Raw genomic sequence first — 113411 nt, 5'->3', positions numbered from 1 at the left:
CGTCGACCAGATGCCTTCGAAGGGGTGTTACTCGGAGTCGACCGGCTCGGAGCCGCCCTCGGCACCGGCTTCGGCACCGGCCTCGGCCGAGGCCTCGTCCGCAGCGTCGTCGTCAGCGGTGCCACGCGGGGTGACGATCTGCACGACGAGCGCTTCGCCGTCGGTCTCGAGCTCGGCGCCCTCGGGGAGGGTGAGCTCGGCGGCGGTGATCTGCTTGCCGTCCTCGAGGCCCTCGACGTCGACGACGACGTGCTCCGGGATGTCGGTCGCGAGGACCAGCAGGGAGACGGTGTTCAGGTCCTGCACGTGGATCGTGCCGGAGAAGGACTCGCCCTCGATGACGACGGGCACGTCGACCGTGACCTTCTCGCCACGGCGCAGGACCACGAGGTCGATGTGCTCGATGATCTGGCGCACCGGGTCACGCTGGACGTCCTTGACGAGGGCGAGCTGGGCAGCACCCTCGATGTCGAGGTCGACGACCGCGTTGGCGGTACGGACGAGCAGCATGGTCTCGTGACCGGGCAGCGAGATGTGCTTCGGCTCGGTGCCGTGGCCGTAGACGACCGCGGGGATCTTGTCAGCGGCGCGGAGCTTGCGCGCTGCACCCTTGCCGAACTTGGTGCGGACGTCCGCTGCGAGCTTCGTGTAGTCGGCCATGGTGCCTCCTGGTCTCGGGGGTCGACACCGGCGGTCCGGCATCGTGGGGGTCTGTGGTGTTGCAACTCGAACGCGTGCACGCGTGAGGAACGTTCCCTGCTGGGCCGGGTCTCCCACCGCGTCGATCACGGCCGCTGTCGCGGCCCTCGCCGAAGTCAATCACCGACTCTACCAGCACCCGCCGGGCGTGTCGTGCCTCAGTGCCCGGCGGCCACCGCTTCCTTCGGCACTCTGAGGAACGAGAGCACCACGAAGGCGAGGACGTAGAGGCCGACGAACGTCCAGACCACCCCACCGGGGCCGCCCCACGGCAGGACGGCACTGACCACGGCGTTGCCGAGGAAGGTCGCACCGCCGGCCGCCGTCGCGTACATGGCCATCGCGGCGCCGCGGCGCTCCTCGCCGGCGAAGGCGGGGACGATCGCACCCATCGGCGTGAACCCGGCGAGCATGATGCCGAAGACCGTCCCCGCGGCGGTGGCGAGCCAGAAGCCCCACTCGGAACCGGCGGGCACCAGGTGCGGGACGTACCACCAGGCCAGCAGCCCGATGGCCGATGCGCCGATGCCGAACCACTTGACGGTGCGGATCCAGCCGATGCGGTCACCGAGGGCGCCGAAGAAGGCGTTGAACAGGATGTTGCCGGCGTAGACGATCACCGTCATCGTCAGCCACTTCGACTGCCCCCACCCGAGCTCGGTGCCGATGATCGCCGGCATGATCACGAACATGCCGAACTCGGGCGCCGTGTTGACGAGCCGGATCAGGACGGCGAGCAGGACCTTGGGGCGCGTGATGCAGACCTCGATGCCGCTGGCGATGACCCGTGCGGCGGAGTGCGAGCGCGGGGCGATGCGGCCGAGTCCGGTCTGCTCGTGGACACCGAACCGGACGATCACCCAGCCGGCCGCGACCAGCACGAGCGACAGGGCCATCGACCACGTCTCCCCCGTGTGGCCGCCGCCGAACGCGGGGATGCTGCCGATCGCGATGAGCGAGCCGAGCGTCGGCAGGCCACCGGTGAAGACGACGTAGAACCAGCCGACGGCGGTGGCGTTCCGCTCACGTGCGACGGTGTGGTTCACCCAGCAGAGGAACGAGAAGGCGAACAGCGGGAACCCGAGTCCGCGCAGGAAGTACGTCAGGGCGATGAGACCGACCGACCCGGTGGGCAGTGCCGCGAGGAACGCGACCTGGAACACCACCCACAGGACGGCGCCGATCGTCATGACGCGGCGGGGCCCCCACAGCTCGGAGAGCACACCGGCGAAGTACGAGGCCACCAGGACGGCGACGCCGTAGATGCCGATGACCATCGCTGCACTGTCCGTGCCGCCGGAGCCGAGCGCCGCGGCGATGTGCGGCGCGATGAAGTTCGACTCGATGCCGTCGCCCGTCATGAAGACGAGGACGCCGAGGAAGCCCCACCGCAGTGGGTGCGGGATGCCGAGGCGGGCGATGAGGCCCTCGCGCCCGACGGCGGGTGCCGGTGGCGTGGAGCCAGGTGGTGCGGTCGCGACGCCGTTCGGCGGGGTCAGGGTCGTGGTGCGTTCGGTGCGGGGTTCCGACATGTGTCGTCTCTCCTGGAGGGGCCCCGGAGTGCTCGACCCGGCATCGCGGCATGTCTCCGGGGTGCGCCGCGCGCCACGCTCCCGACCACCCGCGCAGTGGCTGCGGGCGATCGGGGCGTCGGCGATGATGCGAGTCCTGTACCCGGGGCGCCCCGTGCTGGTGCGGCGACGGATCCCGGCGGACCATCGCCGGCCCGAAGCATGGTGTCCGACGTTAGACCGCTCCAACGCCGCTCGTCAAGAACGACAACTGTTGTGTAACGATCGGCGGTCGTGCCGCGCGGAGGGAGTCGTTCCGGGCGTAGTGGGTCGTTCCGGGCATAGGTGGTCGTTCCTTTTGACCGAGTACGCCGATTCGACCTCCCATCGCGCGCGTGATGGGAAGGAACGCTCCGCGAGGCTCATCGACCGAGGCTGCGCCGGTGCTCCTGCGCGGCCGCCAGCAGCTCGCGGGCGTCGTTGCTCGTGGCCTCGGCGGCGTCACGAGCACGTTCGAGGGCCTCGATCTCCGCGGTCGCCCGATCGAGCTCGCGCTGGAGGTCAGCCCGGCGCTCCTCGGCCTGCTCGAGGTCCGCCTCCGCGGCGTCGAGCGCGGCATCGGCGTCGCGCGACTCGCTCCGGGCGGCGGTCTCCGCCTGGCGTGCGGCCTTCCGCTCAGCGGCCGGGTCACGCTTCGGCTCGGGCTGGGCGTCCGGCTCCGGTCCGTCCTGGGGTTCCGTCTCCGTCGACCGGGAGGCACGGCTCGCCTTCCGCGCGCCCCTCGCCTGGGTGATCGGGATGGGTGGGGCATCGCTGCCGGACCAGGCGTCGGGCACCGCGTCCGGATCCGCGAGCGCCCCGTCCAGGTCGACCGCGTCGAACCCCACGCTCTCCAACGGCGTCACGAGCAGCCCCGAGCGCACGGCGGCTCCGGCGTGCGGGTCGGCCATCGCCGCCTCGATCGTCGCGCGCACCTGGTCGAGCACGGCCGACGTCGCGGGGTGTCCGGCGTCCGAGGCGAGGTCGGCCCCCGCCTGCGCCAGCGCCTCGATCACCTCGGAGCGTTGCTGTCGGAGAGTCCGGATCTCGCCGGGGTCGGCGTCGGCCTGGGCCTTGCGGAGGGCCGGCCCGAGGTCGACCGCGTCGTCGAGGGCGCCGTCGTGTGCGAGCAGGTCCACGACCCACGCTGCCGATGCCGGCTTCCGGAGCTTCCCGATCGCCGCCGCCAGGGCCCGGTCGTCCTTCCGCACCGCGCGCTGGCGAGCCGTGCGCTCGGCGACGAAGTCCCCCGGCGCGACGAGCAGCAGCTCCTTGGCGACGTCCGCGAACTCCATGCCCCCAGCTTGCCCGCGATCCCCTCAGTAACGCTCGAGACGGTCCGCTCGGAGCACCGGGGTGTTCGCCGGAGCTGTCACGGTGTACCCGAGCTCCCGGAGCGCCGTCGCCGCGACTTCGGGAGCGTCGTGGACGCCGACCGCCGTCTGGATCGAGCGGAACCGCCGCCGACCGGCGGCGAGTACGTGGCGGGCGTTTTCGGCGTGATCGATCCCGAACTCGTTGACGAGCATCTCGAGGACGTCCTCGATCGATGGTCGGTGCCGATGCCCGCCGAGCGGGAAGTGCAGCGTCGAGATCCGCGTGATCTTCCCGTTGGCAGCGTCCTTCGCGCGACGTTTCCCTCGCTTGGTCCGGGCCATGAGCATCGCCCAGATCACCTCGTCTCGGTGCGCGTGGATGTTCAGGTGCGCAACGGGAACCGACTCGATCGAGTCGCGGACGTAGTCGAAGTGGAAGAACGGCTCGGCGACCTGCTCGACCGCCACGGCGAAGGAGGACTGTTCGACGGCGAGGGAGTTTCCGGTCGTGTTCCACCGACAGCGGAACTGGACGAGCAGGCGGAACATGACGTGTCCGTCGACGGTGAGCGGGACGCCGATCGGATCAGACTGCGAGATCGCGACCTGCGGCCGCGCCGGCGATGTTCCGACCTTGACGTCGAAGGACACCGGCGCGCCGAGGACTGCAGAGAGTGTGTCGATCAGTTCTTGTGCGAACCCCTGGACCCGTGCTGCGAGGTCAGAGGTGCGGTCAGTCATCGCCTTCGAGGAAGTCGAGTTCGTCGAGGGCGCGCAGGATCGACTGCTCTTCGGGGTCGAGCTGGAACGTCGCCCCCTTCTTGCGGAGGTCTGCCAAGGGCATGTGCGCGAGGGCAAGCAGGCGTGAACGCTCGATCGCGATCGAGCTCCTGTCCATGAAGGTCACCGTCGGAACCATGTCGTCTCCTTCCACTTGTTGCAGGAACGATACTGCCGGAGGCCACTGACGCAACGGTTTCTGTATGCATGGCGACCGCGAGGTACGAGCACCTCGCGGTCGCGGCGGGGTCACCAGTCGTGGACGGTGCCGTCGGCCAGGCGGTTGAACGGCAGGTAGGCCTGCTCGTACGGGTACTTGCCGGCCTCGTCGACGTCGAGGCTGACCCCGAGGCCGGGCTCGTCACCGGGGTGCAGGTAGCCGTCCGTGAAGGTGAAGGTCTGCTGGAACACCTGGTTCGTCTGCGGGCCGTGCTGCATGTACTCCTGGATGCCGAAGTTGTGGATCGCCATCCCGAGGTGCATCTGGGCGGCCAGGCCGACGGGCGAGATGTCGGTCGGCCCGTGGAACCCGGACTTGATCTGGTACATCGCGGCGTAGTCCATCGTCTTCTTGAGCGGGGAGATGCCGCCCATGTGCGTGACGGCTCCGCGGACGTAGTCGATGAGCTGGTCGCGGATGATGTCCTTGAAGTCCCAGATCGTGTTGAAGACCTCGCCGATCGCGAGCGGCGTCGTGGTGTGCTGCCGGACGAGCTTGAGTGCCTCTTGGTTCTCGGCGGGGGTGCAGTCCTCGAGCCAGAACAGGTCGTACGGCTCGAGGGACTTGCCGAGCTTCGCGGCCTGCAGCGGGGTCATCCGGTGGTGCCCGTCGTGCAGGAGCGGCAGTTCGGGTCCGAACTCGTTCCGGACGGCCTCGAACACGGTGGGCACGTGGCGCAGGTAGGCGCGGGTGTCCCAGTCCTCCATGGCGGGGAAGGCTCCGCGCTGGGCTGGCTCGAAGTCGTACCGGACACCCTCGTTGCCCTCGGTGGTCTTGTTCGACGCGATGCCGTAGATGCTCTCGAGGCCGGGGACGCCGGTCTGCACGCGGATGGAGCGGTAGCCCTCCTCCTGGTGCTCGCGGATCGAGTCGAACAGCTCGGGGAGTTCCTTGCCCGAGGCGTGTCCGTAGGCCATCAGCCCGGTGCGGGAGGCACCACCGAGCAGCTGGTACAGCGGCATGCCGGCGACCTTGGCCTTGATGTCCCAGAGCGCCATGTCGACCGACGCGATCGCGGCCATCGTGACCGGGCCGCGACGCCAGTACGACGAGCGGTACAGGAACTGCCAGGCGTCCTCGATGCGGCTGGCGTCGCGGCCGATCAGAAGCGGCACGACGTGCTCGGACAGGTACGCGGCGACGCCGAGCTCGCGGCCGTTCAGCGTCGCGTCGCCGAGGCCCGTGACGCCGTCGGCGGTCGTGATCTTCAGCGTGACGAAGTTCCGGTTCGGGCTGGTGACGATGACCTCGGCACGCTCGATGAGCTGGCCGCGGTCGGCCGACGCCCACGTGTCCGGACGCCCGGAGGTGTGCCCGGTCGCCGCGCCGGTGTCGGCGGCGCCCGGCACCGGGGCCGCGGGGTTCGTGGTGGTGTCGGTCATGCGTGGACTCCTTCGTCGGTGCTCGTTCGGGCGGTGCTGGTGGTGGTGCGTGCGGTGGTGCCCGCCGCTCGGATGTCGTCGGCCGCTGCGGTGATCGCGTCGACCACGTCGGTGGTGTCGAGGTCGGGGGCGATGACGCGCAGCACGTCGCGCACGTCCGAGTCTGCCCCGGGGGCTCCGTCGTCGTCCACGAGGTCGGGCTGCGTCGTGACGTGGAGCCACCACGCGGCGATCGCGGTCGCGGCTCCGGGGCCGATGCCGGCGAACGGCTCACGCTCGAGTCGGCGCCGCACGACGTCGACGACCCGGACGGGGAGCTTCTGCGACCCGCCGGACGCGATCTGCCGCAGGGTGTGCCGGATGCGGGGGTTCTGGAACCGGTCCACCAGGGCGGCACGGGCGTCGGTGACCTCGTCGGCAGGCAGGGGCAGTTCGCGGGCGGCCTCGTCCCACAGCTGCTCGACGGCGGCACGGCACACCGGGTCGTCCATGGCCGCGGCGACGGTCTCGTGCCCACGCTGGAGCCCGAGGTACGCGAGCAGCGAGTGCGAGCCGTTCAGCAGCCAGAGCTTCCGCTGCTCGTACGGGGTGACGTCGTCGACGATGCGCACGCCGGCGGTCTCCCACGCGGGGCGGTCGATCCCGTCGAAGGCGTCCTCGAGCACCCACTCCGCGAACGGCTCGGTGACGACGGGAACCCGGTCCGCGGCGAGCGCTCCCGGCAGGGCGGCGAGGCCTTCGACGTCGGCGTCGGTGGTCGCGGGGGTGATCCGGTCGACCATCGACGACGGGAACGAGACGTTCGCCTCGATCCACGCGCGCAGTCCGGGGTCGGTGGTGGCGCCCAGCACGGCCTCGCGCAGCACCGCGCCGTTGTGCGTCAGGTTGTCGAGGCTGACCAGCGCGATGCGCCCGCCGCCGGCCGTGCGCCGGGCGTCGAGCCCCGTGACCAACCGGGCGGGGACGTCGGAACCGGACCGGTAGCCCTGCTCGGTGACCGTCAGCGTGACGATGGTGGTCTCCGGGGACGCGACCACGTGCCTCCAGGCCGTTTCGTCGCTGCCCGGGTGGGCGGCCACGATCGTGTCGACCACCTCGGCGTCGTCGCCGGTCGCAGCACGCGTGACCAGCGTGTACCGGCAGTCCTGCGCAGTGAGGGCGTCCGCCGCCGCGGGCGAGCGGCCGGTGAAGGCGGTGATGCCCCACGGCTCCCCCGTGGTGTGGGCCGTGTACCAGGCGAGGTGGGCGCGCGCGAACGCCCCGACCCCGACGTGCACGATGCCCGGTCGGCGATCGGTCATGCCGACACCGGGACGAGGGACCGCAGGTACGCCAGGTTGTCGGCGGTCCGGGCCTCGAGGGGCAGGTCGGTGGAGAAGTCCTCGATGGTGACCCAGCCGTCGTAGCCGACCTGGCGGAGGGCGTCGAGGTACTCGGAGACGGACGCCTGCCCGGTGCGCAGCGGCGCCCACTCGTTCTGCCAGATCGTGCTGCCGTCGGCGCGGGTGTCGCCGGTGTCGACCCAGCGGGCGTTCTTCACGTGGGCGTGCGCGAGGTACGGGCCGAGGAGTTCGAACGCGGCGAGGTGGTCCTCCTGCCCCTCGATGACCAGGTTGCCGAGGTCGTGGATGACACCGATGTGCTCCGGGTCGAGGCCGTCGACGAGCCGCAGCGCCGCCGAGGCCGAGGGCGTGATCGTCATGTGGTGCAGCTCGACGAGCACCTTGACGCCGAGCTCGGTCGCCCGGGTCACCGCCCACTCGAGGTCGGCGCGGGTGCGGTCGAAGATCTGCCCGTACGTCTCGCCGGTGCGTTCCTTCTCCTGCCGGTACATCGGCATCGAGACCCGCACCTGGCGGGCGCCGAGCTCGCTCGTGACGCGGAGCATCGTCTCGACGCCCTCGTGGTCCGACGCCTGCTGGTAGCCGCCGATGCCGGAGTACTCGAGGCCGGCGGCGTCGGTGATCCGCGCGATCTCGCCGACCTGGTCCTGGATGCCGGTGAACTGCCACGTGGAGTTGTTGCCGGCCCAGAACGAGCGACCGGCGGGCACGACGGCGCCGTCCGCGGGGCGGTCGTCGACGATGCGCCACTCGACGCCGTCCCAGCCCTGCTCGGCCAGCGTCGAGGCGGCCTGCGAGGGGGTCCAGTCGGGGGTGGAGGCGGTGAACACGGAGAACTTCATCGGGTGGCTCCTTCGGTCGCGGTGGCGGTTGCGGGCGTGCCGACGACCGGCACCACGTCGTCGTACTTTCCCTCGATCACGTCGTCGATCCGGACGGGCTGCCCGAGCGTCGCGCTGACGTACAGCCCGCGGACGGTGGCGAGCGACACGAGGGCAGCGTCGACGGTCACGCCGGGCGCACGGCCCTCGCGGATCGCGGCCACGATGTCGGTGTACTGCCGGCCGTGCCCTGCGGCGAAGTGGTCGGGCTCGGCCGGACCGCCGACGACGTGCTCCGGCGGGACGACGTCGTCCTTCTGGTCGACCGCGCCCGCGACCGCCGAGGCGTTCGAGGTGGTCGACGCGGACTCCAGCGTGGCGGCGTCGGGTGCGATGTGGAAGTAGGCCAGGCGGTCGTCGTCGACGATCGCCGACCCGTGCGTGCCGTACACGGCGTAGCGGGCGGAGAGGCCCGGGTACGCGGCGGTCGTGCAGTGGATGACGCCGAGCGCGCCGCCGGCGAACCGGACGGTGGCGACGGCGGTGTCCTCGACCTCGATGCGGTCGTGCGCGAGCAGCCCGGTCTGGGCCGAGATCTCGACCGGACGGCCGAGCGCCCAGACGAGCAGGTCGACGGTGTGCACGCCCTGGTTCATCACGGCGCCACCACCGTCGAGCGCCCAGGTGCCGCGCCAGTCGCCGGAGTCGTAGTAGCCCTGCGACCGGTACCAGGCGACACTCGCCAGGCCGGAGGTCACGGTGCCGAACCCGCCGTCGTGGGCGGCTGCGGCGACGGCGGCCGAGGCCGGGTCGAAGCGGTGCTGGCTGATGACGCTCGTGACGAGTCCACGGTCGCGTGCCGCCGCGGCGAGCGCGGCGATCTGCCGGGCCCGGGGCATCGTGGTGTCGAGGGGCTTCTCGATGACGACGTGCTTGCCGGCGGCCAGGGCGGCCTCGGCGAGCTGCACGTGCATGCCGGAGGGCGAGCAGATCGCGACGACGTCGATGTCGGTCTGCGCGATCGCTTCCTCGATGGTGGACGTCGTGACGGGGCGGGTGACGCCCATCGCCTCGATCTCGTCGGCGGCGCTCGTGGCGGCGGCGGGGATCGCGTCGACGAGGGCGACGACCTGCAGGTCCGGGTGGTGGACGGCGACCGTGGCGTGGTGGCGTCCGATGACGCCGGCGCCGACGACTGCCAACTTCAGTGGGGTGGTCATCGCAGGGTGACTCCGATCTGGTCGGTGAGGGTGCGGAGGGCACGACCGGCGCGACCGAAGGCCGCGGGGCCGGAGAACCCGCCGAGGGAGGTGAAGTCGCTGAGGTGCGGCTCGAGCGAGGCGTAGCCGGAGTACCCGGCGTCGCGCAGCGCGGTGAGGGTCTGCAGCAGTTCGCCGTCACCCTCGCCCGCGGGGACCACCGACGAGTCGTCGGCCAGTGCGTCCTTGACCTGCAGGTAGTCGACGTAGGGCGCGAGCTGCGCCCACCCGTCGGTGAACGGCTTGACGCCGCACTGCACGTAGTTCGCGTTGTCCCAGGCCAGTCGGAGCGCCGGGGACCCGACGCTCTCGACGATGTCGAGCACGCGCGAGGGGACGTCGCCGTAGATGTCCTTCTCGTTCTCGTGCAGCAGGGTCACGCCCTCGCGTGCGGCGAGGTCGGCCAGGGCGCGCATCCGGACGAGGACGTCGTCGCGGACGTCCTCCGGCTGCCGGCCCTCGAAGTAGAACGAGAAGATCCGGATGTTCGTGGTGCCGAGGGCGTGCGCGGCGGCGATCGCGCGACCGAGCCGTCCGACCTCGTGCTCGACGGGCTCGTCGACGGAGACCTTGCCGATCGGCGAGGCGATGGCGGACACGGTCTGTCCGCGCTCCTCGAGCAGGCGGTGGAGTCCGGCGAGCTGGTCCTCGTCGAGGTCGACGACGTTCACGCCCCAGGCGCTGCGGACCTCGATGGCGCTCGCGCCGAGCGCCTGCAGGACCGCGACCTGGACGACGGGGTCTGAGTCGATCTCGTCGCCGAAGCCGGAGAGTTCCCACGTGGGCTGGTCGGTCATGGTGTCCTTTCGTGTCGGACGGGAGGCGCGTGGCGGGGCCGCCACGGGCCTCCAGTCCGGTTCTGGGTTGCGGTGACTGCCGCGCTCACTTGACGGAGCCGGCCGTCAGACCGCCCACCAGGTAGCGCTGGAAGATGAGGTACAGGGCGACGACCGGCACGGCGCAGACGATCGAGGCGGCCATCATCTGGCCGTAGATCGGGACAGCACCGCCCTCTTGCGCGGTGCCGAGCACCTGCAGGACCACGGCCACCGTCCGGGTGTTCGGGGTCGTCATGATCGTGGAGAACAGGACGTCGTTCCAGCCGAGCAGGAAGGCGAAGATCGCCGAGACGACGATGCCGGGCCACGACAGCGGCAGGACGATCTTCGTCAGGATCTTCGTGCTCGAGGCGCCGTCGATGCGGGCGGCCTCCTCGAGTTCCTTGGGCAGACCACGCAGGTAGGTGACCATCACCCAGGTCGAGAACGGCAGGGCGAACGTCAGGTAGGTGACGAACAGACCCCAGCGGGTGCCGATGATCTGCACGCCCGTGGCACTGGCGATGTTCGAGAACACCACGAACACGGGCAGCAGCAGGAGCGTGCCCGGGATCGACTGCAGCGCGAGGAGCCCACGCAGGATGGTCAGGCGGCCGAGGAACCGGAACCGGACCAGCACGTACGCGGTGGACACGGCGAGCGCCGCACTCGCGATGGCGACCGCGCCGGCGGTGAGCATCGAGTTGACCAGCCCCTCGCCCAGGGCGACCGTCGACCAGATCTCGACGTAGTTCGACAGCGTGAACTCGGACGGGAAGTACTCGCCGCGGGCGACCGCGACGTCCGAGTTCACCGAGCCGAACAGGATGTACAGGACCGGGACGGCGATGAACGCGATGATGATCGCGATCACCACGATGAGCAGCCAGCGGGGCAGGAGCCGGGTGACGTCGGTGTCGTAGGGGCGCTTGTGGCGTCGACCGGGTGCGGTGATGCTCTCGGTCAGGGTCGACGTCGGGCGGGTCCGGGTGGTGCCGGCGAAGGATGTGCTCTGGGCGCTCATGCTCGTGCTCCGTCGATGTCGGCGGCGGTCGGGGCGGCGGCGAGCGTGGCGCGGTCGGCGCGGCGCTGCTTCCGGTTGGGGCCCGCGTCGTCACCGGTGTCGAGCTTGACGGCTCGCAGGTAGACGAACAGCGGGATGGCGACGATCACGAGGGAGCAGATCGCCATGGCCGCGGACAGACCGAAGCGGAACGACTGGAAGCTCGCGATGTACGTCAGGACGGGCATGACCTCGACGCTCGACGGCAGCGGGATGCCGAACAGCACGAACGGCAGGGTGAAGTTGTTGATGTTGTGCAGGATCGCGATGATCACCGCCAGGCTGAGCGGCCCGCGCAGGTACGGGAAGATGATGTAGCGGAGCTTCGCCCACCAGGTCACCCCGTCGAGCGCGGCGGCCTCGTGCACCTCGTTGTCCACGGCCTGCAGTCCGGCGAGCGACAGCAGGTAGACGAACGGCCAGCTCGTCCAGATCATCACGCCGGCCAGCGCCCAGTACGACGCGGAGCCGTTCAGCCAGAGCACGTCGGTGTGCAGGATCGAGTTCACGACGCCCTGCGGCTGCAGCATCGTGCGGAAGAACGTGCCGACGACGAACGCGGGCAGCACGTAGGGGATCAGGTAGATCGACCGGACGAGGCCGCGCCCCGGGAACCGGTTCTGCGTCGAGATCGCCGCCGCGACGCCGATCGGCACGGTGACCGCGGTGACCAGGACGGACAGCGACACCGAGATCCAGATCGAGTGGAGCAGGGGCGAGTTCGTGAAGGCCTCGGTGAAGTTCGCGAAGCCGATGAAGGGGGCGCTGAACCACTGCCGCAGCGTGTACTGGTCCAGGTCGAGCATCGCGATGTAGAAGCCCACCAGGAGCGGCACCACGATGACGGCGAGCATGAGGACCCCGCCGGGGATGAGCATCCAGAGCGGACGCTCCTTCTTGTACAGCGGCGTCGTGCCGTGCGGGCGGACCGTCTGCTCCGTGCGCTGCGGCGGTCTGGTCTGGATGCTGGTCATCACAGACCTCCGTTCTTCTGACGGTCGAGGGTGGACTGGGCGTCCTTCTGGGCGTCCTGCAGGCGCTTGCGGAGCTGGTCGTCGGTGACCTCGCCGCTCTTGAGCGACGGGATCGACTGCACGACCACGTCGACCAGGGCGAGCTGGATGTCGGACCAGGCGCCGGTGAAGGCGGTGGGCTTCGACAGGCGGCCCGCGTCGATGATCGGCTTGAGCTGCGGGTTGTCTGCTGCCAGGTCAGAGGCGGCGGACGCGTTGGTCGGCAGGTTGCCGAACAGGTCGTAGTACTCGAGCTGCGCCTTCGGTGCGCTGAGCTGCTTGACGAAGTCGAAGGACAGCTGCTGCTTCGTGCCGTAGTCGGCCACGACCCAGTTGTCGCCGGACAGGATGCTCGCGGCCTCGATGCCGTCGGCCGGGCGCTTGCTGGCCCCCGGCGGGACGGTGGGGAGCAGGGCGAACTCGTACTTGCCGTCGACCTTGGTGTCCTTGAACGAGTTGATCGCGGTGGTGGTCGTCATCGGGAAGAACGCGGCCTTGCCCTCGGTGAACTGGGCCAGGGCCTGCGCGTTGTTCCAGCCGATCGCGGCCTTGTCGACGACGCCGTCCTTCGTGACCCAGTCGAAGTAGGTCCGGTACGCGTTCTCGACGGCGTCGCTGTCGATCTCGGCCTTCGAACCGTCGACGATGGTGTTGCCGGCGTTCTGCGCCATGCCCCACACGAACTTCCACGGGTCGAAGCCGTCGGCGTAGGCGATCGCCAGGCCGTGCCGACCGTCACCGGTGGTGGCCTTCGCGTCCTCGGTCAGCTCATCCCACGTGGTCGGCATGTCGGTGATGCCGGCCTTCGCGAGCAGGTCCTTGTTGACGGCCATCACGAACGGACGGCTGGCGAACGGGATCCCGATCTGCTTCGAGTCGCTCGGCCCCGAGATGCCGAACGAGGCCGGGTCGAACTGGTCCTTGCCGCCGATGGCGTTCCACTCCTTCGATCCCATCTCGACGAAGGCACCGGTGGCGTAGGCGGTGGGGGTGAACGTGGTGCCGATGGCGTAGACGTCGGGGCCCTGGCCGGAGATGACGCTGGTCTGGATCGCGGTCAACTCCTCTTGCGCGGACGAGTAGGTCTCCCACTGGATGTCCGCACCGGTGGTGCGCTTGAACTCGGCAGCGGTGTCCTGCTGCCACTGCTTGCGCTCCTTGGGGTACGTGGTGTCCGCGCCCATCATCACGCGGAGGGTGTTCGGGTCGTCGCCGCTGCCGTTCACGACGGCGCAGCCCTGCAGGGAGAGAGCGGCGAGGGCGATCACCGCGACGGCACCGACGAGGGTGCGGGGCTTCAGCCGTGTTCTGTTCATCCGGGGGCTTCCTCCTCGAGACCTCCTCCGGGCGGCGCTGCCCGGTGGCACCACTGTTCCGCCGTTGGCAACATCCGGCAACCGGTTGCCACTTGTTGCCAGACGCGAATACGTTCGGCCTCGTGAGCGACACAGACATCGACGTCTCCGGCGCCGGCAGCGGCCTCGGCACGCGATCCGACGCGAGCGCCGACACGAGCGCCGGCGCCGGTTTCAGCGCCGCCCGGCGCGTGACCATCCGGGACATCGCCGACGCGACCGGCGTGGCCCCGTCGACCGTGTCCCGCGCACTCTCGCTGCCCGACCGCGTGAACCACACCACGCAGGAGCGCATCCAACGCGCGGCCCGCGAACTCGGCTACGTCGCCAACTCGCAGGCACGCGCCCTGACGTCCGGCCGCACCCGGGCCGTCGCCGTGCTCGTCTCCGACATCACGAACCCGTTCTACTTCGACGTCATCCGCGGTACGCAGCACCAGCTCGCCGGCGCCGGGTGGACGCAGTTGCTCGTCGACACCGAGGAGTCCGCCGACGCCGAGCTCGCCACCCTGAGCTCGATCGGCGCGAAGGCCGACGGCGTCGTCCTCACCGCCTCACGGCTGTCCGACGCCCAGATCGCCCGGTTCGCCGAACGGATCCCCCTCGTCGTCGTCAACCGTCGCCCCGCCGGGGTGCCCTCGGTGCTCATCGACACCCCCGGCGGCGTCGAGCAGGCCGTGCAGCACCTCGTCTCCCTGGGCCACCGCGACGTGCTCTACGTCGCCGGTCCGGACAGCTCGTGGTCGAACGAACGCCGGTGGAAGGCGCTCGTGCGCGTCGCGAAGCGCCTCGGGGTCCGCGTCGCCCGCATCGGGCCGCACGCGCCGTTCGTCGACTCCGGAGCCGCAGCCGCCGACGCCGCCGTGCACGCCGGGGCCACGGCCTGCATCGCCTTCAACGACCTGATCGCGATCGGCATGCTCGCGCGGCTGCGGGAACGGGGCGTCCGCGTCCCCGAGGACATGAGCATCGTCGGCTGCGACGACATCTTCGGTGCCGACTTCTGCAACCCGCCGCTCACCACCATGACCTCGCCGATCGAACGCGCCGGCCGGGTCGCGATCCGGATGCTGCTCGGCCGGCTCGGTGCGATCCCCGCCGACGAGCTGCCCGGTGAGCACATGACCGGCGCCGTCGCACTGCCCACCCACCTGACCGTCCGGGAGTCGACGGGTCCCGCGCCCGCCTGACGCCGGCGCACGCCCTTCCCCGCCGTTCTCCCGTTCCCCGCCGTCCCGGCCGTTCCCCGAAGGAGTCGATGATGACCCAGACCAGCACCGCCACCCGTCTCGCCCCGCACCCCGACCGGCTGCTCCCCGCCGACCCCGGTGCACGCCAGGTGGCACGGACCGTCTACGACGCGGTCAAGGACGCACCGATCATCTCCCCGCACGGCCACGTCGACGCGGCGCTCATCGCCGCCGACCAGCCGTTCAGCGACCCCGCGTCGCTGCTCATCACGCCCGACCACTACGTGCTCCGCCTGCTGCACGCGAACGGGGTGGACCTGGCCGCGCTGGGACGCGCGGACCGGTCGGGGACCAGCCCCGTGCCTCCCGGTCGCGCCATCTGGCGGAACCTGGCGGACCACTGGGACGACTTCCTCGGCACCCCCGTCCGCTACTGGTTCGAGACCGAGCTGCACGACGTCTTCGGACTGACGGAGCAGCCGTCGGCGGCGAACGCCGACGCCCAGTACGACCACATCGCTGGCCTGCTGGCCTCCCCCGCCTTCCGCCCGCGCGCGCTGTTCGACACCTTCGGCATCGAGGTCCTCGCCACCACCGACGGCCCCGCCGACGACCTCGCCGCGCACGCGCAGCTCGCCGCCGACCCCACGTTCACCGGCCGGGTGGTCCCCACGTTCCGCGCGGACGCCGTGTTCGACCCGTCGCGGCCGGACTGGAGGCCCGTGGTCGCGTCCGTCGGCGAGGCCGCCGGCATCGACACGGGTACCCACGCAGGGCTGTTGGCAGCACTCCGCGCACGTCGCCAGCACTTCATCGAGCACGGCGCGACGGCCACGGACACCGGGGTGCTCGACGCCGGATCGTCGCCGTTGTCCGCCACGTCGCGCGAGCGTATCCACGCCGAGGCGCTCCGCGACCCGTCTTCCGTCTCCGAGGCGGACGCCACCGCGTACCGGCACGACATGCTCTACCGCTGGGCCGAGATGAGCGTCGAGGACGGCCTCGTCATGCAGCTGCACCCCGGCGTCATCCGGAACCACCACGCACCGACGCTCGAACGCTTCGGCCCGGACACCGGCCACGACCTGCCCGCCGTCGGCTCCTTCACCACGCCGCTGCGGCCGCTCCTGGAGTCCTTCGGCACCGCGCCGGGCTTCCACCTCGTGCTGTTCACCGTCGACGAGACCGTCTTCTCGCGCGAGATCGGCCCGCTCGCCGGCTTCTACCCCGCCGTGTACGCCGGAGCACCCTGGTGGTTCATCGACACCCCGGCGGCGATCGGCCGCTACCGTTCCGCGATCACCGACTCGGCGTCGTTCACGAAGACCTCCGGGTTCATCGACGACACCCGGGCGTACTGCTCCATCCCCGCGCGGCACGACATGGCGCGGCGAGCGGACGCGGCGCACCTGGCGTCACTCGTCGTCACGCACGAGATCTCGGAGGAGGACGCCGTCCGCACCGCGGGGCGGATCGTGTCCGACATCCCGCGGGCGACGTTCAAGCTGTAGCCGGACGAGCGCGGCGGGGGTGCACCGTGCGCTGCATGAGCACGCGGGGGAACCCGTCGAGCACGGACGTCGTGTCCGCCGCGTGCTGGAACCCCGCCCGCTCGAACACCCCGCGGGTGCCGACGTAAGCCATCGTCAGGTCGACCTTCGCGCCGCCGTTGTCCACCGGGTACCCCTCGACCGAACGTGCTCCGTGGTCGCGGGCGAAGTCCACGGCCCCGGCGAGCAGGGCGTGCGAGATGCCCTCGCCACGGTGCCCCGGCCGGACGCGCAGACACCACACACTCCACACGGTGTCGTCGTCCGGTTCGCCGAGGTGCGGGATCCTCCGGTTCCGGGCGAAGGTGGTGTCGACCCGCGGGTGCACACCCGCCCACCCCACGACCTCGTCACCGTCGTGGGCGAGGACCCCAGGCGGGACGTCCTGTGCGAGCAGCTCCTGCACCCGGTCGCCACGAGCCGTCCCGCGCAGCGACTGGTTCTCGGCGGACGGGATGCGGTAGCTGAGGCACCAGCAGACGTTCGCGTCCGGACGCTTCGGGCCGACCATCGTCCGGACGTCGTCGAACACCGTGGCCGGACGCACCTCGATGGTCATGGCACGAGCATGGCACCGGCCCGACGGACGCGTTCCAGCGCGGAACGGATCTCGGCTTCGGCGGTCTCGGCGTCGAGCGCCCACCGGCACTCGAGCGAGACGGCGCCCCGGTACCCGCCGTCGTGCACGGCGGCGAGGAACTCGTGCCAGACGTCGTCGACCGTGCCGGGTGGCCGACGGTCCGGGTCGCTGAGGTGGACGTGTCCGATCCGGTCGCCGTGGCGCCGCAGGACCTCGAACGACTCGCCCTCGTTCCGGATGTGGAACAGGTCGGCGACGACACCGACGCCGCCGAGGGCTGCACCGTCGAGGAAGGTCACCGTCGCATCGACCGTGTGCAGGACGTTCGTCTCCGCGCGGCTCAGGGGTTCCACCACGATGCGCAGGTCGTTCGCGGCGGCCACATCGCGTGCGGTCCGGACCACCTCGCCGAACCGGCGCAGGGCGTCGTCGCCCGCCATGCCGTCGGGAGCGTTCCGAGCGGTCCCCGACCCGAAGACGATCGTCGCGCCCGGTTCCGCGACCGACCGCACGATCGGCAGGACCGACTCGAAGTACGACCGGACCGTCCCGAGCTCCGTGGTCAGCAGCGGGAGGTCGCCGGGCACCAGGACGGCGAAGGACGGGAACCGCTGGCCGGCGTAGACCTCGTTCCGCCGCCACCCCGTTCCGTCGCGGACCGCGAGGTTGCCGGCGATCGTCGGCTCCACGTGGTCCGCGCCCGCGCGGCGGACCACCTCGGTCAGTTCTGCCCCGGCCACGACGCCGAGTCCCCTGGACGACATGCGGTCCATGCAACTCGTCCGAGGTGCCGACGGCGACTGTTGCCGTCCGTTGCCACCGGCGCCGGTACGGTCGGACGATGGACCTCGACGTGACCGCTGCGTACGGCGACCGTGCGGGCGAGTACGCGGAGGTCCTCGGATCGATGTCGGCCGTCCAGGACGAGGACCGGACACAGGTCGAGGCCTGGGCGTCGGGATCCGGTGCTCGCATCCTCGACGCAGGGTGCGGGCCGGGGCACTGGGCCGCACACCTGGCGGATCGTGGGCACGCAGTGATCGGCATCGACGCGGTCACACCCTTCGTCGAGCACGCACGACGTGCGCACGACGGCGTCGACTTCCGCCTGGGCGCGATCGAGTCCACCGGTCTCGACGACGGCAGCGTCGACGGGGTGCTCGCCTGATACTCCGTGATCCACCACGATCCGTCCTGCGTCGGCGAGGTCTTCGCCGAGTTCCGCAGGGTGCTCCGGCCGGGCGGCGGCCTGCTGGTCGGGTTCGTCGAGGGGCCTTCGATCGAGTCCTTCGACCACGCGGTCGTCACGGCGTACCGGTGGCCGACGGGCGCGCTGGCGGAGGTCCTCGAGGACCACGGGTTCGACGTGGTGGACGTCCGGGCCCGGGTCGATCAGGGACAGCGGCCGCACGCTGCCATCCGCGCGAAGCGGCGGTGAGGTGCCTCAGCCGGCGGTGCCATCCGCTGAAGCCGTCGTTCAGGCTTCAGCAACCAGCGATTGCAGCACCGCGGAGATGTCCGCAACCGCGTCCAACTCCCCCTCGGCGATGGCGATGATCAGTTCGTACGCCTCGTCGTTCGTCGCGCGCAACCGAAGCCCGTTGACCCCGAGGAACACCACCAGCAGCATCAACCCCAGGCGCTTGTTGCCGTCGACGAGTGCATGGTTCCGAACCGCGGAGTGCACGAGCGCTGCCGCCTTCTCGAGCAACGACGGATAGGCGTCGCGTCCACCGACCGAGGTCGCTGGTCGGGCCACCGCGGCCTCGAGGAGTCCAGCATCTCGGATGACGAAGTCCGGCCCCAACGTCCGCCGAGCGATGTGCAGCGCTTCGTCGATCGTCAGGTGGATCATCGTCCGAGTCGCTCGAGCGCCTCGGCGAAGTTCGGCAACTCGCGGTCGAGGACCCCGTCGATGAGGTCACGTCGGCTGTGGTGCTCGATGTACTCGCGGATCGCTTCCCGCGCGATGTCCTGCATCGATCGGGCTTCGAGGTCGGCCCGGGTTCGGAGCGCAGCCGCCTCGGCATCGTCCAGTCGAAGGGTCATGGCCATGCGCAGGACGGTATCACAGTTGATACCACGGTCATCGATCAGCAGCACCGACCGGCGTCCCTTCGCTCGAGGCGTCGACGTCGATCTCGATGGTGGGGTCGACGCGTGGCGGCTTGATGCGACCTGTCACTGGATTGTTCACTGTCATGATCCGAGTGTTGCGCGGTCGCTTCTCCGCCGGGGGAAGGTCTGAGAGAGGTTGTGGACGATCCCTTGCGAGGACTTCACTGTGGAGAAGTGAGGCTCAGCCGGAAGTGACCGACAGCGCCGCGAGGATCGTCGTCACCGTGTCGTCGACCGGCCCGTCGATGGAGACGTCGACGGCGGCCTCGTCGGCCTGCGGCCGTTCGAGCGTCGCGAACTGGGAGTCGAGCAGCGACGACGGCATGTACTCGTGGTGCCGGTTCGCCTGCCGCTCGGCGATGAGATCGTGCGAGCCGTCCAGGAACGCGATGACGAGGCCCGGAGCCGACTGCCGGAGCCGATCGCGGTAGACGCGTTTGAGGGCCGAGTTGGCCATCACGCAGCGACTCCCGGACGCCTCGACGGCGGCGATCCGCGTGGCGCAGGCGTCGAGCCACGGCCAGCGGTCGTCGTCGGTGAGGGGGATGCCCTGCCGCATCTTCTCCTTGTTCGCGGCCGGGTGCAGGTCGTCGGCGTCGACGAACACGGTCGGTTGGCCCTGCTCGGCGAGCGCGTCGGCGAGCGCCTGCCCGATCGTGGACTTGCCGGAACCGGAGACGCCCATGACGAGGACGGGTGGGAGGACAGCGGTGTCGGTCATCCCTCCACAGTATTGACGGGGTGAACAGTGGTCCCCAGTTGCCGTAACACCCGTGCGGTCCCAGGGCGCCGACCGTAGGTTGGTGTCACGTCCGGACAAAGGAGACGACGTGGCAGACAGCACTGGTCAGGCGAACATCGGGGTCATCGGCCTCGCCGTCATGGGGTCGAACCTCGCACGCAACCTCGCGTCGCGTGAGGGCAACACGGTCGCGGTGTACAACCGCACCTACGCCCGCACCGAAGAACTCATCAAGGAGCACGGCGACGCCGGCTTCATCGCGTCCGAGGACATCGACGGCTTCGTCGCCTCGCTCTCGAAGCCGCGCACGGCGATCATCATGGTGCAGGCCGGCAAGGGCACCGACGCCGTGATCTCGCAGCTCGCCGAGAAGTTCGAGGAAGGCGACATCATCGTCGACGGCGGCAACGCCAACTTCCACGACACGATCCGGCGTGAGCACGACCTGCGCGAGCAGGGCCTCAACTTCGTCGGCACGGGCATCTCCGGTGGTGAAGAGGGCGCGCTCAAGGGGCCGTCGATCATGCCCGGCGGCTCGAAGGAAGCCTGGGAGACCCTGGGCCCCATCCTCAAGTCGATCGCGGCGGTCGCTGAGGGCGAGCCCTGCGTGACCCACATCGGCACCGACGGCGCCGGCCACTTCGTCAAGATGGTGCACAACGGCATCGAGTACGCCGACATGCAGCTCATCGCCGAGTCCTACGACCTGCTCCGCCGCGTCGGCGGGCTCTCCGTCGAGGACCTGGTCAAGGTGTTCCAGGAGTGGAACGGCGGCGACCTCGAGTCCTACCTCATCGAGATCACGGTCGAGGTCCTGAAGCAGCGCGACGCCGACTCCGGCAAGCCCCTCGTCGACGTCATCCGCGACGAAGCGGGTTCCAAGGGCACCGGCGTGTGGACCGTGCAGAACGCGGTCGGACTCGGCATCCCGGTCTCCGGCATCGGCGAAGCGGTGTTCGCCCGCGCAGTGTCGTCGAAGCCGTCGCAACGTGCCGCGGTGCAGCAGGCGTTCCCGGACCGGCCCGACATCGCCGAGGTCCCCGACGGCTTCGAGGACGACGTCCGCGCGGCGCTCTACGCCTCGAAGGTCGTCGCCTACGCGCAGGGCTTCGACCTGATCATCGCCGGGGCGAAGGAGTACGGCTGGGACATCAACCTCGGCAACGTGGCGAAGATCTGGCGGGGCGGCTGCATCATCCGTGCCCAGTTCCTCAACCGCATCGTCGAGGCGTACGACAAGAACCCGGAGCTCGAGTCACTGCTCGTCGACCCGTACTTCGCGAACGCCGTACAGGAGGGTGAAGCCGCCTGGCGCCGCATCGTCGGGATCGCCGCCGCGTCGGGGATCCCCGCGCCGGGCTTCTCGTCGGCGCTGTCCTACTTCGACTCGCTCGCCTCCGAGCGGCTGCCCGCCTCGCTCATCCAGGGGCAGCGCGACTTCTTCGGCGCGCACACCTACCAGCGCATCGACAAGGACGGCACCTTCCACACGCTGTGGTCCGACGACGACCGCCGCGAGGTCGACCAGGAACCGTCCACCCACTAGACCGCGGCACGACCGCACCCTCGAAGGGCCCTGCCGATCGGCGGGGCCCTTCCCACGTCCGACAGCAGTGCGCTCGGTCACGACGATGCGCTCGGTTCAGGCGACGATGCGCTCGCGCGCGAGGTCGGCGACGAGCCGGTCCAGCCGCTGCCCGCGGCCGAGCAGCCGACGGGACCCGGGAGCCGTCCGCACGAAGAAGGTCGCGACCGCCGGGGTGTCGTCCGGCCGGACGTAGTGGATCGCGACCGCGCACGCCCGACGGGCATCGGCGCGGTCACCGTCGCCGTGGACGTCCTCGATCCCGACGTGCACCACCCGGCTCCACCGGACCACGAGCAACCGTGTGGCCTTGCGGTCGTCGAGTTCCCACAGGGAGGCCTCGGTCGCCCCGAACGCCCACGTCACACGGGCACCGAGGCTCACCTCCGGCCGGACCTCGGCGATCGCGTCGCGCAGTTCGGTCGTCGGAGCCGCCGGCACGAGCCAGACCGTGGGGTCGATGCGGCGGATGGCGAGCGCGAGGGCCTCGTCAGCGTGCCGGCGACGTACCGCAGCGGCACGGAAGACCGCGACCACGATGACCGTGACGCCCAGCGCGATCGCACCGAACTCGACGATCCCGAACCAGGACAGGTCCACGTCGGGCGCCGTCGCGACGACGATGATCCGTGCGGTGAGGAGCGCCGCCCAGATGCCCACGATCACCCACCGCAACGTGGACAGGCGCTGCGCGGCCGACATCGGCGTGCGGTCGGATCGGCGGGCGCGGCCGGGGCGCGGAACTGGATCTGGACGCCTCGGCACACCCCGATCCTCGCACGGCCCGATCGGCAGGTGCTGGCCGGGGTCGGTGAACGCCCGGGGAACCGCACGCACAGCCGACGAGCGGCCAGGCGACCTACGCTCGGGCGGTGACCACCGAACGCACCACGGACGTCCCGACGCCGGACGACCCATCGACGGACGAACGCCCTGACGGAGCGCCGCTCCGTCGGCCCGTGGTCCTCGCTGCGGCCGTCGGTCTCGTGGCCGCCGCCGCCTTCCTCGGGATCGCCGAGTTCGGGGCGCTGCTCCTCGGTGGTGCCGGCAGCCCGTTGGTGGCCGTCGGGTCCGCCGTGATCGACCTCGCACCGGCCGGGGCCAAGAACCTGATGGTCGCCCTGTTCGGCACCGGCGACAAGGTCGCACTGTTCGCGCTCATGACCGTCATCGTCGCCGCGATCAGCGCCGGGGCCGGGGTCCTCGAGCGCGCTCGGCCGCCCTTCGGGGCACTGGTCTTCGCCGTCGGCGGCGTGCTCGCGCTCATCGCGGTGAGCACCCGTTCCGGCAGCGGCACGTTCGACGGCGCTCCCACCGTGTTCGGCGTGGCAGCCGCCGTGATCACCCTGCGACTGCTGCTCCGTCGGCTCCGGCGCTGGGAGGCCGCAGCGGCCGTCCCGTCGGCGTCACCGCGACCTGCCTCGACCGAGCGCCGCGCGTTCCTGGTCTGGGGTGCCGCGACCGCAGCGGTCGCGGTCGCGGTGGGCACGGCCTCCCGGGTGGGGTCGTCCGCGATGCAGGCGGTCGCCGCTGCCCGACGAGCCGTGCGCCTGCCCGCGGCGGCGACGCCCGCACCGGCCGTGCCGGGCGGCGCCTCGCTCGACGTCGACGGGATCACGCCGTACGTCACACCGAACGCCGACTTCTACCGGATCGACACCGCGCTGCGCGTCCCCTCCATCGATCCGGGTGACTGGAGCCTGCGCGTCCACGGCGCCGTCGAGAACGAGATCACGCTGACGTGGGACGAGCTGCTGGCCCTGCCGCTGGAAGAGCACATGGCCACCCTGAGCTGCGTGTCCAACGAGGTCGGCGGCGACCTGATCGGCAACGCGCTCTGGCTCGGGTACCCGATCCGGGAGCTGCTGGCCCGCGCGAAGCCGACCGGGGACGCCGACATGGTGCTGTCCCGCAGCATCGACGGGTTCACCGCCGGGACGCCGTTGGACGTCCTGCAGGACGAGGGCACCGACGCGCTGCTCGCCATCGGCATGAACGGCGAACCGCTGCCGACCGAGCACGGGTTCCCGGCACGGATGGTCGTGCCCGGGCTGTTCGGGTACGTGTCGGCGACGAAGTGGGTGACCGAGATGGAGGTCACGCGCTTCGCCAATGCGCAGGGCTACTGGACGCCGCGCGGATGGTCGGAACGCGGGCCCGTGAAGCTCGAGTCGCGCATCGACACCCCGCGGAACGGGACGACCGTGACCGTCGGTGAGCAGGTCGCCATCGCCGGGGTCGCCTGGCAGCCGCACACCGGGGTGAAGGCCGTGCAGGTCCGGGTCGGCTCGGGTGCGTGGCAGCAGGCAGAACTCGCCGAGTCGGTGTCCGCGGACACCTGGCGCCAGTGGGTGCTGCGGTGGACGCCGACCGCGGGGTCGCACCGGATCGAGGTCCGTGCCGTGAGCGCCGACGGCGAGGTACAGACGAGCGTCGAGCGGCCGCCCGCGCCGAACGGGGCTTCAGGCTGGGCATCGGTGACGGTCGACGCGAAGTAGCGCTGGCCGGAGCGGTTCGGGGGCGGGGTCGGGGGCGTCGGGTGGGGCCGTGCGGCACGCCGTCCGCTGGTCGTCGAGGTTCCGAGATCTCGGCATGTCGAGCGTTCGAACGGCCGTCTGTGCGACCTCGGCGGACCTGAGCGGCGTGTCGCGACCGGTCGGCGAACCAGGCGCCGGCCGAACTCGCGCGGGTCGAGCCCGTGCGGGTCGAACTCGTGCGGGTCGGGTCGTCGGGTCAGACTCGTCGGGTCAGACTCGTCGGGTCAGACGGGGAGCGTCGCGACGACGCAGGTGCCGTCGACCTCGTCGTCCTGCTCGACCACGGCCGTGAACCCGGCGGACACGAACGCCGCGACCGACGCATCTGCCTGCGCCACCGACACCTCGATCACGACCGAACCACCGGGGCACAGCCACTCCCCCGCTCCCGCGGCGATCCGCCGGTGCAGGTCGAGGCCGTCCGCGCCACCGTCGAGGGCCACACGGTGCTCGTGCTCGCGCGCTTCGACCGGCATCATCGCGATCGACGCCGTCGGGACGTAGGGGGCGTTCACCGCGATGACGTCGACGGCGCCGCGGAACCGGTCCGGCAGCGGCGCGAACAGGTCGCCGGCGACGACGATCCCACGGTCGCCGATGTTCTCGGCCGCGACGTCGACGGCATCCGGGTCGACGTCCGTGGCCACGAGGTCGAGCGCGCCGACCCGGCCGAACAACGCCACCGAGATCGCACCGGCGCCGCAGCACAGGTCGACCACGCGGTCGTAGCGCTGCAACCGACGGGCAGCCTGCTCGACGACGACGGTCGTCCGGGCACGGGGGACGAACACCCCAGGGGTCACCCGGATGCGGTGTCCGTCGAAGGCGGCCCAGCCGAGGACGTACTCGAGCGGCTCACCGGCGAGGCGACGCTGGACCAGGGAACGCAGCCGGACGGGTTCACCGTCGCCTGCTTCGAGCAGCAGGTCGGCTTCGTCCTCGGCGAAGACACTCCCCGCGGCCCGGAGCCGGGCCGCGAGGGCGTCACGCGCGGGATGGGTCACCAACGGTCCGCAGACACGTCACGTCGACGAGACGGTGACGCGCCGCCGGCTGTGCCCATGGTTCGACGGCTCCGCTACGCTGCGCCGTCGAACATCGACGTGACGGACCCGTCGTCGAAGACCTCGTGGATGGCGCGGGCAAGGAGCGGGGCGATCGGCAGGATCTCGAGACGGTCCCAGCGCTTCTCGACGGGCACCGGCAGGGTGTCGGTGACGACGACACGGTCGATGAACTCGCTCTGCAGCAGCTCGGTGGCCGGGTCGGAGAACACGGCGTGGGTCGCGGCGACGACGACGCCGATCGCACCGGCAGCCTTCAACGCCTCAGCTGCCTTCGCGATCGTGCGCCCGGTGTCGATCAGGTCGTCGACGAGCAGGCACCAGCGGCCCGAGACATCGCCGACGATCTCGTGGACCGTGACCTGGTTCGGGACCAGCGGGTCGCGACGCTTGTGGATGATGGCGAGGGGTGCGCCGAGCTTCTCGGACCAGATGTCGGCGACGCGGACGCGCCCCATGTCGGGCGACACGACCGTCAGCATCGACGGGTCGAGGATCTCGCGGAAGTGCTCGAGCAGCACCGGCATGGCGAAGAGGTGGTCGACCGGGCCGTCGAAGAAGCCCTGGATCTGGGCGGCGTGCAGGTCGACGCTCATGATGCGGTGCGCGCCCGCGGCCTTGAACAGGTCGGCGACCAGGCGGGCCGAGATCGGCTCGCGGCCGCGGCCCTTCTTGTCCTGACGGGCGTACGGGTAGAACGGCGCGACGACGGTGATGCGCTTGGCCGAGGCACGCTTCAGCGCGTCGACGATGATGAGCTGCTCCATGAGCCACTCGTTGATCGGCGCCGTGTGCGACTGGATGACGAACGCGTCGCACCCGCGGACCGACTCGTCGAACCGGACGTACAGCTCACCGTTCGCGAAGGTCCGGGCATCGGTGGGGACCAGGTCGACACCGAGTTCCTCTGCGATCTCGGCGGAGAGCGCCGGGTGTGCTCGCCCCGAGACGAGGACGAGTCGTTTCTGGCCGGTTGTCTTGATTCCGGACAAGTGCGGTGCTCACTCCCTGACCCGTGTGGGGTCGATGTCGACGACCGGTGGTCGCCAGGATCTATTCGCCGTTCGCGTGCCGAGCAGCCTCGGCCGCCGGTGTGCCGGGTCGGTGTTCCTCGACCCATCCGTCGGTGTTGCGCTGTGGGGCGTAGCTGATCGCGAGCGATCCGGCCGGGACGTCCTTGCGGACCGTCGTTCCGGCACCCGTGTACGCACCGTCACCAATCCTAACCGGGGCGACGAACACGTTGTGCGAGCCTGTACGAACGTGCGAGCCGACCTCGGTGCGGTGCTTGTGCACGCCGTCGTAGTTCGCGGTGATCGTGTTCGCACCGATGTTCGAGTCCTCGCCCACCTCGGCGTCGCCGATGTACGACAGGTGCGGGACCTTGCTGCCGCGCCCGATCTTCGCGTTCTTCGTCTCGACGAAGGTGCCGATCTTGCCATGGTCGCCCAGGATCGTGCCCGGACGCAGGTACGCGAACGGCCCCACCGAGGCACCGTCACCGATGACCGCGAGGGTGGCGTCGACCCGGTTCACCGTCGCGCCGGCGCCCACCTCGGTGTCGCGCAAGGTGGTGTCCGGCCCGACGACGGCACCGGCGGCGATGGCGGTCGCGCCGAGGAGCTGGGTGCCGGGCAGGACCTCGGCATCCGCTTCGATCGAGACGTCGAGGTCGATCCAGGTGGTGGCCGGGTCCTGCACGGTGACGCCGGCGAGCTGGTGTCGGCGGACGATGCGGGCGTTGAGCTCGCGGGCGGCGTCGGACAGCTGCGCGCGGTCGTTGATGCCGGCGACGAGCCACGGGTCCGTCAGGGTGACCACGTCGATGCGCCCGCCTCGCGCACTGATCAGCGCGGGGGCGTCGGTGATGTACTTCTCGCCCTGCGCGTTCGCCGTGGTGAGCGACGGCAGGACCGCCCGGAGACGCGTCACGTCGAACGCGTAGATGCCCGCGTTCGCCTCGACGATGGCCAGCTGTTCGGCGGTCGCGTCCTTGTGCTCGACGACCCCGACGAACGCGCCGTCAGCACCCCGCACGATCCGTCCGAGGCCGGTCGGGTCCGGGGCGATCGCACTGACGAAGGTCGCACCGTTTCCCCCTCCGGCGTGGGCGTCGACGAGCAGGCGGAGCGACGCCGCGTCGAGCAACGGGACGTCGCCGGAGAGCACCACGACGGCACCGTCGAAGTCGGTGGGGAGCGCCTGGACCGCGACCTCGACCGCACGGCCGGTGCCGGGGACGTCGTCCTGGTCGACGATGATGGCGTCGGGCGCGCGCTCGGTGATCTCCGCTGCGACCAGGTCACGCTCGTGCCGCACGACCACGGCCACGTGCTCCGGCCCCAGGGACGACGCCGTCCGCAGGACGTGCGCGATGAGCGGCAGCCCGGCGAGCCGGTGCAGCACCTTGGGGGTGGACGACTTCATGCGCGTGCCCTGCCCGGCGGCGAGGACGACGACGGCGATGCGCTGGTCGGTCATGGGTCCATCCTGGCGCACCCGCGCCGCGGAGTCCGGTGGAACCGCGGCCCTGTGCAGAACCGTGCGCACAACCGCACCGGTGACGTTCCTTCCCATCGACCTCGGGATGGAAAGCGGGATCGGGCGTACCTGGCCGGAACAAACGACCAGCTACGCCCGAAACGACCAGCTACACCCGAACACCTACGCGCGCAGCACCCGCGGCTCGGCCTTCACGAACGCCATGAGCACCAGCCCCACGACGAGCACCACCACGATCCCGAGGATCCCGAAGCGCGTCGAGCCGCCGACCGTCACTGCGACACCGAACAGCGCCGGCGCCAGGAACGACGCCGCCCGGCCGGTGGTGGCGTAGAGGCCGAAGAGCTCGCCCTCGCGGCCGGGGGTCGCCAGCCGCGCCAGGTACGCCCGCGACGACGACTGCACCGGTCCGACGAACAACGCCAGGGTCAGCCCCAGCACCCAGAACCACTCCGTCCGACTGCCGACCGCCAGGACGCCGAGCCCGCAGGCAGCGAGGCCGATCAGCGACACCATGATGAGCGCGCGCGAGCCGAAGCGGTCGTCGAGCCGTCCGGACACGAAGGTGGCGACGCCGGCGACGACGTTCGCGGCGATGGCGAACAGGATGACCTGCGAGGCGCTGAACCCGAACACCTGCGCCGCGATGATCCCGCCGAAGGTGAACACCGCGCCGACGCCGTCGCGGAACACCGCGCTGGCGACCAGGAACGCGAGTACGTTCCGCCGTTCGCGCCAGAGCCGGGCGATGTCCCGACCCAGGTCGCGGTAGGCACCGAACACGCCGCCGGTGTGCCGGTGGTCGGGCGCGGCCTCGGGCACGACGACGAAGAGCGGGATCGAGCTGACCGCGAGCCACACGGCGGCGATGCCGATGGCGACGCGGACGTCCCACTGCCCGGTCGCGACGGTGGCCGGCAGCTGCAGGAGTCCGCCGACGACGCCGTCGCCGCGGAAGTCCTGGATGCAGAGCACGAGCAGCAGTACGAGCAGCACGATGCCGCCGAAGTACCCGGCGGCCCACCCGATCGCGGACACCCGTCCGGTGCGCTCCCCTGACGCGACCTGCCCGATCATGGCGTTGTAGCCCACGCTCGCGATCTCGTACGCGACCGTGCCGATGCCGAGCAGCGCCGCCCCGAGCACCAGGTACGGCTGGCTCGGTGCGACGAAGACCATGCCGCCGATGGACAGCACGATGCCGATCGTGGCGATGAGCACGGACCGGCGGCGGTGCCCGGACGAGTCAGCGAGGCGCCCGATCGCCGGGGCCACGAGCGCGACGACGATGCCGGCGATCGTCAGGGCCGTGGAGACCACCGCGGCGTTGTGGGCGAGTTCGCGTTCCACCAACGCCGTGCCCGCGGCGGACGTGTCGGCCACCTTCGCCGGGTCGACGAACGCCCGGCTGGCCAGGTACGTGCTGAACACGAACGTGGTGACGACGGCGTTGAACGCCGCGGACCCCCAGTCCCACAGCGCCCAGGACACGAGCGCGCGCCGGTCGGTGCGCTGCGGCACGACGGCGGCCGGTGAAGCGGTCATGCGCGAACCGTAGCGCGTCCCGGTGACGCACCGGTGGCCCCGTTCCGGGTCACGTGGCGGTCGGGAGGCGCGTGGCGGCCTGGCCACGGGCCTCCCGTCCGCCCTGTGCGGTGTCCAGCACCCGGCGCGCGTCGCGCACGCCGGCTCAGGCGGGCACGCCGCCGGGGTAGACGACCGACTTGAGGGACTCCGGGTCGGTGTCGCTCTCGAGTGCCTCGCGGACCTCGTCGAGGCCGAACCGACCCGTCACGAGCGAGTCGAGGTCGATCTGTCCAGAGGCGACCAGGCCGATCGCGACGGGCCACGTGCCGGTGTAGCGGAAGATCCCGGTGACCGTGACCTCGAGGTTCTGGATGTGCTCGACGGGCAGGGTCATCTCGGAGTTGCCGAGCCCGACGAGCACTGCGGCGCCGGCCGGTCCGACGGCCTTGATGCCGTCGGAGACGGCTCGGGGAGCACCACTGGCGTCGATGAACGCGTCGACCGGTGCGATGTCCGAGGCGACGGACACCACGGTCGGGTCGACGACCTCGGTGGCGCCGTACTGCAACGCACGCTCCCGGCGCTCGGGGACCAGGTCACTGATGACGATCCGGGTGGCGCCGAAGGCCCGCGCCGCCTGGGCGCAGATGATCCCGATCGGACCGGCACCGGCGATGAGCACCGAGGAGCCGGGGACGATGCCGGCCTTGCGGACCGCGGCGATCCCGACGGACAGCGGTTCGAGCAGGGCACCGGCCTCGAACGAGACGGAGTCGGGCAGCACGTGGGCGAACTCGGCCTCGATCGTGACGAACTCGGCGAAGGCGCCGTCGACCGGCGGGGTCGCGTAGAAGCGCATGTGCGGGCAGAGGTTGTAGCGGCCGGCCAGGCACTGCGCACAGCGGTGGCACGGGCGCTGCGGTTCGACGGCGACGCGCTCCCCGACGCGGGCGGGGTCGACGCCCGCCCCGACGGCGGTGATCGTGCCGGACAGCTCGTGGCCGAGGACGAGGGGCTCCTCGACGACGAAGTCCCCGATGCGGCCGTGGCGGTAGTAGTGCACGTCGGAGCCGCACACCCCGACGGCGGCGACCCGGACGAGCACGTCGCCCGGTTCGACCTCGGGCACGGGGCGGTCCTCGACGGTCAGGTCCTGGGTCCCGAGCAGCACGCTGGTGCGCTGGCGCTGGATGGAGGTCATGGGGTTCTCGCTTCCTCGGCCGCGGCGTCGCGGTCGGACGTGGGGGTGGTGGAGCGGTCGGGCGTGTGGGTGGTGGAGCGGTCGGGCGTGTGGGTGGTCGTGGAGTCGGCTGGAGCTGGCCTCGGGACGAGCCGGGCTGCCGTCGGGTCGCGCAGCAGGTCACGGAACCCGAGTTCGGCGGCACCGCGGAGCAGCACGTCGGCACCGAGCGCCGCCGGAGCGATCCGCAGCCGTTCGGTCACGGCGGCCATCGACTGGGCGCGGACCTCGACCTCGATGCGGTCGCCGACGTGCTCGAGCAGCACCCCGAGGAACCCGCCGAGGACGACCACCTCGGGGTTGACGGTGTGGATCGCGTTGCGGAGCGCGGTGGCGAGCGCCGTCACCTGGCGGTCGACCACCCGCTCGACCTCGGGTCGGCGTTGCGCGAGCACCGCGGCGAGCGCGGACGGGTCGTCCGGGGCGACACCGGCCGCCGCGACGAGGGCGTCGCGCGAGGCCTCGGTCTCGAGGCACCCGACGGCCCCGCAGTGGCAGCGGACACCGTTCGCCGCGACGAACGTGTGGCCGAGCTCGCCGGCGTAGCCGTCCGCGCCGCTGAGGGGCCGGGCGGCGCTGATGACACCGCCGCCGATACCGCTCGCGCCGCCGTTGAGGTAGATCAGGTCGTCGACTCCGCGGCCGCTGCCGTACAGGCGCTCCGCCCAGGCACCGGAGTTCGCGTCGTTCGTCGCACGGACCGGCAGGCCGGTGCGCTCGGCGAGGGGACGGGCGATCGGTTCGTCGTGCCAGCCCAGGTGGGGCGCGGAGCGGACCACGCCGTCCTCGACCCGCACGGTCCCGGGCACGGCGACGCCGATGCCGGCGATCCGGGCGGGTGCGGCGTCCCCGGCGACCAGCTCGTCCAGGAGTCCGGCGATGGTCTCGACTGCCTGGGCAGCGGTCGGGGCCGAGCGACTCGACGCCACCGCACGGTCGCGCACGCTGCCGTCGAGCCCGACCAACGCGACGGTGACGGCGTCCACCTCGACCGTGACGGCGACGGCGACCACCTCGGCGGCAGCACGAACGACGGGGCTCGGACGGCCGACGCCTGCGGTCGCGCCGCTCGTCGTGCCTCCCGTGCCGCCGGTCGTGCCTCCCGTTGCAGGGACGTCCTCGTGCACGAGTCCGCGCTCCACCAGTTCACCGACGAGCGTGAGCGTGGTCGACCGGTTGAGTCCGGTGCGTCGGGTGATCTCGGCGCGGGTGATGGGACCGTCCTCGTGCACCAGGCGGAGGACGCGCGCAGCGTTGCCGCGTGTCGGGGTCTGCGCGACGACGGGTGCCGCTGTCAGGCGAGCCATCGGGTCCTCTCGGTCGTGCTCCGTGTGTGCTGGCCCATCCTCGCGTGTTCGGTCCTTCCCAGAACGCCCGCGATGGGAAGCGGGATCGGGCACACCTTGTCGAAACGAACGACCAGGTACGCCCGGATCCGGCAGGTACGCCCGGAACCGCCGGTCACCGCGACTGCGAGAACGCGGCGTCGAACGAGGCCTCCGGCGGCGCGATCGTGCCGAGCTGCCGCACGAACGCCAGCGCCTCGGGTCCTCCGACGAGTCGGTCCATGCCGGCGTCCTCCCACTCGACACTGGTCGGGCCGGTGTACCCGATGTGGTTCAGCACGCGGAACACCCGCTCCCACGGCACGTCACCGTGTCCGGCGGTCACGAAGTCCCAGCCGCGGCGCGGGTCGCCCCACGGCAGGTGCGAGCCGAGCCGGCCGTTGCGCCCGTCGAGCTGCTTCACCGACTCCTTGCAGTGCACGTGGTACACCCGGTCGGCGAAGTCGAGCAGGAACGCGGCGGGGTCGAGGTCCTGCCAGACGAAGTGGGAGGGGTCGAAGTTGAACCCGAACGCCGGCCGGTCCGCGAAGAGCTCGAGCGTGCGCTTGGCGGTCCAGTAGTCGTAGGCGATCTCGGACGGGTGCACCTCGAGCGCGAAGCGGACCCCGACCTCCTCGAACACGTCGATGATCGGCAACCACCGGTCGTGGAAGTCCTGGTATCCGGCGTCGATCATGCTCGGCGGGACCGGCGGGAAGCCCGCGACGGTCTTCCAGATCGACGACCCGGAGAACCCGGTGACGGTGTCGACCCCGAGTGCCGCTGCGGCGCGTGCGGTCCACTGGAGCTCCTCGGCGGCACGCTGTCGGACACCTTCGGCCTCGCCGTCGCCCCAGACGTGCGGCGGCAGGATGTCCTCGTGCCGCTGGTCGATGGGGTCGTCGCACACGGCCTGGCCGACCAGGTGGTTCGCGATGGTCCAGACCCGCAGCCCGTTGCGTTCCAGGATCGCCTGCCGCTCGGCGACGTACGCCGGGTCCGTCGCGGCGCGCCGGACGTCCAGGTGGTCGCCCCAGCAGGCGATCTCGAGTCCGTCGTACCCCCAGTCGCCGGCGAGCCGGGCGACCTCCTCGAAGGGCAGGTCGGCCCACTGTCCGGTGAACAGCGTGACCGGCCTGGAGGCCCGGGTCGGCTCCGCCTGGTCGCTCGCGGCCGTCGTCGTCATCGTCGTCGTCCTTCCGTGCGGTGGTCGGGGTCCGTGCTGTGTTCGAGGTGCGTGCTGTGGTCGAGGTGCGTCACCACGACCCGGGTGCGGACCCGGCGGGGACGGTGGCGGGGCGGTCGACGCGCGAGTGCACGTCGACGACCGCGTGGTCGCGGGCCGCGGCCGAGACGGCCTCCATGACCTCGAGCACGTGGAACGCGAGGTCGCCGGAGGCCCGGTGCGGACGGTCCGTGGTGATCGCGTGCGCCAGGTCGGCGAGCCCGTAGCCGCGACCGGCGTCGGCGTACCCGGCGGAGACCGGCAGCTCGCGCCACTCGCGGTCGTCCGCCGTCGCGATCGACACCGGGTCCGAGAACCGGTTCGGGTCCGGCACACCGAGGGTGCCGGCCGTGCCGTACACCTCGAAGAGCGGTGCTCGGGTGGCCCAGACCTCGAACGAGACGGTGACGGTCGAGACGACGCCGTTCTCGTGTTCGAGGATCGCGACCACGTGGGTGTCGATGTCGACCGGGATCGACGTGCCGGCGTTCGGTCCGGTCGCGACGGTCCGCTCGCGGGTGGAGCGGGTGGCACTGCCGCTCACCCGGACGACCGATCCGAAGAACGTGACGAGGCTGGTCAGGTAGTAGGGGCCCATGTCGAGCAGCGGGCCACCACCGGGCTGGTAGTAGAACGCGGGTGCCGGGTGCCAGAGCTCGTGGCCGGGGGCGCTCCAGGCGACGGCCGCGCCGACCGGGGTGCCGATCAGGCCGTCGTCGAGGGCGGCCCGCGCGGTCTGGATGCCGGTGCCGAGCACGGTGTCCGGGGCGCTGCCGACCCGCAGGCCCGCGGCTCGGGCGGCCTCGAGCACCGGTTCGGCCTCGGCCGTGGACATCGCCAGGGGCTTCTCGCCGTAGACGTGCTTGCCCGCGGCGAGCGCCCGGGTCGCGACGTCGGCGTGGGCGGCGGGGATCGTCAGGTTGAGCACCACGTCGACGTCGTCGGCCGCGAGCAGCTCGTCGACGCTCGTGCCGCGCACGCCCTGCGCGGCGCCGACCGCCTGCGCCCGGTCGACGTCGAGGTCGGCGACCGCGACGAGCGACAGGCCGGGCAGGGCCGGGAAGTGTTCGAAGTACTGCTGGCTGATCACGCCGACGCCCACCACCCCGACGCGGAGGACGGGTTCGTTCATCGTGCTGCCCACAGGAGGCCCCTCTCGATGATGGTGCGGAGTGGCTGCGACTCGACGACCTCGAGGCGGTGCCCGGGTGCGGAGACGAACACGCGGCCCTCGCCCCACTGCCGTGTCCAGATCGCCGGGGCGGTGACCGGTCGGTTCCAGGCGTCGAAGTCGCGCGCTTCCTGCGTGGTGGTCGCGAGGACGTCGTTGTACTCGTCGGACAGCACCCAGTACTGCTCGGTGACGAGGTCGAAGTCCTCGATGCCCTGCGTGATCGGGTGCGATCGTCCGAGGTCGGTGAGGTGCACCGTGTACGGGATGTAGTTGTCGGACTGCTCCCCGACGCGCTCGTCGGGGTGCTTGCCGGCGTGGTGGGCGAACTGGCCGCCGACCATGTGCAGGTAGTCGGCGGTGTTCCGGAACGCGTCCGCGATCCCGCCGTGCCAGCCAGCCAGTCCGGCGCCGTCCAGTACCGCGCGCTGCAGCCCGGCGAACTCGTCGTCGGCGATGGTCGACATGGTGACGACCTGCACGATCAGGTCGACCTCGGCCATGACGGACGCGTCGGCGTAGACGGCCGTCGAGTCCGACACCCGGACCGCGAACCCGTTGTCGCGCAGGAACGGGACGAACAGGTCGGTGGTCTCGACGGGCTGGTGGCCGTCCCAGCCCCCGCGGACGACGAGCGCCTGGCGTGTGCCGTCGGCGGCGGTCACGCGGTCACCGTCCAGCTGCTGCCGTCGGCGGCGCTGCGTTCGACGGCGTCGAGCACGCGCTGCACGTGCAGGCCGTCCTCGAACGAGGGCGACGGGTCGGTGCCGGCCACGATCGCTTCGACGAAGTCCTTCACCTGGTGGCTGAAGGTGTGCTCGTACCCGATGAGGTGTCCGGTCGGCCACCATGCCGCCATGTAGGGGTGCTCGGGTTCGGTGACCAGGATGCGGCGGAAGCCCTGCTCTCCCGCGGGTGCCGATGACTCGTACAGCCGCAGTTCGTTCATGGACTCGAGGTCGAACTGGATCGCGCCTTCGGACCCGCTGATCTCGAGCGTCAGGCCGTTCTTCCGGCCGGTGGCGTAGCGCGTGGCCTCGAACGTGCCGATCGCGCCGTCGGCCGCACCGCCGCCGAGTCGGGCGGTGAAGAACGCGGCGTCGTCGACGGTGACCTGCCCGCGCTCGCTCGACGCCGTGCCGGAGAGTCCGACGCCGTCGGCGAGCAGGGGGCGCTCGGTCACGAAGGTCTCGAGCAGACCCGACACCCGGGTGAGCTCGGCGCCGGTGACGTGCTCGACGAGGTCGATCGCGTGCGCGCCGATGTCGCCGAGCGCACCGGAACCGGCGAGCTCCTTGTCGAGGCGCCACGTCATCGGGCCGTCCTCGTCGGCGAGCCAGTCCTGCAGGTAGAGCGCGCGGACCTGGCGCACGGTGCCGATCCGGCCGTCCTGCACGAGCTGTCGGGCGAAGGCGATGGCCGGCACCCGGCGGTAGCTGAACCCGACCATGGCGCGGACCCCGTGCGCCCGGGCGGCTGCGGCAGCGGCGGTCATCGCCTCGGCCTGTTCGACGGTGTTGGCGAGCGGCTTCTCGCACAGGACGTGCTTGCCGGCCTCGAGCGCGGCGATCGCGATCTCGACGTGCGACGAACCGGGCGACACGATGTCGACGACGTCGATGTCCGGGTCGGCCACGACGGCGCGCCAGTCGGTCGACGCAGCCTGCCAGCCGTACTGCACGCGAGCGGCCTCGGTGCGTTCCGGGTCGCGCCCGACGATCACCGCCATCTCGGGCTCGACCCCGAGGTCGAAGAACCTGGGGGCGGTCCGCCACGCCTGTGAGTGCGCGGCTCCCATGAAGCCGTGTCCCACCATGGCGATCCGCAGTCGTTGCTGCGCCGTCGAAACACTTGCCATCCGCTCGCTCCTTTGCGATCACGTCCTTGCCACAGCCAACACTACCGCTTATGTTGGGCGCGGCAACATTTTGTTTCGACGACGAACGGTGACCACCATGGCAACGACGCCCACCCGTGCAGACAAGTTCTCCTTCGGTCTCTGGACCATCGGCTACAACGGCTCCGACCCCTTCGGCGGGCCGACCCGTCCGGCCCTCGACGTGGTCGAGGCGGTCGAGAAGCTCGACGAGCTCGGCGCCTACGGCCTGACCTTCCACGACGACGACCTGTTCGCGTTCGGCTCGACCGACGCCGAGCGGCAGACGCAGATCGACCGCCTCAAGGGTGCGCTCGACTCCACCGGCCTCATCGTGCCGATGGTGACGACGAACCTGTTCTCCGCACCCGTGTTCAAGGACGGCGGCTTCACCTCGAACGACCGGCAGGTCCGCCGCTTCGCACTCCGCAAGGTCCTGCGCAACATCGACCTCGCCGCCGAGCTCGGTGCGTCGACGTTCGTGATGTGGGGCGGCCGCGAAGGCTCCGAGTACGACAGCGCGAAGGACGTGCAGGCCGCACTCGAGCGCTACCGCGAGGCCGTCAACCTGCTCGCCGACTACGTCACCGACAAGGGCTACGGCATCCGCTTCGCCATCGAGCCGAAGCCGAACGAGCCCCGCGGCGACATCCTGCTGCCGACCCTCGGCCACGCGATCGCCTTCACCGAGACCCTCGAGCGCCCCGAGCTGTTCGGCATCAACCCCGAGGTCGGCCACGAGCAGATGGCGGGCCTGAACTTCACGGCCGGCATCGCCCAGGCGCTCTACCAGGGCAAGCTCTTCCACATCGACCTCAACGGTCAGCGCGGCATCAAGTACGACCAGGACCTGGTGTTCGGCCACGGCGACCTGCAGAACGCGTTCTCGCTCGTCGACCTGCTCGAGCACGGTTCGCCGCAGGGTGGCCAGGCCTACGACGGCCCGCGCCACTTCGACTACAAGCCGAGCCGCACCGAGGACATCACGGGCGTCTGGGACTCGGCGGCCGCGAACATGCGCATGTACCTGCTCCTCAAGGAGCGCGCGCAGGCCTTCCGCGCCGACCCCGAGGTGCAGGCCGCGCTCGAGGCCTCCAAGGTCGGCGAGCTCAGCACGCCGACCCTGAACGACGGCGAGTCTTACGACGCCTTCCTGTCCGACCGCTCGGCCTACGAGGACTTCGACGCCGACGCGTACTTCGGCGGCAAGGGCTTCGGCTTCGTCCGACTGCAGCAGCTCGCCATCGAGCACCTGCTCGGCGCGCGCTGACAGGCTGCGGGGATGACACAGCTCGTCGCCGGCGTCGACTCGTCGACCCAGTCCTGCAAGGTCACGATCCGCGACGCGGCGACGGGTGCCGTCGTCCGTGAGGGACGTGCCGCCCACCCGGACGGCACGTCCGTCGATCCCCGCCACTGGTGGGACGCCCTCGGCACCGCGGTCGCGGACGCCGGCGGGCTCACCGACGTCGGCGCCGTCGCGATCGCCGGGCAGCAGCACGGCATGGTCGCGCTCGACGCCGACGGTCACGTGGTCCGCGACGCCCTGCTCTGGAACGACGTGCGCAGTGCGGATGCGGCCGCGCAGATGGTCGAGGAGATCGGACGGGAGGCCTGGGTCGCCCGGACGGGACTGGTCCCGGTGGCATCGTTCACCGGTACCAAGCTGCGGTGGCTCCGCGACGCCGAGCCGGACAACGCCGGCCGCGTCGCAGCCGTCGCGCTCCCCCACGACTGGTTGTCGTGGCGGCTGCGCGGGTACGGCCCGGCCGACGAGAGTCCGCTCGGCCCCGACCTCGACGCACTCGCCACCGACGCCTCGGACGCCAGCGGCACGGCCTACTGGGACCCGGTGCGCCGGGAGTACGACCCGGAGCTGTTCGAACTCGCGCTCGGTCGCCCGATGCGCGTCGCCGGCTCCGAGCCGACCGCGGACACGGTCGTCGTGCCGCGCGTGGTCGCCCACGACGAGGCGATGGGGACGCTCGACGTCGACGTCACGCTGCCGAACGGCGCGGTCGCACCGTCCGGACTGGTCGTGGCCGCCGGACTCGGCGACAACGCCGGTGCGGCGCTCGGACTCGGACTCGCTCCCGGGGACATCGCGGTGTCCCTGGGGACCAGCGGGACCGTCTTCGGCGTCACCGCGACCGAGGTCCTGGACCCGAGCGGGACCGTGGCGGGCTTCGCCGACGGGACCGGGTCGCGCCTCCCGATCGTCACGACGCTCAACGCAGCCCGCGTGCTCGAGGTGATCGGCGGCCTGCTCGGCGTGGACCACGACGCGCTCGGTGAGCTGGCGCTGCAGGCGCCGGCCGGGGCCGACGGCCTCGTGCTGGTGCCGTACTTCGTCGGCGAGCGCACGCCCAACCGGCCGGACGCGACCGCGTCACTGCTCGGGATGACCCCGGGCACGACCGACCGACCGCACCTGGCGCGCGCCGCGGTGGAGGGCATGCTCTGTGCCCTGGCCGACGGGCTCGCCGCGGTCGAGGGGACCGGCGTGACCGTGTCACGACTGCTGCTCATCGGCGGGGCCGCGCGGAACGAGGCTGTCCGGACCGTCGCGGCGCAGGTGTTCGGGCGCGACGTGCTCATCCCGGAACCCGGCGAGTACGTGGCGTCCGGGGCCGCGCGTCAGGCAGCCTGGGCGTTGACCGGCGCGCTGCCGTCGTGGGACATCGCGACGACGACCGTGCCGGCGGACCCGCACCCCGAGGTGCTCGAGCAGTACCGCGCCGCAGCGCGCTGACCGAGGAGACCCATGGCACGCACCGACCTCCCGCTCGACGAACTCCGTCGCCACCGACCCGAGGTCCGGCGACCGGCCGACTTCGACGCGTTCTGGGCGGACACGATCACCGCGGCCCGGGCGGCCGGAGCGGAGACGGCTCCCGTCCTCGCTCCGGCCGACACCCCGGTGACCGGACTCGTCGTCGAGGACCTGACGTTCCCGGGGTTCGCCGGCGATCCGGTGCGCGCCTGGGTCTCGCGACCGCTGGCCGGTCGTGACACGGCGATGCCCGTCGTGGTCGAGTTCCTCGGCTACGGCGGCGGCCGCGGGCGCCCCGGCGAACGCGTGCACTGGGCCCTCGCCGGGTACGTGCACGTCGTCATGGACACCCGTGGCCAGGGCAGCGGGTGGGCCGGCGGCGACACCCCCGACCCGCACGGCTCCGGACCGCACGCGAGCGGGTGGATGACGAGCGGCATCGGATCCCCCGCGGACCACTACTACCGCCGGGTGTACACCGACGCCGTCCGCCTGGTGGATGCCGTGCGGACGCTGCCCGGTGTCGACCCGTCACGCATCGCCCTGACCGGCGGCAGCCAGGGCGGGGGCATCGCCATCGCCGCAGCTGCCCTCGTGGAGGCCCACGTCGGACCGATCACCGCGGTGCTGCCCGACGTCGCGTTCCTGTGCGACTGGGAGGGCAGCACCGACATCGCCGTCGGGGGCCCGTACCTGGAGCTCGCGACCTACCTGTCCGTGCACCGCGACGCAGCCGACACGGTGTGGGACACCGCGGCGTACTTCGACGGGGTGAACCACGCCGCCGGCATCACCGCCCCGGCGCTGTTCTCCGTGGCCCTGATGGACGACGTCGTGCCGCCACGCACGACCTTCGCCGCCTTCAACGCACTCGGGGCGGACGACACGCACGCGCCGGCCGACCGTGAGATCGAGGTCTACCCGTACAACGGGCACGAGGGTGGCGGCTTCCGGCACTGGGAACGGCAGGTGGCGTTCCTGCGCGCACGGGCGTGACGGCGACGGCCGCGTAGCGTGACCGACGACCACCCGGGCCGCCGCGGTCGCTCGCCGCTCACTCCCCCGAAGCGCGCTCGATCCGCTCGAGATGCTCGACGCGCTCGAGACCGCCCCGGCACCGGTCGACGTACTCGGCGTACAGGTCCGGCCGCTGCTCCCGCGCCCACCGGGTCACGTCGACGAGGTGCAGCGCGGTGAGCGACGCCAGGATCGCGTGGTCAGCCGGAGTGGCCAGCCCGGCGGCAGCGATGAACTCGTCGTACTCGGCCCGCGAGATCGTCGCGTCGACGAACGCCCACTCGAACACCCGACGAGCGTCGGTCCACGGTGACGGACCGGTCTCGGCAGCGCCCCAGTCGATGAGCACGGGCGCACGACCCGGTCCCCGTGCGATCAGGTTCCGCGGTGCCAGGTCACCGTGTGCGAGTCCGAACGCGAAGTGCTCCGCGGCCAGCCGCTCGAAGTGCCTCCGGAGCGCGCCGGCCGAGTTGTAGGCGCCGTCCCGGCGGAGTGGATCGTCCGCGACGAGCGCTGCGCTGTTGTAGGCCAGGTGCGCCGACCACGCCCGAGCCAGGTCGGTGCCGAAGCGGGTGAACAGCGACGCCGGCGCCGCGCCCAGGTCGATCGAGGCGACGGTGCGGGCGAACGAGCCGAGCCACGTCCAGGGGTGATCGATCGGCCGCGGGTCGGGTTCGACGTACTCGGACACGATGAAGGGGACGCCGTCCTGGACACCGTGGCCGAGGGTCCGAGCGACGGCGATGCCCGCTGCGGCAGCCGCTCGCGCGGCCCACGCCTCGACGGGGAACTCGTCCGAGCGCAGGGCGTCGACGGGGAACCGCACGACGACGTCGGCACCGACCGCTCGCCGCACCCGGTACGTGTGGTTCACGGATCCGCCCAGCAGCCGTTCGGCCTGGTCGTCCGAGCTCCCGACGGCACGAAGGACCGCGTCCAGTCGGTGGCGGTGGGTGTCGTCGTCGAGCACGCACCCATCATGGCCGTCGGGGTGTCACGCCCGCCGCATCGTGTCCCGGGGGTACTCGCCGTGGCGCTCGAGGTAGGCGGCAGAGAACCGACCAGCGTGGGCGAACCCCCACTGCCGGGCGACGTCGGCGATGCTCGTCCCCGCCGGGTCGGCGTGCACGAGCTCGTCGCGCACCCGGTCGAGACGGACCCCGCGCAGGTAGCCGTTCGGGCTCACCCCGAGCTGCCGCTGGAACGCCTGCTGCAGGGCACGCAGGCTCAGGGAGGCCACCTCGGCCAGGTCGGTGCTCGTGATCGGCAGGTGGGCGTGCTCGTGCACGTACTCGACGGCCCGGCGGATGTGCGCGTTGCGCGGGAGCAGCAGTTCGTCCGGCAGCGTGGCCGAGACGACCGGGTACAGCTCGAGCAGCGCCAGCGCCCCCAGCCGGCCCATCTCCGCCTGCAGCAGCGGTGAGACCTGCCGGTCGAGCACCGTGTGCGAGATGAGCTTGACGGTGTTCCGCCACATCGTCACGGCCCGGTCGTCGGGTTGCACGGTGTGGTCGAGCTGCACGCCGCCCGACGCCGCGCCGCGCTCGCCGGCGACCTCCTCGAGCGATGCCCGGTTGATCTGCACGAGACGCTGGTCGTAGTCCTGGTACGTGAACGCGGCGCCGTCCTGCGGCCACAGCTGCGGCCGGCCCACGGCGCTCACGAGGCGGTCGTCACCCTCGCCGATGAAGCCGGTACCCCGGGTGATCCACTGCACGACGAAGTCGTCCGACGGCGTCATGACGCCGTCGAGGTGCCCGTCGAACCGGATCGCGCGCAGCGTCATCGTCGAGTCGCCGACAGCTGAGTACCGGAAGGTGAAGGGCTGCGCGGTCGTCTCGGCGCGCCACTCGGAGGCGTCGTACGCACCGACCAGGAAGTCGCGTGCTTCGTCGACGTCGGCGGACCGGACGTCGTCCTGCACGCGAGCTCGTTCGTCTGTCATCGGTTCACCGAGAGCAGTGTGACCGAACGGACGCGCGTCGTCCGTGTCGCTGTCCGAGAAGCGCTACCGACGATCGTCGGCGCGCGGACCGGATGCTCGTGGCGACGGGACGATGTCCGGATTTCGACCGCCGGGCCGCTCACGACATCCGCGATCCGTCGAGTCGTCGGTCCTGGTGCACACCGACGACCCCGCTGATCGTACGGTCGTCTCATCCGGCGGCAACGGGCCGCTCAGGAGAACACGAGGACGACATGACCGCCGCGACCGCAACCCCGGTCCACCCGATCAGCGCACCCAAGCTGGCCTTCGAAGCGACGGCGGTCACCAGCCGGCGCAACCGCCACCGGGGCTTCTTCAGCGAGCTGCGGGACGCTCAGCGACAGCGCACGCTGCAGATCGCCGCGGTGAGCACCGGCATCGTCTCGGTGAGCGTCCTCGCGTCGGCCGCCGCCGTGCTCGGACTCTCCGCGTGATCCGCGAGGGATCAGCGGTCGAGGACGTCCGCACCCAGGCCATCGACATGCCCGCCCTCTTCGCAGAACAGGAACGCCACGATGCCTGAACAGCGCACGCTCGAACAGCTCCGCCGCAACCCGGTCGAATGGCGCCGACGCGGCCTGACGCCGCCCGCCGATCTCGACGAGATGGTGCAGGCCCGCCTCACCGCCCACATGGGCCACGCCGACCCGTCCTACGCCGACTTCTTCGCAGCCTGAACCCCGACCCCACTTCCCCATGACGCTCCTCACACTCACGCCCCCGGCCGTCGAGACGACCGCGCAGCGCACCGCATCCAAGGCCGCCGATGACCTCTTCACGGCGCACGGCGTGATCCCGGTGCGTTTCGAGGACGTCGCCGCGCACGCGGGCATGAGCGTGGACGAGCTGACGGCGGCCTACCCGTCCAAGCAGGCGCTCGTGGTGGCGGTCCTGCGACGCTGGCACGGCGCGTGGCGTCGGGCCCTGGACCACATCGCCACCACCTCGGCGGATCCCCGCGATGAGATCCTCGGCATCTTCAGCTACTTGGAGGAGTGCTTCGCGGACGAGGGGTGGCGCGGCTGCGCGTTCATCAACGGGCACGCCGAGCTCGGACGGCAGGACGTGGAGATCGCCGCGCTCGCAGCCGAGCACTTCCGCGACGTCGAGAGCCACCTCACGTTGCTCTGCACCCGTGCGGACATGCCGGCGCACATCGCCGAGACCCTGTCGCTGCTGGTCGAGGGTGCCCGGGTGGAGTCAGCCGTGCAGGGGTCGGCCAAGCCGGCCCGGAGCGCACGGCTCGGTGCGGCCATGATCATGTCGGTGTTCGAGGAGCGCACGACGTTCTGACCGGCGGCCGGACGTATGATCCGGGGAACCACTCGTCACCGAAGACGGAGACCGGAATGACGCGCACCGAGCCCACCACCGCCGCTCACCACGGCACCCCCAGACCGACCCGAGCCACCGCCTCGGTCGCCGCGATCCTGGCCGAGTCCGCCGCGCGGTACCCGGACGACGTCGCCGTGATCGTCGGCGACCACCGCACCACGTACGCCGAGCTGTGGTCGGAGACCCTGGCGTACGCCGGAGCGCTCCGGGCCCGCGGGGTCACCGAGGGATCGCGCGTGGCGATGCTCGTGCCGAACGTCGCGGACTTCGCCCGCGTCTACTACGCCACCCTCGCACTCGGCGCCGTCGTCGTCCCCGTCCACGCGCTGCTCAAGCGGCGCGAGATCGAGTACCTGCTGCAGGACAGCGGCGCCATGCTGCTCGTCTGCGCTGCCCCGCTGCTCACCGAGGGCGCGGCCGGTGCCGAGCTCGCCGGCGTCGACGTCATCACCGTGCTCGCACCGGCCGACCACGACGACCACGACGGCCACGACGGCCACGACGGCCCGGACCGCCTCGAGGCCCTGGCCGCGGCAGCCGAACCCCTCGACACCTACGTCCCCCGCGACCCCTTCGACACCGCGACGATCCTGTACACGAGCGGGACCACCGGCAAGCCGAAGGGTGCAGAGGGCTCGCACTTCGCCCTGCTCGAACAGGTCAACACGAACCTGATGAGCACCTTCGACATGCACCGCGGCGACGTCCTGCTCGGGGCACTCCCGCTGTTCCACACGTTCGGTCAGACCTGCACGATGAACACCGGGTTCCGCGCCGGCGCCACCATCGTGATGCTCCCAAAGTTCGACGGCGACGCAGCACTTTCGGCGATGGTCGAGCACGGCTGCGAGATCTTCATGGGGGTGCCGACGATGTACATGGCACTGCTCGACGCCGCGACCCGGAACGACGCCCGCCCGGACCTGCGCTACGCGATCTCGGGCGGGGCGTCGTTGCCGTTGGCCGTCCTCGAGCGGTTCCAGACCGTGTTCGACGCGCCGATCCACGAGGGCTACGGACTGACCGAGACGTCACCCGTGGCCACCTTCAACCACGTCGGCCGCGCACCACGACCGGGAACGATCGGGACGCCCGTGTGGGGTGTCGACGTCGAGATCGCCGACCCGGCCACGCCCGACGCGATCGTGCTGCTGCCGCACGGCGAGATCGGCGAGCTCGTCATCCGCGGGCACAACCTGATGAACGGGTACCTGGACCGGCCGGAGGACACCGACGCGGCGATTGTCGACGGCTGGTTCCGCACCGGCGACCTCGGCACGAAGGACGACGACGGGTTCCTGACGATCGTCGACCGCACGAAGGACATGATCATCCGCAACGGCTACAACGTGTACCCGCGGCAGGTCGAAGAGGTGCTGGCGACGCACCCGGACGTCACCATGGCGGCGGTCTTCGGCGTCCCGCACGAGCTGCACGGCCAGGAGATCGAGGCCGCCGTGGTGCTCCGTGCCGGTGCGACCGTCAGCCCCGACGAGCTCGTCCACTTCGTGTCCGACGAGATCGCGGCGTACAAGTTCCCGCGGGTCGTGCACGTGGTCGACGCCCTGCCCCTCGGACCGAGCGGCAAGGTCCTGAAGCGGACGCTGGTCGAGCAGTTCAGCACACCGGTCGACGCGGCGACTGCTCCGGCCTGACACACTCGGAGCGTGATCACCAGGCCGCGTTCCGTCCTCCTCGCCGCTGTCCTGACCGCGGGCCTCGTCCTGACCGGCTGCACGGGCCCCGCGAACGCCGAGTCCGGCACCCCCGACTGGTTCGACGTCACGGGCTTCCAACCAGAGGGGGCGGATCCCGCGCTGATCGACGGCAACGCACCGGCGATGGACGTCGTCGGCGTCGACGGGCTGCTGCTGAGCCGGACCGGCACGCGCGTCAGCACCCCCTCCCGCGAGGCGAGGACGCAACGCAACCGGGCGCACGCCCGCGGGCTCGAGGCGCAGCTGCTCGTCAGCAACTACGCCGACGGCGACTTCAGCGAGCCGATCGCCCGGAGGATGCTCCGGTCCCCCGCCAACCGGTCCCACGTCGTCCGCGCGCTCGCGACCGACGTGCGATCCGGCGGGTGGGACTCGGTCATGATCGACCTCGAGGCGTTGACCGCGGCCGACACGGCGGGGTTGACGGCCTTCGCGCGGGAGCTCCGTGCGGCGGTCGGCGACGACGTCCGGCTCGACATCGCCCTGTCGGCGTCGACGACCGCGGCCGGGTACGCGCGCATGGGGTACGACGTCCGGGCACTCCGCGCTCCGCTGGACCACCTCACACTGATGGCCTACGACCAGCACGGCCCGTGGGAGCCGGACGCACCGGGGCCGGTCGGGTCGTTGCCCTGGGCGTCGAAGTCCGCCAGGGCGCTCGCCACCCTCGCGCCCGCCGACCAGATCGTGCTCGGCGTCGCTGGGTACGGCTACCACTGGAAGGGGCCGCGACCGGCGGGGCAGCTGTCCGACGACCAGGCCCGTCGTCGCGTCCGGAAGGCCGGCGTCACCCCGACCTGGAACGCGACAGCGGGCGAGTGGACGGCGACCCTGCCCAGCGGCGAGGTGCTCTGGTGGGCGGACGCGCGGTCGCTGCGCGAGCGCGTGGCCCTCGCCGAGCGGCTCGGCCTGACCGGGGTCGCCGTCTGGTCCCTGGACCTGTCGGACGCGCTGGACACGGTGCACTGACGGCGACCGACGAGCGGACGGGAGGCCCGGTGCGGGCCCGCCACGGGCCTCCCGTCCGCCGTCACACGGCGCAACCGCCGTGGCGGGCTTGACAGCGTGGGCTAATGGTCTTAGCTTTTGGCTAACACACTTAGCCATGGAGGCAGTCATGCTCGAACACCTGCGCACCGACGAAGGCACCATCGCGTACGACGTCAACGGCGACGGCCCGCTCGTCGTCCTCGCACACGGCATGGGCGACAGCCGGCACGCGTACCGGTTCCTGGTCCCCGAGCTCGTCGCCGCTGGCTACCGGGTGGCGAACGTCGACATCCGCGGGTGCGGCGACTCGAGCACGGGATGGGCGTCGTACCAGCGCGCCGACATCGCTCGCGACCTGGTCGCCGTCGTCCGGCACCTCGGCGGCCCCGCGGTCATCGTCGGACAGTCGATCAGCGGCGGAGCGGCCACCATCGCCGCCGCCGATGCCCCCGACGTCGTCACCGGCATCGTCGAGCTCGCGCCGTTCACACGGAAGCAGTCGTTCGACCTCGGCGGCCTGCTCCGGAACCGCCGCCACCGCGCCGGCACGTTCCAGCTCGCCAAGGTGATGACGACGGGGAGCCTGGCCGGCTGGCTGGCCTACCTGGACCTCGCCGTGCCGACGAAGCCGATCGACTGGACCGAGGAACTGGGCCGCATCGAGTCGACGCTGCAGCAGCCGGAGCGGATGGCGGTGCTGCGCGCGATGACCAAGACCTCGCCCGCCGACGCCGGTGCACGGCTGGCGGACGTGCGGTGCCCCGTCCTGGTGATCGAGGGCAGCGCCGACCCCGACTGGGCCGTCCCGCGGGCCGAGGGCGAGCGGGTCCTGGCCGATCTGCCCGACGGGCTCGGCGAGCTGGCCGTCATCGACGGTGCCGGCCACTACCCGCACACCGAGACCCCGACCGAGGTCCTCGCGCTCGTGCTCCCCTTCCTCGGCCGCACGCTCGCGCCGGTCGGTGGCCACCGTGGCTAGGGCAGGACTCGACCCCGCCGCCGTCACCACCGCCGCGGCAGGGCTGGCCGACGAGATCGGGCTCGCACGGCTGAGCATGAGCGTCGTCGCCGAACGGCTCGGCGTGAAGTCGCCGTCGCTGTACAAGCACGTCGACGGACTCACCGACCTGACCCGCCGGATCGCGATCCTCGCCGCGAACGAACTCGGCGACGACCTGCGCGACGCGATGCAGGGGCTCGCCGGGCGCGACGCCGTCGAGGCGGCCGCGCAGGCCGTCCGCCGGTACGTGCAGCGGCACCCCGGTCGGTACGAGGCGACGGTCGGGATCCGTCCCACCGGGCCGGACGACCCGTTGGCCGTCGCCCTGGAGCGCGCCCTCGCCTCGTTCGCAGCGGCGCTGCGCGGCTACGGGCTCGACCCCGCCGACGAGGTGCACGCGCTCCGCTTGCTGCGCAGTGTCCTGCACGGCTTCGCGACCATCGAGACGTCCGGTGGGTTCCAGATGCGCACCGATGTCGACGCGAGCTTCGAGTGGATCATCGCGTTCCTCGACCGGGGGTTCCGCGCGACGAGCGCCGCCCCCAGTCATGGTCACGATCCGGACACCCCGTCGGTCTGAAGCGGTCCCAGGCCCTACGATCCGAGGACGCCTGAGCTTTCTCGGCTGATCCACACGGTCCGGCACCCGACCGGACACGATCCAGGGGGACCCGTGCGCCACAGCGCCTCCACCGTCCGACGCGCCTGCGCCGTCGGCACCACCGCAGCCCTCGTCGCGCTGACCACGGGCCTCGGCCTCGTGACCGCGACGGCCGCCCACGCCGAGCCGGCGAGCGACCCGGCGGCGTCGACCGCGACGTCCGCTCCCGCGGCGACCGACGCCCCTGCGCCGGCCGCTTCACCGACGGCGGATCCGTCCGAGCCGGCCGCCCCGACGTCCGCGACGCCGTCGCCCGATGCTGCGCCGACGACCACCGAGCCGTCGAGCGACCCCTCGACGCCCACGGCGTCCGAACCGGACCCCACAGCCACCGCCGATCCCGCCGACGCCGCCGCAGTGCCGACCGCCACGCCGTCACCGACCTCGGCGCCGACCGCGCAGCAGGCCGTCGACCCAGCCGTCACCATCACCGGCGACACGGAGGTCGGCGCCGTGCTCACCGCCGTCCCGGTCGGCTTCGACGAGGACGGGGCGTTCCGGTACGTCTGGACCCAGGCCGGTTCCACCACCGTGCTGGCGACGAGCGGCTCGTACACGATCGATGCGGCGCAGGCCGGGGAACGGGTGTCGGTCCAGGTCACCGGTGCCCTGCCCGACGGATCGACGGCGACCGTGACGGCGACCTCGGCCCCCGTCACGCAGGACCCGGTGTTCGTCGACTCCGCGGGGACGCCGATCGCCGAAGGGGCAGACGCCGGGGACCCGCTCGCCCTCGGGACGACCGCTGGCGACCCGTTCTCGTACACCTTCCGGGCGCAGGGCTCCCCCGCCCCGACGTACGCGCTCGCCTGGTACGACGGCGACGACGACGGCGACGTCGTCATGACGAAGTCGCAGGCAGCAGCACTCTCCGCGGGCACCTCCGGCGGCTCCGGCGGCTCCGGCGACAACGGCGACTCCGGCGACTCCGGCTGGACGATCGGGTTCGGGTTCCAACCGGACGACACGGACGAGGAGTTCGGTCCGGACATCCAGCTGCCCGACGGCATCACCTTCGACGCCGCCACCGGCGAGCTGAGCGGCACCGCCACGACGGCGTCCTGGTACCAGTTCGCGATCACGGCCACGAGCGGTACCGAGTCGGTCACGCAGTACGTCGAGCTGACCGTCGACCCGGCCGCCGCGTACGGCGTCCAGGTCTTCACCCTCGACGCGGAGTCGATCGACGCGCCGAAGAAGACGATGTGGATCATCGGCACGGACGGCACCGTCCTGACCGTGAAGCTCACGATCGACGAGGACGGCTCCTTCGGGGGTCTCGACGTCGTGGACGGTGGACGTCCGACCGTCGCGCAGGGCGGAACACTCGTCGTCTCCGGCAACCTGGTCGACCGCTTCGGGAACCCGATCGACCCCGCCGACGCGGACGGCGACCCCGTCTGGACGCCGATCGTCACCTCGGACGTCGCCAGTGACGTGATCGCGCCGTACACCGAGTTCGACGCCGAGAGCGCTGTCGGCGTCACCTTCCCGCACGCCTCGACGCACACCCTGACCGTCGGCGGCGAGGGGCTGCAGAGCACCTCGTTCCCGGTCGACGTGCACCCCACCGTGCCGACGGTGTCGACCGAACCGACGGTCACCGTCGGGGGGACGACCCCGACCACGGGGCAGCTCGCCTACACCGGTTCGGACGCCACCGGCGCCCTGCCGTGGGCGGTCGGCCTCGTCCTGGTCGGCGCCGGCCTGATCGGCGCACGCGCAGTGCGCCGTCGTCGCGCCGCGCTCTGATCCGACACCCCTGAGGGACGGGATGCCCGGTGCCAGCCGGCACCGGGCCTCCCGTCCGGAGATCCATGCTCTCGACCCTGCTCATCGAAGTACCGTGGCTCGCGTTCGGCGTGCTGATCGCGGTCATCGTCGTCGCGCCCGTCGTGGGCGTCTGGCTGGCGCGCCTGCCGCGGCTCACCGCCGTGCTGTTCGGCCTCGCCGTGGTCGTGACGCTCGCGCTCACCCTGTCCCCCGACGGCGCTCCCCGGTCCGACGTCACCTGCAACGTCGGACTGCCGTACCTGGCGCCGACCGCGGTCGAGTCGACGGCCAACGTGCTGTTGTTCGTGCCGGTCGCGTTCCTGGCCGGGGTGCGGTGGCGGCGCCCGGTCCTCGCGGCCGTCGGCGCCAGCGCGTTCTCCGTCCTCATCGAGGTCGTCCAGGCGGTCGTCCCCGTGATCGGTCGGGCGTGCGACACGAGCGACTGGATCACGAACACCATCGGCGCCGTGGTCGGTGGGGCACTCGCCGCCGTCGTCGCGCTGCGGGCACGTCGGCGCGTGGCGCAGGTCAGCTGACCCGGGCGAGGGATCAGTCTCGAGGCACGGCGCACCGTGTCGGCACCGTCAGCGCCGACGTCCTTCCCACATCGACGCGACGGTCGCCAGGAGCGCGTCGAGTCCGACGTCGCCCCGCACCGATTCGACCATCTGCGCGACACTCGCGACGACTGCATCGGACACTGCCTGCGTCTCACGGACCGTGGTCCCGCGGCCGCGGCCGGTGGCGATCAAGCCGTCTGCCTCGAGCTGCTGGTAGGCCCGCGCGACCGTCCCCGGGGCGACGCGGAGATCGCCGGCGAGCTGTCTGATCGACGGGAGCCGCTCGTGGGCCGTGAGCTCACCGGACCGGATCGCGTCGGCCAGCTGCTTGCGGACCTGCTCGAACGGTGGCGTCGGGTCATCGGCGCTGAGGGTGATCACGCGGCGACCGCCCCCGTCGCGATCAGGCGGGCTGCCGTCACGGCTCGGACGACCGCCGCGACGGCAGTGACGATGCCCGCGAACGCGACGACGACTCCAGCCAGGACCACGACCATCCCGAGTCGCACCACCACCGTTGCGGCCCCTCCGGCCAGACCGGAGTCGAGGTGCAGCGCGTTCATCAACGGCAGACCGGCCGCCGAGAGGAAGACCGCCGCGGTCAGGAGTGCAGCGGCAGTCCCGACCAGTGCGACGACCTGCCCCGCACGCTGGCGCAGCGCTCCGTCCGCTGCATCGAGATCCGGCCACGCCGCCGCCGGGGTCACCGCGATCCGCCAGAGCGACGCCCACACCCCAGCCGAGAGCAGCGCGATGCCGAGGAGCGCCGGAAGGCCGAAGTACCAGCCGGGGAAGAGGTACGGCCCGTCGCCGGCCGGGCACTGCATCGGGAACACGCTCGTGCACAGCCACCGCCCGTCCGGCGCGGGAGCCGATCCGAGCCCCGCCACCAGGACGATGCCGACGGCACATCCGACCGCCCACCAGAGACGCCGCCACTGCTGCGGAAGCAGGGCACTCCGTGCGGACCGCACCTGCAACGACGCGGAGCGATGCGCCGTCGCGCCGTCGATCGCGACGGCGGGGATCGCGGCGAAGACGAGGAGTGCGACGCCTGCGCCGGCGCTGGGCCCCACGAAGAACGACACGCCCTGCAGCGCTCGCGCGTTCGTCCCCGCGACCGCACAGACGACGAACACGGCCAAGCCGACGACGAGGCTCAGGACCACCCGGACCAGGAGTGCCCGCTGCGCCACCACCACCGCTGCGCCTCGTTCACTCGACACGGACCGGCGGAGCCGGAGCCATCCGGCCAACCCACCAACTGCGAGTGCTGCGACCAGCACTCCTGCGAATCCCACGACGTACTCCATGACCCCTCCAATGTACTGTCCAGAAGGTACAAGCCGGAGCGCCTCTGTGTCAACAGCTCGGTACAAGTTCGACCGGGCCCTCAGCTGTCTGCGTCACCCGGTGAGGCGATCTGCACCCGGGCAGGCAGGCCGCTCACGGCCGCGCGCCAGCTCCACGCCGCCCCCGCGAACACCAGCACCGTGATCACCCAGAGCAGCCACGGCACATCGGTGTCGAGCAGTCCGAGACCGAGCGGGAAGAGCGCCATCCCGATCGAGCTCGCGGTCTGGAACACGCCGATCGCGCGACCCCGCACGCGCGGATGCGGAGCCTCGGCCATGACGGCGTTGGCGGCCGGCAACGCGATCATGTCCGCCGCTGCGAGCAGCACCCCAACGACGGCGACGTAGGACCAGGCCGCTGCACCGCCCAGCGGCGGGAGGACGATGAGCGGAAGCGCGGTCAGCGCAGTGAGCAGGGCGCCGACCGCGACCAAGGTCCCGCGCCGGAACCCGACGACCCACCGCGTGACCGAGGTCTGGAAGACGGCACAGAGCGCGGTGGCGATGGCGAACTGCACGGGTGCCACCGCCGGCGGCATGTGCCACTGCTGGACGAACAACACACTGAGGGCGACGTTCGGGAGGACCATCGCCGGGCCGATGAGGAACTGCCCGAGGGTGATGAGCCGCATCGAGCGGTCCGCGAAGAACTCCCGGATCGTGCCGGACGACTCGTCCGCACCGCGTGGCGGCTGCGGGTGACGTGCCCGTTCGCCGGTTCGTTGCGTGGCGAAGACGACCGCCGCCGCGACACTCGTGACCACGTTCGCGAGGATGAGCCAGCGGAGTCCGTCCTGCCCCTGCGCGAGCGTGACCGCCGCGAGGATCGCCCCTGAGCCGAGGGCTGCCGCCTTGATTGCTTCGAGGAACGCGAACCACCGTTCGAACGGTCGCCCGTCCGCGAGGTCGTGGACGTAGGCAGTCCACGACGTCCAGTACAGGCGCTCGGATGCGTTGGCGAGGAAGATCGCGACGAACACCAAGACCGGGTCGTGTGCGATCAGGTAGACCGCGAAGCCCGCGGCGGACATCAGGTTGTTGACGATCATCGACACCTTCGCGCCGAGGCGGTCAGTGACCACCCCGCCCAGCAGACCGATCGGTAGCGCGACGAGGGACGCCGCCGTCGACAGCAGACCGATGACCGTGAGCGGTAGGTCGGTGGTGAGGGTGAAGTAGACGATCGTCAGCGGCAGCGTCAGGCCGGCGCCGACAGTGTCGATGAGCACCGCGAACGTGACGAAGCGGTGTTCGGAGAGTGTTGAGCGTGCAGCCCGGAGTCGGGCAGAGGCGAAGAACACGAAGGATCCCAGGAGTCATCGCGACGCAGAGCCGTCGCGGGCGTGCAGAAGGATCGCGAGCGGGTCGCTCGCGATGCGATTGCCTGCGCGGGTGCGCTGGGTCAGTTCTGCGTTGCCATGACTCCGGTGTGATGGTCGGACGTGCGCCGTCCGATCAGGCTAGCCCTTCGCACCCTCCACCGCGATGTGAATGGCCTGCTGCATGCGTACCGCGACCTTCTTCGACATCGCGACCGTGGGGTGGACACCGTCGTAGGTCCGGCTCGACGGCCATCCACCGTTGAGCTGCCGGTCCGCCGCCCACGGGTCGACGAACAGGTAGCCGTGGGTGAGCGCGTAGTTCTGCAGGTCACGGTTGAGGATCTCGCCCTGCTTGCGACGGTCGATGCGCTTCTTGCCGTACTTCGTGATGTTCGACGGGGCGATCGCGGCGATGACGACGTGGCGGGCGCCGATCTTCGTCACGATCTTGCCGATGTTCTGCTGGATGCTCTTGCTGCTGTAGGCGTACCGGAGGTCGTTCGTGCCGGCCATCACGACCAGGACGTCAGCGTCCTTCGCCGACGACCGGGTCAGGATCCGCGGCGTCGTGGCACCGCCGATGGCCGTGCCGCCGATGTTCTTGAGCGTCTTGTCGTTCATCTGCCGCATCCACGAGCCGTCCATCGCGGTCAGCGAGTCCCCGGCGTAGGTGACCGAGATCGTCGACGGCGTGGGCTTCGGAGTCACACTGGGCGTCGGCGTCGCGGTGGGTTTCGGTGACGCAGTCGGCGCCGCGGGCGCGGACGGCGTGACGGGAACCGGGGTCGAGGCGGTCGGCTCCGACGTCGGGGCCGGCACGTCCGTCGCGGTCGGCGTTGCGGTCGGCGTCGCGATCGGTGCTTCCACAGCGGTGGCGGTGTTCGGGATCGCGGCGAGCAGGACACCGGCGACGACGACGACCGAGGTGGTCGCGGCGATGAACGGCAGGCGGGAGGGGCGCGGGGAGGGCGACAACGTGAGCTTTCGTCTAGGGTACGAGCCCGCTCAGCATACGGGTCTCGAAGACGCGTCATCATCCCCAACGCGGGGGGCGGACGACCACCGCCACTCGGTCACGCCGTCGCGAGCCGACGCCCCCTGTGGAACAGTGTGCGCATGCTCCTCGACGACGAAGCCCCGGGTCGCGTGCTCGCACCGGGCCAGACCTGCCGGATCCGGATCTGGCATCGCGCCGACCGGAGCGTGACCACCGTGCACGAGTCCGCCGAGCGGCTCTACGAAGCGCCGAACTGGACCGCCGACGGCCGCCTCGTGCTGAACGGCGACGGGGTCCTCTGGACGATGCCGGCCGACGGCGCCGCACCCCCGGAGCGAGTCGCGATCGAGGGCGTCCCGCCCCTGAACAACGACCACGTGCTCGATCCCGACGGCGTCACCGTGCACGTCAGCGCGAACGACTTCCACATCTGGAGCGCCTCGCTCACCGGCGGCGCAGCGACCAGGGTCACCGCGGACGACGGCGGTCTGCACTTCCTGCACGGCGTCAGCCCCGACGGCTCCGAGCTCGCCTACGTCCGGCTCGACCCGTCCGGTGACGCCGTCTGGTCCTCGGGGACGATCCGGGTGATGGGCGTCGACGGCAGCGCGGACCGCGCCGTGACGACGGACCCCTCCGCAGCCGACGGCCCGGAGTGGACGCCGGACGGCAAGTGGATCCTGTTCAACACCGAGCAGTTCGAGTCCGCACCGGGGCACGCGCAGATCGCCCGGGTCCGACCGGACGGCACCGGCATCGAGCAGCTGACCGTCGACGAGCACGTCAACTGGTTCCCGCACCCCGCCCCGACCGACGACGCCGCCGTCTACCTGTCGTTCCCGCCCGGCACCGAGGGGCACCCGGCCGACAGGCGCGTGCGGTTGCGCCTCGTCACCGGCGACGGATCCCTCAGCGCCTGGGGACCCGAGGTCTGGCAGGCAGCCGAGACCATCGTCGAGCTCGACGGCGGGCAGGGCACCCTCAACGTCAACGGGTGGGCTCCCGACGGGTCCGCCCTCGCCTTCGTCGACTACCCCATCGGAGACCCCGCATGATCGTCCACACCGTCTGCTTCACGCTCGTCCACGCCGCGGGCTCCCCGCACGAGGCCGCGTTCCTCGAGACCGCCCGCGACACCCTGCCGGCGATCCCCGGCGTGCAGGACTTCACGGTGTCCCGCCAGGTGTCCACGCAGAGCGACTTCCGGTTCCAGTTCTCGATGGCGTTCGCCGACCAGGACACCTACTCGGCGTACGACGCACACCCCGCGCACCAGCGCTTCGTGGCCACCCGTTGGGCGGACGAGGTCGCGTCGTTCCAGGAGTTCGACTTCGTGCCCCTGCCCGCCTGAGCGGTTGCGGGTGCGGGTCGCTTCCGCCGTCGCGTTCGTCCACGTGCGTCCGTCCGTCCACCAGCGCCGAGGTTCCGAGATCGTCGCATCTCGGGGCGCCCAGGGGCCGGACACGGAACCCCGCTGAACGTGAGCGGCAAGTCGTGGGACCTCACGCCCGCGAACGCGAGGTGACGCGTGGAGGACGAGCGAGACGAGCCCCGTCGTCACGCGGCCTCTGGCACCTGCCGAAGCCGCCCCTCAGCGTGCCTGCAGGCGACCGTTCGCCGACGCGGCAGCCGCGGTCATGCGCCGCAGGAACCCGAGGACGATCCGCGTCTCCTCCGGATCGGCATCCCGCACCGTGGCGGCGATCTCGGCGCCGGAGAACGCGAGGAACCGTCCGCTCTCGGCGCGCGCGGACTCGGTCGGCCGCAGGGTGACCCGCCGTCGGTCGGCGCTCTCGCGGTGCCGGGTGACGTGCCCGGCCCCCTCGAGACGGTCGAGCAGCACCGACGTGGCGCCCGACGTCATGCCGATCCGCCGGGCCAACTGCGCCGGGGAGAGCGGCTCGCCGGCCTGGTCCGCCCACACGATCTGTCCGAGGGCGTTCGCGTCGGAACCGGGCAGACCGATCCACGACGACAGGTGCCGCTGGAGCTCGTCGAAGGTGACGGCCCAGTCGCGCAGCGCGTGCATGACGGCCACCTCGTCGTCGGACCACACCGTGGTGAGGGGGTCGATGTCGGGCATCCAGGTTCCTTTACTGTGCAGTTGCTTTACTGTAAAGCATGACCTCACAGCACGCAGTGATCTCCGGAGCCAGCATTGCAGGCCTGTCCGCCGCCTGGTGGTTGCGCCACGTCGGATGGCAGGTGACGGTGATCGAACGTGCGCCGTCCTTCCGCGACGGCGGGCAGAACGTCGACGTCCGCGGGGTCGCCCGCGAGGTGCTCGACCGCATGGGCCTGGTCGACGCCGTCCGCGCACGCAACACGACCGAGACCGGGACGGTGATCGTCGATCGTGACGGCAACGTCCGGTCCGAGCTGCCCTCCGACGGCCCTGACGGTGCGACGGCCGAACTCGAGGTCCTGCGCGGCGACTTCGCCCGGGTGATCCTCGACGACCTGCCCGACGCCGTCAGCATCGTCTACGGCGAGACGATCCAGGACGTCGACGACCAGGCCGGCGGACGCCGGGCGACCGTGACCACCGACGCCGGACGGATGCTCGACGCCGACCTCGTGGTCATCGCCGAGGGCGTCCGTTCCCGCACCCGCGACCGTCTCTTCCCCGCCCCGGGCGAGGTCGACGAGCGGGACCTCGGGGTGACCATGGTCTTCGGGACGATCCCGCGCACGCCGTCCGACGACGACCGGTGGCGCTGGTACAACGCTGTCGGCGGCCGTCAGGTGCACCTGCGCCCGGACCCGTACGGTACGACCCGAGCGATCCTGGCCTACGCCGGCGGCGACGACCTGGTCGGCCGCTCGCGGTCGGAGGCCCTGGCGACACTGCGGACCCGCTACGCCGACGCCGGCTGGCAGACCGACCGCGTGCTCGACGGGTTCGACGGCTCCGACGACGTCTACCTGGACGAGCTGACCCAGATCCGGATGCCGCGCTGGCACCGCGGCCGCGTGTGCGTGATCGGCGACGCGGCCTGGTGCGTGACGCCGATGGGTGGCGGTGGCGCTTCGCTCGCCCTGACGAGCGGGTACGTGCTGGCGGCATCGGTCTCGGCGGACGAGGACCTGGACCGCGCGCTCGACGCCTTCGACACCTGGATGCGTCCGCTGGTCGACAAGATCCAGGGCATCCCGAAGGGCATCGTGCACTTCGCGTACCCGCAGACCCGGCTCGGGCTCGCTGCACGGGGCATCGCGGACAAGGTGCTGCTGTCGGCACTCTTCCGGCCACTGGCGGCGCGGCTCACCCGGGTCGCCGACAGCGATCGCCCGCTGCCGCGGCTGCGCGGGCCCGAGGCGGTCTCGATGGGGTAGTGCCGATCCGACCGGGCAGCGGCGTCGCTGGCGACTACGGCCTGTCGAGAGCGGCATCGAGGACGAGCTCGACCGACGCACGCTGTCGCGCCGCGGTCCACCGGTCGGGGTCGCCGCTCGCCAGGCTCGAGACTCCCTCGACCAAGGCCGCCAGGGCGAGCGCCTGCGCCGACGTGTCCCGCGACGCCCCGCGACCAGCCGCTCCGAGGAGGCGCGTGAGCCGCTCGACGAAGGCCCGGCTGTGCGCCGCGTGCCGCTCGGCCAGGGCGGGGTCGCTCAGCGCCGCCGACAGGAATCCGAGCCAGACGCGCGATTCCTCGGAGGTCGCCCGATCGGTCGGGAGCGCACCGAGCACGACCGCTCGCACGGCAGCGGCCGGATCCGGAGCCTCGCGCTCGAGTGCGTCGGACCGGACCCGGGTGCGCTCGTGCAGGACGTCCCGCGCATGCAGGAGCAACGCACGTTTGTCCGGGAACGTGTGCAGGACCAGGCCGGTCGTGCACCCCGCCCGCTCGGCGACGGCGCGCAGCGTCAGTCCGCCCGCACCGCGTTCGGCAAGGGTGGCGAAGACCGCCTCGGACAGGCGTTCGCGCTGCGCGTCGTGGTCGCGGATCCGTGGCACGACATCATCGTAACGGGTGTTACGGTAACAAGTGTTACGGAAAGGACCCGTCATGCTCTGGACGATCAACCGCACACCCTTCGACCACGCCGACGCCGATCGGCTCCGGGTGGCCCAGCGACGCGAACTCGACGCCCGCTACGGCAGCGACGACCACGAACCCGGCACGCCACCGTCGGCCGGCGACGTCCCGGTGTTCCTGGTGGCGCGGGACGCCGACGGCACGGCGATCGCCTGCGGTGGTCTCCGCCCCCTGCCCGACGCGGTCCTGGGCGCGGACACCGTCGAGATCAAGCGCATGTACGCCGATCCCACCGTGCGCGGGACTGGTGCGGCGACAGCCGTGCTGCGTGCGCTCGAGCAGGCGGCGTCCGACCTCGGTGCCCGGCGTCTCGTGCTCGAGACCGGGACCCGGCAACCCGACGCGATGCGGTTCTACGAGCGCGAGGGCTACGCGCCCATCCCGCTGTACGGGGCCTACGTGGGATCGGACGAGTCCGTCTGCTTCGCGAAGGAGCTGCCGGCTCGGGCGGGCCGTGCGTCCTGATCCGTCCGCACGGCCCGCCCCGTCGGCGCAGCCCGGCTCAGCCCACCGTCCACTCGACCATCCGCGGGTCGTCCAGCGTCACCTCGTGCACTGGCCCCGTCACGTCGACCGTGGCGCGCTCCGTGGCGGAGCCGGGAACGGGGTGTCGGACCGGCCCGTCGCCGGACGCGACGATCCCACCTGCCGGCACCGGGCCTCCCGGTCGTGACGCCGCCGCGTGGGACGCGACCCAGACCTGCACGTCCCCGGGTTCGACGACCCGGCGCAAGCGACGGTCGGTGAACGCGAACCGCTGGACGGGGACGCGGAAGCGGACCCGGGTGGACTCCCCCGCGGCGAGCGCGACGCGCGCGTAGCCGAGCAGCTGGACCTCCGGTCGGGTGACGCTACCGTGCACGTCGTGGCCGTAGAGCTGGACGACGTCCTCGCCCGCGTGTGCGCCCGTGTTCCGGACGGTCACCGAGGCGTCGAACAGCCCGTCGGTGGGCACCGACGCGTCGACGACCAGTTCGTCGTACGCGAACGTCGTCCAGCCGAGGCCGAAGCCGAACGGACGGACCGGCGTCGAGTCGGCGGCGGTGACGTCGGACGGCCCGCCGAGCCGCGGGTGCAGGTACGTGTACGGCTGGGCGCCGGCGGCACGGGGCAGCGAGACGGGCAGGCGACCGGACGGCGATGCGGCGCCGGTGAGCAGGTCGGCGATCGCGGTGCCGCCCTCCTCGCCGGGGAAGAACGCCTGCACGACCGCCGCGGGTCGGCGAGCGCCAGCAGCGACTCGGCTCGCGTCGGCCGGGCCAGCGGCGACGACACCGTCTTCGGCTTCGACACCGTCGCCGTCGAGCGCCCACCCGATGGCGTAGGGCCGCCCCGTGAGCAGCACCACCACGGTCGGCGTGCCGGTGGCGACGACCGCCTCGACGAGCTCGCGCTGCACACCCGGCAGGTCGAGCGACTCGGTGTCGTTCCCCTCGCCGACCGTGCCGCGGCCGAACAGGCCGGCCTGGTCGCCGACGACGACGACCGCGACGTCGGACGCGGCGGCCACGGCGACGGCATCCGCGAACCCGGCACGGTCGGAGCCGGTGACGGCGCAGCCCGCGGCGAAGCGCACGGCGTCGTCGCCGAGGGCGTCGACCAGCGCCTCGCGCACGGTCGGGATGGCGAAGCCGAGCGGCAGGTCGGGGTGCGAGGCGAGCACGTGGTTGGCGAAGGAGTAGCAGCCCTGCAGGGCCTCGGCGCGGTCGGCGTTCGGGCCGATGACGGCGACGGACGCCCCGGCGCGCAGCGGGAGCACGGGCGCGGGCGCCGGCACGCCAACGCCAACGCCAACGACCACATCGTCGTTCGACAGCAGCACCAGCGACCGCGCCGCCAACTGCTTCGCCAACGACCGGTGCAGCGGGGTGTCCAGGTCGATGCCGGTGGGTGGCTCGTCCTCGAACGCCTGCGGGTCGAGCAGCCCCAGTCGCTCCTTCTGCCGCAGCACCCGCAGGACGGCGCGGTCAACCAGGGCCTCGTCGAGCAGCCCCGAGCGGACCCGTTCGACGAGCGGCGCGAGGTACGCGTCCCCGGTGGGCAGCTCGACGTCGATGCCCGCCTCGAGCGCCAGTGCCGCTGCTTCGCCACGATCGGCGGCGATGCCGTGCATGACCTCGAGGAACGCGACCGAGAAGTAGTCCGCGACGACGGTGCCGTCGAAGCCGAGCTCGTCACGCAGCAGTCCGGTCAGCAGTTCACCGTTCGCCGCGACGGGCACGCCGTCGATCTCGGCGTACGAGTTCATGACGCTCCGGGCGGCCCCGTCGCGCAGCGCCATCACGAACGGCGGCAGGTACACGTCGGCGACCTCGCGCGGTCCGGCGTGCACGGGTGCGTGGTTCCGCCCCGCCTGCGAAGCGGAGTACCCGAGGAAGTGCTTGAGCGTCGCGTCGACGCCGGCCGCCTGCAGGCCGCGCACGTAGGCGGTCCCCACGGTGCCGACCAGGTACGGGTCCTCGCCGATGCACTCGTCGACCCGCCCCCATCGCGGGTCGCGGATCACGTCGAGGACCGGTGCCAGGCCCTGGTGCACGCCGAGCTGCCGCATCGACGCACCGATGGCGGCGCCGACCTGCTCGACCAGCTCCGGGTCGAAGGCCGCACCCCACGCCAGCGGGGTGGGGAACGTCGCGGCCTTCCACGCTGCGAGCCCGGTCAGGCACTCCTCGTGCACGAGCGCAGGGATCCCGAGCCGGGTCTCGCGCTTGAGTCGCCGCTGTTCCGCCCACAGCCACGCCGCGCGGTCGTCGGGTTCGACCGGTCGGGTGCCGTAGACGCGGGTGAACTGGCCGATGCCGTCGCGGGTGATGTCCGCCAGGGTGCGGCCGTCGGCGGCCGCCGCCATCTCACCCTGCATGGGCGCGACGACGCCGGTCTGGTCGAGCCAGTAGCCGACGAGCTGCGCCGCCTTCTCGTCGAGCGTCATGGCGGCGAGCAGGGCGGTGGCGCGGTCGGGTCCGGTCGCGTCGGGTGCGTCGTGGTCGTCCTGGAGGCGCGGCTGGCGTCCGGTGTCCCGGGTCGCGTCCGTCGTCGTCACCCCTTCACCGCCCCGGTCAGGCCGCCGACGATGCGGCGCTGGAAGATGGTGAAGAACACCAGTGCCGGGATCATCGACATCGACGTGAACGCCAGCACCTTGGCCGTGTCGACCGAGTACTGCGACGAGAACGCCTGCACGCCGAGCGGCAGTGTGTAGCTGCCCTCGTTGTTCAGGATGAACAGCGGCAGGATGTAGCTGTTCCAGCTCGCGATGAACGCCAGGATGCCGACCGTGACGACGCCCGGCAGCGACAGCGGCACGACCATGCGGAAGAAGAACCCGAGGCGGCTGGCGCCGTCGATCGACGCTGCCTCTTCGAGCTCGTCCGGGATCGCCCGCAGGAACGGCACCAGGATGATGACCGTGGTCGGCAGCGCGAAGGCGATCTGCGGCAGGATCACGCCGGCCAGGCTGTTCGTCAGACCGAGGTCCTTCACGAGCAGGTACAGCGGCGTGATGGCGACGGTGATCGGGAACATCAGACCGGCGGCGAACAGGGCGTACAGCGCACCGCGGCCGGCGAACCGGTACCGGGCGAGCACGAAGCTCACCATCAGTCCGAGCACGACGACGCCCGCGGTGGTGGTCACGGCGCTGATCGTCGAGTTCGCGAGCTGCTGCCAGAAGATGCCGCTGGACAGCACGGATCCGTAGTTGCCGAGTTCGAACGGCGCTGGCAGCCCGGCCGGGCTCGTGGTGATCTGCGAATTCGTCCGGAAGCCGCCCAGCACGATGTACAGCACCGGGGCGAGGTTCGCGGCGACGAACAGGATCGCCACCAGGTAGGTGAGCGGGTTCGCGCGACCGATGGCCGCGCTGGACCGCCGCTCCCGCGTGGCCCGCCGCCCGGGGGCGACGATGCTCGTGGTGGCCATCAGTTCTTCCTCTCGGTGAGTGCACCCGCGGTGTCGCGGCGGAGCACGAAGCGCTGGTAGATCAGGGCGACGGCGAGCGAGATCACGAACATGACCACGGCGACGGCGCTGCCGAAACCGAAGTTGCCGGACGTGCGACCGTTGGCGACCATGTACGTCGCCATCGTCGAGGTGCCGGCGGTCGACGAGATGTACTGCCCCCAGATGATGTAGACGAGGTCGAACAGCTGCAGTGAGCCGATGATCGACAGGAACGCCCAGATCCGGATGGTGGGGCCGAGCAGCGGCAGGGTGATCCGCCGCTGGATCTGCCAGTAACCGGCACCGTCGATGGCCGCCGCCTCGAACAGCTCCTCGGGGATGCTCTGCAGGCCGGCCAGGAACAGGATCACCGCGAAGCCGATGTACTTCCACGAGATGATCACGAGCAGGGTCCAGATGGCGATGTCCGGGTTGGACAACCAGTCGGCCCGCAGCCCGCCGAGGCCCATGCCCTGGAGCAGGTCGTTCACTGCGCCGTTCGACTGGAGCATCAGGCTCCAGCCGGTGCCGACGATCACCTCGGAGATGACGTACGGCACGAACACGAGCACGCGGACGAGCCCGCGGCCGTGCATCTTCTGGTTGAGCAGCAGGGCGAGCACGATGGCGATCGGCCCCTGCAGCACGAGGGACAGCACGACGATGAAGCCGTTGTGCATCAGGACCGCGTGGAACGCCTTGTCCTGGAAGATGATCAGGTAGTTCTGCAGCCCCACGAAGTCGGTGGGCGGCCCGTAGCCCTGCCACTTGAAGAACCCGTAGTAGGCGGCGAGCACCACGGGCAGGATCACGAAGGTGACGAAGACGATGACCGCGGGGCCGGCGAGCACCGCGATCTCGACGCGCTTCCGCCAGTCCGCGATGCGGCGCGTGGACCGCCGTCCGGCGGGGAGCGGCGTACCGCTCCCCGCCGGGGACGTCCCCGCGGCCCTGTCCGCCCCGGTGGGCGGGGTCGTGCCGAGCGAGGTGTCGAGGGTCATGGTCAGCCCTTGGCCGCGGCCTGGTTGGTGGTGTCCACGATGTCCTTCGCGCTTCCCTTGCCGGCGAGCAGGTCGACGACGCTGGTGTTCAGCGCGTTGCCGACGTTCTGGCCGTACAAGGTGTCCAGGTACTGCGAGACGAACGGCGCGTCCTGGTAGGCGGCGAGCGCCGACTTCAGGTAGTCCGCGTCGACGACCGACTGGGCCTCCTGGTTGACCGGGATGGCCTGGAACGCCGTGTAGTACGCCTCCTGGTTGTCCTTCTGCACGATGAAGTTCAGGAAGTCGGTGCAGGCCTTCTTCGGGGCCTTCGCCGAGCAGGAGTTGCCGTCGACGCCGCCCATCATCGACTTCGGGTCACCCTTGCCACCGTCGATGGTCGGGAACGGGAACCAGCCGAGGTCGGCCAGCGGCTTGCCGTCCGGGGTGAGCGAGCTGATCACGCCCGGGTCCCAGGCCCCCATGAGCTCCATGGCGGCCTTGTGGTTCGCCAGGAGACCGGCGGAGCTGCCGGCACCCTGCTGGGCAGCGGTGGTCAGGAACCCGTTGTTGAACGGCTCGGTGGCGTTGAAGTCCTCGAGCTGCTCGCCGGCCTTCGTCCAGCAGGCGTTGTCGAACTTCAGCGACTTCGCCGCGCCCTCGAGCGTCTTCTGGCTGCACTCGCGCAGCGCGAAGTTGTAGTACCAGTGGGCGGCGGGCCAGGCGTCCTTCGCACCGACGGCGACGGGGTCGATGTCGGCGGCCTTGAGCTTCGCGATGTCGTCGTTCAGCTCGTCCATCGTCGTCGGGGTACGGTCGATGCCGGCCTTCTGGAACAGGTCCTTCGAGTACCAGATCCCCTCGGGGAGCACGGCGCCGGGCATGGCGTAGGTGGCACCGTCCTTCTCGTAGCCCGCGAACGTCCCGGCGCTGATCGACTTCTTCGCGTCGGCGCTGATGGAGTCGGAGATGTCCATGAGCTGCCCGGCGGCGATCATCGCATCCATCTTGCCGCCGCCGCGCTGCAGGAAGACGTCCGGTCCGTCGCCCGAGTTGAGCGCGGTCTGCAGCTTGCCGTCCAGGTCCTCGTTCTGGATGGCCTGCGTCTTGATGGTGACGTTCGGGTACTTCGCCTCGAACGCCTTGACCGTCGAGGCCCAGTAGGCCTTGCCCGGTCCGGTGGTGGAGTTGTGCCAGAAGGTCATCGTAACCTTACCGTTGCCGTCGTCGGCCGCGTTGCCGCCTGCCGAGCAGCCCGTGGCCACCAGTGCTGTCGCCCCGATCAGCGCGATGGCTGCCGCGGCACGGATCTTCCTCGTCATCGTGGAACTCCTCGTGTCGTCGTTGACATGCAGCGACATCCACTGCCGCTGCGGAGAGCGTGCCAGGTGCTCCTGCCGCTTGTCAATCGATATCGATAACGTTTTCTATGCCGTTTTGAAACGCCATCAGCGGTACGGTGAGCACATGGACTCGGCACTCGGCGCGCGTCCCGGTGCCGGCCGGGTGACGATCGGCGACGTCGCACGGGTCGCGGGGGTCTCGATCCCCACCGTGTCGAAGGTCATCAACCAGCGCGACGGCGTCGCCGCGGCCACGATGATCCGCGTGCAGCAGGTCGTCGCGGACCTCGGCTACGAGACGTCCTTGGTCGCCCGCAGCCTGCGGAGCTCCCGCACCGGCGTCGTCGGCATCCTGGTGCCCGAGTTCGAGCCGTTCTCGACCGAGCTCCTGCGTGGCATCTCCAGCGCGACGACCGGCACCGGCTACGAGCTGCTCGCCTACGCCGGCCTGATGACCGGCGCCGACCGTCCGGGCTGGGAACGCCGGTCGCTGTCACGCCTGTCCGGCACCCTCATCGACGGCGCCATCGTCGTCACGCCGACCACGGCCCTGTCGAGCTCGTCGATCCCGGTCGTCGCGATCGACCCGCACACCGGACCCGAGGGGCACGCGACGGTGGATGCCGACAACGAGGGCGGGGCCGTCCAGGCCGTCGAGCACCTGCTCGCGCTCGGGCACACCCGGATCGCGCACCTGCGGGGCCGCGTCGACCTGGCGTCCGCCCAGCTGCGCGAGGCCGGGTACCGCTCCGCACTGACCGCCGCCGGACTCCCGATCGACGAGCGGCTCGTCCGTGACGGCGACTACCAAGAGGAGCAGTCCGCGGCCGTGGCGCGGGATCTGCTCACGATGGACGACCGGCCGACCGCGGTGTTCGCCGCGAACGACTCGTCAGCCGTCGGTGTGCTGCGGGCCGCGGCGGAGCTCGGCCTGCGGGTGCCGGAGGACCTGTCCGTCGTCGGGTTCGACGACGTCCCCCAGGCGTCGATCACCACCCCGCCGCTCACCACCGTGTCGCAGCCGCTGGCTGAACTCGGGTCCCGCGCGGTCGAGATGCTGCTGACGATGCTCCGTGGCGAAGCCGCGTCGGACCACGTCCGCCTGTCGACCACGCTGCGGGTGCGTTCCAGCACCGGCCCCGCGCCGCGGCCCTGACCCCCGGCTAGCGGCGCAGGGTCTGCTTCGGGTACTCGCCGAACCTGGCCGCGTACGACGCCGAGAACCGGCCGAGGTGCGCGAACCCCCAGCGTCGGGCGACGTCCCCGATCGCTCCGACCTGCGGGTCGAGTGCGAGGAGTTCGCTGCGCACGCGGTCCAGACGGACGTCCCGCAAGTAGGTGAGCGGCGACACGTCGAACACCCGACGGAACGACTCCTGCACCGACCGCACGCTCAGGCCGGCCACCGCGGCGAGGTCGGCGATGGTCACGGTCTCGGACGCGTGCGCGTGGACGTACTCGACGGCGGCGCGCAAGCGGGCGTTCCGAGGCAGGGCAAGTTCCGCCGGCAGGTCGTCGAGCTGCGGCGGGAAGGTCTCGAGGAACGCGGCGATCGCGAGCGACTTCGCCGCGATCCAGGTGTCGGAGTCCGGACCGCCGACACGGAGCGCGCGGGACAGCGCGGCGAGGGCACCCTGCCACCGGCCGTACATCGCGTTGTCCGGTTCGCGCGTGTGGTCGAAGCGCAGCGGGCGGTCGCCCAGGTCGAGCTGTTCGCCGGCGACGCGGTGCACGAGCTCCCGGTCGAGGTGCACCAGGCGCTGGTCGTGGTCCTCGGCCGCGAAGACGAACGCGGTGTCGCAGGGCAGCAGCGTCGGCACGTTCCGGTGCAGGTCCACCCGCTGCCCGCCGACGTCGAGGTGGGCGCTGCCGCTCGTCATCCACGCGACGATGTAGTCGGTGCTGATCGGCATCGCACCGCGCAGGACGCCGCGCATCTGGGACCGACGGATGCTGATCTCGGTGTCGCCGACCGCGGTGTAGCGGTAGAGGAACTCGCTGCCGGTCTGCTGGGCGGACCACTGCTCGGCGCCGTGCACCATGGCCAGGTCACGCGCCGCCGACTCCGGATCGATGCCGGACACCTCGAAGCGCACCGACTCGCTCGCGCGTCCACCGGCGCGCGGGGCCTCGTAGGTGTCACTCACGGTGCATCGCCCCCGTGCCGGACACCCGAACCTGACCGTGCGACTCGTTATGTGGATACGCTGACCCGGTGAGCACGGCGTACGGTGGCGCGGACCCGATCGGTTCGAAGGGGGCGCGCTCGTGAGCGATCTCGACCTCGTGGCGGCGCTCACCCGTCTCGAAGCAGCAGTGTCCGCGCTGCGGGCGCGGCTGCGCGACCAGCTCGACGTCTCGGGCAGCGACCTGACCGTGCTGCAGTTCGTGTCCCGCGCCGAAGCGGCCGACCGGACCGTCCGCGTGAAGGACCTCGCGAAGCACCTCGGCCTGACCGGACCGGCGGTGACCGGCATGGTGGACCGACTCGAGCAGAGCGGACACCTCAGCCGTGTGCCGAACCCGGCCGACGGACGGAGTCGCCACATCGAGCTGACCGAGACCGCCAGGCGTGACTACTCGATCGCCATGGACGGCACGAACAAGCACCTGCACGAGCTGTTGGCCTCCTTCTCGGAACGGGACAGGGTCCGGTTCGTCCGGATCGTCGACCGCATCATCGCGGCCGTCGACCTCGGCGCCCCGAGCCCCTGACGGCAGGGTACGGGCGGTCAGCATGCGGCTCCGGTGATTGTCCACCATGCGCAGCTAGGTAACGATGCTACCTATCTCGGGGGCGGGCGGTTCCGACGAGCGACACCGAGTTCGGCCCCACCACGGCGCTGGCCAGGTCGACGCGGGCCAGTCCCCCGGGCACCAGGGCGTCCGCGATCGACAGGCGGAGTGCGGTCTGCGTGTACTGCCCGGTCGTCGCACGGCCGGCCGGGGTCGGGGCGGCCGCGAGGTCCTGTTGCACGTTCACCCGGAGCGAGAGCACCCCGGGCAGCCGCGCGAGGACCGTCCCGAGCGCACTGACCACCGGGCCGCCGATCGTCGTCGTCAGCGTCGTGCCGAGCGTCCCGACGAGTGCGAACAACCGGGTCGTGAGCGTCCCCACCACCGCCTGGGTCAACGGGTTCACGAGCGACGTGGCGAGGCCGGTCACGACGCCGAGCAGGCCGCCCAGGTCGAGTCCGAGCAGCGCGACCCCGACCGACAGCTTCGTCTGCCCCGCCATGAGCGCCGCGACCCCGGTGTCGACGCCGATCGACAGCGTGGCGATCTTCACGCGGATGCCGAGCACCAGGGGTGCGCTGAGGTCGGCGGCGAGCGCGATCCGGACGTGCAGGGACCCGAGCGCGGTCGTCAGGGCGGTCGTGATCTTCCCCGCCCAGGCGTCCACCACCTGCCCGAGCCGGTCGGCCAGCGCACCGAGGGTGACGGCGTCGAGCACCACCTCGTGGTTCGGCGGCAGGTCGTTGAGCCCGTGCTCGTCGTCGCCGAGCAGGTGCGCGAGGTCGACCCGGACGGATCCGGCCGACAGGTCGAGCGACAGCGTTCCGCCGGCGTCCTGAACGGGTTCGGCGAGCAGCGGCGCGACCGCGCCTGCCAGGTCCGGCCCGGTGATCTCGACCGTGCCCCCGATGGTGCCGAGCCCGAGGCTGCCGGTGAGCCCGCCGAGCACCCCGAGCACGCCCTGGTTGATCGTCCGTGCGAGCACCCCGTCCTGCCCGCCGAGCGCGTCGACCGCGGCGTCGAGCTGGACCACGGTGTCGTTCACCGCCGTGACGAGCGCGCCGACGAGCGGGCTGTCCACACGGAGGTCGAGGCTCGCGATCCCGTAGTCGCGCTCGAGCCCGGCGGGCCCGCTGTCGGCAGCGACCTGCTGCACTGCGGCCCGCAGGTTCGTCGCGAGCGTGCGCTGGACGACCCCGCCCCACACGTCGTCGCTGATCGCCTCGCACCCGGCGAGCTGCGCACTCGCACCGACGGCTCCGGCGTCGAGCCCCACGTCGGTGACGTCCGCGATGCCCGGCAGTGCGCGGCCGAGCGTGATCGACGCCGGGTCGGGCAGGTCGCCGGACGGGGTCGTCGGTGTGACGAGCACGCCACCGGAGTCTGCGACGAGCCCTGATGCCGCCACCGCGTCACCGGTGCCCGACGCCGTCGCGACCTGGTTCACCGCGCCCGCCGAACCGGCCGGCAGTCCGAGGCCGAGACCGGTGAGGTCGATGCCCGCCACGTCGCCGAGCAGCCCGACGTCGAGCGGGTTGCCGAACGCCTGCGTGAACGGGCGGCCGCCGGTGCCGAGCTCGGGCGCCGTGGCCGGCTCGACCGATGCCGGCGCAGCTCCGGTCTTCGCGACGTCGACGCCGCGCACGGTGGCGACGTCGTCGAGGTCGATGCCGGCGATGCTCCCGCCCAGGAACCGGCTCGAGGCCGTCGACGTGTAGTCCGCGTCGGTGCCGCAGTCGAACGACGACGTCCCCACGGCCCCGTGCGCCCACTCGCGGTCCGACCACGACGCGGTGCTCGGGACGGCGGTGGGCGTGACCAGGGCTGCTGCGACGACGATGCCGGTGACGACCGCGATCCGGCCACGGCGCAGGTGCAGCGGACGCCGGCTCACGACCGGCTCCTGGGGCGTCGGAGCCGGAGGGCGACGCCGGCGAGCACGGCCGCGACCGCGACGAGCACCGGCCCCGCGAACCCGCCACCCGTCATCGCGAGGACGACCGGACCGACGTCGTCGCCGCTGCCGTCGCCGTCGCCGTGCGTCGGGCGTCCGGGCACGACGGGGTCCCCGCCGCGGGCGGTCACGCCGACGCCGACCTCGGCGGTCCGGGGCACCGTGGTCGCGGCGTCACCGAGGGACAGCCGGACGAGCAGGTACGCCGAGCCGTCGCCGTCCGGGTCGGGCACACGGACCGACGGCGCGGTGGTCGCCCAGTCGACGAGGGGGACGGCGTCGACGAGGGCGGCGGTCTGTCCGCCGCACGTGGGGGCTCCCGACGGGTCCTCCCACGGCTGGTCGCACGTCGCGACCGTCACGAGCACGCCGTCGGTCCCGCCCGGCAGGCCGCCCCGCCCCGTGAGCTGCAGGTCGAGGGTGACCGGGCCGGGCTCGTCGACGCTCGTCCGCACCTGCCACGTGACGTCCGCGTCGTTCCCCGCCCCGGGCAGCACGAGGGGCTCCGGACCGGTGTGCAGCACCAACCGGCCCGGCGTGCCGGTCTCGGCCACGGGCCTCCAGTCCGTCGCGGCGACCGCCACCGCCGTCGTGCAGATCCCGGTCGCACCGACGAGCACCGCGGCGACCGCCGCGGAGGTGGCGAGGACGCGGGTCACGAGTCCTCCCGTCGGGCCGGCCAGAACGCCCACGCGACGAGCACGCCGACGAGCGCGACCGCCAGCCCACGGGCCGGGGCACTCATGACCACGACGAGCACCGAGCCCAGGCCGGGGGCGTCCGCGAGCACGAGTCCGGCGTGCCGGACGACGTACGGGTCGCGGTCGTCGGAGGCGTTGTCGTCGCCCCGCAGGGTCAGCGACCGCGCGGCGGTGTCCCCCGGCACCCGGTCCACCGCGACCACCCGGTGGGTGACGGGCAGGGTCGACCCCGCGCGCGGGACCGTGACGACGTCCCCGTCGGTGATCTCGGCCGCGGGGACGCGGTGCGTGATGGCGAGCCCGCCCGCGGGGATCGTCGGGGCCATCGACCCGGTGGTGACGACGACGAACGACAGCCCGGTGAACGCCACGGCGGCCCAGGCGAGCAGGCACGTGAGCCCGATCGCGCCGGCGACCGTCAGGACGACGGTGCGGATGCGGTCGGCGGGACGACGGAGCGGCGCCGCGCCCTCGTCGGAGGACGTCGGCGCGGTGGAGCCGCGCACGGCCGCGCTCAGTCGGACTCGGCGGCGAACTGCCACGCGGGCGCGGCCGTCCGCCCCTGGAGCGCGTCGACCGACGTGCCGGCGGGCAGGGTCGGCGACGCGGGCAGCGAGACCTCGAAGCAGTACACCTGCGTCGACCCGCTGGCCGCGGCGAGGGGCCGCGCGATCGTCGCGGCAGCCGTGCCGAGCGGCCCGGACGCGACGCTCGTCCACGGCACGTCGAACGCTGTGGCGTCGCACACTGCGGTGGTGTCCGTGATCGCGGCGACCCGGACCTGCAGGGCGTTCCACAGCAGGTCGTCGGCATCGGAGACCGTGACCCCGGACGCCGGGACCGCTGCCCGGAGCACCAGGTCGCCGGCGATCGAGTCGGCGGTGGTGCGGAGCGCGACGGGGGCGTAGGTCGCGGTGCCCGGCGACAGGGCGAGCGCGTCGACGGTGAACCGGAGCGCCTGGCCGGGGTTCGTCTCGTCCGAGGTGAAGCCCGCCGCGGCGAACGGCGCCGTGACGTTCTGCTCGACCTCGAACCCGGACGTCCCCACGCCCGGCCCACCCGAGCCGTTCCCGCCGAACACCCACTCGGTGTCCGTCCACGACGCGAGCGTGTAGCCCGCGCCGCCGATGACGAGGACCCCGCCGGCAGCGAGCGCGAACAGCCGGTTGCGACGCCGGGAGCGGCGGGCGGTGTCGTCCGCGGCGCGACGGCCACGGTTCCGGGCGCGCGGGGGCGCAGTGCTGTCAGCCATGACGTGTCTCCTGATCCGTGACGCCGATCGGTGGCGGCGACGGCCGGGGTGGTTGGTCCTGGCCGTCGCCGTCGACGTCTGCTCCGATCCTGGCGGACTATCCCTCAGGAATCAATGGACGCGTCACCCCTTGACGGCACCGGAGGTGAGCCCCGACACGATCGAGCGGCGGAACACGAGCACCAGGATCACGATCGGCACCGTCGCCGCGACGCTCGCCGCGAAGATCTGCGCGAAGGGCACCGTGAACTGCGTGCCGAACAGCGCGATGCCGACCGGGATCGTCCGGAACGAGTTCTCGCTGTTGAACGTCAGCGCCATCAGGAACTCGCTCCACGACGCCGTGAACGTGAAGACCCCGACCGTGAACAGGCCCGGCTTCGCCATCGGCAGGATCACGCTGAGCACGGTGCGCCACGCCCCCGCCCCGTCGATCTCGGACGCCTCCTCGATCGTCGAGGGGATGCCGACGAGGTAGTTCCGCATGATCCAGATGGCGAACGGCAGGTTGAACGCGACGTACGGCACGATCAGGCCCGGGTACGAGTTGAGCAGTCCGAGGTTGCGCTCGAGCAGGTACAGCGGCGTGAGCACCGCGATCGCCGGGAACACCGACAGCATGAGCAGCGACGTCATGATCGCCGTGCGGCCCTTGATCCACCGGCCGGCGAGCGCGTAGCCCGCCAGGAACGCCAGCGCGAGCACGATCACCGTCGTCGACACCGACACGATGACGCTGTTCACCATGTACTGCCCGAGCGCGTTGTCGCGGAAGGCCACCACGAAGTTGTCGAGGGTGAACGACTGCGGGAACGCGGTGGGCGGCGACTGCCCGATCTCGGACGCCGGCTTGAGCGACGTCGACACCAACCAGTACAGCGGCAGCGCCGTGAGCACCGCGATGACGACGCCGCTGACGTTGACGGTGTTGACCCACTTGCGCCAGCCCTTCCGCACACGTTGACGGGGCATCAGGCATCCCCTCCCTTCGCCTGGTTCCGGAACGCCCGGAGGAACAGCAGACACCCGGCCGCGACGATGATCGCGGTGGACGTCGCGATCGCCGCGCCCGGGCCGATGTTGATGTCCTGGAACAGGACCTTGTAGCCCATGATCGCGAGCGACTGGGTGGCGGTGCCCGGTCCGCCGTTCGTCAGCACGAAGGGCAGGTCGAACACCCCGAACGCCTGCAGGATGCGGAACAGCACCGCGATCGTCAGCGTCGGGGTGAGCTGCGGCAGCACCACCCGCCAGAACGTCTGCCAGGTGCTGGCCCCGTCGAGCTCGGCGGCCTCGTAGTGGTCCTCGGAGATCTGCACGAGCCCGGCGAGCAGGATGATCGCCACGAACGGCGTCGTCTTCCAGATGTCCGCGACCATCAGGCCCGTGATCGCGGGCACCGGTTCGCCGAGGATCACCGGGGCGTCCCCGAACAGGCCGAAGAACCACGTCGCGACGCCGTAGGTGCTGTCGTAGATGTATTTCCACAGCTGCGCGTTGACGATGGTGACGAGCGACCATGGGATGAGCATGAGCGCGAGCATCCAGCCGCGGGTCGCCCCGAGCCGCTCGAGCACGAGGGCGACGAGCATGCCGAGCACGAGCTCCACCGAGACGGTCACGACCGTGTACAGCACCGTGAAGCCGAGGGCTCGGTACCAGTCCGCGCTCTGCAGCAGGGCCGCGTAGTTGCCGAGCCCGAACGACTGGATCGTGAACCCCTCGTAACCGACCTCGACGTCCGCGAAGCTCAGGACGATCGAGTACACCACCGGGAAGATCGTCACCGCCGCGACGACCAGGAGCGCCGGGGCCGCGAAGCCCCACGCACCCCGCGCGCGGATGCGGTCGAGACGCGACCGCCCGCTCAGGCGGGGCGGCGGGTCTTGGCGACCCGTGCCTCCCGGCCTGGTGCCCGACCGTGTGGCCGTGCCGGCGCTCACAGCGCCTCCCCCTGCAGGGCGAGCGCGATGGCCGAGGCCATCGTGCTCGTGCCGCCGTCGACGGACGCCTGTCCGCCGAGGATGCTGTTGCCGTTCTGGTACACGCCCTGCGAGACCTTCGGGTAGTACGCCGTCGAGGTCGGACGGGGCACCAGCGTGATGCCGGCAGCGGTGTCGTACGTCGGGCGCTGCTGCTGCTTCGCGTCCTCGCTGACGAGCGAGGCGCTGCGGGCCGGCAGGACGCCGCCCTCGCGGGTCAGGAACTGCTGCGCCGTCTCGCTCGACATCCAGCGTGCGAACGTCAGTGCTGCCGCGGGCTGCTGCGTGTGCGGGTTGATGTAGTTTCCCCACCCACCGATGGTCGAGTGGTGCTCGTCCTGCCCGTCGAACGTGGGACGGGCGGCGAGCCCGACCTTGCCCGCGACCCGGCTGTCCGGTCCGTTCGCGATGCCCCACGCGTAGGACCAGTTGCGGAGGAACGCCGCGCGGCCGCCCGAGAAGGCGTCGTTGGTGTCCTGTTCCTGGTAGGTCAGGGTGGCCCGTGGCGACGCACCCTCGGTGATCAGCGAGCGCATGAACTCGAAGGCGCGCTTGGTCTCCGAGCTCGTCGTCTCGGGCTTCGTCAGGTCGTCGTTGAGCAGCGAGCCGCCGGCGTCCGCGACGAACTCGGTGACGTTGCAGGTGAGGCCCTCGTACACGTCGCCCTGGAACGCGAACCCGTAGCTGACGTCACCGGTGTCGACGAGCTTCGCGGCCGTCTCGCGCACTTCCTCCCACGACGCCGGCACCTGCAGGGAGTGCTTGGCGAGCAGGTCCTTCCGGTACAAGAAGAACGACTCGTCGATGTAGAGCGGGAACATGTAGTACGTCCCGTCGACGCTCGCCGCCTGCCGCAGTCCTTCGGGGAACTGGTCGAAGAAGTCCTCGCCCACGAGTTGGTTCACGGGGGTGGCGAGCTTGTTCTTCGCGAACTGCCCGGGCCACGCGACGTCGCCGAGGTAGACGTCCGGCGTGCTGCTGCCGGCCGCGATCTGCGTCGTCAGGCTCGTCCGGTTCGTGTCCGTGTCGCTCGGGGCGGACACGATCCGCACCCGGATGTTCGGGTGCTCCTTCTGGAACTCGGCGATGAGCCGGCGCCGCAGGTCACCGCCGTCCTTCGAGGCGACCTGGCCCGCCCACCAGCTGATCGTCGCCTCGCCCTCCGGCGGGTCGGTGGGCCAGTCCTGGACCAGCGTGCGCTCGGGGCGCGTGGAGCAACCCGCGAGGAGCAGCACCCCCGCTCCCCCGAGCAGGAACATCCTGCGGTCGATGGCCATCCGTCCTCCTCGACGTGTGGTGCTGCGAACCTGTGCGTCCACACAACCAACGGACCCTGAGCGCCCGGTGGGTGGGGGCGGCGGCGGCCGCACGGTGTCGCTGGCGGCCCGGTCACTGTCGCGAAAGCGACACCCTGCCGCGGAACGTTCGCAGGGATCTGTCGCTTTCGCGGGTGGGGACGTGGGGCCGCGGGGGGGGGCGGCCCGGAGGCCCGTGGCGGGGACGACCCGCGCCTCCAGTCCGGCAGGTGGTCGCGAAAGCGACAGAACGCGCGGAGGTGCCCCCTTCAGTGCTGCGAAAGCGACAGTGTGCCGCGAACCGTTCGCGGAGATCTGTCGCTTTCGCGGGCGGGGCCGTCAGGTGGTCAGGCGGGGGCGGGGGCGGGGGCCGTGGACTCCGCGGTGCGCAGCGTGCACGGCAGCAGGAAGTGCGGCAGGTCGTCGGACGTGCCGTCGAGCTGCTCGATGAGGGCGTCGGCGGCCCGGATCCCGAGCTCCTGACCGGGGGCGACCATCGTCGACAGCCGCGGGTAGTGCTGGTCGGCGTTGGCCTCGGACGACGCGATGCTGAGCACGGAGACGTCCTCGGGCACCCGCCGCCCGGCGGTGTAGAGGCCGACGAGGACACCGGCGGACGAGTCGTCCTTCATCACGAGCAGCGCCGTGACGTCGGGGTCCGCCGCGAGCAGGTCGCTCGTGGCCTGCCGTCCGCCGTCGCTGCCCGGCCCGGCGGTGACGACCGTCCCGGCCAGCCCGCGCTCGGCGATCGCGCGCCGGAAGGTCGCCTCGACCCGCAGGTGCGGCGCGTAGCCGGCCATCGGGGTGCCCTCGAGGTCCTCGAGCACGAGTCCGAACCGGCGGTGTCCGAGCGTCTCGAGATGGTCGAGGCTGTCCTCGATGGTCGTCTCGAAGTCGATGTCGACGAAGGGCAGGCCGCTGCTGTCGCGGGTCCGGCCGATCAGGGTGAACGGCACGCCGAGGTCGGTGAGGACGGCGACGCGGGGGTCGTCCATCCGCACCTCCATCAGGATCACGCCGTCCACGAGCCCACCCGACACGAGGTCGTCGAGGTCGTCTCCAGCGGGGTCCACCGGCCAGAGCACCAGGTGGTAGCCCCGCTCGGACGCCCGTTCCGCCGCACTCATGAAGAACTGCGAGGTGGTCGGGCTGAAGCGGTTGCCGGTGGTCGGGAACAGCAGCGCGATGATGCGGGTCCGCCGACTCGCCAGGGCCCGGGCGACGACGTTGCCGCGGAACTTCAGCTCGCGCATCGCGGTCTTCACCCGCGCGGTGGTGCCGGGGGTCACGTACTTCGTCCCGTTCACCACGAAGGACACGGTGGCGATCGAGACCCCCGCCCGATCGGCGACCTGCTGCATCGTGGCCATGGCGCTGATCCTAGCGCGCGGGAAGTCAGAAAAGCGCTTTACAGGTGAAGCGCTTATCTGTTAGCTTCTCGCCCCAGGAGCACAGCGACGATGACGTCAGCGGCCTCGTCGATGCGTGCCTGCCCCAGCATCCGTCAAGAGAAGAGCTCTGCAATGAAGCAAAGATTCCCCTCCATGTCCCGCCGGACGCGCGCCCTCGTCGGCGCAGTCGCCGCCGTCGCCACGATCCCCCTGGTCCTGTCCGGGTGCTCCGGCTCCGGATCGGCCTCATCCGGCGGCAGCAAGGCCCTGACGATCGAGGACTACTACGACGCGAACTACAACCCGGTCTACAAGCAGTGCGCGAAGGAGGTCGGCGCGACGGTCACGATCAACCACGTCGCCGGCGCCGGTCTGATCGCGAAGGTGCTGCAGCAGGCATCGTCGAAGACGCTGCCCGACGTCCTCATGCTCGACAACCCCGACGTCCAGCAGATCGCCTCGTCCGGCGCCCTGTCCGACCTGTCGGACTACGGTCTGGACGCCGAAGGCGACGTCCCCGGCGTGAAGGCGGCGAGCACCTACAAGGGCAAGCTCTACGGCCTGCAGTCGAACACGAACTCCATCGCGCTCTACTACAACAAGAAGCTCCTGGCGGACGCCGGCGTCCAGCCGCCCAAGACGTGGAACGAGCTCAAGGCCGCGGCGAAGAAGCTCACCAAGGGCTCGACCTACGGCTTCGCGATGAGCAACATCAACACGTACGAGGGCACCTGGCAGTTCCTGCCGTTCTTCTGGTCGAACGGCGGTGACGAGAAGGACATCGCCACCGCGGACGCCACCCAGGCGCTGCAGCTCGTCGAGGACCTGCAGGACGACGGCTCGATGTCGAAGAGCTCGATCAACTGGGCCCAGGCGGACGTCAACAACCAGTTCCTGGCCGGCAAGGCCGCGATGATGATCAACGGTCCCTGGCAGCTGCCGGCACTCAACGAGAAGAAGAGCCTCGAGTTCGACAGCGTCCCGATCCCGACGCGCACCGGCGAGGCCACGGTCGCACCGCTCGGCGGTGAGGCGTTCACCGTCCCGCAGACCGGCGACAAGGACAAGATGCAGCTCGCCGGCAAGTTCGTCGGCTGCCTCCACTCGCAGAAGATGCAGAAGACCCTGTCCGAGGTGAGCGGCAACGTGCCGACCAACCTCGAGGCCGGCGCCGCCTGGGCGAAGGACCACCCGCAGGTCGCGTCCTTCGTCACCACGGTGCAGACCGCCCGCGCCCGCACCGGTGAGCTCGGACCCGACTGGCCCAAGGCCGCCACGAAGATCTACACCGCCGTCCAGCTCGCCCTCACCGGCAAGGCCAGCCCCGAGGCAGCGCTCAAGCAGGCGCAGTCGCAAGAGCAGTAGTCCACGGGGAGCCGGCCGACCGGTCGGCTCCCTCCGGCGTGCAGGAAAGGACCCCGGCGTGAGCGCCTCGACACAGACACGACCACGGACGATCCCGCCCGTGACGACACCCCGACCCGGGCAACGACGAGCCCGGTTCCGATCCGGCGTGACCCGATGGCTCTTCGTGGTGCCAGCGGCGGTCTTCGTGGCCGTCTTCTTCGGCTACCCCGTGGTGAAGAACATCATCATGTCCTTCCAGGACTACACGACGGCGACCTTCTTCACCGGCGAGGCCCCCTGGGTGGGACTCGGCAACTACATCTCCGTGTTCCAGAGCTCGGTCTTCACGACGAGCCTCGTGAACACCGCCCTGTTCACGGCCGGCTCGATCATCCTGCAGTTCGTCATCGGGCTGAGCCTCGCGTTGTTCTTCCGTCGGCACTTCCCGCTGTCGGGCTTCCTGCGGGGGCTCCTGCTCCTGCCGTGGCTGCTGCCGCTCATCGCCTCGAGCGCGGTGTGGAAGTGGCTGCTCGACCAGGACAGCGGGGCGCTCAACCAGCTCCTCGGTGTGGTGGGCATCGCCCCGGTCCCGTGGTTGGTCAGCCCGAGCCTCGCGCTCATCGCCGTCATCGGCGTCAACGTGTGGCTCGGCATCCCGTTCAACACGACGATCCTCTACAGCGGCCTGCAGTCCGTGCCGCCGGAGCTCTACGAGGCCGGGTCGCTCGACGGCGCCACCGGGTTCAAGGCGTTCTGGTACATCACGTGGCCGAGCATCCGGTCGGTGGTCAGCGTCGTGGTCGTGCTCGGGGTCGTCTACACGTTGAAGGTCGTGGACATCATCCTCGGCCTGACCGGCGGCGGGCCGGCGAACTCGACGCAGACCCTCGCCACGAACGCGTACCACCAGTCGTTCATCAACTTCCAGTTCGGCATCGGAGCCGCGGTGAGCAACGTGCTCATCGTCGTCTCGTTCGTCTTCGCGATGGTCTACATCGCGATCTCCCGGAAGGCGGTCGACGAATGAGCGTCGGACTCGCGAACCAGACCGTCACCGCCACCCGCGCGATCACGACGAAGCGGACCACCCGGGCACCCCGCCCGCGCGGTTCCGCCAAGGGCATCCCGTTCACGATCCTCGGGTGCGTGTTCCTCGCGATCATGGTGTTCCCCGTCTACTGGATGGTGAACACCAGCCTGCAGGCGACGTCCGGGGCCGCCACGGCGACGTGGTTCCCGTTCTCCCCCACCTTCGCCGGGTACCAGGCCGCGTTCGCCCAGCAGGGGCAGAACTTCCTGTCGAGCATGATCATCGGCCTCGGCACCGTCCTGCTGACACTGGCCATCGCGACGCCGGCCGCCTACGGGCTGGCCCGGTTCCGGATGCGCGGCGGCCGGGTGTTCCTGCTCGTGCTGCTGATCACCCAGATGATCCCGGCGATCGTCATCGCGAACGCGCTGTACACGCTGTTCAACAACATCGGGCTGCTCAACAGCTACGTCGGGCTGATCCTGGCCGACAGCGCGGTCCAGGTGCCGTTCGCCATCCTGCTCATGCGCGCGTTCATGGAGTCGATCCCGCCGAGCCTGGTCGAGGCTGCACTGGTCGACGGCGCCAGCGACTTCCGGGCGTTCGTGTCGATCGTCGTGCCGATCAGCCGGAACGCCATCGTCACCGCGGCGCTCTTCACGTTCCTCGGCGCGTGGGGTGACTTCCTCATCGCACTGACCCTGACGTCGACGACCGCGGTCCGACCGATCACGCTCGGCATCTACAACTACATCGGCTCGAACGTCACCGACTGGGGACCCGTCATGGCGACCTCGGTACTGGCCTCCCTGCCCGCTGCCGTCCTGCTGATCTTCGCGCAGAAGTACATCTCCGCTGGTGCCCTCGGCGGTGCCGTCAAGTGACGGCCCCGGACCGACGCCACCACGCAACCCAGCCAGAAAGGCACACCATGACCACCACCCCGCTGCGCATCACCGTCTGGGGCGAGAACGTCCACGAGCAGGTCGAGCAGCACGTCGCCGAGCGGTACCCCGACGGCATGCACGGCGCGATCGCCGACGGCATCCGCGAGAACCTGCCCGACGCCGTCGTCCGGACCGCCACCATGCAGGAACCCGAGCACGGCCTGACCGACGAGGTCCTGGCCGCGACGGACGTCCTGACCTGGTGGGGGCACGCCGCGCACCAGGACGTCGACGACGCCGTGGTCGACCGGGTGCACAAGCACGTCCTGTCCGGCATGGGCCTGGTCGTCCTGCACTCCGGCCACTGGTCGAAGATCTTCGGCAAGCTGATGGGCACCACGTGCACTCTTCGCTGGCGGAGCGAGCACGACCAGGAACTCGTCTGGACCGTCAACCCGCAGCACCCGATCACCCGCGGCGTCCCGAACCCGATCGTCATCCCCGAGCAGGAGATGTACGGCGAGTACTTCGACGTACCGACCCCCGACGAGCTCGTGTTCATCTCGGGCTTCACCGGCGGCGAGGTGTTCCGGAGCGGCATGACGTACCGCCGCGGTCTGGGGAAGATCTTCTACTTCTCGCCCGGCGACCAGGACTTCCCCGTGTACCACCACAAGGACGTCCGCCGCGTGATCGCGAACGCCACCGAGTGGGCCCGGCCGGAGCGCGAGCGCGAGATCCCGACGCTCCGCCGCTACGACCTGGGCGAGTACTTCGAGGGCCAGCACTACCGCGGCCCGTTCGACGACGCGCCCGTCGAGGACGCTCCCGTCGACGACCACGCCGGGGCGCAGGCGTGACCGCGCTCCGCGTCCTGCAGGTCGGCGCCGGCGGCATGGGCCGGGCCTGGCTCGGCACCGTCGCCGCCGACCCCGACGTCGAGCTGGTCGGCATCGTCGACCTCGACCTCGACGCCGCCCGGGCCGGTGCCGAACACGCCGGCGACCCGAGCATCCCCGTCGGCGCCGACCTGACCGTGCTCGCCGCCGAGACCGGTGCACAGGCGGTGCTCGACATCACCGTCCCGGTCGCGCACCACCCCGTCACGCTGCAGGCCCTGCACGCCGGGCTCCCCGTGCTCGGCGAGAAGCCCGCAGCGCAGACCGTCGCCGAGGCGCTGTCGCTCGCCGCGGCTGCCGAGGCCACCGGCAAGCTGTTCATGGTGTCGCAGTCGCGGCGCTACAACGACCAGCTCGTCGCGTTCCGCCAGCACGTGCGCGGCCTGGGCGCGATCGGCGGCCTGGGCACCCGGTTCGCCAAGGCCCCGCACTTCGGCGGCTTCCGCGAGCAGATGGATGACGTCCTGCTGCTCGACATGGCGATCCACGCGTTCGACTCCGCCCGCTACGTGCTCGAACGGGACCCGGTGTCCGTGTACTGCGAGTCGTGGAACCCGTCGTGGTCCTGGTACCGCGGCGACGCGGCGGCGGCCGCGGTCTTCGCCTTCGAGGACGACATCCGGTACGTGTACGACGGCTCGTGGTGCGCACCGGGGGCCGAGACCTCGTGGAACGGCGACTGGCGGGCCTCGGGTGCGGCCGGCACCGCACTGTGGGACGGCGACCACAACCCGTCCAGCGACCTCGACGGCACCGCGGGCACGCCGTCACCCGCCGCCAGCGTGGGGCACGAGATCGCCGGGGCGCTGACGTCGTTCGTGCACGCCGTGCGTTCCGGCGAGACCCCGGACGGTGAGGTGCACGGCAACGTCATGAGCCTCGCGATGGTCGAGGCGGCGATCGCGTCGACCCGCACCGGGCAGCGCATCGTCATCGACGAGGTGCTCGAGCGCGCACACGTCGAGGCACTCGCCGCCGAGCGGCACGACGCGGTCCGCGACCGCCTGGCCGCGTGGGGCTCGGTGCGCGAGGCCCTGAGCGCCCCCGTCCCCACGCCGTAGCGCGCCGGCACGCGCGCGCGTGTTCCCCGAGGTTCCGAAATCTCGGCATGTCGGCGGCCGTCAGGCTCCCGATCGGAACCTCGGCGGACGTGAGCGGCGCGTCGCGGGACCGCGACCACTCCCGCTGGGCGCGGCGCGTGCGGTGGACGTGACCGAGGACGGACGGGAGGCCCGTGGCGACGCCGCCACGGGCCTCCCGTCCGTCCCGCGGTCGCGTTAGCGCGGGATGACCGAGAACAGGAACTTCTTGCGGACCATGTACCAGGCCAGCAGGATCAACGCCGAGTGCACCACGAAGCCGATCCAGAAGTCGCCCCACGGGACGCCCGGGATCGACGCGATCGCCAGCGCGAAGAAGACCTGCCACACGAAGACGTAGAGACTCGCCTGCCCGATCGGGATCCAGAGCCAGCCGATCGCCGTCGAGATCGGCTTCCAGAACACCGTCAGGATCGCGTACGAGACGATCGCGAAGAACGCGATGTCGACCAGTCGGCCCCACTGCAGGTCCACCCGCTGGTACGCCGTGTTGTACAGGTCCTCGTACATCGACGCCGGGAACGGGACCGGCGTGAACCCGGCGTGGTTCGCCGCCCAGACGTACACCAGGAACGCCGCGTAGCCGCCGACGCCGATGCCGACCAGCACCTTGCCGAGCCGCCCGGTGAGCGCGCCGATGATCTGCCGTCGGTAGTACCCGAGCACGAGGCCGTGGGTGAACACGACCTGCCAGGTGAGCAGCGGGAACACCGCCTCGAACTGCGAGTTCAGCGGGCGGAACTCCGGGTTGAGCGCCTGGAACACGTACAGCGCCCAGCTCACGACGAGCACCACCCACCAGAAGCCGCGGCGGATCAGCCAGAGCAGCGGCGGGATGAACAGGCTCAGCACCACGAACAGCCCCATGATGTTGAACGGCCACGGGCCCATCTCGAGCAGCAGGAACTGTCGGATGGCGTACCACGGCGGCGGGTAGCCGAGCAGCTGCATGGCGTTCGGGTACAGGTCGTACACCCGGCCCTCGGCACCGACGCCGCCGGTGCCGGTCCCCCGGTCGGTGAACGTCGTGATCGCGTCGGCGTTCAGGAACGGGACGAAGCTCAGCGCGAAGACGACGGCGATCACCACGAGCGTGACGAGGTACTGCTTGCGGGCATGCTTCCACGCCCCGATCGCGGCCGCCCACTCGCCGAACTTCTTGATGGCGAACGGGTAGGTCATGCCGAGGACCATGCCGGACAGGAACACGAACATCTCGGCACCGGTGATCGCACCCACCGCGTGCAGCGTGAGGTACGAGTACGGCCCGCCGATCTCGATGTGGGTGATCACCACCGCCAGGATGATGAACCCGCGGAACAGGTCGAGGCGCAGGTCACGCCCGGGTTTCCCGTCGTCGGGGTAGCGCCAGCTCGGCAGCAACCGCCCGAACAACCCGCTCAGCAGGAACACCACCGCCAAGCCCACGGCGACCCAGACGATCCACGCCATCTGGTCGCCGCCGGTGTCGTACTGCTGGTCGGTCGCGGCGTTGCCCTGCTGCGTGGTGATGCGGTCGGTGACGGGTCCGAAGGCGAAGTGGTCGCCGCGCTCGAGGTCGGTGCGGAACGAACCGGCGATGCCGGGCACCGCCGTGTCGCGCCAGTCGGCGACACGGTTCCCGGCCTCGGGCTCGCGGCGGTTCGTCTCGAGGAAGGTCACGTCCCGGATCAACGGGCGGTCCTGGACCGATGCGATCACCTGCCGCCACCAGCCCTGCTTGACCAGGAGCTCCGCATCGCCCCGGCGGGTGTGGTCGTACAGCGCACCGGTGTCGAGCAGCATCGACCGGTCACCGTCGACGGCGAACCGGTCGTAGAAGCTGTCCGCCTGCTGCTGCTCGTAGCCCCACGTCTCGTCGAACCGGGACTCGACCTCGCCGCGCTCCGGCACGTCGTTGCGGGTGAGGGGGACGTCACGACCGGCGGCCGCGGTCGACTTGCCCTTGCCGAAGGAGTACATCGACAAGCCGACCCAGTCCACCGAGGCGTCGCCCGGCCAGTACGGCGCGTAGGGGTCGTCAGCCGCGGTCAGCTCGCCGTCGCCGTTGGTGTCGAGCTTCGCGACGTCGGTCGCGGAGAGGTCCGCCAGGCGTCCCGCGGACCCACCGAACGGGTACCCCGCACCGTACGACGGCGACCACACCATGCGCGCGTCGGAGTCGCCGCCGTGCACGGCGGTCGCGAGCGTCCGGAACGCCTGCACGAACTGGGTCGGCTGCTGCCCCCAGCGCACCCATGTGCCGTTCATCTGCGGCGCGAACCGCACGAGCACCTGGGTGTCGTACTGGTCGTGGATCTCCTGGAACACGGTGTTCGCAGCGCGGGCGTCGGCGGCGTCGAGTGACCGGAGCGACTGCCCGGGCTCGAGGCTCACGACGAGGACCGCGCCCTGTGTCGCCGCGGCACGCGTCGCGCGGAGGAGCTCTCACCGGGCCGAGCGGTCGAGCGGGTAGTCGACCTCCACCCCGTACATCGACGGCGTCGCACCGAGCCGTCCCTCGTACCCCGCCGGGGAGTCGTCGCCCCAGTCGAGGTCCGGGCCGAACCAAGTCGTCCCAATCGCCGGCTCCGTCGCCGCGGCCGCGGCCGCGTGCACCGTCACCGCGGATGCCGGCAGTGCACCGCCGAGCAGGAGCGTCGCGATCGTGACGAGGACGGCGACCACGCGGGCCGCCAGCAGCCTCACCGTTCGCACACCAGCGTCCAGACGTTGTGCCCGTGCTCGTGCCGGTGCTCCAGCCGGTCGAGGGCGGCGATCGCGAGCGCCAGGCCGCGTCCGCTCTCCTGCTCGACGTCGGCCATCGTGACGGCGCTCAGGTCGATGTCCACGGGCAGACCGTTGTCGGTGAGCTCCGCGGTGAGCGCCTGATCGGTCGACTCGAGCCGCACGGTGTAGCGCCGACCGGTCTCCTGGTCGGAACGCGCGGTGTGCTCGACGATGTTCGCCGCGACCTCGGCCAGCGCGGTCTCCAGCGCGAAGCGGAGCCGGGCATCGTCGATGCCGAGGCCGTCCCACCAGGCGCCGAAACGGTCCTGGACCTCGTCGAGCGACACGGGCGTCGCGGCGACGTCGAAGGTGGTCTCGGCGTTCACAGTGGTCCTCCGGCGGTGCTCGACTCGTGCTCTGACTGGGCTGCCGTGCCCGGGCCGCGGTAGAGCACGGCCCGGATCACGATGCTGAAGATGAACAGGTCGAAGACGACCCACGCGGTGTTGACGAGCGGCGCGATGCCCGACGCCTGCCCGGTCAGGTAGCGGATGCCGATCAGGATCAGTGCCGCGACCAGCGCCCCCATCGCGATGAGCTGCGGCTTGACGAGGTCCCACCGGGGCTTCTGCTCGGTCTCGTCGCGCACTTTCGGCGTGACCCGGAACCCGAGCGGCTTGCCGCGGAACACGTTCTCGAACGCACTCGTCACCGCCTCGATCCACACCGGGAACAGCGCGAGCGAGTACTGCTGCCCGCGCCACGTGGGTCTGCCGGCGGCCACCACCCAGAACAGCAGCTGGTTGAGCACGAGGAACGGGATCAGCCGGGCGAAGAAGTCGACGCTGTAGGCCTGCACCGGGACGACGCCGAACGACAGGCAGAGCACCGGGGCCGCGATGTAGACGATCGCGGCGAACCCGGACAGGTAGCTCCACATCGTCGAGAAGTACATCAGGCGCTGGCCCCAGGACAGGCCCTTCTGCACCAGCGGGTTCTCGCGGAAGAACACCTGCATGGTGCCCTGCGCCCAGCGGAGCCGCTGCACGAGCATGGTCGGCAGGTCCTCCGGCGCCAGGCCCTTCGCCAGGATCTCGTCAGGGTACGCCGACTTCCAGCCGAGCCCGTGCAGCCGCATGGCGGTGGCCATGTCCTCGGTCACCGAGATCGTCGCCAGCGGCATGATCGGCTGCGCCTCGTCGTCGCGGTTGACGTCGAGTGCCCGTGCGAGGACCGCGATCGACTCGATCGCCGCCACGGGCGATGCGTCGCGCCGCCCGAGCACGTCGAGCGCGGCGTCGTCGAGCCCGGCGAAGGTGTTCGCGTCGGTCGACATCGCGGCGAGCTCCTGCAGGTCGTTCCGCACCGACTCGAGGTCGGCTGCGGCGAACCGGAAGGCGATCGTGTCGATCCCCCGCTGGAACGCGTAGGTGACGTCGCCGAGCGGTTCGCCGGCCCGGACCTGGTCGCGGGCGCGGTCGACGACGGCTTCGGCCTCGTCCAGGGCGCCGAGCACCCGCGGGTCCGTCTCGGTCGCACGGGCACGTGCCAGCAGTGTCCGCGACGTCGTGATCGTGCGCTGCACCGAGGCCTCGACCTCGACCACGTAGCGGGAGATGCCGAGCTGCATCAGGGCCTCGCGCCGCAGGATCGCGTTCGACCCGCAGAAGAACGCGGCGTTCCAGCCGTCCTTCGACTGCTGGATCGGCCCGTAGAACAGCGGCGCCTGACTGCCGAGCAGGTCCGCCTCGGGGACGTTCTCGAACCACTGCGGCGTCTGCACGAGCGCCATCCGCGAGTCCTTGAAGTAGCCGAGCGTGCGGTCGAGGATGCCGGGCTCTGGTACCTGGTCGGCGTCGAGGATGAGCAGGAACTCACCCTGGGTCGCGAGCAGGGCGTTGTTGAGGTTGCCGGCCTTGGCGTGCCGGGGACGGTCGATCCAGTCGGCACCGCGGGTGATGACACCGATGCCGAGCGAGTCGGCGGCCGCACGCATCTCGGGGCGGTTGCCGTCGTCGAGGATCCACGTCGTGTGCGGGTGCGTGATCGCCTGCGCCGCACGGGCCGTGCGCACGACCATCTCGACGGGCTCGTTGTAGGTGGTGATGAAGACGTCGACCGTGACGTCGGAGGACGGCTTCGTCGGGGGCTCACCGCGCTCCCGCAGGCGCCACGCCCCGAAGGCGAACAGGAGCGAGTCGATCACGCTGTAGGTCTCGGCCAGGATGAGCGGCACGGCGATCCACCAGGAGTGCCAGTTCACCGAGGCGGCCCAGCGCCAGACGACGTAGTTCACACCGGCATCGACGCCAGGAGTGCGACCGTGCGCACCGTGACGAGTCGTCGTCGGGCCGTGCCGGTGGTCAGCCGGCGGCGGTCCTGGCGGCTGACCTCGAGCGCCGTCACCCGGTCACTCCGTCTGCGGGGTCGCCGGCCGAGCTGCGTCGCAAGGGTGCCTCCTGATCCGCGCGGACCCCGGCCGCAGCGCACGCCCGGGTGTGGTGCCGTCCGGCCGCTGCCCAGGGGACACCGTGCCGGCCGTCCGCTCCGGTCGTCGGGCACGACCTCGGCGTAGGGACCTGTCTACCGCAGCGACCGGGCCTCTGTCAGGCCCGGACTGCGAGTCGTGGACAACGGCCGGGGTCCACCCACCGTGCAGGTCAGAACGCGGCGGCGAACCCGAGGTCGTCGGCGAGGCGGGCGATCACCTGGTCGAAGTACGCGGCGCCGTCGGAGACGGATCCCACGAAGTGGCCGAAGAGCTCGAACGAGATCGTGCCGAACACCGTCGACCACGCCATCAGGGTGCGGACGAGGACCTCGTCGGGCAGTGTGACGCCGAACGAGCGCAGGGTGGCCGGGGCGTCCGCGACTGCGGGGCCGGCCGCCCCGGGAGCCGCCGTGGGCGCGGTGGGTGATCCGGGCCTCCCGTCCGCTCCTGGAGACGACGTGACGGGACCGTCGGAGGCGACCGCATCGGCGACCACCCGCACCAGCGCGAGCGTCGTCCGCGCGGCGGGCACGACCGTCTCGCGGGGCGCGGCGTAGCCCGGCACGGGCGACCCGAACAGCAGCGCGAAGTCCCCCGGGTGTGCGACGGACCAGGACCGGATCGCGCGGCACGCGGCGACCCAGCGTGCACCGGGTTCCGGGCCGGCCGCGGCGTCAGCAACCTCGACCGCTGCGCCGAGCTCGTCGTAGTCGACGATGAGCAGCGCCGTGAGCAGGTCGTCGCGGCTCGGGAAGTACCGGTACACCGCGGACGACACCATGCCGACGTCGCGGGCAACGGCTCGGAGGCTGAGCGCTGCGGGCCCCTCGTCGGTGAGGCGGGTGCGCGCAGCGGCCAGGATGTCCGCTCGGATCGTCTGCCGGGCGAGCTCGCGTGCTGTCGGTGCCATCCGGTCACCATGCCACACGAGAGCACTGCACACAAATGAGAGCAGTGCTCTTGCTCTTTCGTGTCCGAGCGCGCATCCTGGTTGCGAGAGCACCGCTCTCGCTACGAGAACGGAAGCAGGGACCATGTCGCACCACCACCTCGTCATCGGCGCCGGCCCGGTGGGCCGCCACGTCGCCGCGCTGCTCGCCGAGCGCGGCGAGCACGTCACCGTCGCCACCCGCTCGGGTCGGGACACCGGCCTGTCGGGGGTCGGACACCTCGCGCTCGACGCCTCCGACGCCGAGGCACTCACCCGGGCAGCCGAGGGCGCCGCCGTGCTGTACAACTGCGCGAACCCCGGCGACTACACCCAGTGGGAGCGCACCTGGCCACCGCTCGCGGCGTCGATGCTGACCGCTGCCGAGCGGACCGGAGCCGTCTACGCCATCACCGGGAACCTGTACCCGTACGGCCCGGTCCACGGCCCGATGCGCGCCGACACACCGGACGCGGCGACCGACCACAAGGGGATCCTCCGCGCACGGCTGTGGGCCGACGCCCTGGCCGCGCACCGTGCCGGACGCATCCGCACGGTCGAGGTCCGGGCTTCGGACTACGTCGGCCCGGGCATCGGGGCGAACGGACACGTCACCCGGGTGCTGCCGGCTGCACTGCGGGGGAAGGCGGTGACGATGATCGGCAGGACCGACCTGCCGCACACCTTCACCGACGTGCTCGACGTCGCCAGGACCCTGGTGGCGGCGGCCTCGGACGAGGGCGCGCACGGCCGCACGTGGATGGTGCCGAGCAATCCTCCTCGCAGCCAGCGGCAGGCGCTGACCGAGGTGCTGGCGGCGGCGGGCAAGGCGCCCGTGCCCGTCCACCGGATGCCCGCAGGGGCGATCCGTGCGCTCGGGGTCGTGTCGCCGATGATGCGGGAGCTCGCCGAGATGAGCTACCAGTGGACTGCGCCGTACGTGGTCGACGATGCCGAGAGTCGCGCGGTGTTCGGCATCGAGCCGACCCCGTGGGACGAGGTGTGTCGGCGGACCGTGGTGGGGGTGGCGTGAGGCGGGCTGGGTGGCGGGCTGCGCCGCCGCCGAGGTTCCACAACACGCCGCCAGTGTGCCGCCGAGGTTCCACGGAGTGACCGAGAGAGCGCCGACACTCCAAGATTTCGGAACCTCGGGCCCCGCCGCACCCACCGCGCCCGACCCCCGGAACACAGGACGGGGTGGGACGCGCCGTTGCGTCCCACCCCGTCCTGCCTCGGTCTGCCGGTCAGATCACCAGCAGCCGCGAGTACTGCGCCGACGACAGCTGCTGCGCAGCCCCGCCGGAGGCCGGCACGCGCCACAGTCCGGCCGAGGGCCCGCTGTCGACGTTCGCGAACACGTCGCCGTCGTCGGAGGCGGCACCCGTGTTCGCCCCGCGCGACCCCGCCGTGATGCCGGAGACCGCCACGGTGGACTTCCCACCGGTGCCGACCACGAGCTTGTCCGGGATCGTGCGGTCGACCTTGCAGCCGGCCGGGCTGGTCGGGTACTCGGCGGGGGCGCTGCACCACTCGGCGGACTGCAGCAGCGAGAACCCGTCGGCGTTGGCAGCCGCGTACTCGAACGCCAGACGGGGCTCGATCCGCGTCAGCGCCGTGGCGCCCGGCTTCAGCTGGTACCAGGCCCACGAGCCGGCGCCACCGGGCGAGCGGATGTCGACGTACACGTTGCCGTGCGAGTCGGCGAGGACCGCTGCGGGGTACCCGACACCGGAGCTGCCGGGGAGGGTGATCGCCCGTGGGCTCGTGCCGGTGCCCACGACGATCGGGGAGATCTGCGAACCACCGACGGCGACGACCTTGCCGTCGGGGGTGACGGTCCAGAACCGCTGGCCGCTGCCCGTGGCAGTCAGGTCGAGCACGGTCGTCGCGGTGGAGCTGCCGACGGGGAGCTTCTGCACGGCACCCGTCACCGAGTCGATCCAGTACAGGTTGCCGGCGACGTCGGAGCGCAGGTCGGGGGTCAGGTGCAGCCCGGTCGCCAGCGTCCGCGTGGCACTGCCGTCGGCGGGGTGGGACAGGATCGAGGTCAGGTCCGCCGAGGGGGTGAACACGTCACCGACGTCGTCCGCGGCGAAGCCCGTCCCCTTCGCGGCGACGACCTTCCCGGTGCCGGAACCGTCCTCGGCGAACCGCACGACGTTGCCGGACCCGTCGAGGGCGAACAGCGACTGCGTCGTGTCGACCACGGACGGCGTGGTGTAGCGGACGAGGGTCGTGCGGCCGGTCTTCTTCGCGCCGATCGCGCGCACCGAGAAGCGGTAGGTCGTCTTCGGCGTCAGGTCGCCGAAGCGGTCGGACCGCGCCTTCGCCGGCAGCCGGTCGACGCCGTTGCCGGGCTGCTGCTGCGCGGGGGCGATCGTGACCTTCCAACCGGTCACCTTCGCGCCCGACTTCGGGGCGCCCCAGGTCACGGTCGCGCTGTCGCCGGCTCCGGTGACCCGGACGATGGTGGGCGCTCCGGGCGCCGAGGACGAGGGGGCTGCCGTCGCCGGCGCCACTCCCCCGATGACGAGCGCCGCCGCTGCTGCGACGGTGATGAGTGCTCGGTACACGTTCGTTCCCCTGCCTTCCCCGCGGCTCCCTGCGTCACGGCTGCAGGTATCACAGCACCGCCAGGGCACCAGGGGAACCGATCCGGGCGTGATGTGCGGTTCCCCGCACCGCAAGATGCCGAAAGGCTGGACCGGCGTCTCGCGGGCCCGGGACCCGCACCGAGGACGGACGGGAGGCACGGTGCCAGCCGGCACCGTGCCTCCCGTCACAAAGGGGGTCGCGTCCAGGACGCGGCTCGCGTCAGTAGCGCGGCTTGCGCTCCGGACGGTCGTCGCGGTCGCCACGCGGGGCGCGGTCTCGGTCCTCGTAACGACGGGCACCACCGCCACCACCACGGCGGTCGGGCTTGATCTCGATGAGCTTGCCGCTGATCCGGGTGTCGGTCAGACGGTCGAGCACGCCACCGTCCATGTCGGCGGGCAGCTCGACGATGGAGAAGTCCGGCTGGATGCGGATCGCGCCGAAGTCGTCGCGGCGCAGGCCGCCCTCGTTCGCGAGCGCGCCGACGATCTGACGCGGCTCGACGCGGTGCCGACGACCGACCTCGATGCGGTAGGCGGTCATCGGCTGCGAACGACGGGGGCCGCGGTCGCGGTCACCGCCACGGTCGCTGCGCGGGCCACGGTCGTCGCGTGCAGCGCGGTCGTCGCGCTCGCCACGGCGGGCGTCGCGCTCCATCTGCGTGCGGAGGGCGTCGTCGGCTGCGGTCAGCAGCAGCGGCGAGTCGCCCTGCGCCACGACGGCCAGGGCGGCGGCGACGTCGTCCGAGGGGACGTCGTGGTGCTCGACGTAGTGGGCGATGACGTCACGGAAGGCGGCGATGCGGCCCTGGTCCTCGAGCGCCGCGGTGATCGCGTCGTCGAAGCGGGTCAGACGCGTCTCGTTGACGTCGTCGATGGTCGGCAGCTGCATCTGGGTGAGCGGCTGCTTCGTGTGGCGCTCGATCGCGGAGAGCAGGCGACGCTCGCGGGGGGTGACGAAGCTGATCGAGTCACCCGAGCGGCCGGCACGACCCGTGCGGCCGATGCGGTGCACGTAGGACTCGATGTCGACCGGGATGTCGTAGTTGACGACGTGGGTGATGCGGTCGACGTCGAGGCCACGGGCGGCGACGTCGGTGGCGACGAGGATGTCGAGCTTGCCGGACTTCAGCTGGTTGACGGTCCGCTCGCGCTGGGCCTGGGCGACGTCACCGCTGATGGCCGCTGCGGCGTAGCCACGGGCACGGAGCTTCTCGGCCAGGGTCTCGGTCTCGCTCTTGGTGCGGACGAAGATGATCATGCCCTCGAAGTCCTCGACCTCGAGGATGCGGGTCAGGGCGTCGACCTTCTGCGGGTACGAGACCATCAGGTAGCGCTGCGTGATGTTCGCGGCGGTCTTCGTCTTGGTCTTGACGGTGATCTCGGCCGGGTCCGTCAGGTACTGCTGCGAGATGCGGCGGATCTGGGCGGGCATTGTCGCCGAGAAGAGGGCGACCTGCTTGTCGTCGGGGGTGTCCGCCAGGATCGTCTCGACGTCCTCGGCGAAGCCCATCTTGAGCATCTCGTCGGCCTCGTCGAGCACGAGGTACTTCAGCTCGGACAGGTCGAGCGTGCCCTTCGCCAGGTGGTCCATGATGCGACCGGGGGTGCCGACGATGACGTCGACGCCGCGGCGCAGGGCGGACAGCTGCACGCCGTACGCCTGACCGCCGTAGACCGGCAGGACGTGGACGTGCTTCATGTGCGACGCGAACTGCTCGAACGCCTCGCACACCTGCAGGGCGAGCTCGCGCGTCGGGGACAGCACGAGGGCCTGCGGCTTCTTGCTGCCGGGCTCCATGCGGGACAGGATCGGCAGCGCGAAGGCGGCGGTCTTGCCCGTTCCGGTCTGCGCGAGGCCGACGACGTCGCGGCCGTCGAGCAGTGTGGGGATGGTGGCTTCCTGGATGGCGGAAGGGGTTTCGTAGCCGATGTCCTTGACGGCCTTGAGCACAGCATCGCTCAGGCCGAGATCGGCGAAGGTCACCACGGGCCCCTCGTCGGTGGTCTCGGTGGTGGTGGCGGTGTCCGTGCTCATACACCAACGGTATCTCGAATGCACGCTCCGCAGTGACCGGAGGGCGTCCGGACGGGAGGAACGGGGCGGGCCCGCCCCGCGCCTCCCGTCCTCTTGCTGGTCACGTCACGGGCGCGTGGTGCCGATCCCGAGGACCGCGTCGGCCCGGTCGTTCAGCCGCGTGAGCATCTCGGCGAGCGAGCGCAACTCGTCCGAGGCGAACTCCTCGGTGAGGTCGTCGAAGACCTCGGCACCGGCGGCGTCGAGCTGGTCGAGCAACTGCTTGCCCGCGGGTGCGAGCGAGACCAGGGTCGCTCGGCCGTCGGCGGGGTCCGGCGAGCCGACCAGGTGCTCGGCCTCGACCAGCGACGCCACCCGGCGACTGATCACCGGGCGGGACAGGCCCGTCGCGTCGGCGATCGCGGTCGCACGGACGGGTCCGTGACCGGCGACGGCTCGCAGGATCACCCGCGCGGTCGGGTCGAGGCCGCCGCTGGACTCGATGAGCGAGGAACGCAGGGTCTGCCGGACCCACAGCCGGTCGAGCTGGGATCGCAGGAGTCGCTCGGCGGCACGCCGGTCGTCGGACATGGAGCCAGCGTAGTGGGCACATTTAGTTGCTTGCTGGAAGCAACAGATGTATCGTTGCGCGGTCTGCAAAGTTACACAGCACGAAAAAGGAGTTCGATGACCGCCACCGCACCCGTCCAGGTGCAGCACGGTCGGCACACCGCCGAGGCCCCCGCGGCCTCCGGTGGGACCGGCCAGCAGCCCCTGATGACCCACCGCCAGATCCTCCTGGTGATCTACGGCCTGATGGCGGGCATGTTCCTGTCGTCCCTCGGCCAGACGGTGTTCGGCACGGCGATCCGCACCATCGGCGACGACCTGCACGGCCTCGACCAGCAGGCCTGGGTCACCACGGCCTACCTGATCACCTCGACGATCGCGACGCCGATCTACGGCAAGCTCTCCGACATCTTCGGCCGCCGGCCCCTCTACATCTTCGGCATCGTCGTGTTCATCCTCGGCGCCGTCCTGTCGTCGATGTCCACCTCGATGCTCATGCTCGCGGCCTTCCGCGCCGTGCAGGGCATCGGCGCCGGTGCGCTCATGTCGCTGCCGCTCGCGATCATGGGTGACATCCTCGCCCCGCGCGAACGTGCCAAGTACCAGGGCTACTTCCTCGCCGTGTTCGGCATCTCGTCCGTCATCGGGCCGCTCATCGGTGGGCTGCTCGCCGGTTCCTCCGAGATCCTGTGGATCACGGGATGGCGCTGGGTCCTGCTGATCAACGTGCCGATCGGCGTCGCCGCGCTCCTCATGGTCATCGTCTTCCTGCACCTGCCGAAGGTGCACAGTGCCGACGACGCCAAGCCCAAGGTGGACTGGTGGGGCGCGACCGCTGTCATCGTCACCCTCGTGCCGCTGCTGCTCGTCGCCGAACAGGGCCGCATCTGGGGCTGGGGCTCCCCCGCCGCCATCGCCTGCTACGTCGTCGGGGTCGTCGGCCTGGTCGGGCTGCTGCTCATCGAGTCGAAGATGGGCGACGCGGCGATCATCCCGCTCAAGCTCTTCCGCTCGGGCACGTTCTCGATGGCGACCGTCATCGGGTTCCTGGTCGGCTTCGCGATGTTCGGTGCGATGCTCACCATCCCGCTCTACCTGCAGATCGTCGTGGGGCTCACCCCGACCGAGTCCGGCTTCGCCACGCTGCCCCTGGTCGGCGGTCTCATGATCGCCTCGATCACGAGCGGTCAGATCGTCGCCCGCGTCGGCCGCTACCGGATCTTCCCGGTCATCGGCACCGCGCTCGTGTCCGCCGGCTACGTCGTCCTGACCTTCATGTCGATCGACAAGCCGCTCTGGTTCCTGATGATCGGCATGTTCCTGATCGGCCTGGGCCTCGGCTCGGTCATGCAGTCGCTGACCCTGGCCTCGCAGGGCTCCGTCGAGGCCCGTGACATGGGCGTCGCCACGTCGTCCGCCACGTTCTTCCGGCAGATCGGTGGAACGCTCGGCACCGCCGTCCTGCTGTCCATCCTGTTCTCGGTGATGCCGGCGAACATCCTGCACGCCACCGCGAACGAGAAGGACCTCGGTCCGGCGCTCGACGCCGCGCTCAACCCCACCGTCGCCAGCGCGAAGGCGAACCAGGGCGCGATGGACAAGATCTGGACGCCCGTCGTCACCCCGCTGACGAAGACCGTGCAGTCGCAGCTCGACGCTGCCTCGGCGAAGGCGACGCAGGCCGCCGACACCGCGGTCACCGAGCAGGTCACGGCAGCCGTGCAGCAGCAGGTCGCCGCCGGTGCGGTCCCCGCCGCCTCGGCCCAGTCCGTCATCGACCAGCAGGTCGCAGCGGCGACGCCGGCGGCGGAGCAGTCCGCCCTCGAGCAGGTCGCCGACCAGGCACACGCCAGCGTGCAGGACGGCACCGTGTCCGTCGACTGGTCGAACGCCTCGCAGCGCTCGTACTGGGTCGACGAGCTCACCCCGGAGCTCGCGAAGAAGATCGACGACGGCAACACCACGAGCGACAGTGCCACCAGCACGAACGACACCTCGTTCCTGACCGGTGCCGACAGCCGCCTGACCCGGCCGTTCATGGCGGGCTTCAACGCCTCGTCCGTGACGATCTACTGGGTCGGCCTCGGTGTGATCCTGCTCGCGTTCGTGCTCACCTGGTTCTTCCGGGTGCCGCCGCTGCGCCAGCGATCCGCCCTGCAGGAGCGTGCCGACCTGTCCGCCGAGGCCCAGCTCGAGGCCGAAGCCGGCGCCGCCGCTGCCGACGCCGGCTCGTTCACCGGTCCGATGACCGGGTCCGTGCCGACCGGCTCGGTGCCCACCGGATCGGGTTCGACCGGATCCGCGCCGACGCACCGTCGGTGACCGACCGGGCCGTCCGTGCCGTGCCCCCTTTCCGGCACGGGCGGCCCACCAACCCCCACCACCAGGAGTCCACGTGATCACCACCCCGGCAGCTGCAGTGGCGACGGAGCCGTGCACCCTGCGGGAGCGCAAGAAGCAGCAGACCCGGCAGGCGCTGCACGACGCGGCCCTGACGCTGGTGTCCGCGCACGGGCTGGACGGCGTCACCATCGAGCAGATCTGCGCCGATGCCGACGTCTCGCCCCGCACCTTCTTCAACTACTTCTCGTCCAAGGCGCACGCCGCCCTCGGACTCGACTCCGTCGAGGTCCCGGAGCCTTCCGCAGCATGGTTCACCGAGGCTCGTGGCGGCCTGGTCGACGACCTCTGCACCCTCGTCGCGGCGACCGTACCGCTGTCCCAGGACCGCCGCCGGATGAAGGAGCTGCTGGTCCTCCGGCCCGAGATGTCGTCGATGGTGATGCAGTGGATGGCCGAGTCGCGCCAGTCCCTGCTCAGCGTCGTGGGCACCAGGACCGACGACCAGACCGCACGCACGGCGGTGACGCTCGTGATGTCGGCGCTCAGCGAGGCCGCCCACCGCGACTCCGTGCGGAACAACGACGAGCTCGCGGTGCGGCTCCGGGCCGTGGTGCGCGAGATGGCGGCGCTGGCGTCCTGAGGGGGTCGTGCGGGCCGCCGCGCGGAGCGTACCGAGTCGTTTCGGGCGTACCGGGTCGGAACTTCTGACCAGGTGCGCCCGATTCCGCTTCCCATCGCACGCGTTCTGGGAAAGAACGTCAGGTGGTGGCGACGCCTGCTGGCCGCCGAGCTGGCCGGTGCCAGATGAGCGCGGCGTTCGCGGAGTCGCGGGCGAAGCGGAGCACCCGCAGCACCACGATGTCGTGGTCGCCCGCGCGGTGGACGGCCTCGACTGAGCACTCCAGCCACGAGTGCGCGCCGTCGAGCAGGATCGCTCCCGCCCCGGTGTCCGTGGACGGCACGCCCAACAGTCGCTGCGCCCGGTCGCGGGAGGCCAGCTGCCGGGTCTGCGCCGCGTGCCCCTCGGCGAGCACGGAGATGCCGAGCACCGGCGCGCAGGCCAGGTCCGGCCAGGTCGTCGACGAGTGCTGCACGGCGATCGTCGCGAGCGGCGGGTCGTACGAGACCCCGACGGTGAAGGACGTCGCCACCATGACGACCAGCACGCCGTCGACCCGGGCTGCGATGGCGGCCACGACGGAGGGGACCTCGGCGATCGCCTCGCGGATGTCGAGCGGGTCGTCGGTGAAGTCGTGCTGCATGGTGGTTCCTTCGTTCAGGAGCGGGCGAGCAGGGTGCGGGCACGGCGCTCGTCGGCACGCATCGCGGCGACGAGGGCGTCCGGCCCGGGGAACGTGCGCTGCCGCCGGAGCCGACGGCCGACGGTGAGCTCGACGGGGGTGCCGTACAGGTCGCCGTCGAAGTCGAGCACGTGGATCTCGACGGTGCGCGGCCGGTCGGCGAAGGTGCTGTTGCTGCCGATCGACACGAGCGCCTCACGGGCACCGGACCAGGTCGGCGCGGTGAGCCAGCCGACGTAGACCCCGTCCGACGGAACAGCGCCCGCGTCGTCGGGCAGCAGGTTGGCGGTCGGGAACCCGAGCCCGTGCCCGACCCCGGCGCCGTGCACGACCGCGCCGGTCAGGACCGCCGGCGCTCGCCCTGGCAGGGACGCCGCCGCCACGAGTGCCCCGAGGGCCGCCAGCGCCAGGGCACCGAGGGCAACCGCGTCGGTCGACACCGCGAGCAGCACCGCGGTGACCGTGCTGCCCAGGACGGCACCGAGCTGCTTCACGGTGTTGAAGGTGCTCGACGCCGCACCGATGGTCGCCGGTCCGGCCCCGAGCACCGCCGCGAGCGAGAACGGCGACCAGACGAACGCGTTCGCGACCCCGAAGCCGGTGAACGCCGTCGCGACCGCCCAGAGGGGTGCGGCGGTCCCGATGAGCACGGCGGTCAGCGCCACCGAGACGACGAGCAGGACGGCGCCGATGGTCGCCGTCGCACGGGGGCCCGCGGTGTTCGTCGTGCGGCCGACGAACGGTGCGGCGGCCAGGCAGGCGACCCCCATCGGCACGAGCACGAGGGCCGCGGCACCCGGTCCGAGACCACGTCCGTCCTGCAGGTCGAGCATGAGCGGGATCGGCGCCGACCCGACGCAGAACGACGCAGCCGTCGCGCCCCACGAGCCGGTCACGAACCCGCGGTCGCGGAACAACCCGAGCGGGACGAGCGCCCGGTCCCCCGCGCGGCGCTGCACCGTGAGCACCGCAGCGACGACGAGTGCGCCGAGCACCACCAGACCGACCCGCGGCAGGGGGGCGGCGAGGACGCCGTCGCCCGTGCCCTGGACACCGACGACCACCGCGAACACCCCGGCGGTCACCCCGACGACGGCGAGCACCGGCAGGGGCACCGCGATGCGTCGGGACACCGGCACGAACCGCAGCACGGCGCCGGCGGTGACGATGCCGACGGGCACGTTCACCAGGAAGACCGACGGCCACCCCCACGCCTCGACGAGCACGCCGCCGACGATCGGGCCGGCGACGGTCGCCGCACCGCCACCGGCGCTCCAGACGGCGAGCGCGACGGCGAGTCGGGGTGGTTCGAACAACGAGCGGATCACGGTCAGGCACTGGGGTGTCAGCAGCGCGGCACCGACGCCCTGCACGGCGCGCCAGACGATGAGCGCGCCGATCCCCGGTGCGAACGCGCACCCGACCGACGCGACGGTGAACACCGCGAGCCCGAGCAGGTAGACCCGGCGGTGCCCGAAGCGGTCGCCGAGCCGTCCGGCGACGAGGAGCGGCACGGCGAACGCGAACAGGTAGGCGCTGTTCACCCAGACCGACAGCGACGCGTCGGTGCCGAGGTCGCTGCCGATGTCCGGCAGGGCGACGGACACGATCGTGCTGTCCAGCAGCAGCATGAAGAAGCCGAGGCAGAGCCCGCCGAGCGCGAGCCACCGACGGGCCGGGGTCACCTCACACCGCCAGGTTCTCGCGGAGCGTCGACCCCGGGTACCGCGGCGCCAGGGCACCTCGGGCACGCAGCTCCGGCACGAGCAGCTCGCTCAGGTCGGCGAACCCGGTGGGCATGCCGAGCGGGCTGGACAGCATGTAGCCGCCGCGTCCGCCGGTGGCCGCGAAGTTCTCCTGCAGGGCGTCGGCGACCCCCGCGGCGTCGCCGACCAGCATGTGGTCGAGGCCCGTCGCAGCACGCCAGCCGTGCTCGAAGAAGTCGTCGCGGTCCATGGTGTGGTCCTCGCCGAACTCGGCGACCAGGCTGCCGACCAGGCCGGCCGGGCTCGCCTGCGCGGCGACGATCTCGTCGCGCAGCTCGCCGAGGCGGAACGTCTCCGGGAGCGTGGAGAAGTCGTACCCGGCGTTGTGCGAGATGAAGGTGCCGACGGCCTCGCGGTTCCAGAACGACAGCAGCGAGTCACGGCGGGCGGCGGCCTCGGCGTCGGTGGCGCCGACGATGACCTGGGTCGCCCAGAGGATCCCGACGCCGGACGGGTCCCGACCGGCGTCGGTGAGCGCTGCGTCGAGGGCGTTCCGGTGCCGGAGCTGTCCGGCGACGCTCGACCCGAACCCGAACACCAGGTCGGCGAACGACGCGCTGGCGGCGATGCCGCGCGGCGAGTTGCCGGCCTGCACGACGACGGGGTGCCGCTGCGGACTCGGGACGCTCGCGAGCGGGCCGCGCACCTTGAAGAAGCGGCCGTCGTGGTCGATCGGGTGCACCCCGGCCGGATCGGCGAACCGGCCGGTCGCGCGGTCGCGGACGATCGCGTCCGGGGCGACGGAGTCCCAGAGCGCACGGCAGACGCCGATGAACTCCTCCATCCGTTCGTACCGCAGGTCGTGGTCGATCAGGTGGTCGGACCCGTAGTTCGCCGCGTCCGCGCCCCGCGACGAGGCGACGACGTTGAACGCCATCCGTCCCCCGGTGACGTGGTCGAGCGAGTTGAGCAGTCGGGCGACGGAGAAGGGGTGGGTGAACGTGGACGAGTAGGTGAGCCCGAACCCGATGTGCTCCGTGACGGTGGACATCGCGGCGATCACGGGCGACATGTCCTGCCGGGGCCACTGGATGCCCCACTCGACGGCCGGGTCGATGCTGCCGCGCCACGTGCTCGGCACACCGGACCCGTCGCCGAAGAACAGCATGTCGACGCCTGCGCGCTCGGCGGTCCTGGCGACCTCCATGTACATGCGGACGTCGGGGAAGTCCTGGCCGACCCAGCTGCCGGCCGCTGCCCACCGCCCCTCGGTGTGGGTGAAGGACAGGTCGTAGGCCAGGTGCATGCCGCTCATCGGGCACCCACCGGCGAAGCGGACGCAGACCCGGACGCAGACGCAGCAGCAGCAGCAGCAGCAGCAGCAGCAGACGCAGACGCGTCAGCAGCCGCGCGCCACAGCGCCACCGTCTCGTCGGCGTCGGTCACGACGCCCACGTTGAGGTCGATCAGGGTGAGTGCGGCGTCGTGCACGTCGGTGTCGTACGCGGCGGTGGCGTCCTGCGGGACCACCACGTGCCAGCCGAGCTGCATCGCGTCCTGTGCGGTGGCGAGGACGCAGCACTCGGTCGTGAGTCCCACGACGGTGACCCAGCCGATCCCTGCGGCGGTGAGCCGGGCCTCCAGGTCGGTGCCCAGGAACCCGCTGTAGCCGCGCTTGACGACGCGTGTCTCACCGGGCTCGGGCGCCGTGCGGTACCACTCGGCGCCCTCCGTGCCGATCCGGCAGGGCTCGTCGTCCGGCATCGGGCCGTCCGGGTCGCCCCCGCGCAGCCACGTGCTGGAGCGCCACGGCCGGGCCGGGTCGCTGCCGAGTTCGACCCAGACGACGGGGACGCCCGCTGCGCGGGCCTCGTCGACGAGCGAGCCGATGCGGGTGACGGCGGCGGCCACGGCGACGGACGCGCGGTCGTCGAGTCCGTAGGGGGCGATCCGCGCCGGCTCACCGAAGTCGCGCTGCACGTCGACGACGACGAGCGCGGGGCGGAGCGGAGCGGACAGCAACTGCGCGAGCCGCGGGTCGCGACCCGCGTCGGGTCCCCCGGTCACCGGACGACCGCCGCGTCGTGCTGGCGGAGCGCCGGCAGGACGGTCTCCCCGAACAGCACCATGTCCTGGTCGTACTCGGGGAAGATCAGCATCAGGCCGTCGAGCTCGCCCCGGTCGACGATGTACTCGATGTGCTCGATGACGGTCTCGGCGGACCCGGCGACGTACGCGGTCTGGAACGCGTCCTCACCGGCAGCACCGTCCGCCCAGGCACGCGCCTGCTCGGCGGGGACGCCCCACGACGCCCGCATCGAGGCCAGTGCTTCGCGGTCGACGCCGGCACCCCACTCGCGCACCTTCCGCTGCGCGGCGGCGTCGGTCTCGCCCTGCACGACCGTGAGCATCGAGTAGGTGCGGCACTCGCGTCCCTCGGCGGCGGCGCGGTCGTGGACGTCGCGGGACAGGTCGCGCATCTCGTCCAGGCTGTCCGCTGCCAGGAAGGCGCCGTCGGCGTGCTTCGCCTGGAACGCCCGGGCTGCCTCGGACTTGCCGGCGCTGATGATGGTCGGCCGCGATGCGGGGTGGGGGCGGGACTCGCACGCGTCGAGGTCGAAGTACGGCGTGTGCATCGTCACGCTGTCCTCGGTCCACAGGCGCGTGACCGCCTCGGTCCAGAGCTCCGTCATCCGGTACCGGTCGGCGTGGCTGAGGGCCGCGTCCCAGATCCCGAACTGCTCGAACTCCGCCGCGTAGGCGCCGTTGACGATGTTCATGCCGGCCCGGCCGCCGGAGACGTCCTGCAGCGTCGTGTACATCTTCGCGGCGACCGCCGGGTTGTGGACGTTGGCGTGCATCGTCGCCCAGATCTTGACCCGCTCGGTGGCCTCGGCGATGCCGGCCATCATCGTCATCGACTCGAGGGAGCGACCCCAGTGGTCGGTGGAGCCGCCGAAGCCGCGCCACTTCGCCATCGACATCACGAAGTCCAGGCCGATCGTCTCGGCGTGCAGCGCCGCGCGCTTGTTCCACGCGTAGGTCGCCTCGGGGTGGGGTGCCGTGGTGGAGAGCATCCACCCGCCGTTGCCGATCGGGAGGAAGATCCCGTACTCCTTCGCGGGCATCTCACGCCGCCTTTCTGGTCGTTGCGGAACACTCGGTGACGATGGCGCTCACGGTGCCGGCCACACGGTCTCGCCGTCCTTCGTGATGGCGTCGATGTACTCGTTCGTGAACCAGCGCTTCGCGTCGTCGGCGGTCACGGAGCTCTTGACGATGTCGAACTGGTGCAGCATGTCCACGAGCTTCGTCACGTTCTCCGGGTCGATCCCGCCGAGCGGCTGGTCCGGCGTCGGGTTGTCCGCGATGACCTTCGTCTCGGTGGTCCAGATCTTGGTGTTCTGGGCGGTGTCGTAGGTGGCGCCGGACAGCTTCGCGGCGTACCCGACGCACTGCTTGGTCTTCGCCTCGCTCGCGGAGCAGAAGTCGTAGGCGTGCAGGGCTGCGCGCAGGACGTCCTCGACCGCGGTCGGGTGCGCCTTCGCGAAGGCGGGGTTCACGGCCATCGCACCGATCGACGAGGGGATGTCGTAGTCGACGGGCTGCCAGACGGTGACGTCGTCACCGGCGGCCTTGAGCAGGTTCGGTTCGTTCGACACGAAGCCGGTCAGCGCCTCGAGGCCGTTCTGCTTGCGGGGCAGGACGGACGGGTCGTAGCCCTCCTTCACGAGCGTGAGGGAGTCCCACTCGACACCGGCCTTCTCCATCATCGCCCGGACCGAGGCGGGGACGTAGCCCTTGTGGCCGACGACCTGGCCGTCGAGCTGCGGCAGCTTCGTGATGTCCTTGTTCGTCATCAGGACGTCGAGGCCGGCGTTCGAGTACGACGAGATCCCGGTGATGTCGATGCCGTTCGCCCGGGCCTGGATGAGGTCCTGCTCGGCGACGGCGGACACGGTGGCCTGGCCGCTGGCGAGGAGCTTCGTGTTCTGGGCGGTGTCACCCGAGCCCGGCTTCAGGGTCACGTCGAGGCAGAGGTCCTTGAAGTAGCCGAGCTCGTCCGCCGCGATGTACTCGAGGATCGACGCCGACGACTGGTACTGGTAGCCGGAAAGGTAGGTGATCTTGCCGGCGTCCTTGTTCTCCTTGCACCGCTCGGCCGAGATCGCGCTGCCCTCGGACGAGGTGGTTCCGGCGCTCGAGCCGGTGCTGCAGCCGGTGAGCGCGAGGGCGACGACGGCGGTGGCGAGGGCCGCGAGTGCGGCCTTGGTGCGGTGCTGCATGGTGCTGTGCTGCATGGTCACTCCTGTGGGAAGAGATGGGTGGTGCAGGGCGGGTGCGGGTGGGTCGGTGGGTCGCCGGACGTCGGCCTGGAGGCGCGGCTGACGTCGCGCGGGCAGGCTCGCGCCGGCGGGTGGTGCGGCAGGGCCGCGGGGCGGCCGCGTGGTGCGGCCGGCGGACCGCGCGTCAGTCGTTCGCGGTGCGGTGCCAGTGCAGGACGCGCCGCTCGACGACCGTGATGAGTCCGAGCAGGACCACGCCCATCACCGCGAGGATCGCGATCGCCGCGTAGACGACGTCGAGCTGGTTCATCGACGACGCCGTGCTGATCACGGTGCCGAGGCCGCCGGTCGAACCCGAGGCGGACAGCTCCGCGACGACCGCGCCGATGATCGACAGCGGGAACACGATCCGCAGGGCCGCGAACACGAACGGCAGGGCGTTCGGGATCCGCAGGTGCACGAGCATCTCGAACCGGGAGGCATCGATCGTCTTGTACACCTGCAGCACGGGCTGCGGCACGGACCGCAGGCCTGCGGCGGTGTTGATCAGGATCGGGAAGAAGCAGATGAGCGCCGTGATGACGAGCTTCGGCAGCGGCCCGAACCCGAACGCCACCACCAGGGCCGGGGCGATCGCGACGAGGGGCGTGACGTTCAGCACGATGGCGATCGGCATGACCGCACGGCGGACGATCGGCAGCTCACTCGTCAGCACCGCGAGCACGAAGGCGGCGAGGAACCCGATGGCCAGGCCGACGAGCGACTCCGCCAGGGTGATGCCGGCGTTCTGCAGGTAGTAGGGCAGCTGCGTGGCGAGGGTCTCCCCCACCGCGGGCAACGGCGGCAGCAGGTACGGCATCGCCGTCGCGCCGATCTGCCAGAGCACCGCCAGGACGGCGAGCATCACGACGAGGGGCAACCAGACGGTCGGTCGGAGCCAACCGGGCACCGGTCGGCGCGCGGTGCGTCGTTCGGCGTCGGCCGTGGTGGCGGTCGCGGCGGGCGTGGAGGTGGTGGTGGCGCTCATGGTCCCGTCTCCCTCAGGCCGCATCGGTCATGCGCCAGGCGCTGTGCAGACGGGTCCGGACCAGGTCTTCGTACTCGTGGAACCGCTGTTCCTCGAACAATCGCTGGTTGCGCGGGCGGGGCAGGTCGATGTCGATGACGTCGACGATCCGGCCGGGGCGCGGCGCCATCACGACGACGGTGTCCGACATCCGGACGGCTTCGGACACCGAGTGCGTCACGAAGAGCACCGTCGTGCGCAGCTCGTCCCACAGGTCGAGCAGCTGGTCCTGCAGGCTCTCGCGGGTGAACTCGTCGAGCGCCGAGAACGGCTCGTCCATCAGCAGGACGTCGGGGCGCAGGCCGAAGGCCCGGACGATCGCGGCACGCTGCTGCATGCCGCCGGACAGCTGTGCGGGGAGCTTGTCCATCGCCTCGCCGAGTCCCGCCATCCGCAGGAGTTCGCGCATGTCCGGGCCGGTGCCGGTACTGCGCTCCTCGAGGTCCTCGATGGCGGCACGGCGGCGACCGGCACCCGGGTTCACGCGCCCGGCGAGCGACACGTTCTGCAGCACGGTGAGCCAGGGCAGCAGCGCCGGCGCCTGGGGCACGAGTCCGATGAGCTTCGCCGCGCAGGCCTGGGCCGGTGTGACACCGTGCACCCGGACGTCACCGCGGTCGGCGGGCTCGAGCCCGGCCACCAGGCGGAGCAGCGTCGACTTCCCGCAGCCGCTCGGGCCGATGAGCGACACGAACTTCCCGGGCTCGATGGTCAACTCGACGTCGTCGAGCGCGACCATCGCGCTCGGGCCGCTGCCGTACACCTTGCGCACCGCGTCCACGCGGACCGCTGATGTGGTCATCCGTTCCTCCATACCGTCGGCGAGCACGCAGGCTCGGTCTCGTATGGCGGAGAGCGTGCGTCGCGAGCTCGGGTTGGTCTGCGACGCGGAAATCCGCTGCTGGTGACGAGGCTAGGACGCCCGTGTTACGGAGTCGGACCACATGTGTTGCGAACGTGTGAACGAGTGCGCGGGTCGGGTCGACTGCGCTCAGCGCGGCGAGAGCACTGCGGTCTGCCCGTCCCAGACGAGCACCTCGACGCCGAGGTCCTCGGCGGCAACCGCCACCCACCCGGCGAGCGCCCTCGCCGCGGGTTCGGCGACGACGAGCACGGCCCGCTCCACCCCGGGGACCGACCGCCGCAGCCACAGCAGCTTGAACAGGTCCGCCATCACCTTGTTGCGCCAGGCGGGCTTGTAGGCGCCCTGGTTCGCGACGAGCTGCACGACGACACGGTCGGCGTCGTCGATGCCCTCGACCTCGACCCGGGCGCGGTCGAGCACGACCGTGCGCGGGCGGAGGACGAGGCCGAGGGCGGTGCCGGTGTGCTCGAGCATCCGGCGTTCGACGGAGTCGGGGGCGAACCGGCCCCACTCGGAGCGCGCGACGGGGACCTCGGTCATGTCGGCAGTGTAAGCGGGCCAGCCGCTCCGGATCGACCGGCGCGTCAGACCGACCGCGCGGCCGCCTCGAGGGCCTCGGCCGCTTCCCCGGCGCGCACGATGTCGCTGTCGCTGACCGACCGCGCGTTGTACTCGGCTTTGGTCTTCACCGCCAACAGCACCTCGAGGTGCTTCGCAACCGGCTGTCCAGCTGCCGCACGCAGCACGGGTACCGCTTCGTCGTGTGCTCCCGATCGCGAGTACTCGCCGGTCCGAGCGACGCAGATCGCGTCAGCCGCGGCGATGCCGCTGAGGACGCACTGCGTGACGAACGCGTTCGCGAACTGCGATCCGGCACTGAAGACCCCTGCGTCACCGCCGAGCGCGCGGAGGGCCTCTGCAGCTTCGAGGAACTCCGTCGCCTTGGCGAGCCGGCCCCTCCGGAACGACTCGTCGCCCGGTGCGGTGGTGCCGGTTCGCGGGGTCATCCAGTCAGGGTACGGAGCTTCCGGGACAGCCATCGACCATCGCCTGCGATGGGAATCCCGTCCCCGGCAACCGATGCGAGGAGCGGGTCGGTGCCGTCGATCTCGTCCTCGTCGAAGAGGACCGGCCGCACGGCGTTCCCGGTCCACCGACCGGCCGCACGGCACAACGCGTGGATCTGGTCCTCTGCCTCCTCACGTCGGCCGTGCTCGACGATGAAGCAGACATCGAGGTCGCTGTCCGGCCGCATCTCACCACGGGCGCCGGATCCGAAGAGCGCGGCGTACCGGAGGGGGATCGATCGACAGCCCGATCGGAGTCGTTCGAGGAACGCGCGCCGGAGATCGGCCAGAGCGGTGATCGCATCGGCGGCGAGGTGTTCCCGGTTCAGGCTGAACGACTTCGTCCGTCCGGTCCGGTGCCCGTCGACGACACCCTGCTCGACCAGCCGATCCGCACTGTTCCGGACCCCGGCGTACGACCGGTCCGGCACCAGGCTGCAGATGGCCGCGATCGTCATCGGTCCTGGCGCTCGTGCCAACACGGCGAGCACATCGCCGTCCACGGAGGTGGTCACCGTCGCGAAGGGGGACTGCAACTGCATCGGGACCTCCGATCGGATACGAGTAGAAATCTACCACTTCTAGTAGATTTCTACTCGTATCTGAGCATTTTCGTCAGACGACCGACCACCCACCGTCGCTCGGCAGCACGGCGCCGTTCACGTTGGCAGAGTCGTCGCTGAGCAGCCAGGTGATGGCCGCTGCGAGCTGCTCCGGCTGCGCCACCGGCGGGATGGCGACCTGCATGATGGGGCCGACCCGGCTGGCGGCGTACTCGCTGCGCATCGGCGCCTCGATGTTCGTCGCGACCGCGCCCGGCGCGACCGCGTTTGCCCGGATGCCCTGCGGCCCGTGGAAGAACGCCACGCTCTTGGTGAACCCGGCGATCGCGTGCTTCGACGCCGTGTACGCGGCACCCGCTGCCGAGGCACGGAGTGCGGCCTCGGAGGCGACGTTCACGACGGCGCCGCGGCCGGCGGCGATCATGTGCGGCAGGACGGCGCGGGTGAGGCGCATCGGTCCGGTGACGTTGACGCTGAAGACGCGGTCCCAGGTGGCGTCGTCGACCTCGCTCGGCGGAAGGAAAGCGTCCATGATGCCGGCGACGTTCGCCAGTCCGTCGATGCGATCGCCCGCGGCCGCGATGAGTGCGTCGATGGTCTCGGTCGCGGCGACGTCGCCGATGACGGTCTCGAGTTCGAGGCCCTCGAGTTCGGAGCGGAGCGCGTCGAGGCGGTCGGCGACGACGTCGGTCGCGATCACCCGCCCGCCCTCGTTCGCGATGCGCGTCGCCGTGGCGCGTCCGATGCCGGAACCCGCCCCGGTGACGATGATGGTCCTGCCGGTGAAACGTCCGGCGGTGGTGTCGGTCATGTCGTCTCCTCACTGAGAGGCGCTCGCTGCGCCACGACGGTTATAGCACTCAGTGCCGAAAGGACTCCATGCGCCCGACGAGTGACCGGCCGACGAGCGATCGACCGACGAGCGATCGGCCGACGGGACGCCCCCGCACGATCGACCCGGACGCGGTGTCCCTCGTGGCGCTCCGGCTGTTCGACGAGCAGGGCTTCGACGCCGTGTCGATGGACGACGTCGCGACAGCTGCCGGGGTGAGCCGCCGGTCGTTGTTCCGGCTGTTCCCGAACAAGGCGGCGCTCGTCTGGGGTGGGCTCGACGAGTTCGCCTCGCGGTTCGGTGACGCACTCCGACAGCGGCCGTCCACGGAGTCGTCGTCGGTCGCCCTGCGTGCCGCCTACCGGATCGGCGCGACCTTCCCCGACGACGCCGTCGAGGTCACCCGCCACCGACTCCGCGTCATCCGCGCCAACCCCTCCCTCGAGCACGTCGGCGCGGCCACGGTCACGACCCTGACCGACGCGATCGTCCGGTTCGTGGCCGAGCGGGACGGCGCGACGCCCGACGACCTCGCGGTGTCGGTGCGCGCGCACGCCCTGGCGGCCGCGGCGAGCGCGGCCCTCACCTGGTGGGCGCTGCACGGCGACGGCCGACCGGAGGACGTCGTGGACCGCGCACTCGCCCTGCTCGCCTGAGACGCGCCCTGGACACGACCACCGGACGGACGGGAGGCCCGTGGCGGGCGCGCCACGGGCCTCCCGTCCGACACCCGGCCGGGCTCAGCCCATCGCGCGCTTCCCACGGACGTCGCGCGACAGCGCGTCGATGCGCACCACCTCGTCGTCAGTGAGCCGCACGTCGGCGGCGGAGACGTTCTCGGCGACGCGTCCGGGGTTGCGCGATCCGGGGATCGGGACCAGGTCGGCGCGCTTCGCCAGGATCCAGGCCAGCGCGAGCTGCGAGAGCGAGACGCCCTTCACATCGGCGATCTCGGTGAGCGCGGCGACGACGGCGACGTTCGCGTCGAAGTGCTCCGGCGCCCACCACTCGAGCTGCTGCCGGATGTCGTCGGCCGCGTAGGCGCTCGCGGGCTGCACGGCACCGCTCAGGAACCCGCGCGCCAGCGGCGAGTACGCGACGACGCCGATGCCGAGCTCGTCGACGAGGGGGAAGAGCGCCTCGGACTCCCGCGAGAAGACGGAGTACTCGGTCTGGAACGCCGAGATCGGGTGCACAGCGTGCGCGCGGCGGATCTGGTCGGCATCGGTGTTCGACAGGCCGAGGTACCGGACCTTGCCGGCCTGCACGAACTCCTGCATCACGCCGACGACGTCCTCGATCGGGACAGCCGGGTCGTGCACGTGCTGGTAGAGCAGGTCGATCGAGTCGGTGCCGAGGTTCTGCAGGCTCGCGTCCACCACCTGCCGGATGTGCTCCGGTCGGGAGTCCGGCGCGTAGGCCTCGGGCGTGAACCCGAACTTCGTGGCGATCGTCACCTCGTCGCGAATCGGGGCGAGCGCCGCGCCGAGGAGCCGCTCGCCGGTCCCCCAGCCGTACAGCTCGGCCGTGTCGAAGTGCGTGACGCCGAGTTCGTGGGCGTGCCGGATCGCGGCGACGGACTCGGTGTCGTCGCCGGGTCCGTACGCGAACGTGGTGCCCATGGCGCCGTAGCCGATGGCGCTGACGGTGAGGCCCTGTCGGCCGAGGGTGCGTTGCTGCATGGTGCCGTCCCTTCGTGACGTGTGGTGGTCATGCGAGTGGCACTGTACGCCATTACTGTCAGAGTCTGACAACTTGGACGGAAGATGACGTCACGGTACGATCGGTCCCGTGAGCGACGTGCGAACCGGCCTACGGGACATCACCCGCGATGCCGTCCGCGCGCGCATCGCCGCCGTGGCACTCGAGCGGTTCGACACCGACGGGTTCGACAACGTCACCGTGGAACAGGTCGCCGCCGAGGTGGGGATCTCGGCGCGGAGCTTCCACCGGTACTTCCCCGCGAAGGAGGACGCCGTCATCGGCGACCCCGCGCGACACCGGGACGCCCTCGCCGAGGCGTTCCGGTCGCGGTCGACGACCCAACCGGTGTGGCCCGCGCTGCGCGAGGCCTTCGCCGAGATGCTCGAGCGCGGCAGCACCGACGACCCCGAGACCGGTCGACGGTCCGTCCGCGTGATGACGAGCACGGCGTCACTGCGCGCACGGAACCTCGAGAAGCACCAGGCCTGGGCGGACGTCCTGACGCCCCTCGTCGTCGGGCAGCTCCACGGCCCCGACGCCGACCTGCGGGCACGGGTCCTCGTGCAGGCGGCCCTCGGTTGCTTCGACGTGGCGATCACCACCTGGGCCACGGGCAACGACCCCGACGCGGCCGCGATCCTGCGACGCGCGTTCGACGGCATCGCACCGAGCGCCTGACGAGCGGACGCGCGCCCTCGTCCAGCGGTATCGTCCGGGCATGAACGTCACCGGACCGTCGCCGTACTTCCAGTTCGCCGGCACCGCCAGGCAGGCCCTCGAGCACTGGCAGGGTGTCTTCGGCGGCGAGGTCCAGATCGCGACCTACGCCGACTTCTCACGGACCGACGGCCCCGCCGACGCGGTCGCCCACGGACAGCTCACCGGCGGGCTGCAGCTCTTCGCCGCCGACGCGAGCGAGACCGACGAGCCGTTCGCGGCGACCGGCCTGCTGTTCTCGCTCCTCGGGGCCGAAGAACCCGACGTCCTGCGGCACTGGTTCGACGCGCTCGCCGAGGGTGGCACGGTCGTCGACGCCCTGCAGCAGCGGCCGTGGGGTGACTGGGACGGCACCGTGCGGGACGCGTTCGGTGTCACGTGGCTGATCGGGTTCGAGGCGTCAGCGCGGGAATGACGGGCACCGTCGCTGGGATGACGGGCGCACTCGCTGGGATGACGGGCGCCCTCGCTGGGATGATGGGCGCATGACCGACCGCCCCGCCGTCCTGTTCGTGTGCGTCCACAACGCCGGACGCTCCCAGATGGCCGCGGGGTGGCTGCAGCACCTCGCCGGCGACCGCGTCCGGGTGTTCTCCGCCGGCAGCGAGCCCGCCGACCAGGTCAACGCCGTCGCCGTGCAGGCCATGGCCGAGCAGGACATCGACATCGCCGACGCCCGACCGGCGGTGCTCGAGACCGAGACCGTGCGCGAGTCGGACGTCGTCATCACCATGGGCTGCGGAGACGCCTGCCCGGTGTTCCCCGGCAAGCGGTACGAGGACTGGGACCTCGACGACCCGGCCGGGCTGGGGATCGAGCAGGTCCGCCCCATCCGCGACGACATCCGGGTGCGGGTCGAGCGGTTGATCGCGTCCCTGTAGCCGGCTACTGCTGGTCGGACGGCAGCAGCGGCGCCCAGTAGGCGTCCGCACCGTCGGCCTGCACGGCGTCGCGCTCGAAGCGGAAGCCGTAGTCGCGCACGAAGTCGAGCGCGGCGGCCTGCTCGTCCTCGGCGTCGTCGTGCGCGGCGTCGAACAGGTAGACGCCGTGCCCCATCTTCACGCCCGAGTCGCTGATCACCGTGAGGTCCCAACGCCCCTCCTCGGCGCGTTCGATCCGCACGACGGCGGCCTGTGCAGCGGTGAAGTCAGCCATGGCCTCAGCCTACGGACGGCGCCCCGGCGGCGTTCAGGGTCCGCCGCGCCCACTACGCTGAGCACCGTCACAGGCCCGGACGAGCGGAGAACGAAGTCATGTCAGTCGGATTGCTCGCCGTGGTGGACGACATCCTCTCCGCGGCCCTGAAGGCGAGTGCGAAGACCGCCGGGGTCGTCATCGACGATGCCGCGGTCACGCCGCAGTACGTGCAGGGACTCGCGCCGGCCCGGGAACTGCCGGTCGTCGGTCGCATCGCGCTCGGCAGCCTGTTCAACAAGTTCATCATCATCATCCCGCTGGCGCTGCTGCTCACCGCGTTCGCGCCCTGGGTGCTGCCGTACCTCCTGCTCATCGGCGGGACGTACCTGTGCTTCGAGGGCGCGGAGAAGGTCACCGAGTGGTTCGGTGTCCACCACGGCACAGGCTCCACCGACTCGGTCACCGAACCCAAGCTCGTGTTCGGCGCCATCCGGACCGACCTCATCCTGAGCACCGAGATCATGCTCATCGCCCTGGCCGGCCTCGACCCCGACCTCGGGCTCTGGCCGACACTCGGTGCACTCATCGTGATCGGGCTCGTCATGACCGCGGTCGTCTACGGCGCGGTGGCCCTGCTGGTGAAGATCGACGACGTCGGTCTGCAGATGATGAAGAACTCCGTCCGCCGGACCCGTCGCACAGGAGCGCGGATCGTGCGGGCGATGCCGACCGTCTTCCGGGTCATCAGCGTCATCGGCACCGTGGCCATGCTCTGGGTGGGCGGGCACCTGGTCATCGCGAACCTCGCCGAGACCTTCTGGCACGGCCCGTACGACCTGCTGCACACGATCGAGCGCGCGATCGAGGCCACTGGCCCGGTGATCACGTGGATCGTCGACACCGCAGTCTCGGCGGTCGCCGGCGTCGTCCTCGGCATGGTCGTCGTGGCGATCGTCCTCGGCATCGGTCGCCTCCGCGGGAAGCACTGACTGACACTTCTGTTCCGGCGTCGGAACACGAGTGTTCCGACGGTGCACGCGTCGAACGACTCGTGGAGCGTCGCAGAACGGGTGCGCGCGACCCGCGCCGCGCGCCTACCCTGGCGCGCATGGCAACGGTGCGACAGGTCCAGGTGACGTTCGACTGCGCCGAGCCGGAGCGGGTCGCCCGGTTCTGGTGCGAGGTCCTCGGCTACGAGGTGCCTGCTCCCCCGCCCGGGTTCGACGACTGGCAGGCGTTCAACGCCTCGCTCCCGCCCGAGCACCAGGACTCCGCTTTCGCGTGCGTCGACCCGACGGGCGTCGGGCCGCGGCTGTTCTTCCAGCGGGTTCCCGAGGGCAAGACGGTGAAGAACCGCGTGCACCTGGACGTCCGGGTCGGCACCGGTCTGGTCGGCGAGGAACGTCTCGCAGCGCTCGACGCGGAGAGCGCCCGCCTCGTCGCGCTCGGCGCGACGCAGTTCCGCCGCATGCTCGCGGATCAGGTCAACGAGTCCTGCATCGTGATGCAGGACGTCGAGGGCAACGAGTTCTGCCTCGACTGATCCGCGAGCCCGCGCAGGTTCAGGCCACCGGCCCGTACGTGCTCACCTCGACGGCGCCGAGCTCGAGCTCCGCCGTCTGCTGGATGAGCGCCAGCAGGTCGGCGTCGAGACCGGGACCGAACTCCTCGAGGCGCTCCGGAGCGATGAACGACGGCACGCCGGCCGGGGCCTGCTCGGTCGCCGTCAGGTCCGTGCCGTCCTTCGACGGGGACGCGCCGCGGAAGATCTTGCCCGCCTCGGACGCCCCGTCGAGGTCGAAGCTGTACTGCTTGCTCTGCAGCCCGAGGTCGAGGAGCTCCTTGACCTCCGGGAACCGCTCGGCGTTCGTCTTCGGGATCGGCAGCAGGGTCTTCCAGTCGACGCCGAGGGTCTCGAGTGCCTTCGCGTACGCGTTCTCGTGCGCCTGGTCGCGGACGATCAGGTACGCGACGGTGCTGCGCGCGGTGGGGTTGTCCGTCATCTCGTAGATCCGGCACTTCTGCAGGCGACCGGTGGACTCGAGCATCAGGTTGTAGAGCAGGTCGAGCGGCAGGTTGCCGGAGTTGTAGACGTAGCTGCCGCTCCACGGGTTGCCGGCCGCGTCGACCGGCAGGGCACCTTGGGCCCCGACCAGGTAGTGGTGGATGTTGCTCGTGTCGAGCGCGATGTTGAGCGGCGTCGCACCCTTCGCACCCGGCTTGTCGAGCGGGTCGGTGAGCTTGCCGGTGTACTCGGGCGAGCCGTCGAGCAGGCGGGAGATCGTGGTGCCGATGAGCTCGACGTGGCTGATCTCCTCGGTGCCGACGCCCTGGATGAGGTCGCGGTACGGCTTCGCCGCCGGGCCACGGAAGTTCATCGCCTGGAACAGGTACTGCATCATCGTGCGCATCTCGCCGAACTGCCCGCCGAGCCCTTCCTGCAGGGCGTTGGCCGCTGCCGGGTCGGGCTCGCCGTCGGCGATCTCGTTGATCCAGGTCTGTGCGTGGAAGTACATGGGGCCTCCTTGCTCACCGCGACGGATCCGCCGCGTGCCTCACCGTCGTCCGGCGTCCCTGGCAGGCGACACGGGTCGTCCACTCAGCGCGGTATCGTCGTCGGCGCCGCACCGCCGCGCCCGGAAGGACCCCCGAACCGATGACCGTCAGTCACGCCGCCGACACAGCCGCCCTCGACGATCTGCTCGAGCCGGACCAGGTCCTCCGCGACCCGGCGTCGCTCGAGCAGTACCGCCACGACGACGCCGAGTGGGCCGACTCCACCGCACCGCTCGCCGTCGTCCTCGCACGCAGCACCGACGACGTCGTCGCCACCGTCCGGTGGGCGGCAGCCGTCGGCGTGCGGGTCGTGCCGCGCGGCGCCGGGACCGGGCTGTCCGGCGGGGCGAACGCGATGGCCGGATCGGTCGTCCTGTCCCTCGAGCTGATGGACGCGGTGCTCGAGGTGGACACCGACGAGCGCTACGCCGTCGCCCAGCCCGGTGTGGTCAACGACGCACTGCGGGCTGCCGTCGCGGAACACGGACTCTGGTACCCGCCGGACCCGGCGAGCTCGGCCATCTCGACGATCGGCGGCAACGTCGCGACGAACGCCGGCGGGATCTGCTGCGTGAAGTACGGCGTCACCCGCGACTACGTGCTCGGGATGACCGTGGTGCTGGCCGACGGTTCCGTGGTGGAGCTCGGACGCCGCACGGCGAAGGGCGTCGCCGGGTACGACCTGGCCGGCCTGATGGTCGGGTCCGAGGGCACGCTCGGCATCGTCGTGTCGGTCACCGTCAAGCTGCTCCCCCTGGCCGGACGCGACGAACGTGCTGTGATCGGGTACTTCCCCTCGCTCAGCGCCGCCGGGGACGCCGTCGCCGCGATCTCGCGTGCCGGGATCATCCCCGCAGCACTCGAGATCGTGGACCGGACCTGCCTGCGGGCCGTCGACGACTGGATGCACCTCGGGCTGCCGTCCGACGTCGACACCCTGCTGCTGGCCCGGGTCGACGAGCGTGGTGCCGCGGGGGACGAGCTCGCCGACCAGGTCGCAGCCGTCTTCGCGCAGGCCGGCGGCACCGACGTCGAGCGCGCCACGGACCCCGACGACATCGACCGGCTGTTCCAGGCACGGCGACTCGCGTACCCGGCACTCGAGCGGCTCGGACCGGTGCTCACCGAGGACATCTGCGTGCCCCGCAGCGCGGTGCCCGAGATGCTCCGACGGATCCAGGCGACGGCGGCAGCGCACGACGTCACCATCGCGAACATCGCGCACGCCGGCGACGGCAACCTGCACCCGCTGATCATCGCTCCCGAGGGCGACGAGGCCGCGAAGGCCCGTGCGAAGCAGGCGTTCGACCAGATCGTCGCGGACTGCCTGGCACTCGGCGGCACCGTCACGGGTGAGCACGGCGTCGGCCTGCTCAAGCTGCCCGGCCTGCGGCAGGAGCTGGGCGAGCGGGTCCTCGCGATGCACCGTGCCGTCAAGGACGCCCTGGACCCGGCGGGCACCCTGAATCCCGGCAAGGCGTTCTGAACCCACGTGGACGACGGACGGGAGGCCCGGTGCCAGCTGGCACCGGGCCTCCCGTCCGTCGTCTGGTCGCGTCCAGGGCCCGAAGGTCACAGACCGGTAACGAGGACAGATCGGTCCAAACCTTTTGCCGGAGGCCCCCGAATCACCTGCACAGACCGGGAAACACCCGGAGCGCTCACCAGCCGCACATTGCTGGTTCTCCACCCTGCACCAGGGTGTGTTCGGCGCGCACACAGCAGCCGCGCCGAGCGCGACACC

112 protein-coding genes are annotated in these 113411 nt (G+C 71.2%); 39 read left to right on the top strand and 73 right to left on the bottom strand.

Annotation, left to right across the window (positions count from 1 at the left end; genetic code table 11):
- Positions 1-27 precede the first annotated feature (27 nt).
- From EDF31_RS03950 to EDF31_RS03890, 13 genes are all read right to left on the bottom strand, one after another.
- Entirely contained in the window at positions 28-660 is a 633-nt protein-coding gene (locus tag EDF31_RS03950) for a 50S ribosomal protein L25/general stress protein Ctc (protein ID WP_123294728.1), read from the bottom strand.
- A gap of 197 nt (positions 661-857) precedes the next feature.
- Positions 858-2231, bottom strand: a complete 1374-nt coding sequence (locus EDF31_RS03945) for an RbtT/DalT/CsbX family MFS transporter (RefSeq protein ID WP_131845276.1) — start codon at positions 2229-2231, stop codon at positions 858-860.
- Between the two features lie 401 nt (positions 2232-2632).
- Positions 2633-3544: a hypothetical protein gene (locus EDF31_RS03940; RefSeq protein ID WP_131845275.1), complete on the bottom strand. Its 912-nt coding sequence runs from the start codon at positions 3542-3544 to the stop codon at positions 2633-2635.
- A 24-nt stretch (positions 3545-3568) separates the two neighbouring features.
- Positions 3569-4306: a hypothetical protein gene (locus EDF31_RS03935; protein ID WP_131845274.1), complete on the bottom strand. Its 738-nt coding sequence runs from the start codon at positions 4304-4306 to the stop codon at positions 3569-3571.
- A complete protein-coding gene (locus EDF31_RS03930; protein ID WP_131845273.1) occupies positions 4299-4484 on the bottom strand; it encodes a hypothetical protein in 186 nt (61 codons plus the stop codon). Before EDF31_RS03930 ends, EDF31_RS03935 begins: the two co-directional genes overlap by 8 nt.
- 110 nt (positions 4485-4594) lie before the next feature.
- The gene (gene manD, locus EDF31_RS03925; RefSeq protein WP_228504708.1) at positions 4595-5947 is read right to left on the bottom strand and encodes a D-mannonate dehydratase ManD; all 1353 of its coding nucleotides are present in this window, start codon (positions 5945-5947) and stop codon (positions 4595-4597) included.
- Positions 5944-7248: a mannitol dehydrogenase family protein gene (locus EDF31_RS03920; RefSeq protein WP_131845272.1), complete on the bottom strand. Its 1305-nt coding sequence runs from the start codon at positions 7246-7248 to the stop codon at positions 5944-5946. Before EDF31_RS03920 ends, manD begins: the two co-directional genes overlap by 4 nt.
- Positions 7245-8132 (bottom strand): sugar phosphate isomerase/epimerase, encoded by an 888-nt coding sequence (locus EDF31_RS03915; protein WP_131845271.1) that lies wholly within the window; start codon positions 8130-8132, stop codon positions 7245-7247. Before EDF31_RS03915 ends, EDF31_RS03920 begins: the two co-directional genes overlap by 4 nt.
- Positions 8129-9331 (bottom strand): Gfo/Idh/MocA family oxidoreductase, encoded by a 1203-nt coding sequence (locus EDF31_RS03910; RefSeq protein ID WP_131845270.1) that lies wholly within the window; start codon positions 9329-9331, stop codon positions 8129-8131. The genes EDF31_RS03915 and EDF31_RS03910 overlap by 4 nt, the downstream gene beginning before the upstream one ends.
- Positions 9328-10167, bottom strand: coding sequence for a sugar phosphate isomerase/epimerase family protein (locus EDF31_RS03905; RefSeq protein ID WP_131845269.1), 840 nt, complete (start codon positions 10165-10167; stop codon positions 9328-9330). The genes EDF31_RS03910 and EDF31_RS03905 overlap by 4 nt, the downstream gene beginning before the upstream one ends.
- A gap of 85 nt (positions 10168-10252) precedes the next feature.
- Positions 10253-11212, bottom strand: coding sequence for a carbohydrate ABC transporter permease (locus EDF31_RS03900; protein ID WP_165901164.1), 960 nt, complete (start codon positions 11210-11212; stop codon positions 10253-10255).
- Complete coding sequence (locus EDF31_RS03895; RefSeq protein WP_131845268.1) at positions 11209-12225, bottom strand: sugar ABC transporter permease; 1017 nt, start codon at positions 12223-12225, stop codon at positions 11209-11211. The genes EDF31_RS03900 and EDF31_RS03895 overlap by 4 nt, the downstream gene beginning before the upstream one ends.
- On the bottom strand, positions 12225-13580 hold the full coding sequence (locus EDF31_RS03890) for an extracellular solute-binding protein (RefSeq protein WP_131845267.1): 1356 nt from the start codon (positions 13578-13580) through the stop codon (positions 12225-12227). Before EDF31_RS03890 ends, EDF31_RS03895 begins: the two co-directional genes overlap by 1 nt.
- A 230-nt stretch (positions 13581-13810) precedes the next feature.
- On the opposite strand from EDF31_RS03890, the gene EDF31_RS03885 reads away from it, so the two are divergent.
- Both EDF31_RS03885 and uxaC read left to right on the top strand, forming a co-directional pair.
- Positions 13811-14809 (top strand): LacI family DNA-binding transcriptional regulator, encoded by a 999-nt coding sequence (locus EDF31_RS03885; RefSeq protein ID WP_111084911.1) that lies wholly within the window; start codon positions 13811-13813, stop codon positions 14807-14809.
- A 71-nt stretch (positions 14810-14880) separates the two neighbouring features.
- Positions 14881-16320 (top strand): glucuronate isomerase, encoded by a 1440-nt coding sequence (gene uxaC, locus EDF31_RS03880; RefSeq protein ID WP_131845266.1) that lies wholly within the window; start codon positions 14881-14883, stop codon positions 16318-16320.
- On the opposite strand, the gene EDF31_RS03875 is transcribed toward uxaC, so the two are convergent.
- Complete coding sequence (locus tag EDF31_RS03875) at positions 16310-16918, bottom strand: GNAT family N-acetyltransferase (RefSeq protein ID WP_131845265.1); 609 nt, start codon at positions 16916-16918, stop codon at positions 16310-16312. The two genes, uxaC and EDF31_RS03875, sit on opposite strands and share 11 nt — an antisense overlap.
- A complete protein-coding gene (locus EDF31_RS03870) occupies positions 16915-17703 on the bottom strand; it encodes a sugar phosphate isomerase/epimerase family protein (RefSeq protein WP_165901320.1) in 789 nt (262 codons plus the stop codon). Before EDF31_RS03870 ends, EDF31_RS03875 begins: the two co-directional genes overlap by 4 nt.
- A gap of 77 nt (positions 17704-17780) precedes the next feature.
- Between EDF31_RS03870 and EDF31_RS20280 the strand changes: the two genes are divergently transcribed.
- Positions 17781-18107 carry a class I SAM-dependent methyltransferase gene (locus EDF31_RS20280; protein WP_243649842.1) on the top strand — a complete coding sequence of 109 codons (327 nt, stop codon included), beginning with the start codon at positions 17781-17783 and terminating at the stop codon, positions 18105-18107.
- Positions 18108-18113: 6 nt separating this feature from the next.
- Positions 18114-18377, top strand: a complete 264-nt coding sequence (locus EDF31_RS20275; RefSeq protein ID WP_243649841.1) for a hypothetical protein — start codon at positions 18114-18116, stop codon at positions 18375-18377.
- Between the two features lie 39 nt (positions 18378-18416).
- Here the strand turns inward: EDF31_RS20275 and EDF31_RS03860 are convergent, their stop codons facing one another.
- The 3 genes from EDF31_RS03860 to EDF31_RS03850 all read right to left on the bottom strand — a co-directional run bounded on the left by EDF31_RS03860 (position 18417) and on the right by EDF31_RS03850 (position 19778).
- Positions 18417-18794, bottom strand: coding sequence for a type II toxin-antitoxin system death-on-curing family toxin (locus EDF31_RS03860; protein ID WP_123340626.1), 378 nt, complete (start codon positions 18792-18794; stop codon positions 18417-18419).
- The gene (locus EDF31_RS03855; protein ID WP_185002705.1) at positions 18791-18994 is read right to left on the bottom strand and encodes a ribbon-helix-helix protein, CopG family; all 204 of its coding nucleotides are present in this window, start codon (positions 18992-18994) and stop codon (positions 18791-18793) included. Before EDF31_RS03855 ends, EDF31_RS03860 begins: the two co-directional genes overlap by 4 nt.
- Positions 18995-19238: 244 nt before the next feature.
- On the bottom strand, positions 19239-19778 hold the full coding sequence (locus tag EDF31_RS03850; RefSeq protein ID WP_131845263.1) for a gluconokinase: 540 nt from the start codon (positions 19776-19778) through the stop codon (positions 19239-19241).
- A 109-nt stretch (positions 19779-19887) separates the two neighbouring features.
- Here EDF31_RS03850 and gndA point away from each other — a divergent pair, with 109 nt between their 5' ends.
- On the top strand, positions 19888-21345 hold the full coding sequence (gene gndA / locus EDF31_RS03845) for an NADP-dependent phosphogluconate dehydrogenase (RefSeq protein WP_131845262.1): 1458 nt from the start codon (positions 19888-19890) through the stop codon (positions 21343-21345).
- Positions 21346-21441: 96 nt separating this feature from the next.
- Here the strand turns inward: gndA and EDF31_RS03840 are convergent, their stop codons facing one another.
- Positions 21442-22086, bottom strand: coding sequence for a hypothetical protein (locus EDF31_RS03840; protein WP_123294712.1), 645 nt, complete (start codon positions 22084-22086; stop codon positions 21442-21444).
- A gap of 170 nt (positions 22087-22256) precedes the next feature.
- Here EDF31_RS03840 and EDF31_RS03835 point away from each other — a divergent pair, with 170 nt between their 5' ends.
- Complete coding sequence (locus tag EDF31_RS03835) at positions 22257-23882, top strand: molybdopterin-dependent oxidoreductase (RefSeq protein ID WP_131845261.1); 1626 nt, start codon at positions 22257-22259, stop codon at positions 23880-23882.
- A gap of 263 nt (positions 23883-24145) precedes the next feature.
- On the opposite strand, the gene EDF31_RS03830 is transcribed toward EDF31_RS03835, so the two are convergent.
- The 10 genes from EDF31_RS03830 to EDF31_RS03785 all read right to left on the bottom strand — a co-directional run bounded on the left by EDF31_RS03830 (position 24146) and on the right by EDF31_RS03785 (position 35833).
- A complete protein-coding gene (locus EDF31_RS03830) occupies positions 24146-24925 on the bottom strand; it encodes a putative protein N(5)-glutamine methyltransferase (protein ID WP_243649840.1) in 780 nt (259 codons plus the stop codon).
- 74 nt (positions 24926-24999) lie between these two features.
- Complete coding sequence (locus tag EDF31_RS03825; protein ID WP_123294708.1) at positions 25000-25977, bottom strand: ribose-phosphate diphosphokinase; 978 nt, start codon at positions 25975-25977, stop codon at positions 25000-25002.
- A 61-nt stretch (positions 25978-26038) separates the two neighbouring features.
- On the bottom strand, positions 26039-27466 hold the full coding sequence (gene glmU / locus EDF31_RS03820) for a bifunctional UDP-N-acetylglucosamine diphosphorylase/glucosamine-1-phosphate N-acetyltransferase GlmU (protein ID WP_131845259.1): 1428 nt from the start codon (positions 27464-27466) through the stop codon (positions 26039-26041).
- 183 nt (positions 27467-27649) lie between these two features.
- Positions 27650-29032 (bottom strand): MFS transporter, encoded by a 1383-nt coding sequence (locus EDF31_RS03815; RefSeq protein WP_131845258.1) that lies wholly within the window; start codon positions 29030-29032, stop codon positions 27650-27652.
- Positions 29033-29177: 145 nt separating this feature from the next.
- Positions 29178-30215 carry an NAD(P)-dependent alcohol dehydrogenase gene (locus EDF31_RS03810; protein WP_123294705.1) on the bottom strand — a complete coding sequence of 346 codons (1038 nt, stop codon included), beginning with the start codon at positions 30213-30215 and terminating at the stop codon, positions 29178-29180.
- Entirely contained in the window at positions 30212-31561 is a 1350-nt protein-coding gene (locus EDF31_RS03805) for an ROK family transcriptional regulator (protein WP_131845257.1), read from the bottom strand. Before EDF31_RS03805 ends, EDF31_RS03810 begins: the two co-directional genes overlap by 4 nt.
- Before the next feature lie 154 nt (positions 31562-31715).
- Positions 31716-32765 carry a sugar phosphate isomerase/epimerase family protein gene (locus tag EDF31_RS03800; RefSeq protein ID WP_131845256.1) on the bottom strand — a complete coding sequence of 350 codons (1050 nt, stop codon included), beginning with the start codon at positions 32763-32765 and terminating at the stop codon, positions 31716-31718.
- A 70-nt stretch (positions 32766-32835) separates the two neighbouring features.
- Positions 32836-33936 carry a Gfo/Idh/MocA family oxidoreductase gene (locus EDF31_RS03795; protein WP_131845255.1) on the bottom strand — a complete coding sequence of 367 codons (1101 nt, stop codon included), beginning with the start codon at positions 33934-33936 and terminating at the stop codon, positions 32836-32838.
- Positions 33933-34640, bottom strand: coding sequence for a ThuA domain-containing protein (locus tag EDF31_RS03790; RefSeq protein ID WP_131845254.1), 708 nt, complete (start codon positions 34638-34640; stop codon positions 33933-33935). Before EDF31_RS03790 ends, EDF31_RS03795 begins: the two co-directional genes overlap by 4 nt.
- Positions 34637-35833: a Gfo/Idh/MocA family oxidoreductase gene (locus EDF31_RS03785; RefSeq protein ID WP_243649839.1), complete on the bottom strand. Its 1197-nt coding sequence runs from the start codon at positions 35831-35833 to the stop codon at positions 34637-34639. The genes EDF31_RS03790 and EDF31_RS03785 overlap by 4 nt, the downstream gene beginning before the upstream one ends.
- Before the next feature lie 97 nt (positions 35834-35930).
- Here EDF31_RS03785 and xylA point away from each other — a divergent pair, with 97 nt between their 5' ends.
- The 3 genes from xylA to EDF31_RS03770 are packed head-to-tail and all read left to right on the top strand — an operon-like array spanning position 35931 to position 39620.
- A complete protein-coding gene (gene xylA / locus EDF31_RS03780; RefSeq protein ID WP_111084913.1) occupies positions 35931-37121 on the top strand; it encodes a xylose isomerase in 1191 nt (396 codons plus the stop codon).
- Positions 37122-37133: 12 nt separating this feature from the next.
- Complete coding sequence (locus EDF31_RS03775; RefSeq protein ID WP_131845253.1) at positions 37134-38603, top strand: FGGY family carbohydrate kinase; 1470 nt, start codon at positions 37134-37136, stop codon at positions 38601-38603.
- Between the two features lie 12 nt (positions 38604-38615).
- Positions 38616-39620, top strand: a complete 1005-nt coding sequence (locus EDF31_RS03770; RefSeq protein ID WP_131845252.1) for an acetylxylan esterase — start codon at positions 38616-38618, stop codon at positions 39618-39620.
- A 58-nt stretch (positions 39621-39678) separates the two neighbouring features.
- Here EDF31_RS03770 and EDF31_RS03765 read toward each other — a convergent pair whose 3' ends face one another.
- Together EDF31_RS03765 and EDF31_RS03760 are read right to left on the bottom strand one after the other, a co-directional pair.
- The gene (locus EDF31_RS03765) at positions 39679-40611 is read right to left on the bottom strand and encodes a phosphotransferase (RefSeq protein WP_131845251.1); all 933 of its coding nucleotides are present in this window, start codon (positions 40609-40611) and stop codon (positions 39679-39681) included.
- A gap of 24 nt (positions 40612-40635) precedes the next feature.
- Positions 40636-41586 (bottom strand): helix-turn-helix domain-containing protein, encoded by a 951-nt coding sequence (locus EDF31_RS03760; protein ID WP_111084859.1) that lies wholly within the window; start codon positions 41584-41586, stop codon positions 40636-40638.
- A 254-nt stretch (positions 41587-41840) separates the two neighbouring features.
- Here EDF31_RS03760 and EDF31_RS03755 point away from each other — a divergent pair, with 254 nt between their 5' ends.
- The 9 genes from EDF31_RS03755 to EDF31_RS03720 all read left to right on the top strand — a co-directional run bounded on the left by EDF31_RS03755 (position 41841) and on the right by EDF31_RS03720 (position 49641).
- Positions 41841-42062, top strand: coding sequence for a hypothetical protein (locus EDF31_RS03755; RefSeq protein WP_131845250.1), 222 nt, complete (start codon positions 41841-41843; stop codon positions 42060-42062).
- 81 nt (positions 42063-42143) lie between these two features.
- Complete coding sequence (locus tag EDF31_RS19850; RefSeq protein WP_165901319.1) at positions 42144-42305, top strand: hypothetical protein; 162 nt, start codon at positions 42144-42146, stop codon at positions 42303-42305.
- A 19-nt stretch (positions 42306-42324) separates the two neighbouring features.
- Positions 42325-42921, top strand: coding sequence for a TetR family transcriptional regulator (locus tag EDF31_RS03750; protein WP_131845249.1), 597 nt, complete (start codon positions 42325-42327; stop codon positions 42919-42921).
- A gap of 56 nt (positions 42922-42977) precedes the next feature.
- Positions 42978-44618: a long-chain fatty acid--CoA ligase gene (locus EDF31_RS03745; protein ID WP_131845248.1), complete on the top strand. Its 1641-nt coding sequence runs from the start codon at positions 42978-42980 to the stop codon at positions 44616-44618.
- Between the two features lie 12 nt (positions 44619-44630).
- The gene (locus EDF31_RS03740) at positions 44631-45650 is read left to right on the top strand and encodes a glycosyl hydrolase family 18 protein (RefSeq protein ID WP_131845247.1); all 1020 of its coding nucleotides are present in this window, start codon (positions 44631-44633) and stop codon (positions 45648-45650) included.
- A 148-nt stretch (positions 45651-45798) separates the two neighbouring features.
- The gene (locus EDF31_RS03735) at positions 45799-46650 is read left to right on the top strand and encodes an alpha/beta hydrolase (RefSeq protein ID WP_131845246.1); all 852 of its coding nucleotides are present in this window, start codon (positions 45799-45801) and stop codon (positions 46648-46650) included.
- Entirely contained in the window at positions 46643-47251 is a 609-nt protein-coding gene (locus EDF31_RS03730; protein ID WP_131845245.1) for a TetR/AcrR family transcriptional regulator, read from the top strand. Before EDF31_RS03735 ends, EDF31_RS03730 begins: the two co-directional genes overlap by 8 nt.
- 93 nt (positions 47252-47344) lie before the next feature.
- The gene (locus EDF31_RS03725; protein ID WP_131845244.1) at positions 47345-49084 is read left to right on the top strand and encodes a putative Ig domain-containing protein; all 1740 of its coding nucleotides are present in this window, start codon (positions 47345-47347) and stop codon (positions 49082-49084) included.
- Between the two features lie 65 nt (positions 49085-49149).
- A complete protein-coding gene (locus tag EDF31_RS03720) occupies positions 49150-49641 on the top strand; it encodes a VanZ family protein (RefSeq protein WP_131845243.1) in 492 nt (163 codons plus the stop codon).
- A 48-nt stretch (positions 49642-49689) separates the two neighbouring features.
- Here EDF31_RS03720 and EDF31_RS20270 read toward each other — a convergent pair whose 3' ends face one another.
- From EDF31_RS20270 to EDF31_RS20465, 4 genes are all read right to left on the bottom strand, one after another.
- The gene (locus EDF31_RS20270) at positions 49690-50046 is read right to left on the bottom strand and encodes a GntR family transcriptional regulator (protein ID WP_243649836.1); all 357 of its coding nucleotides are present in this window, start codon (positions 50044-50046) and stop codon (positions 49690-49692) included.
- The gene (locus tag EDF31_RS20265) at positions 50043-50966 is read right to left on the bottom strand and encodes a hypothetical protein (RefSeq protein ID WP_243649833.1); all 924 of its coding nucleotides are present in this window, start codon (positions 50964-50966) and stop codon (positions 50043-50045) included. Before EDF31_RS20265 ends, EDF31_RS20270 begins: the two co-directional genes overlap by 4 nt.
- A 92-nt stretch (positions 50967-51058) precedes the next feature.
- Positions 51059-52321 (bottom strand): MFS transporter, encoded by a 1263-nt coding sequence (locus EDF31_RS03710; RefSeq protein WP_131845242.1) that lies wholly within the window; start codon positions 52319-52321, stop codon positions 51059-51061.
- A 159-nt stretch (positions 52322-52480) separates the two neighbouring features.
- The gene (locus tag EDF31_RS20465; protein WP_165901318.1) at positions 52481-53317 is read right to left on the bottom strand and encodes an SGNH/GDSL hydrolase family protein; all 837 of its coding nucleotides are present in this window, start codon (positions 53315-53317) and stop codon (positions 52481-52483) included.
- A 141-nt stretch (positions 53318-53458) separates the two neighbouring features.
- On the opposite strand from EDF31_RS20465, the gene EDF31_RS03695 reads away from it, so the two are divergent.
- On the top strand, positions 53459-54394 hold the full coding sequence (locus EDF31_RS03695) for a PD40 domain-containing protein (RefSeq protein ID WP_131845239.1): 936 nt from the start codon (positions 53459-53461) through the stop codon (positions 54392-54394).
- Complete coding sequence (locus tag EDF31_RS03690; protein ID WP_123294686.1) at positions 54391-54690, top strand: Dabb family protein; 300 nt, start codon at positions 54391-54393, stop codon at positions 54688-54690. Before EDF31_RS03695 ends, EDF31_RS03690 begins: the two co-directional genes overlap by 4 nt.
- A gap of 240 nt (positions 54691-54930) precedes the next feature.
- Here the strand turns inward: EDF31_RS03690 and EDF31_RS03685 are convergent, their stop codons facing one another.
- The gene (locus tag EDF31_RS03685; RefSeq protein WP_131845238.1) at positions 54931-55422 is read right to left on the bottom strand and encodes a MarR family transcriptional regulator; all 492 of its coding nucleotides are present in this window, start codon (positions 55420-55422) and stop codon (positions 54931-54933) included.
- Between the two features lie 38 nt (positions 55423-55460).
- Between EDF31_RS03685 and EDF31_RS03680 the strand changes: the two genes are divergently transcribed.
- Positions 55461-56675 carry an FAD-dependent monooxygenase gene (locus EDF31_RS03680; RefSeq protein ID WP_131845237.1) on the top strand — a complete coding sequence of 405 codons (1215 nt, stop codon included), beginning with the start codon at positions 55461-55463 and terminating at the stop codon, positions 56673-56675.
- Between the two features lie 34 nt (positions 56676-56709).
- On the opposite strand, the gene EDF31_RS03675 is transcribed toward EDF31_RS03680, so the two are convergent.
- Positions 56710-57297, bottom strand: coding sequence for a TetR/AcrR family transcriptional regulator (locus EDF31_RS03675; RefSeq protein ID WP_207896056.1), 588 nt, complete (start codon positions 57295-57297; stop codon positions 56710-56712).
- 52 nt (positions 57298-57349) lie between these two features.
- On the opposite strand from EDF31_RS03675, the gene EDF31_RS03670 reads away from it, so the two are divergent.
- Positions 57350-57844 (top strand): GNAT family N-acetyltransferase, encoded by a 495-nt coding sequence (locus tag EDF31_RS03670; protein WP_131845235.1) that lies wholly within the window; start codon positions 57350-57352, stop codon positions 57842-57844.
- 37 nt (positions 57845-57881) lie between these two features.
- On the opposite strand, the gene EDF31_RS03665 is transcribed toward EDF31_RS03670, so the two are convergent.
- From EDF31_RS03665 to EDF31_RS03650, 4 genes are all read right to left on the bottom strand, one after another.
- Positions 57882-60308 (bottom strand): glycoside hydrolase family 3 N-terminal domain-containing protein, encoded by a 2427-nt coding sequence (locus tag EDF31_RS03665; RefSeq protein WP_131845534.1) that lies wholly within the window; start codon positions 60306-60308, stop codon positions 57882-57884.
- A gap of 107 nt (positions 60309-60415) precedes the next feature.
- Complete coding sequence (locus EDF31_RS03660) at positions 60416-61297, bottom strand: carbohydrate ABC transporter permease (RefSeq protein WP_123313217.1); 882 nt, start codon at positions 61295-61297, stop codon at positions 60416-60418.
- Entirely contained in the window at positions 61297-62319 is a 1023-nt protein-coding gene (locus EDF31_RS03655) for a sugar ABC transporter permease (protein ID WP_131845234.1), read from the bottom strand. The genes EDF31_RS03660 and EDF31_RS03655 overlap by 1 nt, the downstream gene beginning before the upstream one ends.
- A 2-nt stretch (positions 62320-62321) precedes the next feature.
- Complete coding sequence (locus EDF31_RS03650) at positions 62322-63620, bottom strand: extracellular solute-binding protein (RefSeq protein ID WP_131845233.1); 1299 nt, start codon at positions 63618-63620, stop codon at positions 62322-62324.
- Positions 63621-63765: 145 nt separating this feature from the next.
- Here EDF31_RS03650 and EDF31_RS03645 point away from each other — a divergent pair, with 145 nt between their 5' ends.
- The gene (locus EDF31_RS03645; protein ID WP_131845232.1) at positions 63766-64797 is read left to right on the top strand and encodes a LacI family DNA-binding transcriptional regulator; all 1032 of its coding nucleotides are present in this window, start codon (positions 63766-63768) and stop codon (positions 64795-64797) included.
- Between the two features lie 7 nt (positions 64798-64804).
- Here the strand turns inward: EDF31_RS03645 and EDF31_RS03640 are convergent, their stop codons facing one another.
- Positions 64805-65788: an AraC family transcriptional regulator gene (locus EDF31_RS03640; RefSeq protein ID WP_131845231.1), complete on the bottom strand. Its 984-nt coding sequence runs from the start codon at positions 65786-65788 to the stop codon at positions 64805-64807.
- A 121-nt stretch (positions 65789-65909) separates the two neighbouring features.
- Here EDF31_RS03640 and EDF31_RS03635 point away from each other — a divergent pair, with 121 nt between their 5' ends.
- Entirely contained in the window at positions 65910-66356 is a 447-nt protein-coding gene (locus EDF31_RS03635; protein WP_123294672.1) for a MarR family transcriptional regulator, read from the top strand.
- Between the two features lie 67 nt (positions 66357-66423).
- On the opposite strand, the gene EDF31_RS03630 is transcribed toward EDF31_RS03635, so the two are convergent.
- From EDF31_RS03630 to EDF31_RS03595, 8 genes are all read right to left on the bottom strand, one after another.
- The gene (locus EDF31_RS03630; protein WP_131845230.1) at positions 66424-68271 is read right to left on the bottom strand and encodes a choice-of-anchor G family protein; all 1848 of its coding nucleotides are present in this window, start codon (positions 68269-68271) and stop codon (positions 66424-66426) included.
- Complete coding sequence (locus EDF31_RS03625) at positions 68268-68990, bottom strand: hypothetical protein (protein WP_131845229.1); 723 nt, start codon at positions 68988-68990, stop codon at positions 68268-68270. The genes EDF31_RS03630 and EDF31_RS03625 overlap by 4 nt, the downstream gene beginning before the upstream one ends.
- Positions 68987-69538, bottom strand: a complete 552-nt coding sequence (locus EDF31_RS03620; protein WP_131845228.1) for a signal peptidase I — start codon at positions 69536-69538, stop codon at positions 68987-68989. The genes EDF31_RS03625 and EDF31_RS03620 overlap by 4 nt, the downstream gene beginning before the upstream one ends.
- Before the next feature lie 8 nt (positions 69539-69546).
- Positions 69547-70284: an acyl-CoA dehydrogenase gene (locus EDF31_RS03615; protein WP_243649831.1), complete on the bottom strand. Its 738-nt coding sequence runs from the start codon at positions 70282-70284 to the stop codon at positions 69547-69549.
- Between the two features lie 123 nt (positions 70285-70407).
- Positions 70408-71256, bottom strand: a complete 849-nt coding sequence (locus EDF31_RS03610; RefSeq protein WP_228504701.1) for a carbohydrate ABC transporter permease — start codon at positions 71254-71256, stop codon at positions 70408-70410.
- The gene (locus tag EDF31_RS03605) at positions 71256-72227 is read right to left on the bottom strand and encodes a sugar ABC transporter permease (RefSeq protein WP_185021092.1); all 972 of its coding nucleotides are present in this window, start codon (positions 72225-72227) and stop codon (positions 71256-71258) included. Before EDF31_RS03605 ends, EDF31_RS03610 begins: the two co-directional genes overlap by 1 nt.
- Positions 72224-73543 (bottom strand): ABC transporter substrate-binding protein, encoded by a 1320-nt coding sequence (locus EDF31_RS03600; protein WP_131845227.1) that lies wholly within the window; start codon positions 73541-73543, stop codon positions 72224-72226. Before EDF31_RS03600 ends, EDF31_RS03605 begins: the two co-directional genes overlap by 4 nt.
- 365 nt (positions 73544-73908) lie before the next feature.
- Positions 73909-74931: a LacI family DNA-binding transcriptional regulator gene (locus EDF31_RS03595; RefSeq protein WP_207896057.1), complete on the bottom strand. Its 1023-nt coding sequence runs from the start codon at positions 74929-74931 to the stop codon at positions 73909-73911.
- A 174-nt stretch (positions 74932-75105) separates the two neighbouring features.
- On the opposite strand from EDF31_RS03595, the gene EDF31_RS03590 reads away from it, so the two are divergent.
- The 5 genes from EDF31_RS03590 (at position 75106) to EDF31_RS03570 (ending at position 80176) form a co-directional block, all read left to right on the top strand.
- Complete coding sequence (locus tag EDF31_RS03590; protein WP_131845226.1) at positions 75106-76317, top strand: sugar ABC transporter substrate-binding protein; 1212 nt, start codon at positions 75106-75108, stop codon at positions 76315-76317.
- Between the two features lie 148 nt (positions 76318-76465).
- Positions 76466-77326: a sugar ABC transporter permease gene (locus EDF31_RS03585; RefSeq protein WP_123939110.1), complete on the top strand. Its 861-nt coding sequence runs from the start codon at positions 76466-76468 to the stop codon at positions 77324-77326.
- The gene (locus EDF31_RS03580) at positions 77323-78213 is read left to right on the top strand and encodes a carbohydrate ABC transporter permease (RefSeq protein ID WP_131845225.1); all 891 of its coding nucleotides are present in this window, start codon (positions 77323-77325) and stop codon (positions 78211-78213) included. Before EDF31_RS03585 ends, EDF31_RS03580 begins: the two co-directional genes overlap by 4 nt.
- A 47-nt stretch (positions 78214-78260) precedes the next feature.
- Positions 78261-79076: a ThuA domain-containing protein gene (locus tag EDF31_RS03575; protein WP_131845224.1), complete on the top strand. Its 816-nt coding sequence runs from the start codon at positions 78261-78263 to the stop codon at positions 79074-79076.
- On the top strand, positions 79073-80176 hold the full coding sequence (locus tag EDF31_RS03570) for a Gfo/Idh/MocA family oxidoreductase (protein WP_279387358.1): 1104 nt from the start codon (positions 79073-79075) through the stop codon (positions 80174-80176). The genes EDF31_RS03575 and EDF31_RS03570 overlap by 4 nt, the downstream gene beginning before the upstream one ends.
- Before the next feature lie 216 nt (positions 80177-80392).
- Here the strand turns inward: EDF31_RS03570 and opgC are convergent, their stop codons facing one another.
- The 5 genes from opgC to EDF31_RS03545 all read right to left on the bottom strand — a co-directional run bounded on the left by opgC (position 80393) and on the right by EDF31_RS03545 (position 86325).
- A complete protein-coding gene (gene opgC / locus EDF31_RS03565; RefSeq protein WP_131845223.1) occupies positions 80393-82591 on the bottom strand; it encodes an OpgC domain-containing protein in 2199 nt (732 codons plus the stop codon).
- A gap of 51 nt (positions 82592-82642) precedes the next feature.
- Positions 82643-82903 (bottom strand): hypothetical protein, encoded by a 261-nt coding sequence (locus EDF31_RS03560; RefSeq protein WP_131845222.1) that lies wholly within the window; start codon positions 82901-82903, stop codon positions 82643-82645.
- On the bottom strand, positions 82900-83310 hold the full coding sequence (locus EDF31_RS03555) for an ATP-binding protein (protein ID WP_165901317.1): 411 nt from the start codon (positions 83308-83310) through the stop codon (positions 82900-82902). The genes EDF31_RS03560 and EDF31_RS03555 overlap by 4 nt, the downstream gene beginning before the upstream one ends.
- Positions 83307-85220 carry a glycosyltransferase gene (locus tag EDF31_RS03550; RefSeq protein ID WP_207896059.1) on the bottom strand — a complete coding sequence of 638 codons (1914 nt, stop codon included), beginning with the start codon at positions 85218-85220 and terminating at the stop codon, positions 83307-83309. The genes EDF31_RS03555 and EDF31_RS03550 overlap by 4 nt, the downstream gene beginning before the upstream one ends.
- Before the next feature lie 364 nt (positions 85221-85584).
- A complete protein-coding gene (locus tag EDF31_RS03545; RefSeq protein ID WP_131845220.1) occupies positions 85585-86325 on the bottom strand; it encodes a TetR/AcrR family transcriptional regulator in 741 nt (246 codons plus the stop codon).
- 124 nt (positions 86326-86449) lie between these two features.
- Between EDF31_RS03545 and EDF31_RS03540 the strand changes: the two genes are divergently transcribed.
- Positions 86450-87376 (top strand): NAD-dependent epimerase/dehydratase family protein, encoded by a 927-nt coding sequence (locus tag EDF31_RS03540; RefSeq protein ID WP_131845219.1) that lies wholly within the window; start codon positions 86450-86452, stop codon positions 87374-87376.
- A 211-nt stretch (positions 87377-87587) separates the two neighbouring features.
- Here the strand turns inward: EDF31_RS03540 and EDF31_RS03535 are convergent, their stop codons facing one another.
- From EDF31_RS03535 to EDF31_RS03525, 3 genes are all read right to left on the bottom strand, one after another.
- On the bottom strand, positions 87588-88916 hold the full coding sequence (locus EDF31_RS03535) for a fibronectin type III domain-containing protein (RefSeq protein WP_165901316.1): 1329 nt from the start codon (positions 88914-88916) through the stop codon (positions 87588-87590).
- Positions 88917-89157: 241 nt separating this feature from the next.
- Positions 89158-90975: a DEAD/DEAH box helicase gene (locus tag EDF31_RS03530; RefSeq protein WP_131845217.1), complete on the bottom strand. Its 1818-nt coding sequence runs from the start codon at positions 90973-90975 to the stop codon at positions 89158-89160.
- A 105-nt stretch (positions 90976-91080) separates the two neighbouring features.
- On the bottom strand, positions 91081-91545 hold the full coding sequence (locus EDF31_RS03525; RefSeq protein ID WP_131845216.1) for a MarR family winged helix-turn-helix transcriptional regulator: 465 nt from the start codon (positions 91543-91545) through the stop codon (positions 91081-91083).
- Between the two features lie 96 nt (positions 91546-91641).
- Here EDF31_RS03525 and EDF31_RS03520 point away from each other — a divergent pair, with 96 nt between their 5' ends.
- Both EDF31_RS03520 and EDF31_RS03515 read left to right on the top strand, forming a co-directional pair.
- Positions 91642-93846, top strand: a complete 2205-nt coding sequence (locus EDF31_RS03520; protein ID WP_131845215.1) for an MDR family MFS transporter — start codon at positions 91642-91644, stop codon at positions 93844-93846.
- Positions 93847-93919: 73 nt separating this feature from the next.
- Positions 93920-94507 carry a TetR/AcrR family transcriptional regulator gene (locus EDF31_RS03515; RefSeq protein ID WP_123939119.1) on the top strand — a complete coding sequence of 196 codons (588 nt, stop codon included), beginning with the start codon at positions 93920-93922 and terminating at the stop codon, positions 94505-94507.
- Positions 94508-94625: 118 nt separating this feature from the next.
- On the opposite strand, the gene EDF31_RS03510 is transcribed toward EDF31_RS03515, so the two are convergent.
- The 12 genes from EDF31_RS03510 to EDF31_RS03455 all read right to left on the bottom strand — a co-directional run bounded on the left by EDF31_RS03510 (position 94626) and on the right by EDF31_RS03455 (position 105532).
- Positions 94626-95129, bottom strand: coding sequence for a flavin reductase family protein (locus EDF31_RS03510; RefSeq protein WP_131845214.1), 504 nt, complete (start codon positions 95127-95129; stop codon positions 94626-94628).
- 14 nt (positions 95130-95143) lie between these two features.
- Positions 95144-96853 carry an MDR family MFS transporter gene (locus EDF31_RS03505; protein ID WP_243649829.1) on the bottom strand — a complete coding sequence of 570 codons (1710 nt, stop codon included), beginning with the start codon at positions 96851-96853 and terminating at the stop codon, positions 95144-95146.
- A gap of 1 nt (position 96854) precedes the next feature.
- Positions 96855-98189: an NtaA/DmoA family FMN-dependent monooxygenase gene (locus tag EDF31_RS03500; RefSeq protein WP_123939121.1), complete on the bottom strand. Its 1335-nt coding sequence runs from the start codon at positions 98187-98189 to the stop codon at positions 96855-96857.
- Positions 98186-98941, bottom strand: a complete 756-nt coding sequence (locus EDF31_RS03495; protein ID WP_131845213.1) for an isochorismatase family cysteine hydrolase — start codon at positions 98939-98941, stop codon at positions 98186-98188. Before EDF31_RS03495 ends, EDF31_RS03500 begins: the two co-directional genes overlap by 4 nt.
- A complete protein-coding gene (locus tag EDF31_RS03490; RefSeq protein ID WP_131845212.1) occupies positions 98938-100002 on the bottom strand; it encodes an LLM class flavin-dependent oxidoreductase in 1065 nt (354 codons plus the stop codon). Before EDF31_RS03490 ends, EDF31_RS03495 begins: the two co-directional genes overlap by 4 nt.
- 48 nt (positions 100003-100050) lie before the next feature.
- Positions 100051-101175, bottom strand: coding sequence for an ABC transporter substrate-binding protein (locus tag EDF31_RS03485; RefSeq protein WP_243649828.1), 1125 nt, complete (start codon positions 101173-101175; stop codon positions 100051-100053).
- A 169-nt stretch (positions 101176-101344) separates the two neighbouring features.
- Entirely contained in the window at positions 101345-102187 is an 843-nt protein-coding gene (locus EDF31_RS03480; RefSeq protein WP_207896064.1) for an ABC transporter permease, read from the bottom strand.
- A 13-nt stretch (positions 102188-102200) separates the two neighbouring features.
- On the bottom strand, positions 102201-103028 hold the full coding sequence (locus tag EDF31_RS03475) for an ABC transporter ATP-binding protein (protein ID WP_123294748.1): 828 nt from the start codon (positions 103026-103028) through the stop codon (positions 102201-102203).
- 189 nt (positions 103029-103217) lie between these two features.
- Positions 103218-103631 carry a hypothetical protein gene (locus EDF31_RS03470; protein WP_131845211.1) on the bottom strand — a complete coding sequence of 138 codons (414 nt, stop codon included), beginning with the start codon at positions 103629-103631 and terminating at the stop codon, positions 103218-103220.
- 44 nt (positions 103632-103675) lie between these two features.
- On the bottom strand, positions 103676-104098 hold the full coding sequence (locus EDF31_RS03465; protein WP_131845210.1) for a hypothetical protein: 423 nt from the start codon (positions 104096-104098) through the stop codon (positions 103676-103678).
- Positions 104095-104700, bottom strand: a complete 606-nt coding sequence (locus EDF31_RS03460; protein WP_131845209.1) for a nucleotidyltransferase domain-containing protein — start codon at positions 104698-104700, stop codon at positions 104095-104097. The genes EDF31_RS03465 and EDF31_RS03460 overlap by 4 nt, the downstream gene beginning before the upstream one ends.
- A 73-nt stretch (positions 104701-104773) precedes the next feature.
- Positions 104774-105532 carry an SDR family NAD(P)-dependent oxidoreductase gene (locus EDF31_RS03455; RefSeq protein ID WP_131845208.1) on the bottom strand — a complete coding sequence of 253 codons (759 nt, stop codon included), beginning with the start codon at positions 105530-105532 and terminating at the stop codon, positions 104774-104776.
- 68 nt (positions 105533-105600) lie between these two features.
- Between EDF31_RS03455 and EDF31_RS03450 the strand changes: the two genes are divergently transcribed.
- A complete protein-coding gene (locus EDF31_RS03450) occupies positions 105601-106209 on the top strand; it encodes a TetR family transcriptional regulator (RefSeq protein ID WP_131845207.1) in 609 nt (202 codons plus the stop codon).
- 84 nt (positions 106210-106293) lie between these two features.
- On the opposite strand, the gene EDF31_RS03445 is transcribed toward EDF31_RS03450, so the two are convergent.
- Positions 106294-107235 carry an aldo/keto reductase gene (locus EDF31_RS03445; protein WP_131845206.1) on the bottom strand — a complete coding sequence of 314 codons (942 nt, stop codon included), beginning with the start codon at positions 107233-107235 and terminating at the stop codon, positions 106294-106296.
- 109 nt (positions 107236-107344) lie between these two features.
- Here EDF31_RS03445 and EDF31_RS03440 point away from each other — a divergent pair, with 109 nt between their 5' ends.
- The 3 genes from EDF31_RS03440 (at position 107345) to EDF31_RS03430 (ending at position 108855) form a co-directional block, all read left to right on the top strand.
- Positions 107345-107935 carry a TetR family transcriptional regulator gene (locus tag EDF31_RS03440; protein WP_243649826.1) on the top strand — a complete coding sequence of 197 codons (591 nt, stop codon included), beginning with the start codon at positions 107345-107347 and terminating at the stop codon, positions 107933-107935.
- Positions 107936-107975: 40 nt separating this feature from the next.
- On the top strand, positions 107976-108389 hold the full coding sequence (locus tag EDF31_RS03435; protein WP_131845204.1) for a VOC family protein: 414 nt from the start codon (positions 107976-107978) through the stop codon (positions 108387-108389).
- A gap of 70 nt (positions 108390-108459) precedes the next feature.
- Positions 108460-108855 carry an arsenate reductase ArsC gene (locus EDF31_RS03430; RefSeq protein WP_131845203.1) on the top strand — a complete coding sequence of 132 codons (396 nt, stop codon included), beginning with the start codon at positions 108460-108462 and terminating at the stop codon, positions 108853-108855.
- Between the two features lie 4 nt (positions 108856-108859).
- Here the strand turns inward: EDF31_RS03430 and EDF31_RS03425 are convergent, their stop codons facing one another.
- The gene (locus EDF31_RS03425) at positions 108860-109129 is read right to left on the bottom strand and encodes a hypothetical protein (RefSeq protein ID WP_123294645.1); all 270 of its coding nucleotides are present in this window, start codon (positions 109127-109129) and stop codon (positions 108860-108862) included.
- 98 nt (positions 109130-109227) lie between these two features.
- Here EDF31_RS03425 and EDF31_RS03420 point away from each other — a divergent pair, with 98 nt between their 5' ends.
- Positions 109228-110100 (top strand): DUF808 domain-containing protein, encoded by an 873-nt coding sequence (locus EDF31_RS03420; RefSeq protein WP_131845202.1) that lies wholly within the window; start codon positions 109228-109230, stop codon positions 110098-110100.
- Between the two features lie 119 nt (positions 110101-110219).
- Entirely contained in the window at positions 110220-110654 is a 435-nt protein-coding gene (locus tag EDF31_RS03415; protein WP_123939129.1) for a VOC family protein, read from the top strand.
- 19 nt (positions 110655-110673) lie between these two features.
- On the opposite strand, the gene EDF31_RS03410 is transcribed toward EDF31_RS03415, so the two are convergent.
- On the bottom strand, positions 110674-111627 hold the full coding sequence (locus EDF31_RS03410) for a manganese catalase family protein (RefSeq protein WP_131845201.1): 954 nt from the start codon (positions 111625-111627) through the stop codon (positions 110674-110676).
- Positions 111628-111767: 140 nt separating this feature from the next.
- Between EDF31_RS03410 and EDF31_RS03405 the strand changes: the two genes are divergently transcribed.
- Positions 111768-113153: an FAD-linked oxidase C-terminal domain-containing protein gene (locus EDF31_RS03405; RefSeq protein ID WP_131845200.1), complete on the top strand. Its 1386-nt coding sequence runs from the start codon at positions 111768-111770 to the stop codon at positions 113151-113153.
- Positions 113154-113411: the final 258 nt, after the last annotated feature.

Origin of the sequence: Curtobacterium sp. PhB142 (assembly GCF_004341255.1) — a bacterium.
Taxonomy (GTDB): domain Bacteria; phylum Actinomycetota; class Actinomycetes; order Actinomycetales; family Microbacteriaceae; genus Curtobacterium.
The sequence above is the reverse complement of the archived record's forward strand: the minus strand, read 5'-3'. Positions and strand labels throughout refer to the sequence as shown.

Bases quoted from the DNA above. Each gene is read 5' to 3' on its own strand.
- EDF31_RS03950 (WP_123294728.1), bottom strand. From the start codon at position 660: ATGGCCGACTACACGAAGCTCGCAGCGGACGTCCGCACCAAGTTCGGC.
- EDF31_RS03945 (WP_131845276.1), bottom strand. From the start codon at position 2,231: ATGTCGGAACCCCGCACCGAACGCACCACGACCCTGACCCCGCCGAAC.
- EDF31_RS03940 (WP_131845275.1), bottom strand. From the start codon at position 3,544: ATGGAGTTCGCGGACGTCGCCAAGGAGCTGCTGCTCGTCGCGCCGGGG.
- EDF31_RS03935 (WP_131845274.1), bottom strand. From the start codon at position 4,306: ATGACTGACCGCACCTCTGACCTCGCAGCACGGGTCCAGGGGTTCGCA.
- EDF31_RS03930 (WP_131845273.1), bottom strand. From the start codon at position 4,484: ATGGTTCCGACGGTGACCTTCATGGACAGGAGCTCGATCGCGATCGAG.
- manD (WP_228504708.1), bottom strand. From the start codon at position 5,947: ATGACCGACACCACCACGAACCCCGCGGCCCCGGTGCCGGGCGCCGCC.
- EDF31_RS03920 (WP_131845272.1), bottom strand. From the start codon at position 7,248: ATGACCGATCGCCGACCGGGCATCGTGCACGTCGGGGTCGGGGCGTTC.
- EDF31_RS03915 (WP_131845271.1), bottom strand. From the start codon at position 8,132: ATGAAGTTCTCCGTGTTCACCGCCTCCACCCCCGACTGGACCCCCTCG.
- EDF31_RS03910 (WP_131845270.1), bottom strand. From the start codon at position 9,331: ATGACCACCCCACTGAAGTTGGCAGTCGTCGGCGCCGGCGTCATCGGA.
- EDF31_RS03905 (WP_131845269.1), bottom strand. From the start codon at position 10,167: ATGACCGACCAGCCCACGTGGGAACTCTCCGGCTTCGGCGACGAGATC.
- EDF31_RS03900 (WP_165901164.1), bottom strand. From the start codon at position 11,212: ATGAGCGCCCAGAGCACATCCTTCGCCGGCACCACCCGGACCCGCCCG.
- EDF31_RS03895 (WP_131845268.1), bottom strand. From the start codon at position 12,225: ATGACCAGCATCCAGACCAGACCGCCGCAGCGCACGGAGCAGACGGTC.
- EDF31_RS03890 (WP_131845267.1), bottom strand. From the start codon at position 13,580: ATGAACAGAACACGGCTGAAGCCCCGCACCCTCGTCGGTGCCGTCGCG.
- uxaC (WP_131845266.1), top strand. From the start codon at position 14,881: ATGACCCAGACCAGCACCGCCACCCGTCTCGCCCCGCACCCCGACCGG.
- EDF31_RS03875 (WP_131845265.1), bottom strand. From the start codon at position 16,918: ATGACCATCGAGGTGCGTCCGGCCACGGTGTTCGACGACGTCCGGACG.
- EDF31_RS03870 (WP_165901320.1), bottom strand. From the start codon at position 17,703: ATGTCGTCCAGGGGACTCGGCGTCGTGGCCGGGGCAGAACTGACCGAG.
- EDF31_RS20280 (WP_243649842.1), top strand. From the start codon at position 17,781: ATGGACCTCGACGTGACCGCTGCGTACGGCGACCGTGCGGGCGAGTAC.
- EDF31_RS03860 (WP_123340626.1), bottom strand. From the start codon at position 18,794: ATGATCCACCTGACGATCGACGAAGCGCTGCACATCGCTCGGCGGACG.
- EDF31_RS03855 (WP_185002705.1), bottom strand. From the start codon at position 18,994: ATGGCCATGACCCTTCGACTGGACGATGCCGAGGCGGCTGCGCTCCGA.
- EDF31_RS03850 (WP_131845263.1), bottom strand. From the start codon at position 19,778: ATGACCGACACCGCTGTCCTCCCACCCGTCCTCGTCATGGGCGTCTCC.
- EDF31_RS03840 (WP_123294712.1), bottom strand. From the start codon at position 22,086: ATGTCGGCCGCGCAGCGCCTGTCCACGTTGCGGTGGGTGATCGTGGGC.
- glmU (WP_131845259.1), bottom strand. From the start codon at position 27,466: ATGACCGACCAGCGCATCGCCGTCGTCGTCCTCGCCGCCGGGCAGGGC.
- EDF31_RS03815 (WP_131845258.1), bottom strand. From the start codon at position 29,032: ATGACCGCTTCACCGGCCGCCGTCGTGCCGCAGCGCACCGACCGGCGC.
- EDF31_RS03810 (WP_123294705.1), bottom strand. From the start codon at position 30,215: ATGACCTCCATCCAGCGCCAGCGCACCAGCGTGCTGCTCGGGACCCAG.
- EDF31_RS03805 (WP_131845257.1), bottom strand. From the start codon at position 31,561: ATGGCTCGCCTGACAGCGGCACCCGTCGTCGCGCAGACCCCGACACGC.
- EDF31_RS03800 (WP_131845256.1), bottom strand. From the start codon at position 32,765: ATGACGACGACGGCCGCGAGCGACCAGGCGGAGCCGACCCGGGCCTCC.
- EDF31_RS03795 (WP_131845255.1), bottom strand. From the start codon at position 33,936: ATGAACGAACCCGTCCTCCGCGTCGGGGTGGTGGGCGTCGGCGTGATC.
- EDF31_RS03785 (WP_243649839.1), bottom strand. From the start codon at position 35,833: ATGGCAAGTGTTTCGACGGCGCAGCAACGACTGCGGATCGCCATGGTG.
- xylA (WP_111084913.1), top strand. From the start codon at position 35,931: ATGGCAACGACGCCCACCCGTGCAGACAAGTTCTCCTTCGGTCTCTGG.
- EDF31_RS03775 (WP_131845253.1), top strand. From the start codon at position 37,134: ATGACACAGCTCGTCGCCGGCGTCGACTCGTCGACCCAGTCCTGCAAG.
- EDF31_RS03770 (WP_131845252.1), top strand. From the start codon at position 38,616: ATGGCACGCACCGACCTCCCGCTCGACGAACTCCGTCGCCACCGACCC.
- EDF31_RS03760 (WP_111084859.1), bottom strand. From the start codon at position 41,586: ATGACAGACGAACGAGCTCGCGTGCAGGACGACGTCCGGTCCGCCGAC.
- EDF31_RS03755 (WP_131845250.1), top strand. From the start codon at position 41,841: ATGACCGCCGCGACCGCAACCCCGGTCCACCCGATCAGCGCACCCAAG.
- EDF31_RS19850 (WP_165901319.1), top strand. From the start codon at position 42,144: ATGCCTGAACAGCGCACGCTCGAACAGCTCCGCCGCAACCCGGTCGAA.
- EDF31_RS03750 (WP_131845249.1), top strand. From the start codon at position 42,325: ATGACGCTCCTCACACTCACGCCCCCGGCCGTCGAGACGACCGCGCAG.
- EDF31_RS03745 (WP_131845248.1), top strand. From the start codon at position 42,978: ATGACGCGCACCGAGCCCACCACCGCCGCTCACCACGGCACCCCCAGA.
- EDF31_RS03735 (WP_131845246.1), top strand. From the start codon at position 45,799: ATGCTCGAACACCTGCGCACCGACGAAGGCACCATCGCGTACGACGTC.
- EDF31_RS03720 (WP_131845243.1), top strand. From the start codon at position 49,150: ATGCTCTCGACCCTGCTCATCGAAGTACCGTGGCTCGCGTTCGGCGTG.
- EDF31_RS03695 (WP_131845239.1), top strand. From the start codon at position 53,459: ATGCTCCTCGACGACGAAGCCCCGGGTCGCGTGCTCGCACCGGGCCAG.
- EDF31_RS03690 (WP_123294686.1), top strand. From the start codon at position 54,391: ATGATCGTCCACACCGTCTGCTTCACGCTCGTCCACGCCGCGGGCTCC.
- EDF31_RS03685 (WP_131845238.1), bottom strand. From the start codon at position 55,422: ATGCCCGACATCGACCCCCTCACCACGGTGTGGTCCGACGACGAGGTG.
- EDF31_RS03680 (WP_131845237.1), top strand. From the start codon at position 55,461: ATGACCTCACAGCACGCAGTGATCTCCGGAGCCAGCATTGCAGGCCTG.
- EDF31_RS03670 (WP_131845235.1), top strand. From the start codon at position 57,350: ATGCTCTGGACGATCAACCGCACACCCTTCGACCACGCCGACGCCGAT.
- EDF31_RS03665 (WP_131845534.1), bottom strand. From the start codon at position 60,308: ATGACGCTCGACGAGAAGGCGGCGCAGCTCGTCGGCTACTGGCTCGAC.
- EDF31_RS03660 (WP_123313217.1), bottom strand. From the start codon at position 61,297: ATGGCCACCACGAGCATCGTCGCCCCCGGGCGGCGGGCCACGCGGGAG.
- EDF31_RS03655 (WP_131845234.1), bottom strand. From the start codon at position 62,319: ATGACCCTCGACACCTCGCTCGGCACGACCCCGCCCACCGGGGCGGAC.
- EDF31_RS03650 (WP_131845233.1), bottom strand. From the start codon at position 63,620: ATGACGAGGAAGATCCGTGCCGCGGCAGCCATCGCGCTGATCGGGGCG.
- EDF31_RS03645 (WP_131845232.1), top strand. From the start codon at position 63,766: ATGGACTCGGCACTCGGCGCGCGTCCCGGTGCCGGCCGGGTGACGATC.
- EDF31_RS03615 (WP_243649831.1), bottom strand. From the start codon at position 70,284: ATGGCTGACAGCACTGCGCCCCCGCGCGCCCGGAACCGTGGCCGTCGC.
- EDF31_RS03610 (WP_228504701.1), bottom strand. From the start codon at position 71,256: ATGCCCCGTCAACGTGTGCGGAAGGGCTGGCGCAAGTGGGTCAACACC.
- EDF31_RS03600 (WP_131845227.1), bottom strand. From the start codon at position 73,543: ATGGCCATCGACCGCAGGATGTTCCTGCTCGGGGGAGCGGGGGTGCTG.
- EDF31_RS03595 (WP_207896057.1), bottom strand. From the start codon at position 74,931: ATGGCCACGATGCAGCAGGTCGCCGATCGGGCGGGGGTCTCGATCGCC.
- EDF31_RS03590 (WP_131845226.1), top strand. From the start codon at position 75,106: ATGTCCCGCCGGACGCGCGCCCTCGTCGGCGCAGTCGCCGCCGTCGCC.
- EDF31_RS03580 (WP_131845225.1), top strand. From the start codon at position 77,323: ATGAGCGTCGGACTCGCGAACCAGACCGTCACCGCCACCCGCGCGATC.
- EDF31_RS03575 (WP_131845224.1), top strand. From the start codon at position 78,261: ATGACCACCACCCCGCTGCGCATCACCGTCTGGGGCGAGAACGTCCAC.
- EDF31_RS03545 (WP_131845220.1), bottom strand. From the start codon at position 86,325: ATGGCACCGACAGCACGCGAGCTCGCCCGGCAGACGATCCGAGCGGAC.
- EDF31_RS03540 (WP_131845219.1), top strand. From the start codon at position 86,450: ATGTCGCACCACCACCTCGTCATCGGCGCCGGCCCGGTGGGCCGCCAC.
- EDF31_RS03530 (WP_131845217.1), bottom strand. From the start codon at position 90,975: ATGAGCACGGACACCGCCACCACCACCGAGACCACCGACGAGGGGCCC.
- EDF31_RS03525 (WP_131845216.1), bottom strand. From the start codon at position 91,545: ATGTCCGACGACCGGCGTGCCGCCGAGCGACTCCTGCGATCCCAGCTC.
- EDF31_RS03520 (WP_131845215.1), top strand. From the start codon at position 91,642: ATGACCGCCACCGCACCCGTCCAGGTGCAGCACGGTCGGCACACCGCC.
- EDF31_RS03510 (WP_131845214.1), bottom strand. From the start codon at position 95,129: ATGCAGCACGACTTCACCGACGACCCGCTCGACATCCGCGAGGCGATC.
- EDF31_RS03500 (WP_123939121.1), bottom strand. From the start codon at position 98,189: ATGAGCGGCATGCACCTGGCCTACGACCTGTCCTTCACCCACACCGAG.
- EDF31_RS03490 (WP_131845212.1), bottom strand. From the start codon at position 100,002: ATGCCCGCGAAGGAGTACGGGATCTTCCTCCCGATCGGCAACGGCGGG.
- EDF31_RS03485 (WP_243649828.1), bottom strand. From the start codon at position 101,175: ATGCAGCACAGCACCATGCAGCACCGCACCAAGGCCGCACTCGCGGCC.
- EDF31_RS03480 (WP_207896064.1), bottom strand. From the start codon at position 102,187: ATGAGCGCCACCACCACCTCCACGCCCGCCGCGACCGCCACCACGGCC.
- EDF31_RS03475 (WP_123294748.1), bottom strand. From the start codon at position 103,028: ATGACCACATCAGCGGTCCGCGTGGACGCGGTGCGCAAGGTGTACGGC.
- EDF31_RS03470 (WP_131845211.1), bottom strand. From the start codon at position 103,631: ATGACCGAGGTCCCCGTCGCGCGCTCCGAGTGGGGCCGGTTCGCCCCC.
- EDF31_RS03465 (WP_131845210.1), bottom strand. From the start codon at position 104,098: ATGACCCCGCGAACCGGCACCACCGCACCGGGCGACGAGTCGTTCCGG.
- EDF31_RS03460 (WP_131845209.1), bottom strand. From the start codon at position 104,700: ATGCAGTTGCAGTCCCCCTTCGCGACGGTGACCACCTCCGTGGACGGC.
- EDF31_RS03455 (WP_131845208.1), bottom strand. From the start codon at position 105,532: ATGACCGACACCACCGCCGGACGTTTCACCGGCAGGACCATCATCGTC.
- EDF31_RS03450 (WP_131845207.1), top strand. From the start codon at position 105,601: ATGCGCCCGACGAGTGACCGGCCGACGAGCGATCGACCGACGAGCGAT.
- EDF31_RS03445 (WP_131845206.1), bottom strand. From the start codon at position 107,235: ATGCAGCAACGCACCCTCGGCCGACAGGGCCTCACCGTCAGCGCCATC.
- EDF31_RS03435 (WP_131845204.1), top strand. From the start codon at position 107,976: ATGAACGTCACCGGACCGTCGCCGTACTTCCAGTTCGCCGGCACCGCC.
- EDF31_RS03430 (WP_131845203.1), top strand. From the start codon at position 108,460: ATGACCGACCGCCCCGCCGTCCTGTTCGTGTGCGTCCACAACGCCGGA.
- EDF31_RS03425 (WP_123294645.1), bottom strand. From the start codon at position 109,129: ATGGCTGACTTCACCGCTGCACAGGCCGCCGTCGTGCGGATCGAACGC.
- EDF31_RS03420 (WP_131845202.1), top strand. From the start codon at position 109,228: ATGTCAGTCGGATTGCTCGCCGTGGTGGACGACATCCTCTCCGCGGCC.
- EDF31_RS03415 (WP_123939129.1), top strand. From the start codon at position 110,220: ATGGCAACGGTGCGACAGGTCCAGGTGACGTTCGACTGCGCCGAGCCG.
- EDF31_RS03410 (WP_131845201.1), bottom strand. From the start codon at position 111,627: ATGTACTTCCACGCACAGACCTGGATCAACGAGATCGCCGACGGCGAG.
- EDF31_RS03405 (WP_131845200.1), top strand. From the start codon at position 111,768: ATGACCGTCAGTCACGCCGCCGACACAGCCGCCCTCGACGATCTGCTC.